The following is a 115,343-nucleotide window of genomic DNA, read 5'->3' on the forward strand; positions in this document are numbered from 1 at the left end:
AAGATCGGTCAACGAAGCATCATCCTGCTGGCTGATGGTTACCCCAGGGATCTCACCCTGTACGGCGGTATCGAAGGCGGCCACCGCAATACCGCTGTCGGCAATGCGTTTCAACAGGGCGGTGGAATAGGGGTCACGTCCCTGAGACAGGATAATGCCGTCGTACTTCTGGCTGATGGCCTGGTTGACGAAGTCCTGGAACTTGGCATCGTCACCGTTGGTCAGGAAGGTATTGACCTGGAAACCCAGTTTGCGGCCTTCCTGCACCGCGCCGCTGACAAACTGCGTGGTATTGTCGTCAGACCCCAGATTGCGGATCACCGCGATACGGATTGGTCCCTGGTGATTGGCAATCGCCGCCGGGATCGGCGCGGTGGCAGGGGCGGAGAACGCGGGAAATACGGCGAACAGGCTTAACGCCAGTAGTGAGGTGTTGAACAGTTTCATTAAATTTTACCCTGCATGGTTAAGCATCATTAAAAACGGGAGGACAATTCATCGTCACCATTGGGATGGTTGTTTATTCAAAGAATGAATTGAAGCCGTCAGTTTCCACGCGGGCGGAACGGATGACAATGAACGAAAAATCATAAGCTAATGCTAAAGAGTATTAGGCAACGTTAAACTCGCCTTTATGATGGCAAGATCAGACAAAATAAGGACTTGAACATGAGTGATAGCCACATTCGCGTGGTCGCCGGCCCCGCCAACTATTTTGCTTACCCTGGGGCCATTGACCAACTGGCGCAATTTTATTCCCCGCAACAGTTGAACAATGCGCTGTGGGTGTATGGCGAACGTGCGCTGGTCGCGGCCAAATCCTGGCTACCGGCGGTGTTTGATGCTGCCGATGCCCGCCGGGTGTTGTTCGACAGCCACTGTAGCGAAACCACGGTGCAGGATATCGTGCAACAGGCCGGGACAGATCGTCAGGTGGTGATTGGCGTTGGCGGCGGTGCGGTACTGGACACCGCCAAAGTGGTGGCCCGTCGGTTGGGCTTACCCGTGGTGGCTATCCCGACCATTGCCGCCACCTGCGCCGCCTGGACACCGCTTTCAGTGTGGTACAACGACCAAGGGCAAGCGCTGCGCTACGAGATATTCAACGATGCCAATCATCTGGTATTGGTCGAGCCGGAAATTATTCTGCGCGCGCCAAAAGAGTATTTGCTGGCCGGTATCGGCGATACCCTGGCGAAATGGTACGAAGCAGTGGTGCTCAGCCCGCAACCGGAACGCTTGCCGTTGACCGTGCAACTGGGGTTCAATACCGCGCTGACCCTGCGTGACGTGCTGCTGACCGAAAGTGAGGCAGCGCTAAAGGCGCAGGCGCAAGGGCAATTGAGCCAGGCCTTCCTCAATGTGCTGGAAGCCATTATTGCCGGCGGTGGCCTGGTGGGCGGACTGGGCGATCGTTATACCCGCATTGCGGCAGCGCATTCTGTGCACAACGGCCTGACCGCGCTGCCGCAGACCGATGCCTTCCTGCATGGCACCAAAGTCGCCTATGGCATTCTGGTGCAAAGTGCATTGCTGGGGCAGCAGGACACCGTGGCTCAGTTGATTGCGCTGTATCACCGCCTGGATCTGCCCGTCAGTCTGGCGGCGTTGCAGGTGGACATTCACGATGAGGTGCAAATCAAACGGTTGATTGAGCGCACCCTGCAAGCGGGAGAATCCATTCATTTGCTGCCGCTGGCGCTTAACGAAACCCTATTGCGTAGCGCGTTGAGTTATGTGGAATCACAGACGGCTTAACAGCGTTGTTTCTGCGTAGCCTGCTGTGGATGCCAACAGCAGGCTAACAGTCATTCAAGGCACGTAAATAATCTCAAAGCTGGAGGTTTTATCGTCGTAGGGCGTCATGCCGCCATCAACGTAGAAAACCTGCAGGTCGTAATGATAAACCAGTTTTTTATCCGGATTGAGGATCAGATCCAATGCCGAAACTTTGACCGTCACGTCATGGCTGGGGTGCTCTTTGGTCAATTCAACCGTCTGGTTGTCGATGTTCACCAAAATGCGTTTGATCGGGCGTGGCCCTGAGGGATCGTAAGCGCCGCTGTCGCTTCTGAATTCAACGGTTTTGTAGATGTCCACCGGGGCGGACTGTTGGATAAAGTCGAGCACCTTGCTCTGGTATTTGGCGTCCAGCGCCAGCACCACCGGCAGATGATCCGGGTTAAAGCCGGTAAATTGCACCGCCAGATAGCCTTTCAACAACAGGTTTTGCGGTGAACGGTTAAATAATGCGTCCCAGATCAGCGCGAACTGCCGGGCGGGCAAGGTGAATGAATCGACAATCCCGCTTTGCAGGTTGATCAGCGCATTTTTTTCCTCGGTTTTCCCCTCTGGCAATGCCAACTGCAACACCAGCGAGTCGGCGTTGGCGAAAGGGGCCAATCGGGCATCCGGCTGCATGTGTGAAAACTGTGCCGTGGCGTTAGCAATGCGCCCCTGGTTCACTTTGGGTGACAGGAAGTAGTCAAAGGTCACCTTGATCTCATCGAGCGAGGTGGCGTGCTCGCCGGCAGAGAATGAAATCGACAGCATCGGTTTGCCGTCGGTATCGGTGGCCAACAGGAAAGTGTCCGGCAGGTAGTAAAGGGAATTTTTGCGCACATAGTCCTGATAGTAGTTGTACCAAAGCTGCTGATACTCCAGTGGGGTGAGGATCAGCTGTAGACGAGCCGGTGGTGGCAAAATACCCTGATAGATGTACGGATAGTAGTTTTCGGCAAAGTAGAAAACTTTAGGGTCAGTGACGGTATTGGTGATGCCATGATCGGTTTTTATGGCGACCACCAGCGTGGTTTGCGCATCGTAATCAGACAGGGCCTGCAGCAAGGCATCGCGCTGCTCCAGCTTGTACAGATCAAGCTGTGCCTGATAGCGATTTTCCTGCGATGTCAGCATCACCTGGTCGAAGATCATCTCTTCGACGCTGCCAAAGCGGGTGAAACTCAGAACCACATAGGGAACCTGCGGCACCTGGCGACTCAGGGCGAAATCCAGCTGCATGCGCCAACTGGTGCCGTCGGTGCTGGTGGCAATCTGGTAACGGGTTTCACCTGAGACGATCTCGGTACAGACCTCGGTGGTCATCTCGTCCGCCAGCACCCGCGGGGCAGCCCGATAGCGTAGCTGCCTGGCCTCGACGTCAGGAAACTGTTCGCGCGCATTCTGCAGAATAATTTGGTTCAGTGTCACCAGGTCATTGAGAAAGGTATTCATGGTTATCCTCATTGCGTTCAGTTTGGGCCAGAGTTCTGAATTGGTTCAGGCAGGACGAGGTCCAGAGGAAGCGTCCGTCATGTCGACGATACAGCGGGCTTTCCAAGCGGTCGGCGGGCCAGTGCCAGTGGGCCAATGCGTCAATCACCGGCGTGAGCTGCGGGATCCCCGCCAGCCTGGCGTACTTCAGAGCGGCGCGCCATTCGTTGGGGTGGGCGTAATAGGGGGTCAGAATACTGAGTCGGTCGTAACGGTGGTCGCTCCATTGCACTGCCTGATTCAGCATCTGAATAATGCGCCGATAGGCTGGCAATACGGCGTCGCTTCCGGCCACCAACGTATGGAGTAAAATCAGCGCATTGGTATTTACACAACAATCCAGTTGGCGAATATCATTGTCGTCCTTCATCCAGGTATGAAAGCTTTGGCACTCTGCCCATTGGTGCTGTTCGGCAGCCTGACGGGGATCAACCCGGCGGATCTGGTAGCCGTTCATCTGTGCAATCGTCTGCCTGACCTGTGCCAGCGAAATACGCCCAAACTTGTACAGCAGCTCGGTAATGATGGCGGTGTCGTCAATGTCGGCGCAAATACGCTGATTGGCCATCCACTGGGGATGGGCCGCCGTCGGCCAAAAACTGAAGTGGAACGGGCGGGTTTCGCAGGCGATTAAAAAAACCAGCGCCCTCTCAATAAACGGAGCGGTCTGTGGGGTGTAATCCAGGGTGCGTAACACCTGCGCGGTAACAAAGGCATTTTCATCCTGATGCCAGCGTCCGTCCGGCGTTCGGACATGGGCGGTAAAGGCACCGCTGGCACACTGTTGCTCAAGTAACGCCGTCAGACTGGAGCGGACAGTCCTTATGGTGGAGGGCGCCGGACTCAGCGGTATCTCCTCGAAGTGGGTATTTTGCGGGCTGAAAGTACAGCTGATGGCCTGACGACCCTGCATATCTACCGAAAACCCTACCACGTTGAATTGCAGCGGAACCTGCGCGATCATTGCGCATTGCAACAAGGGCATGGTTTGGCGGCGTTGGGTCAGCAAGGCTTGCACCGCAGGGAACACCCGCGAGTTATCACCAAAGAAGCTGGCCGCCATGGTGAACAGCGTGAAGCTTTCCAGTTCGTCGCCGGGGCCGTAAACCAGGCTAAAACCGTAGGTGGTGGCAGGAAAACCTTCACTGCTCAAGGTCTGTTGCAGGGCGTGGCCTAGCAGCGGTATCAGCGTAGGGAACAGCCGTTCGCAGCTGAAAAAGGTCATCACTGCCGCAATCTCGGCATCAGTGATGCGGGCGCTGTGCCACTGAAAGTAATATTCACGTGGTGAGTCGGGCTGCTGGGGATAATAGCCCACCATCAGTAGTGACAATCCCGCCTGTTGGCAGGCAACGGCAGGGTAATCCTTCACGCCGCCGGGCCAACCGTCCGGGTCTGGAGTTCCGGGCGGCACTTCGGAATACACTTTGGTTTTCACCGTCTCCGGACTGTATTTTCGTCCCAGCCAGGATCCAAACCGCAGTGGCTGTGTGCTCTGGCGCTGCATGTGGCCGACTGCCGCCAAACAGCTTTCGACCTTCTGCTGAGATGGCGAAAGGGTCAGTTGCTGGTAGTGCCGGTAAAAATTTTCAACTCCCCGATCTTCGGCGTAACGCGGCAAAAAGGGATCCAACGTGCAGGAAAGTGCCTGCGGGTTAGACGACGAAACGGTGAACTCGAGCGGGCAGCCGTTATACCCCAGCAGACTGGTGTTAAAGGCGGCCGCCAGGCAGCCGGAGGCCAGGCGTGCCTGGCTGAATCGGGCGATCTCGGGCACCAGCGTGGTGTGTAAGTACGGCGCTTCCTGACACAGGGCGCTTACCAGGGCGTTCCATGCCGCTGGTAATACTGCATGGCGTTCGACCATCGTCAGTCACCTATGCCACGGCCGGGATAACAATGGCCGGTGGGTTTTCGCTGCCGTCAATCGTGACGCTGTCACCTCCCACCTTCAGGTAAGTGATTTTGTAGTCAACCGTCCAGGGCTTCTCGGTCAGGCAGCGATACTTAAAGGTCTGCTCTTCGGTTTTATCCGGATTAAACTGGTATTTCTTGGTTTTTCGACTCTTTTTGTCGTCCAGATAGGTCAGTTCGACGATCACCTGATTGTAATTCTCCCAGGAAAATTTCCGGTCGAGGAAGATGGCAATCTCGTTGAAGGTCAGCACCGCCCCGGGATCCAAATTCAGCAGGGTCGACGCCGAGACCGACTGCGGTTGATAGCTGCTGCTGCCTTCCCAGCCGGTGGTGGCGGCAGACTTGAAGGCATACTCGCTGTGGATCACAAAGAGTTCATTGCGGTCGCTGCTGCGAGAAATGCTTTTGCTCCATTTACCGTCATCGGTGATAAACGGCTCGGCGGTATAAATCTGTTTGTTGTAGTCGATTTTGAAGGTGGCGGCTTTAATGCCGTACTCGGCAAAGCCGTCCGGCCCCAATACGGTAAAGTCGATTTTTTGGAAGAAGGGATCGTTAACGTTCACTTCAATAAAGTAAGGCGGTTCTTTTTTGGCACGCAGGATATCGCTGCCGATAAAGTTTTGCGGCACTGCCGATTGGCTGAGGGCTTTCGACGAAATGTAATTGAAGTTCAGGCTTTTGGTTTCTTCGATCCGCACCAGCTTGATCTCCAGTGAGGCGCTGGGGAACAGCCCGCCTTTACCGCCTTCTTCGCCGTCTTCCTTGCCGCTGGCGAGCAGAGATTCCAGAATGGAGTCGCTGGCCGATTTGGCCTGGGTATTACTGTCATCATTAGGTTTAAGCGACGCGGTAAAGAAACTTTTCAGGATCTCTTCTTTGACAAACTGCAGCGCCCACTCTTTCTCTTTGGCTTCCTCCTCGCTTGGCATGCTCTCGGTCACCTTGATGATTAACTTCTGATCCTGCTGCAGTTTTTTGATCACGCTGTCAAAGCCCAACCAAAAACTGGCGGGGGTTTCCACCGGGATCGGGATATTGGCCCCAAATTTCAGGTCGAACTCCTTGTAGAGGCTTTCAAACTTGGCCTCGACCTCGACTTTCAGCGCCGGGGTAATGCCGGTAAAGCTAAGGTTGTAGGCCACGGCGGCCGGGGCCTGTGCCTTATTAAACGCCGCCTCGAGGATCACCGCCTGCTGCGGCGTCAGTTTGGCGCTGAAGATGGCGCTGTTGTTGCCAAACAGGCTGGGGCACTGCGCGCTGATTAACTCGCCGTTGGCATTGCTGCCGACATCAAGCACAAAAAAGTTCACCGTGCCTTTGTCATAGGGAACCTGGGCCTTGCGGGCGGTTTTGGGATCCACTTTCAGTTTGCGCAGGTATTCGTTGAAAGCGGTGTCCAGCTCGGCGGGGTCGATCGAGGTATTGACCTCGAAGTTGATGTAACCCCCTTGCTGGCCGCTGCCGTCGCCAGTGTACTTGATCAATGAAAAGATCGGCTTTCCGTCTTTCGCTGCGATATGGATATCACCGGGCAAATACCAGAACTGCTTGTCATCGGAATCGTCGGCAAAGAAGGTGATGTTGTTGATGGTGGCGGTTCTTGCTCTGAGTAATAACATGGCGTTTCCTTAATTAATTGAGGTTGGCAATATCAATAGCGTCTAGACCGGTGGCGGTTTGGACGTACTCGGGTTTATCCCCGCCCTGGCCCGGCAGGTAGCTGAACCAGATCTCCAGGTCGACGGCAAGCCGCTCTGGGTCGATTTGGTCGGCGCTAAAGCGCTGGGGGGCGGCTTCGGTTTCGGTAAACTGAAAAATTTGCTGCAGAGGCGGAGTGTCATCGCCGGGCAAATAGGCATAGCTGGCGGAAACCATCACCGACTCCACCTGTTGCCAGTCCATACTGGCGGACAGCATTAATACCCGTTGGTGATACAAACTGGAGGGCAGATACACATCCTGACTGGTCGGCTCGGTCAGCACCGCAGAGATATGGGGTGAGTTGGCGGCGCTGCTGTACTCTTTGGTTACGTCAAATAAATACTGGTCGGGGTTGGGCAGCATCACCGGGTAGCTGTCCTGCTGCGCAGTCTGGCTAATCTGAAAGCTTTTCGACAGGCTGGATGCCGTCTGCCCGATTGGACGGCAGCGCAGGGTGACCAACACCGACTGGTACCAGCGCCAGTCAAACAGGTTGGCGGCCTTGATGACAAAATCGTAGCGGCCATAGAGCGACTCAATATCCAGATAGACATCGTTCAATTCGGTTTGCAGCGCGCCGGAGCTGACCGACCTCACGCCGCCCACCGCCTGGTTGAGATAAACGGTGAAGTTATACTCGACGGGCCACAGCATTTTGCCGGTTTGTGGGTCGATAATACTGGGTGACCTGAAGATTTTCGGTTTGGTATCGCCCTGGCGGAAGGTGTATTGCTTGTTGTCCGGGCCATAGCGCAGACGCACCATCACCAGTTGAACGTTATCGTCCAGTTCGTCGGACAACAGATTGATCCGGACCTCGCGGTGGGCGAAGAAATCATCCTGCAGATCGCTTTGGCTGATCACCCGATCGGCCTGATAGTCGGTACCGGCGACCAATTCGGCAAACAGCGCCTGCGGATAAAGCGAGCGTTTGACCACCGTGGTTTCCGTCAGTTTTCCGCTTAAACGTCGCTGGTCAATATCCTCAACCGACAGTCGTTGCAGGTAAAAACCGGCCTGGGGTTTGTCTTGTTGTGGCACGTCGGCAAACACCGGGGTAAAAAACTCACCGGTCAGGATCTGCGTCAATTCGGCTGTGGCCTGCCTGAAGTGGCCGTCGGGATCGGTGTCCCTGACTTTGATGGTCACCACTTTTTCGCTGATCAGCTGCGCCGAGGTTTTTTCGATATCGACGGAAAAGAACAGCAGGTTAAAACCGACCGACTGTTGCAGGAATTGATAAACCTGGTCCCAGCGGGCCTCCAGTTCAAAGGTGGCCGGAGGAAGTTGTTGCAGGTAGTCAATTTTGTAGCTGATGGCAATCGGCGCAGTGGCCGGTGTGGCCATCAGGCTGGCCAGCAGGGCGATATCGCTGTCCGTGGCCAGTTTGGCCAGCAGATAACAGTTGAGCTGCTCGCTCAAGGAGGTCTTGCTGGTTTGGCCTGCGATAAAGCCGGGAATGTTCAGCGTGGCAGTACAGCCGATCGCCTGCAACGGCAATAATACCGCGTCGTGCGGCATGTCCGGGCTGGCGGCTGCCGCGGCACGGGCGGCCTCGGGGCTGCTGTTCAACTGGGTTTGCAGCGACAGCATGGCATAGTAAACCGTGGCCGGTTGACTGCTGTTTCTAAATATCTGTAGCTGGACGGCGGGCTGGTTATCGTCAATAACGCTAATGCCCGGCGCCGCCGCGCAATAATAATAAATCGGCCTGTCCGGGTCGGCCCGGATAAAACAGATGTTTTGCACTACGACCTGAGTGTTCATAGCGACCATTCCATTTTATGAAGGTGAATCAGGGCAAAGAAGCTTTGCCCTGGGGGGCTCAGCGCGTCAGAAAGTCACCACCACGATGGTGCTGGTTCCTGTCACATCCTTCTCGACGGTTTTTTCAAGATTGTCAGCCCCGTAATACACCGTAGAAACGTAATGGATCTTCACCTCGTTGCCTTTTTCCACCTGCATCAGATCGAAGGTCAGATATTGGGTGAGGGATTTAGGATCAAACTCGGTCAGGGCCAGGGATTGGGACTGCGTAAAGTCCCATTTCGGGTAATACACCACCATTTCATAGGTGATCAACGTGACGTCTTTCTGGGTCGGTTTGAAGATAATGGTGTACTTCTGCGTTTTCGGTAGAGCATTGGCGACCAAAATCTGGTGGCCACGGATCAGCCCATAACCCGGTAGCTGCGGGCTGGTCTCAACGCCGTTGGGGATGTAGGTCAGACTGTCCCCATCCAGGGTCTGGTAATCGGTGGAGAAATAAATCGGTTTATCCACATCGATGCCAATCGGATAAATAAAGGGTTGAGGGAGTGTCGACTCATTGACCACCTGGCTGTTGGTCTTGAGTTTGACCCCCTTATCCGGATCGGAATATTGGGTTTTGATCACCACCTGGCTGAAGACTTTCCAGCCCATAGGGTCAAGCAGCGTAGCAATGTCGGCATAAACGATGCCGCATTCGGCCACGTTGATGGAGATAATCAGATCCTGATCGCTCTGAAGGTCGCCAGAGTGGTAGGGTTTGGCCTGCATACCGGTGAAGTTGACGGTATAGGAGTATTTAAATGCGCGGCCCAACTCGGGTTTGATAAACCATTTGCCGGTTTTTTTTGCTCCGCTGTCGCCAGGGGAAAACTGCAGCGTGCTCTGGTTGTCTTTGTCGTAGTAGGCGGTCACCACGATATTGGCCACGTTGTATTTCGCCAGATCCTGAGTGACAAAAAACTCGGGCTGGATGTACTGATAGAACGGGTCGTTAAGATCGTACTCTTTGAAGTACTCTTTCAGATTGGCTTCGCCGACGATGGACTGGATAGACGGCAACTGGGTCTGTGGCGCAATGGAGAAGGAGACCACCGAGTTTTCTTCATAGACGCGAGTAAAGCTTTTGGTTTCGCTGAGGCTGGATTTGAATTTATCAAAACCGTCGGCGTCATTAAGCAACTCGAGGCTCATGTCCAACCCGGTTTGGCTACTTAAAATCTGTTCGACCTGTTTCTGACCCCAGGCGGTCAGACCGTCCTTCCATTTGATGTACTGATCAGGTGACATGCCCATTTCTGCTGCGGTCAGCCCGACCTGAACGTCGATCTTGATCGCGCCTTTTTCGATATATTCGCGCTCAATTTTTTTCTCATCGGCCGACCAGGTATGGTAGCTGATGCTTTGCGTTACCGACTTGGTGATCTCACTGTCGTAGCTGACGGTGACTTTGGCGGCCGGCAGGGAGGCATCCAGGCTGAAGTCGAAGCGAATGCCTACGCTGGAGTTTTTATCGGTGCCTTTCAACACCTGTTCGAACAGGGTGGCACCTTCACCGGTCAACGACAGGCTGAACACGGTGTTGTTATCCCCCAGGCCTGATGGCGACAGCGTGGTGGGGATTTGGCGATAGAACTTCTCGTTGCTGTCCAGAATCAATGAGGCCTGTGCCGAGGTGAGTCTCGGGACTTCCAGCCTGATTTCTGTCGGCGTCAATTCCAGCACGAATTGGTCATTGCCTTTGTTGGCGTCATACAACGCGACAAATCTAGCGGCCTGGTCGTCATTCAGGCTGGTATTGCGCAACGCGGTATCCATGGCGGCTTTTTTGGTCGCATTTTCGGGATCGGCCACCGAGGCCTGCTCGGCTTGAACATACTTGACGATCAGAGTGGATTTTGCGATCAGCGGATCTTTAAGCTTGCCGAGTAACTCGATGCTGATCTTGCTTTTCATCTCCGAATCAGGCTGCGGCAGCATCACGGTAAATTGCGCATAGCCGCCCTGGGTGTCTTCACTGCGATACTTGTAGAACATGAAATAGGGGCTTTTGGCATCCCTGGCGACAAACACCGGGATCTCGGGCACCACATAATAAATATTCTTATCAATACTGTCGCCGTAACAGGTAAAGGCATATTCCTTAATACCCAGATATTTATCCGTAGGGATTTTGACCGATTGCTGCAAAGCGGTGGTTAACATAGGGTGTTCCTCTTGTTTATATCACTTGTTGTATTGCAGTTTGACGGGGCTGGCGCTGGCCTGCTGCGGGCCAGAGTCGTAGGTTTTGGGGAATATCGAGGCGGTTTTTCCTTGCCAACGGTAGTCAATGCGACCGTTTAATCCGTTGGCATGGGCATTGATCCACCAGTTGGCTTGCCACTGTTGGGTGCTGAACGAGAAGCTAAAGTTTTGTTTTTTCCCCTGGCCGGCCGGCGAATAGCTCGCGGTGCCGCTGACCGTTTTAAACTCTGCCTTCAGGTGTTCGGCTTCAAACAGCACGCTGTAAAACCCCAGGTCTTGCGGAGTGAGCGCGATGTTGTCTTGCCAGTGGAGTTGATTCTCATAGCTGGAGTAATCAGAAAACGTCACTTTGAGGGTGATATCGCTGACTTCCGAGGTGGTTTTCAATGTCAGCGGCGGGAAGTTGGGCCACTGCATCGGCGTTTGTGTCTGGTCGTAACGCAGCTCAATCGACGTGATATTAAAACCGTTAGGATTGAAGCCCAGGCTCACTACGCATTCGCGGTGCTTGACGGGTTTGTCCGGCCGAGTGGGTTCAGGCAACGGCGTCGGCGTGAACGTGATTATGCTGTCGGCAGGCAGTTGGCCAAGCAGGGTGGCAATATCCTGCTGCTGCGCCAGCAAATAGCGCTGTGGCACGCTATTGCTGTAGCTGACGTCATAACTGAGCTTGCTGGGGATCTCATCTATCGAGTGGATGTTACGCAGCGTGTTGCTGACCAGTTGTGACGCGGTTTTCACCAACGAATTCCTGACCAGCTCGCGGGTCTGTTCCGAGGGGGCGTTGTCGAACTGTTCCAACAGGGTGATCACCCCGGCGTCGATCTGCTGGTTGAGCAGGATGGCGATAACTTCCGGTTGGCGCGCCTGCTCGTTGAAGGCCAGGGTTAAAAATGCCACCCAGTCGGCCTCCAGCCTGGCGGTGGCGCGGCTGCTGACGCTGAAGCGGCTGTGGGTCACCAGATAAACCTGGCTCTTGGCTCCGCGAATGGCGCTGTCCAGCAGGCCTGACTCAGTGTGGGTCAGCGGCATTTTGGACAGTTCAAACTCGACGTTATAGCTGTCTGACTCTGGCTGGCGGATAAAACGCAGGAACAGCGATTGGCGGATATCGCCTTGCTCCAGGCTGATTTTTCCGGGTGCCGAAATGAAATGCTGGCGGATATAGGCCTCAATTGCCGCCGTGTCGACCGGCAGGTTGGGCGCGACAAAGGTCGCCAGACCGCCGCCCGGACTGGTTAGCAAATGCAGCGCACTGATTTTACCGCCCGGGCCGTCCAGCACCACCTGCGGAGTATAACTGCCGTAGGTATAGCACCCCGGTGGCTGCGTTTGGTCGTGGAAGGCCAGGGCTCTGCCAAGCAGGAAAAAGTTTTGTAACGTCTGCTGGGGATTCAGTTCTTCAGTGTTCATTTTTCACCTTTGACATCAATCGTTTGATCGCCGGTCACATAGGCCGACCATGGGCCGGTGCTGATTTGGTAGCGAAACCCACTGGCAAAAATCGAAGTGACCGTCCAGGGGTAGTCGTAGCTGTTCTGCTGGTGGGTAAAGGTGTGCTCCGTGGTGCGGCTTTGGCTTTCCGGCTGAAAGGTCAATGCGACTTTGAGCATTTCAGCGGGCAGAGTGACGGTGATCCGCGCTCGCTGTGAGCCAAACTGCGGGAAGCTGTAAGCCCCGATAGTGGTGGCCTGGGTAATCGGCATCGGTAGCGGCACGACTCCACCAGCGGCCAACTGGTAAGCCGTTGCTTCAATAAAGGTTTCGTCACCGAGAACCGGGCAACTGAAATAAGGCTCTGCTGCGGTTAAGGCCAAGTCCTGCCGCCAACCGGCAGAATGATAGATACCGCCAATCCGACTCTCCTTGGCGAAACCCGGATCAAGGCTGATGGTCAGGAATGGGCAGGGCAATGCGGCGTAATCCAGTACCAGCGCCCGTTCGGCGCAGGGGCGTCGTTCACCGATCAGGGTGTGCCAGCTTCCTTCCTGCGGATAATTAACCCGGATTTGGTAGAAAAAAGGGGCTGGCTCCAGCGAACTGGTAAGAAACTTGAAGGTCAGCCGGCTCTGGTCCGGACTCAGTCGCTGGGTTTGCGTTTGTTCCTGCGGGTAAATACCTCCGGCTGGAACAGTCAGCTGAATATCGATAGAAACATTGCTTTTCAGTCCCAGCGGCAAGACGTAAAAGACATCGATTTCCCGTTCGCCCGGCGGTAATGGCGGGGCTGTAGTGCGGTGAATAATGGTATCAGGTGAGACCTTGGCAATTTGCTGTGCGGCGGCAAAAGGATCCAGTATGAAGCACAGCGGACGTCGGCTCAGTACCACTGTGTCGAGCATGAAGATCACCCGGCCACCTTGCGCTGGAATACTCAGTGCGATCATCGCCGTATTACTGGACGCCGGACCGGCGTAGGGTGTACCCCGCAAATTGTAGAGACGGTCAAGCAACGTCTGACTGAACAGCAGGTTTCCCTCGGGATCGCTCACTGGCAGTGGCGGGCTGATTTGCAGCGGCAGCAGCGCAATATTCTGGTAGAGATATTGCGTCAGCAGACCATAGTCGAAGGCCACCCGATCATCGCCAACAGGCTGCGCGCCTTTGACTCCGGCGGCCAATGCCAGTATCAGCTCCCGGGGATCAAACTCGACGGAGTACGCCAGCCGTGGTGAGACCCCTTCGACAAAACCGTCCAGCCGGGCATTAAAGCCGATAGTCTCATTGAGCAGGGTTTTCTCGATCAGTTGAGTGCTGGCCGAGTTCAGCAAAATAATAAACTGGATGCACTGTGCCGAATACCAGGTCGGGTCATAGCTTTGCCCACTGAGGGCGCTGTGATACTCAATCGGTACGTCAAAGCCCAGGCTGGCAGGCAACACGGGCAGCACTTTCACCGCTTTATCCGGGTGCTGTTGTTTGAAGTCCGCCAGACTTTGGTCACCGGCATACTGCAGTTCGGTGGTGAAATTCAGCCAACCGTAAATACTGTCGGTGCTGGGACTGCGAACAATATCCAGCGAGAACGCCAAGGGATCCGCTGCCAAAATGGTGAGGGATGCCGGGTATAAAAAATAGGCATCATTTTGCTGATAGGCCGCAATGAACCTGTGCCGATCGGCAATGATAATCTGCTGAAAGTCCGGGTATCCCTGATACATAAGTTATTTACCCGTCGAGTTGAGATGGTTTTGGTAATCCTGATGCCATTCTTTTGGCAGTTTGTTCAGGATATTCGCCGGACGTTGGTAATATTCATCCTCATAGATGCGCTGCATCTGGATATCGCCGACCAGGATACCGTTAGCGTACAGGGTGTTATCGTCGTAAAGAGCATTGTCAGCGGATGGTTCGGCGGACAATTGCAGGTTATATACCTTCAGATTACCTTGTTGTTGCACCAGGCTTATGATTTCGCTTTCACCGTCCAGGGTGATTAATTTAGTAGCATGATTTAATTCACGGGCTATCACTACGCCTGAAGAAGTAATAAAAGGATGCCCCCGGCTGGCAGTAATGTTCGTTATTTTTCCTTTGTCATTGCGCAGGGTGAATTCAATATAATGGTGTTCCTGGCCGCTGGTGACGGCTTCAACCTTTAGCAGTTGATTATTTCTCGATAACACGATTTCACCGATACTGATGGCTGAAATGGGTTTCTCACTGCCATCCTGCATCAGGATTTTTGTATCTTCGGCCAGGCAACCGTAAACAATACGCATCGGCTTTAACTGTACGGTATTTAAAAATCGCTGGTCGGGTTCAAGGTTTTTAGGCGCATTGGTAATAAAGCTGACAATACTTTTTCCGTCGACGTTAAGAATCACCTTGAAGACATAATAAACCCATTCGCCAGACTCAAAATCAACCTGATTGAACCTTAGCCAGTCCAGATCCCAGGCAATGTTGTTACCATTAATTCGGGTGTTGGGTGAGTTGAAAATATTATAATCACCGAATGGCGTGACAGGATCGCCGCCAGCGCGGGTGCGAATTAAATAAATACTATTACTGGCGTTGATCGGCCGACCGCCGCTGAGCTCAATTTGGCCGAGATAGGTGATATTACCTTTAATGGGCACCCTGACAGAACCATCATAGGTGTTGCGGTAATCGCAGTCACCTTCATCGCGGGTTAAACAAATTTTTATTTCGTTTGGATTGTTAATGCTCCGCGGTGATTCATTATAAATATCTTTAGGGTAACTCTGGCTGGTAATAATTTCCGCGCCGTAAAGCGTATTGTTGTTGATGGTTTGGGCAAAGGTATAAATCACCGTGACCGGATAATCCGCAGCAATCTGGCTACCCGGATAGACCCCGCTGGCGCTAAGGGTGCAGTCTGCGGCGTAGACATAAGCCTGGTTGTAATTCACCGCGCCGACATTGGTCGCTTCAGCGTCAAACAAACCCAGGGTTTGCGTCACATTGGCTGCGGACACCGGCAGGGAGCCAATGGCATCGGCGCGGTAGTTTCTGCCGTCGGTGGAGTCGAGCCGGACAATGCTGTACACCGGTTGGGCGGCGCCGTCACTGGCTTCGCTCAACCGGCCGGCGCTGCGTTTACGCAATTTTGCCTGTTGCCAGCATTGGGTAAACTGCGGAGTATTGCCTGAGGCAAGGCCGGCCAGTTTTAATTGAATATCGTAAAAGCTGACCAGCAAAGGGTCGCCGGGCTGAATAATAAACAGGCCGGCATTGCTATATTTGCTGATGACACTTTTGACAATAGTCTTTTCATCTGAAGTATAACCTTGTGTGATCATAATATCAGCACCCAATAAGTTTCAGACATAAACATGCGAAAAGCATGACAGAGATAAATCAGGCTTTGGTGTTAATAACCTATGAATTTATTTGCAGGTTTCTTTGCAATAGGCATAAATAGCGCTCAGGGTATCGGAACCCAGATATTCTGCAAATTGGGCATCGGTAGGGTCGACATCAGGATCCGCAGTCATGTTATACAGCTCTTGAGCAAACATATCTTTGGTGGCGGAGGGTTTACTTTTGAAATAAGCTTTCAATTTACCTTTGCTGACCTTGCGTATCCAGGCGAACTCACCGCCAAGCGCTACCTTTCCGGTGAAGAGAAATACCTTGCTGGTATAGAATATAATATCATTGGGGAAAACCTTATAGCGAACAACCTGTTCTACTTCAATATTTTTCAGGGTTTCTTCCAGGGTTTCTCTTTTTATCACGTTTAAGGCAAAGTTCTTGCCATCAACCGGGCCATCTTTTGCATCCGCAGTGCCGCCAAATAACATCGGACAACCTCGGGCAAAACCTTCATTTTTCAAACCTAATAGAATAAAGTCATCATTCCCAACAGCAGCCGGATTGCTGTCAAGAATGACGTATTTTTTAATGGGCATAGTCAGGTCCTTATACATTTGTGAGTATAAAAATAGGATTTATTTGTCGGGTCGGGAGCGATGAATTACTCATCTTCAACAATAGCAATGGCGACTAAAAAATCAACTGACACTTAAAAATAAATGAAGTATTTTTTTGTTGTGATCGAGATAATCAAGCAAATCACCGCGTTAACAAAACCAAGGAAAAATTATTTAAAGAATCAAATAAACAGGAGGGAATTGTTTTTATTTTGTTAATTAGGATTTTTAACTTCATTAAATCAAGGCATTGAGCAGGGCGGTTTTGCAAGCCTTTTTGCGGTTGTTAAAATAAACAAAAACGCTTAGCCAAGAAATTAATTTTGGCGTGGGAATTTCTTTAATCATAAAGGTTGTGAATAAATGATTAAACAGTTGAAATAGTCATCACAATAGATCGGTAATGATATTTATACCTTGCTAATGATGTAGCGGTGAGATGATTTGCCAAAGTGTTCGCCGGATTGGGTCCGGTAAACACTTAAGATCAGGTGCCATCAGGCATGGGCGTTAGTATCCCAAACCGTCATCAATACCGTGACGGCGTTATCCAGCACAGGGTAGTCGACGCCGTCCCGTGCCAGCGTCGAAACGCCCAACAGAAAGCTGTCGAACAGCGTGGCGATAACCGCAGGATCAATCTGCTTTCTTAACTCCCCGCTCGCTATGCCCCGTTGAATACAGTGACTAAAACCGTTCAAGGTGCGTTGGCGGGAGTCTGTCAGCGGTTTCAGCACCGCGGCATGCTCATCCGAGCTGCCGGACATCACCGCCAGAGCTACCATACAGCCTTTGGGATGATGGTCTTCGCATTGCATCTTAACCGAGCGGCGCAAGGAAATTTCAATCGCTTCTCTGGGCGGCAGTGAATCATCCCACAGCGCATCATTAACCCGCCCGTAGCTATTGAGATAGCAGGACACCGTCTCGTTGAACAGCGCCTCTTTGGAACCAAAGGCAGCATAAAAACTGGGTGCGGTAATGCCGCCACCGATCTGCGCCTTAAGCTGTGCCAGAGAGGTGGACTGATAACCGTGCTGCCAGAAAAGATGCAGTGCCTGCTGCACGGCCTGGTCGCGATCAAAGCGGCGAGGGCGGCCCATTTGTGCCATAGCTGTCTCCAGGTTTGTTAGTTGTATACCGATCGATATGAATGTTATTGACACTCAGATGATACCCGCTTAGCATTATTATACCATTCGATACATAAATCAATTCGCGTGATGAACTCACGGGTACGGATAAGTGTCAACTACATTTATACCGATCGATATATAATGAGGTTATTGATGAGCCAGACCCCTATCAGTTGTATTGAAGACAAAGAGATACCCGTTCAGGCACAGCGATTGCCGATGGCGGCGCTGTTGGCATTGGCCATGACCGGTTTTATCTGTATCGCCACCGAAACCTTACCCGCGGGTTTATTGCCGCAGATGGTTCCCGGTTTACAGGTGTCGCCCTCGCTGATCGGACAGATGATTACCGCCTATGCGTTGGGGTCTGTGTTGGCGGCCATTCCCCTGGCGCTTGCCACTCAACGCTGGCGTCGACGTAATGTTTTACTGCTGACCATTGGCGGTTTTTTTGTCTTCAACACGGTCACGGCACTTTCCTCCAGCTATGTTGTCACGCTGGCTGCGCGTTTTTTTGCCGGAGCGGCAGCAGGGTTGGCCTGGAGCCTGCTTGCCGGTTACGCGCGCAGAATGGTGGCGCCTCATCTGCAGGGAAAAGCGATGGCGGTGGCTATGGTTGGCGCGCCAATCGCGCTGTCGCTGGGTGTCCCTCTGGGAACATGGCTGGGGGCGGTGGTGGGTTGGCGCAGCGCTTTTGGTGTGATGTCTTTGATGACGCTGGCATTAATCGTTTGGGTGTTGGCAAAGGTGCCGGATTATCCTGGCCAGACGGGGCCACAGCGGATGCCGCTGTATAAGGTTCTGATCACTCCGGGTGTCAGAACGGTATTGGGCGTCGTCATGCTGTGGATGTTTGCGCATAATATTCTCTACACCTACGTTGCTCCGTTGGTGACGCCGGCAGGGCTGGCTAACCAGGTTGACGCCGTGTTACTTGTTTTTGGCCTGGCGGCACTGGCGGGTATTTGGTTCACCGGTCGGGTGGTTGATCGCCATTTGCGAAAGGCGGTGCTGGCCAGCCTGGCACTGTTCGCCGTGACGACGTTCCTGCTGGGTATCGGCATTTATTCAGCGGCCGCGGTCTATGTCGGGTTGGGGCTATGGGGGTTGAGTTTTGGTGGGGCGGCGACGCTATTGCAGACCGCACTGGCGGACACTGCCGGTGAAGGCGCAGACGCCGCGCTGGCGATGAACGTGGTTATATGGAACAGCGCCATTGCCGTCGGCGGTATTTTCGGTGGCCTATTGCTTGATCACTTCGGCGCAGTGTCCTTCCCATGGGTAGCGCTGGTCCTGATACTTGGCGGTTTGGCGCTCACAATGACGGCCAAACGGCATGGTTTTTCTGCCGAGGCACGCAAGGGGTAATCACTGCTGCACTTTCAGATGGCGCCAACCGCGCGCCATCTGACGTCAGGCGTTATCCACACGTGGATTAGAGTGGGTCGGCTGGCTCGGATACTCCACCTGGTGTTTCTGCAGATAGTCGCGTATGAGCTGGCGGATCACCTGAGAAGGGGTGACGTCCTGTTGCAGACACAAGTCTTCCAACGCTTTTTTCTTGTCAGGATCAATGAGTACGGTCAGACGTGCCGTTTTCTTTTCCATGATGGTGACTCCAGAGAATAATAATCAAATGATAATCGTCAGGCGGCCATACCGCCTCAGCTAAAGTGCAACCGTTCAATCTTGCGTGACAGGAAGCGGAGATCGCAGTTAAAGCTCGGGCCAATCTCGGCGGACAGGCGGCGCAACAAGCTTAACGGCGTCTCGATTTCGGCCGGTGTCGCATAGATAATCACGTTGCCGCTGGGTGCCACGCAGTACAACACGGTGTTAAACACCCGGTGCAGGCTGTGGTACAGCAGTGAGTTTTGATCGGGCACTTCATGATAGTTCAGCACTAACCACCCCTGTGGTGAAAGCCGTCCGGCACAGCGCTGAAGAAAGGTTTGCGTACCCTGTTGCGGATCCATACTGAAGGCGCTGTAGAGATCCGAGAAAATCAAATCATAGTGTCGCGTTACCGCAGCCCGTAAAAAATCGGCCGCATCGGCCACGTGCAATATCACCGTTTCGTCAGCGGGCAAGGTAAAGTAACTTTGGGCAACAGAGATCACCGCCGCACGCAGTTCCACCACTTCCAGCAGCATATTGGAGTCATAGGCATGCAGCGCCCGCACCAGACCTCCGCCGCCCAGACCCAGGATCAATGCAGATGAAGGCGGTTGCCAGGCCACCGCCATCAACATGGTTTTGATGTAGTTGTGAACCGGTACCTGTGGCGCGTCGATGCACATTTTGCTCTGCTCGCAGATGCCGTCAAAACGCAGGGTCCGGTAGCCCTTGTGGTCAGAGACAATAATTTCGCCGCAGTGATCCTGCTCACGGGCAATGACCTGACCGCGAGGCGAGAAATCCAGACTATTGAGCAATTTATCAACCAAAGACATAGTAATTTCGTTAAGCCTCCATCAAAACGGCGGTGTTACTTACGGGCGCACATAAACTCGGCGGTACAGATACGGCGGCCATCAACCGTGGCACGGCCGGTAAAGCGGGCAAGGCCGGAGCGTTGTCGGACAAAGGCGACTTCCATGCGCAGTTGATCGCCAGGCCGGGCCGAACGATAGAAACGGGCACGATGAATAGCGGCAAAGTAGTAATGCTCGCCGGGCAACAACGGGCTAAGAAAGTAGTGGGCCAACAGGCCAGTGGTCTGTGCCAGCGCTTCTACCATTAATATGCCGGGAAACACCGTAGTCTGATGGTGGCCGGTCCAAAAGGTCGGTTCATTGGCGGTGATATTTTTGATGGCGCTTAGGCGGCCTTCGGCAATAGAGGTGCCGTCAGGCAGGATGCGGTCAACCAGCAGACAGGGAAAGCGGTGTGGCAGGATAGATTGAACGTCCTGAAACTGTATAGGTTTACCATTCAGCGGCATGATTGATTTGGGTCCTGTCAGCGGGACGAAGCTCAGCTTACGCCGGCTTTTGTGCCTGTCGAAGTGTAATAACATTATAATGTTATTATCATCAGATGCACTAAATGAAAATGATCAGGCTGGTAAACAGGGGCCTTTTAGTGACAAGGTTACTAATAATAGATATTAATAATATAATTCAATTTATTGATTAATGGGATTTTTTGCAGGAAGGGGAGTGATTAGCCGCCAACAGAGGGTGACGGCTAACGGGGATCATTTTTTATCGCGGGTCAGTTTATCGAGGTAGCCCATCACAAAGGCGGAAAGCACGAAGGTGAGGTGGATGATCACATACCACATCAGCTTGTTGTCCGGCACGTTCTTGGCATCCATAAACACTCGCAGCAGATGGATGGAAGAAATGGCGACAATCGACGCGGCCACCTTGCTCTTCAGCGAGGTGGAGTCCATTTTCCCCAACCAGCTCAGTTTTTCTTTGTCGTCGCTGATATCCAGTTGCGAAACAAAGTTCTCGTAGCCCGAGAACATCACCATCACCAGTAATCCACCCACCAGTGCCATATCGATCAACGACAGCAGCGTCAGAACCAAATCCGCTTCTGCGATGGCGAATATGTTTGGCAGAACGTGGATGATCTCCTGGAAGAATTTTATCGACAGCGCCAACAGGGCCAGCGACAGGCCAAAGTAAACCGGCGCCAGCAGCCAACGAGAGGCGTACATGGCATTTTCTAGAAAGCGTTCCATAGTCATCTGAGTTCGTTACAAAAAGTGGGGCACAGTATAACGCAACAGGCCCGGCAAATGGCAAGTGACCGTGGCGCGATTAAGGGGGATTTCACCGGGACTGTAGCTGTTCTGGCCGAGGGGTTAATTCCCTCTTGTTATAAGGTGCTTTTATAGCGGTTTACTCCGGCGTGATTTATTTTGCCAATATATATTGAGCTATCTTGAAATTATACTAGGATTTAAATGTCGCAGAATAACATGGCGATAATCCTTTATATCGAGAGAGAATTATATATAACGGAAATGAATTAATCGAATGGAGATGGAGATGGAAAATTCCCTGAATGGAAAAGCAAGCGGTTGGGACAGCGTTAATGATTTGCTGAATTACCATAACAGAGGTAATGGATTAACCCTTAATAATAAGCCTTCTTTTGGTGTGGAACAGGCCGGTAAACAAATAGCGCGCAGTGAGCAGACCTGGAATGGTATTCATGTTACCGGTCAAGGCGCTACTGTGACTTATTCCTTCCCGGATTGGGATTATAATCAGAATAATTTAAATACCCGTTTCGCTGACCAGGACACCGGCCTTAGCGCCTTCACTGCCGATCAACAGGCGCAGGCCAAGCTCTCGCTGCAGTCCTGGGCGGATGTGGCAAACCTTAACTTTGTTGAGGTAGCCCCAGGGCAAAAGTCCAACATTACCTTTGGTAATTATCAGGGCGACGGCCAGGCCTACGCGATTAAGCCTTTTAGCGGTGCCGGCAACGACTACCGCGGGCATAATACCGATGGTCAAAGCTGGTTCAATATCAATTACAAGTATGAGGATGCCCGGGATGGGGTTTACGCCAACCTGCACCCTGAATTGGGTAACTACGGGCGTTTGAGTATCACCCATGAACTGGGGCATACGTTGGGACTGGATCATCCTGGCAAATATAATGCCGATGAAAATAATCCACCCAACTATAGTATGGCGAGTTATGCCGAGGATACCCGCCAGTTCAGCGTGATGAGCTATTGGGATGAAGCTGTTACCGGCGGTGATAACGGTGGCCATTATGCTGCCGCACCGTTGGTTGACGATATTGCCGCTATTCAGTATCTCTATGGCGCCAATACCACTATGCGCACCGGGGATACGGTGTACGGGTTCAATTCCAATACTGGCCGGGATTTCTACACGCTGACGGACAGCAACCAGAAGCTGGTGTTCTCCGTTTGGGATGCGGGCGGCAACGATACGCTTGATTTCTCGGGCTATACGCAGAACCAACGCATCAACCTGACGGAAGGCTCCTTCTCTGACGTCGGCGGGTTGACCGGCAACGTTTCCATCGCTCTGGGCGCCATCATTGAAAATGCCATTGGGGGTTCAGGGAATGATGTGATTGTCGGCAATGATGCGGCCAATATTCTCCATGGCGGTGCGGGCAATGACGTTATTTACGGTGGCGGCGGACAGGATCAGCTATTCGGTGGCAGCGGCAAAGATATCTTTGTTTTCGCGGCGGTGAGTGACTCGCCAATCAAATCACCGGATAAGATTTTGGACTTTGAAACCGGCATCGACAAGATTGATCTGTCCTTCTTTAATCATGGCGATAAAGGCACAGACTTTATTCACTTCGTCGACGGTTTCAGCGGTCAGGCGGGGGAGGCACTGCTAACCTATAATTCACAAAGTAACTTAAGTGAGTTAGCGCTAAATATAACTGGCCAGGCCGCCCCGGACTTTCTGGTTAATATTGTAGGGCAAGCCAATACGGCCACTGACTTTATTGTTTAAATCTGCAACGGTGGGTTATGCCCACCGTTTTTTAAGGTCTTTGTTCTTCATCCCTCCTGACAGTCGTCTCTCTGACCCGGTACCTGCGTCACTTCGTAAGGATTTCGTAAAAATTGAGGAATATCCCAGCAATAGATTTAATAGGGCTATATCGATATTGCTTATGATAAGTATTATCATTATCATCTGTCCCATCAAGTCTACGCAGAAAGACCTTTCTTTAAGCATTATTACTTTTTATTAATATCATTTATCCCGGAAAACCACCGGGAGACGAAGCAACTGGGAGCGCATACTAATAATTACTGCAGGGCTAACACATGCGCAAAACCTTTAATTACCGGGGAGTTATCGGACAGTCTTTCCTGTGGGGAACCTTGTTCACCACCGCCTTTAACGTGAATGCCGAGGTAAAGAAAAACTTAACAGAAAAGACCACGCAAAATGAAGAGGAAATAACGGTTGTTGCACCGGTGATTGAGAAGAAAGTCGGTACCCTCACCACAATTTCTGCGCAGGATATGCAGAAAAAGGGCGGTAATGATTTCGGTTCGATTATGCGCTATGAACCGTTGATTAGCGCCACCGGAGTTAGTGGCGGCTCATCCTCAGGCAAAAGCGGGTTCGATCGCAGTGGCTACACCGGCTATAACATCCGTGGTCTTGAGAGTAACCGTGTCGGGCTGGATGTCGATGGCATTCCACAACCGGATGCCACCGGGCGCAGCTATGTCAGCCGTGCCGGTCTAAACACCTTTGGCATTGGCCGCGACTATCTTGACCCCTATATGTATGGTCAGGTGGACATCGAGTCAGGGGCCACTTCAACCGAACGTAGCAACACCTCCATCGGCGGTGCGGTGTCGTTTTCACCGAAGTCGGCGGACCAGTACCTGTCACCGACCAAGCCGACCTATTTTGGTTACCAAAGCGATTATGACTCCGCTAACCGCAGCTGGCATAACGGCATTACCGCAGCGGCGGGTGATGAACAACTGCGCGGGGTGTTTGTTTATAGCCGCCGCGATGGTCAGGAAACGCGTAACAACAGCGGTACCCACCAGGCTTATCCGGCCAACTGGCATTCCAACGCGTTGATGGCTTCCGGCATCTGGCAGCCGAGTGACGAACATAAACTCACCGGTACGGTGGATTATTACGACAAAACCAACCACACCCATTACGACAGTTGGAACTCGGCCGGCAGCGCCATTCTTGGTACCGCCCAGCAGCAGAGCAATACGCGCCGCTGGGGTATCAGCCTGAAAGATGAATGGACGCCGTTCAATGATTACGTCGACACCCTGACATCGAAAGCTTATTACCAGCAAACTCAGGCGCACGACAACACCTACATGCCGACCAGTACCGGCAGCATGGAACGGGTTTACTCCGACTACAACGTCAACACCTACGGTTTTGAAACGCAAATCGCCAAAACTCTGGGTCGGCATACGTTGAGCGGTGGGCTCAATGGGCGGATCACTGATACCGAGCGCCCCTTCCGTGAAGAGCCAGCCCCCAGTGCATTTACCGCCATCATGCAGCCGGAGTCAGACAGCCGCAGCTACGTGTTGGGCGGGTTTGTTCAGGACCGGGTCCAGTTTGATCTGGACGGGCACGGTTTTGCCGTGGTACCTGGCGTGCGCGTGACTCACCAGAGCACCAAGCCGCAGAACCTGAGCAGCCTGACCACCGGCAGCACGGTGCTGACGGAATCCGAACTGGAAACGCTGTACGGCAAAAGCAACACCGATACCCAGGTATTGCCATCACTCAGCTTCCAGTACGACATTACGCCGGGGTTGATGACCTACCTGCAATACAAACGCGGCGCACAGTTCCCGAATGCCAGCCAGCTTTATGGCTCCTGGAACCTTGGTTCCAGCTACGCGGGTACGGCGCAGTACGCGTTGATCGGCAACGCCGATCTGAAAACCGAGACCAGCAACAATCTGGAATGGGGCGTGAAGGGGGAAGTGGTGGAAGGGGTGACGTTGCGAACCTCGTTGTTCTACAACACCTATAAAAACTTCATCGCCTATACCCGTTATCAGCGTGCCAGCAGCCCAGACCGGTTCACTAACGTGCCTTCCAATATCTACACCATTTATCAGGCGGAAAACCGTGACAAGGCCTACATCTACGGCGGGGAAGTCAGCACCCGGCTGAATTTTGGCACCTGGTTTGAGCAGGTTAACGGCCTGAGCGCCAATTTTGCTCTGGGGTATAACCAGGGTAAATCCAAGTCCAGCTACTCCGGTGACAAATATGTCGATATCGACAGCGTCGCGCCAATGAAGGCGATAGTGGGTGTGGCGTGGGATGATCCGGCAAAACGCTACGGTGCGGCGGTGACCGCGACCTTTGTCAAAGGCAAGCAGGCAACGGCTACCAACCGTGAAAGCTACAACAACGCCAGCGGTGGAACGCTCACCGACTCTACGGCTGAGTATCTGCGCGTGCCGGGTTACGGTCTGGTCGATATGTCGGCCTACTGGCAGGTGGCCCGCAATGTGAAGCTGAGCGGCGGTGTATATAACATCACCGACAGAAAATACCGCGATTACCTGAGCAGCCGCGAACTCACGGACTCCACCAATCAGGATGCATACGATAATGCCTTGGCGGTCATGCCGGGAAGAACCTTCCAGCTTGGCGTCAACGTAGATTTCTAAGCCCTGCTTTGAATGCAACAGCCGTCGCTCACCTTTGAACGACGGCTGTTGTGTCAGTCATCTTCTCCATAAGGAGCTAGCGGATGCAATCATGGATTATCGGACTACTGATGCTGCCGTTTTCGCTGTTCGCCGGCGAGCGCGTGATAGCTATTGGCGGTGACATCACGGAAATTATTTATGCGCTGGGTGCGCAGCAAACGTTGGTCGCACGCGACAGTACCAGCCAGCAACCACCGCAGGCCAGCGAATTGCCGAATGTCGGTTATATGCGCCAGCTCAACGCCGAGGGGATCCTGGCGATGAAACCCACGCTGGTGATCGCCAGTGAACTGGCACAGCCGTCATTGGCCTTGCAGCAGGTTGAACAGGCCGGGGTTAACGTGGTAACGGTGACCGGCAAACCCGAATTAGGTGTGATTAACCAAAAGATTGCCGTTATTGCAGCCACTTTGGGACGAGTTGCCGAGGGGCAAATTCTGCAGGCCGAACTGGAGCGTCAGATCGCCGCCGTACCTACTCGCCCGTTGCCCGTCAGGGTACTGTTCATCATGGCGCACACTGGGATAACGGCCATGGGGGCAGGCAATGGCACCGCAGCCGATGGTGCCATTCGCAGCGCCGGGTTGGAAAATGCCATGGCTGGGGTGGCACGTTATCAGTCGTTGACTCAGGAGGGATTGGTGGCTGCTGCGCCACAGTTATTGGTAATAGGTAAAGCCAGTCTGCAACGGCTGGGCGGAGAAACCAATCTTTGGACATTACCGGGGTTGACGTTTACCCCGGCGGGTCAACAACGGCGGCTGTTAGTGATTGATGACAACGCCTTGCTGAGCTTCGGGTTGGCGATGCCGACTGCCATCGGCCAATTGCGACAGGCGGCGCAGGCGGTTATGCCTTAACTTTTAGCCCCTTTATTATCCACATGTCCTAAGGAACGCTCGGGGAAGCAGCGATCGCGCAGACGCTGCTTTAACGCTGCTGCCTCCGGGAACCCACCGTCGATTTTTCGATCCCAAATGACCACGTCATCAACGGTTACCTGGTAAATGCCTCCGGTGCCGGGAACCAGCGTGACGGAGGCCAAATCGGTGCTGAAAGTATGGAGTAACTCTTGCGCCATCCACGCGGCTCGCAGCAACCAGTTGCATTGCGAGCAGTAATGGATCGTGACGGCAGGGGATGTTTTCATGGATTGGACCTGAGCGGTAACATTGCCAGCATCATCGGATGCCACCGCGATGCTGTCAATGCGTCACTCAGGGGCGAAAAAGCGTTAAATCGATCTGCCATTTATTGATTTTGTTGTACAGCGTGGTCCGCGACAGCCCGAGCATCTGGGCTGCCTGCCTCAAATTGCCACCATTGGATCCAATCACCTGAATGATATGAGCGCGTTCATTGTCTTCCAGTCGGCTTGAGGGGGCGGCGTCCGCTTCTGGGGGCCTGCGCCGCATATCCTCGGGCAGGTCGCCCACGTCGATCAGTAATCCTTCACACAGGTTCACCATCCGTTCCACCAGGTTTTCCAGTTCGCGCACGTTGCCCGGCCAGGGCCAGGCGTTCAGACAGGCCATCGCCTGCGGTGAAACCTGCGGCGGGACTTTTTTCATCCGCGTACTGAGCTTATGAATGAAGCCGTTGACCAGTTCGGCGATATCTTCCCGGCGTTCACGCAGCGGCGGAACCGGGATCGAGAGCACGTTCAGACGGTAATAGAGATCGCGCCGAAACGCGCCGGTCTCCACTGCCTGTACCAGGTCACAATGGGTGGCCGCAATGATGCGCACATTTACTTTTACCGGGTGTGCCGCACCAATCCGCAGAACTTCGCTTTCCTGCAGCACGCGCAGCAGGCTGGTTTGGGCTTCCAGTGGCATTTCGCCAATTTCATCGAGCAGCAGGGTTCCTCCGTCTGCCAGTTCGAATTTGCCGGCGGAACCGCCACGGCGCGATCCGGTAAAGGCACCGTCTACGTAGCCAAACAGCTCGCTCTGTACCAAATCGCGCGGTAAGGCTCCGCAGTTGACGGCGACAAAGGGTTCGTTGCAACGTCCGCCGCCGTTGTGGATCGCCTGGGCAAACAGCTCCTTGCCGGTGCCGCTTTCGCCGGTCAACAGCACCGTGCTGTCACTGCGGCTGCAGGTGCGCGCCTGCGTGATCGCCTCGCGCATGCGGCTGGAGTGGCCGTAAATCATTTCAAAGGTATAGCTGGCGCTGACCCCCATTACCCGGCGGGTAATGGCGCGGATACGTTGGTTCTCTCGCAGGGATAGCACCCGGCCGTCATCCGGTGCGGGCATCAGGGAAATCACGCAGGAAAGGGCGGGCTTGCCTGCCGGCATAAACACCATTTCACGGTCGTTGCAAAACGGCATGGTCAGCAGTGAACCGGATTGTGGGCGCAGCAACTCATCGATAGAGAGGTTGCCGGGTTCCAGACCGTCAAAAATCTGGCGGGCATAGCGATTAACGGTTTTCAGCCGCCCCTGGCGATCGCAAACCATGACGCCTTCATTCAGGGTTTCCAGAATCGACTGTTGTTCGGCCAGCAGCCGGTGCAGCTTTAGTTGCTGACCAACAGCCTCTGCCGCCGCCTGCACGGTGCCCAGCGTATGGGCATTGAAATTATCCGGCGTGGCGGTGAGCGTCAGCACACCAATCATCGCGCCCTCGGCGTTACGTACCGGTGCGGCGGCACACTGGCGATGCCGTTGGCGCAAACCCAACTTCCAGTTCTCGCCGCTTAATACATATACCAGGCGCTGTTCCAGCAGGCAGCGGGCGGTGCAGTTGGTGCCCTGAACCTCTTCACGCAGAATGCTGCCGACCGGCGTCAGGTCGGCGCCGCAGTAGTGAAGGGTGACGCCGTTGGCATCGGTCAGATTGATATGCCCGTCGGGATTGTAGGCCAGCAGGTTTTCCATGATGCTTCGCGCCACGGTAATCAGCTCGGCGTTGTGCAACAGGATGGCCTGTAGCTGGTCTGCCGGAGGTGCGTGATAGACAAACTCATCGGGGTCAATACCGTACTCCCGCGAGCGCCGCCAGGATTGCAGGATCGATTTGCGTATCCAACCCGGCTGACCTCCGTCGTTGAATGCCTGCCAGCCTTGCCAAAACAGGCTGTCCCATTCACCGGCCTCCGGCCCTTCCGGCAGGCTGAAGATCGGGTCGCTCTCATCTTTGATTGGCATCAGGCCAGCGGCGGTGTGCATCGGCAGCTCCGTTTTGGAATGTAATGTCCATTTTATTGACATGTGAAATTGACATGTCAATTTAGTTGTCACTTTGTTACGCCTATCTGTGCAACGCCTCACAATTTCCCCGCGTTTCAAGCTGGCATCCCCTTTGCAATACCGCTAATGAACTCTGTTGCCCGCGAGGGCGTAACCCCACATAAGGAATCACTATGAGTCATTCACCCAAAATCCTGCGCGTTGGTCTGATTGGTGCCGGCCGCATGGGCAGCTTTCATGCAGAATCGCTGGCGCGGCGAGTGCCGGGCGCAGTGTTGGTCGCGGTGGCCGATCCGTTACCGGGGGCGGCGCAGCGGCTGGCGGAACGTCTGGGCGTTGAGGCCTATAGCGATTTGCAGGCGATGCTGGATGATCCAGCCATTGATGCCGTCGTCATCGCTTCTCCGGCGCGTACGCATGCGCAGTGGGTGGTAGCGGCGGCCAAGGCCGGTAAGCACGTGTTCTGTGAAAAGCCGATGGCCGTCACGCTGGAGGAAGCGGATAACGCCATTACCGCCGCAAACCGGGCAGGAGTGGTCCTGCAGGTGGGCTTTAACCGCCGTTTTGTCACCGGGTTTGCCGCTGCCATTGCCGCCGTCAAGTCAGGGGAGAATGGCACCACCCAGTTGTCGCGCTCGGTCACGCGCGACCCGCAGTTACGCGATCCCGCGCCAATCCCGGCGTGGACCATCTTTCTGGAAACCCTGATCCACGATTTTGACACGCTGCTGCATTTCAACCCTGGGGCCCGGCCGGTGGAAGTGTATGCACTGGCGGATGCACTGGTACGTCCGGATTTCAAGGATCGCGGGCTACTGGACACGGCGGTGGTGACTATTCGCTTTGATAACGGGGCTATCGCCACCGCCGAAGCCAATTTCCAGGCGGTCTACGGCTATGACGTGCGTGGTGAGGTATTTGGCAGCCAGGGCATGCTGCAGGCGGGCAATATCAACTTGAATAACTGCGTGCGCTATCACGCCGGTGGCATCGCCATTGAGACCTCGCGGCAGGATACCGACTTGCTGCATGACGCCTATGTGGCGGAGTTGACCGAGTTCGCCCAGTGCATTCAGCAAGGGCAAAAACCTCGGGCCACTGGCCAGGATGCACGCAATGCGCTGGAAATCGCACTGGCCTGTATTACGTCGGTGCAGCAGGGCAAACCGATCAAACTGGGAGATCAATAATGGCCAATTATCAGTTGTCCGTTTGCGCCGAAATGGTGTTTCTCGATTTGCCGTTTGTCGAACGCGTGGCGCGTATTGATGCACTCGGTTTTGGCGTTGAAATCTGGAACTGGGCCAATAAAGACCTTGATGCTTTGGTGGCGACCGGAGCGCGCTTTACCTCGATGACCGGCTATCTCAGCGGCAATCTGACCGACGAAGAGGACATCGGCCAACTGTTGCACAGCGCCAGACAATCGCTGGTCGTGGCGCAGCGCTTAAACTGCCCGAGTTTGAACCTGCATGGCACCGGCCTGGGCCCGCAAGGGCTGCCGGTGAAGCCGGTGCAGGTGGTGACAGGTGCCATGTGGTTGAAGGCGGCCGAGACGCTGACCCGGTTGGCGCAGATGGGCGAGGAGGCCGACAAAGTCTTCACGCTGGAAAACCTCAACCTGCCGCTGGATCACCCGGGTACGCCCTTTGCCAAAGCCGGCGACACGCTGGCTCTGGTGGAGGCAGTTAACCGCCCGGGGTTGAAGATGAATCTCGATCTTTATCATGCGCAAATTGGCGAGGGTAATTTGATCGAGCTGATCCGCCGCTGCGGTCCGGCGATCGGTGAAATCCAGGTGGCTGATGTGCCGGGGCGAAAACAACCCGGTACCGGCGAAATCAACTACCGCGCCATCGCCCGCGCGTTGGACGAAATAGGCTATCAGGGCGTGGTGGCGATGGAGGGTTGGGCAGCCGGTGACAGCACCGAGGCGCTGCAACAGTTCCGCGACCATTTCACCCTCTAATCCTAAGCCAGCCGGGTACTGGCCTGTTACCCGGAATAAGCAGTGATGCATTGATTTTAATAATAAATAAACCTCAACCTACAGGATGTCATCATGAAAACAAAAACGTTGCTGTTGCTTCTGCTGAGCCTGGTTATGGCCTTCAGCGTCCAGGCGAAAACCTATAAGGTCGGCGTGGCACTGGCCAATTTCGATCTTAACTTTGTTTCTATTCTGCGCTCGCAGATGGTCAGTGAGTTGAAACTGCTGAACATGGACGGTCAGTTTGTCGATGCCAAGGGGGACGTGGCGCTTCAGGTGCAGCAGGTAGATGACTTTATCAACCTGGGGGTGGACGCCATTATCCTCAACCCGGTCGATACCCAGGGGGTGAAACCGATGATGGATGCCGCCGAACGCGCCAACATTCCACTGATTTTCGTCAACCGTAAACCCGAGGTGAAACTGGGCAAGGCCATGGCCTATGTTGGCTCCGACTCGGCGGCGGGCGGTGAGATGCAAATGGAAGCGCTGGCGAAAAAAATGAACTATCGCGGCAACGTGGCAATCCTGATGGGGGCGCTGTCCAATGAAGAAGCGCGTGAGCGCACCCGTGCAGTGGAAGCGGTGATCGCCAAGTACAAAGACATGAAAGTACTTGAGAAGCAGACCGCCAAATGGCAGCGTAATGAAGCGGTGGACGTGGTGTCCGGCTGGCTGCTGAATGGCCGCCCGATTGACGCTATTGCTGCCAACAATGATGAAATGGCAATCGGTGCCATCATGGCGCTGAACCAGGCCAAAAATAAAACCATTCTGGTGGCGGGTATTGACGGTACACCGGACGGTCAGCAGTTTATCAAAAACGGCAGTATGACCCTGACCATCTTCCAGGACGCCAAAGGTCAGGCCACCGGCGCGGTGCAGGTGACCCAGGCGCTGCTGGAAAAACAAAAAACCGAGCCGTATCACTGGGTGCCTTATAAAATCATCACTCAGGATAATCTGGCCCAGTTTATGGCGGCTAATCCGAAATAAGACCCAGTGGCTCAGGCTGCGGCGCGGGTACCGGGTTTGGCCAACATTCTCAGTGCCAGTCCGCCCGCAGCCGCCAGGGTAGCCAGTGCCACCATGCCCGGCCAACCGGCACTTTCGAGGATCTTGCTGCCCAGTGCCGCGCCGCTGGCCATACCGACAAACACCAGCGTAAACATGATGGCGTTGAGGCGGCTGCGGGCCGCCGGGTTGATGGCGTAAATAATGGTCTGGTGCGCCACCAGCGTAGCCTGAATACCGAGATCAAAACCTACTGCGCTCAGGGCAATCAACGCCAGTTGCGCCGGTACCGACAGCAACGGCAGCAGAAACATCAGGGCGAATGAAACCACCACCATGGCAGCACCGATTTTTGTGACGTAGTCCGGCCCGTGACGATCGGCCAACATCCCCGCTAACGGCGCAGCCAGGGCACCGGCTGCGCCTGCCAGACCAAAAGCCCCGGCGACGGCGCTGCCCAGTTGATAGTGTTCTGCCAGCATCACCGCCAGTGTCGACCAGAAAGCACTGAACGCCACCGACAGCAAGCCTTGCGCCAGCGCCGCGCGCCGCAGCTCCGGGTAGTCCGCCCACAATTTGCCTAAAGACCGCAGCAATGCCGGGTAGCTCAGCGTGGTATTGGGCTTAAAGCGTGGTAATACCGCCCCGATCGCCAGGGTGATCGCCAGCACACCCAGTGCCGCCAACAGGTAAACGCTGCGCCAGCCGAAATACTCCGCCACTACGCCGCTGAAAACCCGCGACAGCAAAATGCCGGCCAGCAGCCCGGTCATCACCGTACCCACCGTTTTGCCCCGGTTGGCGTCAGACGCCAGCGTGGCGGCCGCCGGGATAATGTCCTGCGCCACGGTAGCGGCCAGACCGATCGCCAGGCTGCTGAGCAACAGCAGCGGGAATGACGAAGAAAACCCGCAAAGCAGCAGGGTGAGTGCCAGCAGCACGCCTTTAATGCGGATGATCTGGCGACGATCGTGGCGATCGCCCAGCGGGGCCAGCAGCAGGATCCCCAGTGCGTAACCGACCTGGGTCAGCGTAGGTACCATGCCGCTGTCACTCACTCCGGCGTGGAATGCATTGCCCATAATGCCGAGCATCGGCTGGCTGTAGTAAATGGACGCCACGCTCAGACCGGCGCCGGTAGCCAGCAGAAAGACAACTTTGGCGGAAAGCGCACTGACAGGCGCGGTGGTGTTAGTGACGGGGGAAATCTGGCTCATGGTGGTTATTCCAGTCAAGGTTAAGTGCGGCTATTTTTGCCAGTATTCGCCACAAACTGTAGCCCCCGCGCGGGTAAAACTGTTATACGTAATAGGTATGAATAAGAACCTATTCCCTAATGGCGACCGCATAGCCATGCTGCAAACCCTGGTGCGTATCGTCGACAGCGGCAGCCTCTCGGCGGCGGCGGCACAAATGCAGACTTCACAGCCCACCGTCAGCCGGCGTTTGCAGGTGCTGGAACAACTGTTGGGCGTTAAATTAATCCAGCGCACCACCCACAGCATGAAGCTGACCGACGATGGCGAACGTTGTTATCAACATGCCCGTAAGCTGATTGAGCAATGGCAAATCATGGAGGATGAACTGCGAGGCGCACGCGATGAGCCGGTCGGTGTCTTGCGGGTAAGGGCGCCGCATGCCTTTGGTCAGGACCAGTTGATTGGGCCACTGGGCGATTATCTGCAACGCTATAGCCAAACCAGCGTGGAGTGGACGCTCAACGATCACTCACCTGATTTCATTCCTGAAGGCGTGGACTGCGCGATCCACGTCGGGGCGGTGACCGATCCTTCCGTGGTCGCCGTGCTGCTGGCGGAGGTACCGCGGATAGTGGTGGCCGCCCCGGAGCTGTTGGCGGCGCATGCGCCACTGGGGCAGATCGGGGATTTGGCGCAGTTGCCCTGGCTGGCGCTAAACAGTTTTTATCGTAATGAGGTCAGCTTGACCCATAATGTCAGCGGTGAAACCTGCCGTTTTGACATCGCACCCCGGTTAAGTACCGACAGTCTCTATGCGATACGCAAAGCGGCGTTGAACGGCGTGGGGGTGGCGATGCTGTCATCCTGGGTGGTCAAACAGGATCTGGAACAGGGGCGGCTGACGCCATTGATGCCGGACTGGCGAGCCGCCTCTTTGCCCATCTATCTGCTTTACCCCTACGCCAGTTATTATCCGGCGCGCTTGCGTAAATTCCTTGAGCTGATGAAAGAAGTGATGCCACGCATCACCGGCGCACATGCCCCTTTGTCGTGAGCGGGCCGGTTTGGCATTGAGCACAGCGGAATAGGTCGTGGCGAGGGTGATAAACAGCGTAAATACCGAGTGCCAGAGGGCGGATTATGCCCCTTTGTCGTGAGCGGGCCGGTTTGGCATTGAGCACAGCGGAATAGGTCGTGGCGAGGGTGATAAACAGCGTAAATACCGAGTGCCAGAGGGCGGATTCAGCCTGATTGGTGATGCTATCTGTTTGATAATCGAAGAACAGTGACCGTCCTTTTCAACCGAGAGAATCGCCCATGCACTTTACTCAAGCCATTGCCAGACTCCCTGCTGATAGCTGCGCCAGCGGACAGACCACCGCCCAACTGGGTGCCCCGGATATCGCGACCACCGGCCGCCAGTTTTTGGCCTATGTGGACACCTTGCTCCGCCTGGGGCTAAAAGTGACAGTGTTACCGGCTGCACCGGCATTTCCTGATGCACATTTTGTTGAAGATACCGCCGTTGTGATGCCGGAATTAGCGGTGATCACCCATCCGGGTGCGCCCAGCCGTCAGGGCGAAGTGGCCACCATTGCACCGCTGTTTGAAGGGGAACGCCCGGTTGTGCGCATGAGCCAACGCGGCCATCTTGACGGGGGGGACGTGCTGCTGGTCGATCGCCAGTTTTTTGTCGGCCTGACATCACGTACCGATGAGGCCGGTATCGGCGAATTTAGCGCGGCGGTAGAGCCTTATGGCTACCGGGTCACTGCCATTGAGGTAAGCGCCGGGCTGCACCTGAAATCTATCGTCAACTATGTAGGTCGCAATACCCTGTTGCTGACGGAAGACTACCAGCACCATCCTGCCTTTAGCGATTTTAACAGCATCGTGATCCCGGAAGCGGAGTCCTACGCCGGTAATACGCTGTGGATCAACGATACGCTGATCACGCCGCAGGGTTATCCGCAAACGCTGGCCCAAATCGAAAAATTAGGTATGCCGATCGTTCAGCTCGACACCAGCGAATTTAAAAAAATGGACGGCGGCCTGACCTGCCTGTCACTGCGTTTCTGACACTTACTTTTACCGGGGATCTCAGTCATGAAAAAAACATTAGCGGTTTTACTGACCAGCCTGGCATTAAGCGGCCCTGTGGCGGCTCAGGCCTTCGACACCATCAGCTTTGGCGTGGACGGTGGTTATCCGCCGTTTGACGTGCTGGCCCCCAGCGGTGAGATCACCGGTTTTGATATCGATATCGCCAATGCGTTGTGTACCCAACTGCATGCCAAATGCGTGTTCGTTAAACAACCTTTCGAAAGCATGATCGCAGCGCTCAACGCCCATAAATTCGATGCCATTATCGCCTCGCTGACCATTACCGATGAACGCAAAAAAGAAGTGGATTTCACCGACCGCTATTACCGCAGTTCGGCCCAGTTGGTGGCGCGCAAGGGCAGCACGTTACTGCCTGACGTCGCCAGCCTGAAAGGCAAAACCGTTGGCGTGCAGACCGGCTCGATCCACGAAGCCTACGCCAAGCAACACTGGGGCGGGAAAGGGGTGAAAATTGTCTCTTACGCCAACCAGGATAACGTCTATCTGGATCTGATGTCCGGACGTATTAATGCCTCCTTGCAGGACAATACCCAGGCCGCCAGCAGCTTTATCGATACGCCACGCGGGCAGAAATTTGCCTTCGCCGGCCCGGTGATTGAAGACAGCAGTATTTCCTCCGACGTGGGTATCGCCGTGGGTAAAGACAACCCGGCGCTGCGCGATGCGCTTAACGGGGCGATCAAGGCGATCCGCGCCGACGGCACCTATGAGGCAATCCAGAAAAAATATTTCAGCTTCGATATTTACGGCGGCTAAACCGGCCCGGATTCAGTCATGTAGGGGAGGCCGGGAATGGTCATAGAGTATTTGCCGTTGCTGGCGCATGGTGCGTTACTGTCGCTGTGCGTGATGCTGGTTTCACTGGCGGTGGCGCTGGTGCTCGGCATGACCAATGCGCTGATCAAACTGTTTGGTCCGCGCTGGTTGCGCTGGGTATCGACTGGCTACACCACGCTGGTACGCGGGATCCCGGAACTGGTGATCATGCTGCTGCTGTTCTTTGGCGGCGAGATGCTGGTTAACGGCTTCCTTGGCCTGCTGGGGTTGGGGCCGTTGCGCTTCAATACCTTTATCTCCGGCGTGCTGGCGATTGGCTTTGTGTTTGGCGCTTACTATACCGAAACCTTCCGCGGTGCGTTTCTTACCGTAGAACGCGGCCAGCTTGAGGCGGCGATGGCCTATGGCATGCGTCCGGGCCAGGTGTTTCGCCGCGTATTGCTGCCGCAAATGCTGAGTTTTGCTATCCCTGGCATCAACAACAATTGGCTGGGGCTGATGAAAGCCTCGGCGCTGGTGTCGATCCTCGGGCTGGAGGACATGGTGTGGCTGGCGGAACAGGCGGGGCGGGCAACGCAAAAACCCTTCTTGTTCTACTTCCTGGTGGCGCTGATTTACATGGTGATTACCGCCGTTTCCAGTTGGGGCTTTAGTCGGCTGGCACGGCGTTATGCGCTGGCTTCCTCACACTCTGCCGGAGCACGCTGATGAACCTGCAAAACATCCTGGAAGCCGCACCGAGTTTTCTGTGGAGCGACGGTTCTGACGTGACCGGACTGGCGATGACCGCCAAACTGTTCTTGCTATCGGTGGTGCCGGGATTACTGTTGGCGGCACTGATGGCAATTGGCCAGGTTTATGGCCCACGCCCGGTGTCATGGGTGATCCGCAGTGTGACCTATTTTTTCCGCAGTACGCCGCTCTATTTGCAGTTGATGCTGATTTACTACGGCCTGTCACAGTTTGACGTGGTGCAACTGGGCTGGCAGAACGATCAGCCTTTCTGGCTGCTGTTTCGTGACGCCACATTCTGCGCCACGCTGGCATTGGTGCTCAATACCAGCGCCTACGTCGCCCAACTGTTGGCCGGCATGATGGAAACCTTCCCGCGTCAGGAGTGGATTGCCGGTGAGGCCTATGGCATGAGCCAGTGGCAGATCATCCGTCGGCTGGTGCTGCCGGCAACGCTGCGGCGTGGCATTCCTGCGCTGAATAACGAGATGGTATTCCTGCTGCATGCCACTTCGTTGGCCAGTACCGTCACGCTGCTGGATATCACCGGCGTGGCCCGCGCCTTTTATGCCGCCACCTATTCACCCTTTATTCCGTTCCTGATGGCGGCGGCACTGTATCTGCTCTGCACCTTCCTGCTGATTTTCCTGTTTTCACGCGCGGAACGGCGCTGGCTGGCGTTTATCCGCCGTGACTGAGCGCCTTCAGGAGCGTTTGATCGACTGTAGCTCGGTCAGGGTGACGATTTTATCCACCCGGAACTTTTTGCTGGTCAGCCAGGTATCGGCCAGCAGCCGGTAGTTTTCCATGTTGCGGCAGCCAATACGCACCAGAAAATCGAAGTTGCCGCTGACCAGCCAGCAGTCCAGCACTTCCGGGGTGTTACGCATTTCCTGCTCGAACGCCGGTTGAGAATGGCCATGGTCGGCCAGCGCGATCTGCGCCTGGATCACAAACGCATGTTCGGGCTCCGGCAGTTCGATAATGGCGCTGTAGCCACGAATAATACCGTCGCGTTCCAGTCCGCGAACTCGTTCCAGGCAAGGACGAGCGGTCAGATTGACCTGCTCGGACAGCTTCTGATAGGAAATGCGGCCATCCCGGCACAGTATTTCAAGGATTTTTTTGTCGATGCGATCAAGCCGGGCTTTCTTTTCCACAGATAGGGCGTCCAATGAAAAGTAAACATCATAAGTTACCTGAACATGCCCTGGGTGGGCAGCGCCAATTCACCAGTTTTCATTTCGGCCAGCCGGGTAAAGGCGAAAAAATTTACCTGCAGGCCGGTCTGCATGCCGACGAACTGCCCGGCATGCTGGTGCTGCATTATCTTAAAAGATTACTTAGCCAGGCGGAACGGCGTGGTGAGCTGCAAAGTGAAATAATTCTTGTCCCGGTAGCCAATCCGCCAGGGCTGGCGCAGGTGGTTCTCAATGGCGGCGTAGGGCGCTTTGATCTGGTCAGCGGTCGCAACTTCAATCGTGACTTTCCTGACCTGGCCCAGTTGTTACAGCAACAGGATTTCAGTAGCACGGAACCTGCACATCAGCAGGTGCGTGCCGCGATGCGCAGCGCTTTACAGATCGCGCCAGACACCAGTGAAGTCACGGCGCTACGCCGACAATTGCTGCTGTTGGCCTGTGATGCGGATGTGGTTCTGGATCTGCACTGTGACGACCGCGCAATTTTGCATATGTACGCCGATCCGGCCTGGTGCGAACAGGCCGAAGTCCTGGCTCGCTTTATGGGCATTGGCGCGGTGCTGCTTTCGCAAGACAGCGGCGGCGGCTCCTTTGATGAAGCCTGCGGCCTGCCTTGGCACCGGCTGGTGGCACAGCATCCTGCGCTTGATGGGATGTCGCCAGGCTGTATGGCGGTCACGCTGGAATTACGTGGGCAGCGGGACATCAGCCATGAGCTGGCCAGCGCCGATGCTGAACGCCTCTATCGATACTTACAGCACCGTGGAGCCGTTGCCGGTGAGCCACTTGGGGTACCGCAGCTAGACGTGGCCCTGTTGCCGTTCGCCGCCGGGGAGATCGTCACTGCCACCGCCAGCGGCATCCTGTTGCTGCTGCGTCAGCCGGGGGAATGGGTAGAGGCCGATGAAGCGGTCGCTGAAATCATCGACCCGATCACCGATACGGTAAAAGCGGTGCGGGCCCGTGCCGGTGGACTGATTTATGCCTGCCGCCAGGCACCTTTTGTCACCCTGGGGGCCGAGGTGATGAAGATTGCCGGTAAAACCCCTTACGCGGGCGGTGGTGGGCTGGCGTCGTAGCTATCGCACCAGCACCCGGCTAATTTCTGGGCCATAGCCGGTAACAGAAAGTGTATCCCCAGCCAGCTCAACCACGGCGAACGGCAGCAGGTCGTCGCCATCGACCATGCCCTTCAGGGTGATAAAGTCGGTATGCTCCACCCGCAGATAGTCGCCCAAATGGTAATGACCGGCAAAGTAGGCGCGTACCTGATAACGGCATAACAGGGCCACCAGGGCATCGCAATTCCACAGGTTATGTTCATTCTCCGGTGCCAGCGGGTAGTGGCCGAACACCACAATGGTTTCGCCTTTGCTTTGTGCATCCGCCAGACTGCACGCCAGCCAGCGTAGTTGTTCATCGCCGACGGCACCGTTCCAGCTTTGCGCCTGCGGTTGATGCTCGGCACGGATGCGGGCCAGCAGATGCTGTGCCTGTGCGTGCTCTTCGCCGTTGGCCGGGTTGCAGTACAGGCTGATGTCGTTACCGTCGATCACGATAAAACGATAGCCGTTCAGGCTGAACTGGTAATAGTGTTTCGGCAACGCCAGCGCCGGCGACTGCGCCGCCAAATGGCGGGAAATCACGTCGGCATCATGGTTGCCAAACACCACCGCATGGGGATGACGTAACTGTCCGTACACCGGCAATAACTCGGCGTAACTGCTCCAGTGATCGTCAACCAAATCCCCGAGCGTGGCGACAAAGGCCAGCGGCAGGTCATTCAGCTCGGTAATGGCCTGGCTCAGTTTACGCAGGCTATTACGGTAGTAGCGGTTGTATTCCAGATTGGGATTGGCGTCGGCATATTGTGGATCGGCGATTAACCCGAAACGAACGGAGCCCGAGGGCGTCGACTGGCCGGAAAACTGGGGCGGCTGATAAAGCGAACTGACCTGGCCCAGGGTCAGAGACTGTGCGGCGGTGAGGTGTGAAGTCATAGATTACCTGCTTAGCGCTAGCGAATACCTGCGCGCATAAAGGATTGAACGAACTGGCGCTGAAACACCAAAAACAACATCAGTAAAGGCAGGGAGGTCATCAGCGTCGCTGCGCCGATCAGCGCCCATTGCACGCCTTGTTCCGGGGCTGAAAATAGCTGTAGCCCGACGGTCAGTGGTCGCACGTTAACCGAGTCGGTAATCACCAGTGGCCAAAGAAAATCATTCCAGTGGAAGCTGATCGAGACCAGGGCAAAAGCGACATACACCGGCTTCGCCAGCGGGATATAGATGCGCCGCAGGATGTAAAACCGGCTGGCCCCTTCGACGATCGCCGCCTCTTCCAGCACTAACGGGATGCTTTTGAAGGTCTGTCGCAGCAGGAAAATGGCGAACGCCGAAGCAAAGTAAGGCAGGGCGATGCCCAGTAGCGTATCGCGCAGGCCCAGCGCACCAATGGTCTGGTAGTTGTTCAGGATCAGCACATCGGGGCTGATCATCAACTGCAACAACACCAGGGCAAACAGGATGCCCGCGCCCTTAAGCCGGAACCGCACCAGGGCATAGGCCGCCATGGTGGCCAGGATTAACTGACAGAACACAATCAGCAGTACCAGCAGGATAGTATTGAGGAAATAACGGCCAAAAGGCGCGGCATGCCAGGCGTTGATAAAGTTCTGGGCAGTCAGGGGAGCAAAAAGTGAAAAACCGCCCTGATCGGCCGCAGGGTGGATCGCCACCCAGGTGGCAACCAGAATAGGGAAAACCCACAACAACGCGGCGCTCCAGGTAAGCAGGCACCAACATAATCGACGTAGCGAAAGGCTGCGCGGCGGTGAGGCGGTGATGGAAAGACTCATTGGTAGTGGGCTCGCTTATCCAGCAGATTGAATTTAATTAACGCGATGCTGGCCAAAATGATCAGCAGTACCACGGTCATCGCCGAGGCATAGGGCAGATCCCAATAGCTGAAAGCCGTGCGGTAGATGTAGAACAGCAGCAGGCTGGTGCTGTTGTCCGGCCCGCCATTGGTCATGGCGATCACCTGATCGACAATGCGGAAAGCATTCATCGAGGCGTTGATCAGAATAAATAACGTGGTCGGCATCAGCAGCGGCCACTGGATGCGGCGGAAGAAATAGCCGCGTGAGGCCCCTTCGATCTCGGCGGCCTCGGCCAGCTTGGGGTCAATCTGCTGTAACGCCGCCAGATAAAAAATCATAAAGAAACCGGCTTCCCGCCATACCGATACCGCCATCAGGCAGTACAGCGCAGACTGCGGATCTCCCAACCAGTTGACCGCCGGCAGTGAAAACAGCGCCAATAGCTGATTCAGCAACCCCACCTGTGGGGTATAGAAGAACAGCCACAGATTGGCGATCGCCACCATCGGCAGCAGTGAAGGAATAAAGAACGCGGCACGAGCAAACGCCGTGCCGCGCAGACGTCGGTTAACCGCCAGCGCCATTAGCAGGGCCAACCCTACAGCCAGAGGAATGGTGATCGCCGCATACAGCAGGTTATTGCGCAGCGCCAGAATGAAAGTCTCGTCATCCAGCAAGGCGCGGTAATTTTCCAGCCCGACGAACTGGGGTGGTCGGTTATTGTGCGCCGCGCTGAACAGGCTTTCCCACACCGTGGCCAAAGCCGGATAGTGGGTAAAGGTGATCAGAAAAACCAACGCCGGCAGGACCAATAAATAGCCATAAAGCTGCAAAGAAAAGCGCTTATGGCGGGCGGCGGGCAAGGCTGAGTACGATGAGGTCATGCCGGCTCCGGTTATTGGTAACGTTGCAACAGGCGGTCGGCCTGTTTTTGCGCGCTTTCCAGCGCCTGCGCAGGGGTTTTGCCTTGCGTCACAGCGGCTTCCACCGCACGGTTGAGCAACTCCTGAATTTGCACGCTGTTATAGGTGGAAAGCTCCGGCTGCGAATATTTCAGCTGTTCACGCGCCACGGTCGCCTGCGGCACTTTTGCGGCATATTCCTTCATGGTTGCGGTTTCCCAGGCGGCCGGTGAAGTCGCCACATAGCCAGTGGCAATGCTCCAGCGGGCGGCCTGTTCCGGCGCCGAGAGCCAACGCATAAAGGTGACGGCGGCTTGTTGCTGAGCCGGGCTGGTGCCGTTAAACAGGTACAGGTTACCGCCACCGGTTGGGCTGCCACGCTGGGTTTTCTCCGGCAGCATGGCGACACCAAACGGGAACTTAGCGTTTTCACGCACCGTGGTCAGGTTGCCGGTGGTGGTGACCATCATCGCGGTTTTGCCGTCGATAAAGTCCTGCGGCGTGGTGCTCCAGGTAATGGCGCCTTTTGGCGAGACCTGATACTTCTGCGCCAAATCGGTCAGCCAGGTTAATGCCTCAACGTTGGCCGGGGTATTGAAAGTTACCGCCGTGCCCTTGCCGTTATCCAGGTGGCTGCCATTGGTGGCGGCAATCCCCTGGAAAGTCCAATAGCCAATCGGGGTGGAAGGGATCTCGATCCCCCATTGTTTAACGGCGTTACCGTCGCGGATCACCAGTTTCTGACCGAAATCGACCACCTGCTGCCAGTTGGCCGGTGGGGTATCGCCATTCAACCCGGCTTGCTGGAACGCCTGTTTGTTCCAGTACAGCACCACGGTAGAGCGCTGGAACGGAATGCCCCACACCTTGCCCTGGATTTTGCGAATAAACGCCGGGTAGAAGCCGTCGATCCAGGCTTTGCCGGCCTGGTCGTTAGCCAGGTCACTGACCGGTAAGATGGCCCCGGCGTCGATCAGCGAATAGGCTTCGATATCGCCAATTACGGCGATTTGTGGTGCATTGCCGCCACGGAAGGCGGTTAATGCCTTGGTCACCGTGGTGGCGTAGTCACCGGTATAGACCGGCTGAATACTGATATCCGGGTGCAGTTTTTCAAAGTCCGCCACCAGGCCTTCAACGGTGTGGCTGATTTTGCCGCCGACGGCGATCGGATAGTACATTTGCAGCTTCACGGCATCCGCCGCCTGGGCAGAAAGAGTAACGCCGGCCAGCAACAGGGCGACAGCGCTTAATCTGGATAAACGGATCGAGACGGACATGGTTTTCCCCTGGAATAAAATGATGTTTTTGATTATTGAACTGCGTATTGATGAGTCACTGGCTGAAAGGCCTGCTCCATGGTGTGGCAACGCTCACCACTGGCGGAGAACAGGTATTGCGCTTGCTCGGCCCATTGCAGGCCAACCAGGCTGCCTTCGCTAAAGCGCTGCATGCCGGGGGTTTTTACCGTGATTTGCCCCTGGACCGCAGGCAGATGGCAAACGGCGAGGGTATCGGCCCCCATATATTCATAACTGAGTACCTGACAGGTGAGCTTGCCGCTGCCCGGTGTGCACAGGCTAATCTCTTCGGCACGGATCCCCAGACTTAGCGCCATGTCCTGGCCACCCAAAACAACCGGCAGTGGGGCGTTACCCATGTGGTGGCCACTGCTTTTGCACGTTAGTGGAATGATGTTCATCGGCGGCGCACCAATGAACTGCGCGGCAAAAATACTGGCCGGGTTGTTATATAAGTTGTCAGGGGTATCGTGCTGCTCAATACGGCCATCGTTCAGCAGAATGATTTTGTCCGCCATGCTCATGGCTTCGGTTTGATCGTGGGTGACATACAGCATGGTCAACCCCAGCTTACGCTGGAGCGCACGGATTTCCCGGCGCATGCTCTGGCGCAGTTTGGCGTCCAGATTGGATAAGGGTTCATCCATCAGACACAGTTTGTTCTGGGCTATCACCGCACGACCCAGCGCGACTCGCTGTTGCTGCCCACCGGAAAGCTGTGCCGGCAGACGATCCAGCAGCGGCTCCAGCTCCATCAGCTTACTGATGTCGGCCAGACGGTCGGCAAAGTGCTGTTTGTCTTCACCGCGGGCCCGCAGGCCAAACAGCAGGTTTTCGCGCACGCTGAGGTGGGGGAACAGCGCATAAGACTGGAAAACCATCGACAGTTTACGTTGCGATGGTGGCAGAGCGGTGACGTCGCGTTGCTGGATCTCAATCGTGCCGCTGTCGGCGGACTCCAGTCCGGCCAGGGTCCGTAGCAGGGTGGACTTGCCGCAGCCGGAGGGGCCCAGCAGGGCCACAAAGTCACCTTCCTGTACCTCAAAACTGATGTCATCCAGTGCGGTTTTGTCGCCCCAGGTTTTCTTGATGTTACTGAGTGATAAATAGCTCATGGCGCTTCTTGAAGTGGCGTGTTCTGCCCACCCTAGCTGGCGCGTATTTATCTGGTATGAATAATTAATGACAGTTGTATGTCGTAGCGGCACCATGTCCTTACGCGAAAGATGGCTTGCCGACCGCCGTCCATGTTAAATTTGACCTTTGCCACTCCGTAGCCCCTGATGATAAAGAGAATTTCAAATGGAAGAACGGCTGCCTGTGCCAAAGAAGTCAGGGTCTATGAGCACAGCCAAACCCCGCCGTCCGCACGGGCGATGGGTCTATTACATCCTGCATGAAGATATTCTGTGGCCTTGCCCGGTCAAGTGGGAATGGGAGAGTAACTTCCACGCCTGGCTGCCTTTTTACTACTCGCCCACCCTGGAATTTGTTGCCGGCAACCCCGCCAAAGCGACAAAGATCATCAAAACCAAGCGTTAATCATTATTCTTGCTTAAGAACCTTATTTATCTCTCTCGCCGGAGTGATATTTAACCCTCTGTTTTTAAACAAGGCATCACTCGCCTTGCCCTCAGGGAAGACAGTAACTACATTAACAACTGTACTTCAATTCACCTGAGGGAAATATCCGATGAAAGCTGCCGTAGTCACCAAAAACCACAGTGTAGATATCCAGGAAAAGCAGCTTCGCCCACTGAAATATGGCGAAGCGGCGCTCAAGATGGAGTGTTGCGGGGTTTGTCATACCGATCTTCACGTCAAAAATGGCGATTTTGGCGAGGTTCCCGGCATCACCCTGGGCCATGAGGGCGTAGGCGTGGTCACCGCTATCGGCGAGGGCGTGACCTCATTAAAAGTGGGCGACCGCACCAGCGTCGCCTGGTTCTATCAGGGTTGTGGCCATTGTGAGTATTGCGTCAACGGTAATGAAACCCTGTGTCGCTCGGTCAAAAATGCCGGTTTCAGCGTTGATGGCGGCATGGCGGAAGAATGCATCGTGGTGGCGGACTATGCGGTGAAGGTGCCTGATGGCCTGGATCCTTTTGCTGCCAGCAGCATCACCTGCGCCGGGGTGACCACCTATAAAGCGGTGAAAATCTCTGATATCAAGCCGGGGCAGTGGATCGCGATTTATGGTCTGGGCGGTTTGGGCAACCTGGCGCTGCAGTACGCCAAGAACGTGTTCAATGCCAAAGTGATCGCCATTGACGTTAATCAGGGCCAGTTGGACTTTGCCAAAGAGATTGGTGCGGATCTGGTGATCAATTCCAAAACGGAAAATGCCGAAGAAATTATTCAGCAGAAAGTCGGCGGCGCTCATGCTGCGGTGGTTACCGCGGTAGCACGCTCGGCCTTTAACTCTGCGGTGAATGCGGTACGCGCCGGGGGCAAGGTGGTGGCCGTGGGTCTGCCGCCGGAAAGTATGGATCTGAGCATTCCGCGTCTGGTGCTGGACGGCATTCAGGTGGTGGGGTCACTGGTCGGCACGCGAGAAGATCTGAAAGAAGCCTTCCAGTTTGCTGCCGAAGGTAAAGTGACGCCGAAAGTCACCAAAAGGCCGTTGGGTGACATCAACGCCATCTTTGAAGAGATGAAGTCAGGCACCATCCGTGGCCGTATGGTTATCGATCTGACCAACTCTTAATCCCGCCAAAAAATAAGGCCACCTATAGGTGGCCTTGAGGCCGTTGGTCAAGAGCTCTGTTGTTCAATGGTAGGGGGCTGCATGCTGCGCCCATTTGCATAATCAATGGGTTACATCGGGTCGAACATGTTCGACCCCTACCGATTTAGCCCTTTCGCGGGTTTGTCAGCAATCTGAAGACCACCAAATCAGAACAGTCCAAGCGGTTTGGCATCGTAGCTGACCAACAGGTTTTTCACCTGCTGGTAATGCGACAGCGCCACCTTGTGGGTTTCACGGCCAACGCCAGAGTTCTTATAACCGCCGAAGGCGGCATGCGCCGGGTAGAGGTGATAACAGTTGGTCCACACGCGTCCGGCCTTGATGGCGCGGCCCATGCGGTAAGCGCGGTTGACGTCGCGGGTCCACAGACCGGCACCCAGTCCGAACTCACTGTCATTAGCCAGTGCCAGCGCTTCCGCTTCGTCTTTGAAGGTGGTCACGCCAATTACCGGCCCGAAGATCTCTTCGCGGAAGAAACGCATGCTGTTATTACCGGTGATCAACGTAGGCTGGAGATAGAAACCGCTCTGCAACGTCTGCTCATGGCTGGCACGCTCGCCACCGGCGATAATTTTCCCGCCTTCGTTTTTAGCGATCTCGATATAAGACAAAATCTTGTCGAACTGCTGCTGGGACGCCTGCGCGCCGATCATGGTGTCGGTATCAAAGGGGTCGCCCTGGCGAATGGTGGTGATCCGCGCCAGAACTTTTTCCATAAATTGCGGGTAGATAGATTCCTGGATCAGGGCGCGTGAAGGGCAGGTACAGACTTCACCCTGGTTGAAGAAGCCGAGGATCAGCCCTTCGACCGCCTTGTCGATAAACTCCGGTTCGGCCTGCATGATGTCTTCAAAGAAGATATTCGGTGATTTGCCGCCCAGCTCGACGGTGCTGGGAATGATATTTTCCGCTGCACAGGCAAGGATATGTCGGCCTACCGGGGTTGAGCCGGTAAAGGCGATTTTATCGATGCGCTTGCTGGTCGCCAGTGCCTCACCGGCTTCTTTCCCAAAGCCCTGAACCACATTGAGTACCCCGGCCGGCAGCAGGTCGCCAATCATTTCCAGCAACACACAGATGCTGAGCGGAGTTTGTTCTGCCGGTTTAAGCACCACGCAGTTACCGGCAGCCAGCGCCGGAGCCAGTTTCCAGGCTGCCATCAGCAGCGGGAAGTTCCAGGGGATAATCTGTCCAACCACGCCCAGCGGCTCGTAAATATGGTAGGCCACGGTATTCTGGTCGATCTCCGCGGCGGTGCCTTCCTGTGCACGCAGGCAACCGGCAAAGTAACGGAAGTGGTCAATCGCCAGTGGGATATCCGCGTTCAGCGTTTCGCGGATCGGCTTACCGTTGTCCCAGCTTTCGGTCAGCGCCAGCAACTCCAGCTTTGATTCCATACGATCGGCGATGGCCAGTAATACGTTGGAGCGCTCCTGCACGCTGGCTTTACCCCAGGTTTCGGCGGCGGCATGGGCGGCATCCAGCGCCAGTTCGATATCTTTCGCGTCGGAGCGCGGGAACTCGGCGACAGTCTGACCGGTCATCGGGGAGGTATCAGTGAAGTAGTTGCCTGAAACGGGTTCGACAAATTTGCCACCAATATAGTTGCCATAACGTGGTTTGAAAGAAATCAGCGAGCCAGGTAAACCGGGATGAACGTATTTCATGTAAACACCTCTCATGGGAACAGACTGTGTAGGGTTGACGACTGACTGCGTAGCGCCATCAGCTTAACCCTAAGCATTGCTTATGCCACATTGTGTCGGTGTCGTTCCTCTAAAATTTAAAGGTGTTTTAAATCAAATAATTAAATGATTAAAAATGCTTTGACCGGCAATAAGTCCGAGGGCTTATTATTGGTTTCTATTATTTTTTGTGTCCCACGTCGCAACGCATGGGACACATTCATGATACAAAAATGCAACACTTTTATTGGCGGGAGTTGGCCATGTTGCATAAAGACCAGACCACCCAGACCGGGTTTGCCTCTGATAGCGATAACCTGTCTCTCCCTGGTCCAATGTCTGAATCCTGGCTACGTAGTCAGGCTTACGGTCTTAACCGGGCCGACGATCGGCTGCCTGTTGTCAGGCCGGGCTTGCTCAATGAAGTGCGTGGGCAAAACGGCTGGGTGGCACAGCTGGCACGGCCACTGATCGAACGTCTGGGCAGCGAAATTAACCGACAGCCTTCTATTGTGGTGGTATCCGATGCCAGCGGCATGGTGCTGGAAACCTGCGGCAATAGCCATTTTTTGCGCAAGGCGTCGCGTATCTCGCTGGCACCGGGCAATTTATGGGGCGAGCAGGAGCGGGGGACCAATGCCATTGGCACGGCGCTGGCGTTGGGCGGCTTGTGTGAAGTGAATGGCGACCAGCATTTTCTCAATCAAAATGCCGGACTTTACTGCGCAGCCGCGCCGATTTACCGGCCTGACGGCCTGATTGCCGGGGTGCTGGATATTTCTACACCGGCGCAGCGCCCTTACGATGACGCACGATCCTTGATTCTGCAGGCGGTCAGGCATATAGAGCACCAGTGGACGATGGGGTGTGTCACCTCTCAGCACTGGACGCTGCGGCTGCACAGCGATGCGCGGGTGCTTGGCAGCGCCCATGAGCTGATACTGGTGTTTCGCGACGAGGTGCTCACCGCCGCCAATCGACTGGCAATGCAAGAATTTAACCTCACCGCCGCCTGCTTTGGCAGCCTGGATTTCGCCACGCTGTTCCCGGAAATGCAGCGACAGACGCTAAACGCACCGCGCCAAACTTTGGCGGTCAATAATCGCCACTATTATTCGCTGTTGCAGATGCCGGAAATGCATTCACCGGCCATCAGATCGCGGGTTCTGCCGTTTGACCAGGACGGTGCCGACAGACAAAAAGCATTACGTATTTTGAATGCCGGGCTGGCGCTGTGCATCAGTGGCGAAACCGGCTGCGGCAAAGAGTATTTCAGCCAACGGTTGTTTGAGGAAAGTCACCGGCGGCAGGGCAATTTCGTGGCGATCAACTGTGCCGCTCTGCCAGAAAACCTGATCGAATCCGAACTTTTTGGCTATGCGCCAGGTGCCTTTACCGGGGCTAACCCGAAGGGCTACCTCGGCAAGATCAGAGAGGCCGACGGGGGCGTGTTGTTCCTGGATGAAATTGGCGATATGCCATTGAGCTTACAGACCCGGCTGCTGCGGGTACTGCAGGAAAAAACGGTCACGCCGCTCGGCAGCCGCATCAGCTATGCCGTCGACTTTTCGCTGATCTGCGCCACCCACCAGGATTTGGCGCAGCAGGTGGCGGCGGGGGCATTCCGTGAAGACCTGATGTACCGCATTCAGGAATTTAACCTGCGTATTTTACCGCTGCGCCAACGGGCGCACGTCGATCGTTTTATCCTTAATTTGTGGCGTGAACTGGGGGCCGAGTCACGGGGTATCCGGCTGGCACCGGACACCGTCGCTGCGTTGGCAGGCTATCCGTGGCCCGGTAATGTTCGGCAGTTGATGAGTACGTTGAAAGTGCTGCTGGCACTGGCGGACGATGGCAATCTGATCCGGCCGGACGATTTGCCGGAACAGTTCAACACCTTGCCGGTGCGCTGTGCCGATGCTCACGCCGCACCGCAGGAGATGCTTGAGGCTATCCGAAGCGCTAACGGCAATATCAGCCAGGCAGCGAAACGGCTCGGCGTTTCACGCAGTACACTTTATCGCAAGATGGAGAAGGGGCGTCGGCGTGATATGTAGAGGATAGCTGCATTTCGGGGCCCCTCCCTGGGCCCTGTTCTGGATGTTACTGGTCACCCAAGCCCAGTGGGTTGATTTCAGAATGTTCGATTTTCTCGTCACTTTCCGCCCAACGATCCAACACCTTCAGGTAGCTGCCATTGGCGATAGCGCTATTGAGCGAAGCCTGCACCGCGTTCACCAGGCCATTGCCCTTTTTCACCGTAACGGCAATGTTGGCGCTGCGCGGCCAGCCGCCCGGTACGATGCCCACCAGCGTGGTTTTACCGTTCAGTTTGGCCTGATAAGCCCCGGCCACGTTCGGCCCAAAGGTCGCATCTGCCCGGCCCGACTGGATGGCCAGCGTGGCGGCCGCCTTGTCGGTTACGTAGATCGGCAGCAGGGCGGGCAACCCTTTGGCCTGATTCTCTTTATCCCAGGCCAGTAACACCGCCTCCTGATTGGTGCCGGAATCGACGATGATCTTCTTGCCGGCAATATCCGGTGCCGATTTTATCGAGGTAATTTTACTGCCGCTCTTCACGTAGAAACCCAAGGTATCCTGGCGGTAGGTGGCGAAATCGAATTTGGTTTTACGCTCCTGAGTGACGGTGATGTTATAAATTGCCGCGTCATATTTACCGGAGGTGACGCCCAGCGGCCAGTCTTCCCACGAGGTCGGTACCAGCTTGAGTTTCAGCCCCAGGCCATCGGCTACCAGCCGGGCAATATCCGATTCGCTGCCAATCACCGTTTTATTGTCACGGGCGTACAGCCCGAATGGCGGGCCACTGCCCAGAATAGACACGGCCACCGTCAGCGTACCCGGCTCGACGAATTTAAACCCGGCCGGGATCTTGGCCGCCGCTTCAGCACTTTTCAGCGTATTAATCGGGGTTTCGTTGGCGATCAGATCAATGCCCGGTGCGGCATGCGCCATGGCTGAAAGGCTAAGGAGTGCCGCCGCTGCGGTGAGTTTTGCGCTATACATCATTATTATTACCTGCATTATTATGTGGTTGAGGCGGTCAACTCACTATCCTTCAAGCCGCTGATTCTGTGAACGAACAAAAATGGCTAACTAATTGCGGGATAAAAAAATGCCGACCGCCGGAGTTTGTCGGGCGGTCGGCCAGGGGCAGGGTTATTGCTTGTCCGGATATCCGGCGGAGCTTAGTGCAGTGAGGAATGGGGTTTCGTCCAGGGTGCTGTCGACCATAACTTCACGCGCGGCCAGATCGGTTTCGATCACCGCCTGTGGGTCGACGCTCAGTAGTGCTTTGGTGACGGAGCTGGCGCAGCCGCCGCAGGTCATATTGGGAATGTAGAAACGTAGCATGGTGAACTCCTTATGAATGACTGTGTTCGGCCAGGATGCGGCCTGCCAACGTAGTAAGGTCAAGCGGTTGTTTCACGAGTGACCGCGTTGGCGCGCCGAGGCGGGCATGTCGATACCAAACCGGGGTGTCCTGCGGGGTACCGGTGCAACAGGTTCCACCGTCGCCGCCTTTTCTGCCAATCCCTCAATAATCGGGCAATCCGGTCGGTCATTGCCGTGGCAATGTTCGGCCAGGTATTCGATGGTTTGTGCCATGGCCTGCAGCTCGGCTATCTTCGCCTTTAGCCCGGCGACATGGGACAGCGCCATAGCCTTAACGTCGGCACTGGAACGGTCACAGGTGCGCCACAGGATCAGCAGCTCCGAGATTTGGTCGACGGGAAAGCCAAGGTCACGGGCACGCCGGATAAAGCGCAGGCTATGGGCATCGGCCGTGCTGTAATGGCGATAACCGGCATCAGAACGCATCGCTTTCGGGATTAAGCCAATTTGTTCGTAGTAACGAATCATCTTCGCCGAGACGCCGGAGAATTTTGCCGCTTGTCCGATATTCATCATTCACCCTTTAATCTTGTTTGGTTTCGACCGTCATCGGTGCCTGGAAGCGTTTGAGCCGCAGCGCATTACCGAGAACGAAGACGCTGGAGAGCGCCATCGCCGCCGCGGCGAAGATCGGTGAAAGCAATGTGCCGTTCAGTGGGTAGAGCGCACCGGCCGCCACCGGGATCAGCACTGCGTTATAGGCGAAGGCCCAGAACAGGTTCTGCTTGATGTTGCGGATCGTCGCCTGGCTGAGTGCAATAGCATTCGGCACGCCGCGCAGGTCGCCCGACATCAGCACCACGTCAGCCGCCTCAATCGCCACATCGGTTCCGGTGCCGATAGCGAGCCCAACGTCTGCTTCAGCCAGTGCCGGCGCGTCGTTAATGCCGTCGCCCACGAAGGCCACCCGTGCTCCATTGAGGCGGAATTTCTTCAGTGCCTCGACCTTGCCGTCAGGCAGGACTTCGGCGGCGACTTCATCAATACCGAGCTGTTTGGCAATGGCAGCGGCCGTTGCCGCATTGTCACCGGTGATCATCGCGACCTTGAGGCCCAATGCATGCAGCGCCTTGATCGCCTCCGGGGTGCTGTCCTTGATCGGGTCAGCGACCGCGATCACCGCCGCCAGCCGACCGTCGATGGCGGCATAAAGTGGGCTCTTGCCTTGTTCACCGAGGCGTTGGGCCGTCTGCTGGAACTGGCTCACATCAAGGCCGAGCTGAGTCATAAAGCGGTCTGCACCGACGGCGACAGTTCGCCCCGCGACGCTGGCCGTAACGCCGAAGCCCGGTGTGGCGTCAAAGCTTTCAATGGCCGCGAGCGTCATGTTCCGTTGCCTGGCTGCCGCGACAATCGCTTCGGCGATCGGATGCTCGGAGCGGGTTTCAACCGCTGCCACCAGCGCCAGAACCTCATCGTGTTCAAAGCCTTCTGCGGGCACCAGATCGGTCAGTTCAGGACGTCCTTTGGTCAGCGTGCCCGTCTTGTCGAGCGCAATAACACTCACATCACGCAGTGCCTGCAAGGCTTCACCTTTACGGAACAGCACCCCGAGTTCGGCAGCGCGGCCGGTACCGACCATGATCGAGGTCGGCGTGGCCAATCCCATGGCACAAGGGCAGGCGATAATCAGCACCGCAACTGCGTTAACCAGTGCGAAGGTCAGTGCCGGATCCGGCCCGAAGATCAACCAGATCAGGAAGGTCAGCGCCGCAGCCGCCATCACCGCCGGCACGAACCACAGGGTGACCTTGTCGACCAGCGCCTGGATCGGCAGTTTGGAACCCTGAGCTTCCTCGACCAAACGAATGATCTGAGCGAGCACCGTATTCGCACCAATTTTGGTAACGCGGAAACTGAAAGCTCCGGTTTTGTTGATGGTGCCACCGACCACATCGGCACCGACGTTTTTCTGCACCGGTACCGGCTCGCCGGTGATCATGCTCTCGTCAACGTAAGAGGTTCCTTCGACGACTTCGCCATCAACCGGCACTTTTTCACCTGGACGAACCAGCACGATGTCACCGGTGGTCACCTGATCAAGAGGGATTTCCAGTGTTTCACCATTGCGCTCGACGCGCGCAGTCTTGGCCTGCAGACCGACCAGCCGCTTGATCGCCTGCGAAGTTCGTCCTTTGGCACGGGCTTCCAGCGTCCGTCCCAGCAAGATCAAGCTGACGATAACGGCGGCAGCTTCGAAATAGACGTTGGCGGTGCCCTGCGGCAGCACTTCGGGGACGAAGGTCGCCACAACCGAGTAGCCGTAAGCCGCCGCCGTGCCGACCGATACCAGCGAGTTCATGTCGGGAGCGCCGCGCAGCAACGCCGGGATCCCCTTGCGGAAGAAGCGCAAACCCGGCCCGAACAGCACCAGGGTGGCGAGAACAAACTGCAGATACCAACTGGTCTGCTGCCCCAGCACCTGCATTACCCAATGGTGCATCGCGGGCACCAGGTGCGAGCCCATCTCGAGAATGAACACCGGCAAGGTGAGGGTGGCGGCAATCAGTAATGAGCGTCGCAGTCCCCGCGCCTCATGCTCACGACGCTCGGTATCCTGATCGTCTGCACCGGCCGTGGCGGCGGATAAACGCCGTGTTTTATAACCGGCCTTTTCAACGGCGGCCTCAAGGTCGGTGATGGCGACGACCCCGGCAAGGTGACGTACCCGCGCACGTTCGGTAGCCAGATTGACGCTGGCCTCGAGCACGCCGGGGAGCTGTGTCAGGGCTTTTTCTACCCGGCCGACACAAGATGCACAGGTCATCTCCTCGATCGCCAACTCGGTGGTCTCTTCACGCACGGCGTAACCGGCGCTCTCGATGGCACGGACCGCCGCCTGGGGATCGGCCGCGCCAGTGAAAGTGAGATCGGCGCGTTCGGTCGCAAGATTGACCGAGGCGGTCTGCACGCCCGGCACGGCTTTCAGCGCGCGTTCGACACGACCGACGCACGAGGCGCAGGTCATGCCGTCGACCGGTAAACTCAGTCGAGTGACTGAGGACAGCGTCGGATTGGTATCGGGTTTGAGGGTAACGGAAGTCATTGAACTGCCCCTTTATGGTGTCTGTTGCTGAAGAGCTTAAAGCTTCCCACCGCTGGAAGGTCAACAACTGTCGTCGATTTATTTTACCCGTTGCAAATTAGTCGTGCCGTCAGCGCCTCGGCAGTCGTTCAGCCCCGATGTACAAGCTTGCCAACCACCGCCTAGCGCCTTGTAGATACTGACAATGGCAAGTTGCTGGTCGGTTCGTGCGACGCTCAGCGCCCGGCGGCTGGCGAAGTCAGAACGTTCGGCATCGAGGACCTCCTGGTAGAGGCCTTCACCTTGCGAGAACCGCACCCGGGCCAGGCGGGCCGCCTCGCGATTGGCCGCTGACTCATGCAGACGCAGCGCCAGCGTGCTGCCGGCGGCGCTATAAGCCTTAAAGGCATCATCGGTTTCCTGCAGGGCCCGCAGCAAGGTCTGGTCGTAGAGGATCAGGGCCTGTTTGGCGCGTGCCTCGCTGGCGGCGATGCGGGCGCGGACACGCCCGCTATCAAGCAGAGACCAGCGAATGACCGGGCCGATAAAGCTCGACAGGGCTCCCGCGCCGCTCATCGCATCCAGACTGCCGGCGACGAACCCGATCGACCCCGTTATCTGGATCTCGGGGTAAAGGCCCGCCGTTTCTACACCAATTCCGGCGGTTGCCGCCGCCAGGTTCCGTTCGGCCGCTGCAATATCAGCGCGCCGCCACAGGAGCGCGGCAGGGTCACCCACGGCCAGGGTTCGGACTTTCAGCATCTCCTGCGCAGCGGTGGCAGCAGGGGGGCTGAATCTTTGCGGTATTTGACCCAGCAGGACGGCCAAGGCGTTGCCGGCGGCCGCACGGCGGCGTTCAAGTTCTGGTGTGGCCGCCTCAACATTTCGCAGTAAGGTTTCGGCACGCAGCCGGTCGACTTCGCTGGCGGAACCGGCGCTGATCCTTCGCTCAACCAACGCCAGACTTTCGCGCTGGTTTTGGCGAGTTGCGGCGACCACCGCAAGTTCGGCCTCGATACCTTGTAATTCAAACCAGGTCGCCGCCACTTCGGCAGCGACGCTCGCCTGTACACCGCGCAACAAGGCTTCGTGTGAGCCCGCTTGTGCTTGAGCGGTCTCTACCGATCGCCGCACGCGGCCAAAGAGATCGATTTCCCAGGCTGCGTCGATCGCCCCACGATAGCTTTCAGTCCGGCGCGGTTGGTCAGGCGAGATCTCCGTTTCACTCCAGCGACGCTGGTCATAGCTGAGCGCCGGGCCCCCTCGCGGCAGGAAGTTCTGACGGTTCTCGCGCAGCAGGGCTTTTGCTTCCTCCAGCCTTGCGGCAGCGATACCAATGTCATGGTTTGCCGCCAGCGCTTGCTGAACCAGGCGGGTTAACGCCGGCTCCTCGAAGGTGCGCCACCACTGCACCTCGACCTGGCCCGAACTCAGACCTGCGGCCGGGTCAGCAAAACCGCTGGGAAACGCCGATGACGACAGCGGGGGCGGCGTGTAGTCGGGGCCGACCGCCACGCAGCCGCTCAGCAGGACCAGCGCACTCAGCGGTGCTACAAGAGCTTGATAGCGTATTTTCATGACGAGACTCCCTCTCTGCGTGCTTTGATTCGCGAACGGTACCGATCGAAGCGGGCCGCCAGGCCACGCATCAGCAGATAAAAGACCGGCGTCAGGAATAAGCCAAACAGCGTCACGCCGAGCATGCCGGCAAACACCGCAATCCCCATGGCCTGGCGCATCTCTGCCCCCGCGCCACTGGCCAGCATCAGCGGAACCACTCCGGCAATAAAGGCCAGCGAGGTCATCAGGATCGGCCGTAGTCGCAGTCGACAGGCTTCGATAACCGCTTCCAGGGGGCTGGTCCCTTCGGCTTCAAGACTGCGGGCAAACTCAACGATCAGGATCGCATTCTTGGCGGCCAGGCCGACCAGCACAATCAGCCCGATTTGCACAAAAATGTTGTTATCACCGCCGGTTAGCCACACGCCGGTGATGGCGCTCAGCAGGCTGGTCGGCACGATCAACAGCACCGACAGGGGCAACAACCAACTGTTGTATTGGACAGCGAGGATCAGATAGGCGAGCAGCACACACAGCGGGAAAATGAACAGTGCCGTGGAGCCCGCGAGTTTTTGTTGGTAAGTGAGATCGGTCCATTCGAAAGTCATGCCTTCCTGCAGGGTTTCCCTCGCCAGGCGTTCCATCATTGCCACGGCTTGCCCCGAACTGACGCCCGCCACTGCGCCCCCCGAGATGTCGGCCGAAGGATAGCCGTTGTAGTGGATCACCCGGTCTGGGCCTGAGCCCGGCGTAACGGTGACAAACGAGGATAAAGGCAACATCTCGCCGGCCGCATTGCGCACTTGCAAACGGCCAATGGCTTCGGCCTGCATGCGATGGTCTGCATCGGCCTGAGCGGTCACCTTGTAGGTGCGACCGAACCGGTTGAAGTCGTTGACATACAGAGAGCCGAGATAGACCTGCAGCGACTCAAAGACGTCCGCCAAATTGACCCCCTGACTTTTGGCCTGGGTGCGGTCGATGACGACGTCGAGTTGCGGGGCATTGACGTCAAAACTGGTGAGCAGCCCGGCCACCTGCCCGGACTCATTGGCTTTCATCATCAGCACTTGCGTCTGCTGGGCCAGGGCTTCCAGTCCGGCACCGCTGCGGTCTTCGATCTGCATCTTGAAGCCCCCAGTTGCGCCGAGGCCGGGCACCGGTGGCGGTGGGAACACGCCGAGGAAACCGTCAGGAATAGCGGCGAATTTTGCTTGCAGGCGGCCGGCGATCGCTGTCGCAGCCAGGTCAGACGTGGTACGCGCCTTGAACGGGTCGAGCATGATGAACATGACGGCGGCATTGGGTACATTGACGAAACCGTTGATCGACAACCCCGGGAAAGCCACTACGCTTTCAACGCCAGGCTCTGCCAGTGCCATTTTCGACATCTGTTTGACCACCGTATCGGTACGATCCAGCGACGCCCCATTGGGGAGCTGGGCGATGGCAACCAGATAGTATTTGTCCTGCATCGGCACAAAGCCCGGCGGTACCGCCCTGAAACCGAAGAAAGTCAGCGCAAGCAGCCCGCCATACATCACCAGCGCCATGCCACTGACCCGGACCACCTTGCGCACCGTGCCGGCATAGGTATCGGGCGCACGCTGGAATGGCCGTCCGAAAGCCTGCAACCCGCGTTCGGCTCGGCCGCGCAGACTGTGCGGATCGCGTGCCATGGCAGGCTGACGTGGCCGCAGCAAAAGCGCGGCGAGCGCCGGACTGAGTGTCAGCGAATTCACCGCCGACAGCAGGGTCGAGATAGCAATGGTGAGCGCAAACTGGTGATAAAACTCACCCTGCAGACCGCTCAGGAAGGCGGTAGGGATGAAAACGGCGGCCAGCACCGAGGTAATGGCAATGATCGGGCCGGTGACTTCGTCCATCGCTCGCCTGGCGGCTTGTTTGGGGGGCTCGCCATTTTCGATGTGACGTTCGACATTCTCGACCACCACGATCGCGTCATCGACGACGATGCCGATCGAAAGCACCAGGCCAAACAGCGATAAGGTGTTCAGCGAAAATCCCATCAGGTGCATGACGGCAAAAGTGCCGATCAGCGAGACCGGTACGGCCAGCAGTGGGATCAGCGAAGCCCGCCAATTGCGCAGAAACAGCACCACTACAATGACCACCAATATCAGGGCTTCCAGCAGGGTGATGGCCACCGATTCAAGCGAGGCGCGAACGAACACCGTCGGATCATAGGCGATGCGTGAGCTAAGGCCGGGTGGGAAGTTGCCTTCAAGCCGTTGCATGGTTGCCCGTACCGCCTGTGAAACGTCCAGCGCATTAGCACCGGGACTCTGAACGATTTGCAGCGCAACGGCCGGTTCGCCGTCGAGCAGGCTACGCAGGGCATAGGCATCCGCCCCCATTTCAATGCGGGCGACATCACGCAGGCGCGTGACTTGTCCGTCCTGGCCGGTGCGAATGATGATATCGCCAAACTGTTGCTCGTCGGTCAACCGCCCGAGCGTGTTCACCGTTACCTGAAATGCCGCATTGGCGTGGGGCGCCTGGCCAACGGAGCCGGCCGCCACTTGCACGTTTTGCTCACGCACGGCGGCGATCACTTCACCCGCCGTCAGCCCGCGTGCGGCGATCAGGTCCGGATCGAGCCACAGGCGCATGCTGTACTCACCTGCTCCCCAAACCAGAACGTCGCTGATGCCCGGAATGCGGGACAGCTCGTCGCGCACCTGTAGAAAAGCGTAGTTCGACATATAAAGCGGGTCGTAGCGCCTGTCGGGTGACAGCAGGTGAACCACCATCAGGATGTCCGGCGAGGTCTTCTGCGTCACCACGCCCTGGCGTTGAACCTCTTCCGGCAAGCGCGGCAATGCGCGCGAGACCCGGTTTTGCACCTGGATCTGCGCCATATCGGCATTGGTCCCCTGTGCGAAGGTGACGGTCAGGATCATTCGCCCATCGGTAGCCGACTGCGACGACATGTACAACATGCCTTCAACGCCGGTAATGGCCTGTTCGAGCGGCGCAGCGACCGTTTCGGCGATCACTTTGGGGTTGGCTCCCGGGTAGGTCGCGCTGACTTGCACGGTCGGTGGCGTCACCGCGGGATATTCGCTGAGCGGTAACTGAAAGAAGGCGAGGATCCCGGCGATTACCATCAGGATCGAAAGAATGATAGCCACGATAGGGCGGTCAATGAAGAAGCGCGGGAAGGTCATGACTTAGCCCTCGGCAATGGCGTACCGTCGATCGCCGCCGGTTGTGGGGTAATCTGCATGCCGGGGCGCACCAGTCCCTTGACGACAATGCGTTCGCCGGGTTGCAGACCTTGCTCAATCACGCGTAATCCCTCAAGCACCGGGCCAATTTCAACGGGCCGATACTCGGTCTTATCGTTTTTACCGACCACGAGCACGTAGCGACGTCCCTGATCGGTACCGATCGATTGATCGGAGATTAAAACCCTGGCCTGTGGTGCACCGGTCTCCAGTTTGACCCTGGCGAACAGGCCAGGCATTAATTGCCCCTCGGGATTGTCGACAATGGCGCGCACACGTACCGTTCCGGTACCTCGATCGGCGGTGTTGGCGAGAAAGTCGATCCGGCCCGGCCGTGAATAGGTCTTGTCGGTAAGTAATGCCACCCTGACCCTGGCGGTCGCGTTGGCCCGGTCTGCGGCGAGCGACCGTAAATAGGTACGTTCGTCGATATCGAAATAAACGTAGAGTGGGTTGAGCGAGACAATGGTGGTGAGCGGCGTTACGCCGCTGGCGACATAGTTGCCCTCGGTGACCAGGACTTGTCCGATGCGTCCGCTGATCGGCGCCGTGACGCTGGTGAAGCTCAGATCCAACTGTGCGGCATCCAGAGCGGCCTTTGCAGCGTCGACCTGCGCTTTACGCGTATTTAAAACGGCCGTTGTCGCATCGAGGCGCTCACGGGCCACCACCTTTTGGGCAAACAATTGTGTGGCACGCCGATGGTCCGTCTGGGCGAGAATGAACTCCGCCTCAGTCTCACGCAGACGGGCTTTCGCGGCGCTCACCGCCGCCTGGAACTGCCGAGGGTCGATCAGGAACAGCTTGCGGCCCTTCTCAACAAAGCGGCCCTCCGGAACGCTCACCTGCTGGATATAACCGGCAACGCGCGGGCGCAATTCCACCCGGTCTATGGCCGTGAGTGAACCGGTGAATTCGGCAAAGGGCGCTGCCGAACGGATGAGCACTTCAGACACCGGTACGCTGGGTGGCGTTGCCACCGTGGCGAGCGGTACGGCTTCCTTGCATCCGGCGATAGCCAGCGTGATGCCCAGGGCCACGGTGAATCGAATCGGGTGTTTATCTTTCATCGTCTTGCCTCCCTCAACTGGAGTCGAATGGGTTTGCAGAGCCGGGGTGGCTGCGGTTCCCTTTCTCAGACGATCAGATTTCCCACGTTGGGAAGGTCAAGCAGATATTTGCGGGGCGGGCCTCATTAACAACATGCTGAGCGCTTTAGGTGCCTCAACGGCCTGGCTAAACAGAAAACCTTGACCCAAATGGTAGCCTGAGTCACGCAGCGTTTGGCGCTGCTGCTCGGTTTCTATGCCTTCTGCAATGATATCGATGGCGAGTTTCTGCCCCAGAATACCCATGCTTTCGACAATGCCCAAAATGGCCGGTTCGTTGTTCATGCGGCGAATAAAATCACGATCCAGTTTTATGCAGTCCAGCGGGTAATCCATCAGATGGGTAAAGGAAGAGTGCCCGGTGCCAAAGTCATCGAGCGCAATGCGGATCCCCATTTCCTTGAGCATTTGCAAAGCCCGCAGCACATATTTCGAACCGTGCTTATTGAAGGCATGTTCGGTCACTTCCAGCTCAATCAGAGGGTGAGGGATATTAAACATCTGCAAGCGCTGCAGGAAAGTTTCGGCGTAGTTGTCGCGTAAAAACTCGATAGGGGACGCGTTCAATGACACCGGCAACACCTCAACACCGGACTCAAGCCAGCCCGCCATATCGGCAAACACCTTCAACTGCATGGTTTCACCGATTTTGGTCGCCAATTCGTAATCGTTAAACGCTTCGCTGACGCTATCCGGCATCTGGATGCCAGTGCGCGGACAATACCAGCGCAGCAGGGCTTCAAAGCCGACAATGGCACCGGTGGGCAGGCTGACTTTCGGCTGATAGCTGGGGCGGATTTGATTATGACGCACAATCTGGCGGGCACGATTTAACTGCGCAGCGCGCTCCTTGGCCTTATCCATCATCTTCGAATTAAACATATAAACGCCGCCGCGGCCGCCGTCCTTGAGCTCGTACAGGGCGGTGTCGGCGCATTTCATCAGTTCGGACGCATCACGGGCATCCTGCGGATACAGGGCGCAGCCAATGCTCATGCCGCAGTGAAGCGCTTTGCCACCGTGGGTGATCGGCGATTCAAGCTGCATCAGAAAGCTATTGGCGATTTTGAAAATATCCTGCTGGTTTTCGACGTCGCTGATCACTACTGCAAATTCATCGCCGCCCAGTCGGGAGACAAAAGAGTTCGGGGTCAGATAGGTTTTTAGTCGCCGGGATAAGACGCGTAGCAGATGATCGCCGGCATCATGCCCCAGGGTGTCGTTAACCAACTTAAAGTGGTCAAGATCCAGTAAAATCAGCCCCAGCGATGTTTGGTTATTCAGAGCCCGTTTCATTTCCTGCTTTAATCTTTTCTTGAATAACCGCCGGTTGGGCAAGGCGGTCAGTTCGTCATATTCACTGGCGATCAGCAAACGTCTTTCAGCTATTCGCTGCGAGGTCACATCGCGCGAAACGCACAATATATTCTGTATCCGATCATCCTTATCGGTCACCGGGCTGAGGATATTATCCCAATGCTGCAGTGTGCCTTCCGGGGTAGCACTAAGGCCGGCAAATCTGGCATTTTTGCCGTTTAACACCTTACGCAGCGCTTTTCTGCCACGCTTGCGAGCCTCTGGGTGCAGTAGATCCAGCCAGGGCATGCCAAATTGTTGTTGGTTTTCATCTATGCCGAGGGCGAGGCTACCGGCTCGGTTCATATGCAGCAACGAACCGTCATTGTTAATCACTTTGATACAGTCGACGCTGGCATCCAGCATATTTTTCTGCGCCGCCAGCGTGTCGATGATGATTTGTTTTTCCAGCATTTGCTGATGGATATCGGCACAGCTCAGGTACCAATGGTTCTGCGCGGAGTTCGGAACTTGCTTTGCCGCGAATGACAGTAAAAACCAACGATACTCACCACTGTAATGGCGCAGGCGGGCTTGATTAACGAACGAGGTAGCGGCAGTCATCGCTTGTTGCCACAGCGTATTCACGCGGGCATAGTCATCCGGATGCAGAGTATTCAACCAGCAAAGGTCATTGTTATCAGATGAAGAGAGTCCGGTATATTCACACCACAACTCATTAAAATGTCCCCCGAGGCTATTCCCAACGCCAATGAGATTCGGTAAACCGTTAAAGATTTCATTAGCTGGATCAACAGGATGATTGCCATCACTGTGCTCGGATAAAACATTCATCTGTCATTTCCTCTGAAAACCGCCGGATATTCACGCCAAAAGAATATTCTTGCCAGCGGAAATCGTTCTATAGCCTGGTCTGCTCAATAACAAGCCGTCAAAGAGAATGAGATATAATTCAGGGCAACACATTAGGAATACTCTTGTATTTGGGCTTTTTAAATGATCCGGCTCTCCCAGGGGGCTTCCCACCGTTAAATATCTTCCTTCCGTGGTGGCAGCAGATATTAAAAAGCCCCCATCTTTATCAGATGGGGGCTTGATGATTATAGCCTATGGCCAGATTTATTTATCGAGAGCATAGGCAATGACGTAGTCACCACGGTCTGGCGATTGGCGTGCACCGCCGGCGGAAATCACAATGTACTGTTTGCCGGTGGTTGGCGACACATAGCTCATTGGCGTACCGCCGCTGCCAACAGGCAGACGTGCTTTCCACACTTCTGCGCCGGTAGAGGAGTCAAACGCGCGCAGGTAGTAATCCTGAGTACCGGCAATAAACACCAGGCCGCCCTGAGTGGCCAGCGTGCCGCCCAACGTCGGCATACCTACCGGCATAGGTGCGCGCATTTTGATGCCGAATGGCCCGGTATCCTGCACCGTACCGGCCGGAACTTGCCACACCACTTTCTGAGTTTTCAGATCGATGGCGGACAGGGTGCCGAACGGTGGTTTCTGGCATGGAATGCCCAGCGGTGACATAAAGCGGTTTTTGTTGACGCCGTAAGGCGTCCCTTTCAACGGCACGGCACCCATCCCGGTGTTGACCGATTCACCGCCGTTGCTGGCCGGTGTATTGGCATCGTTTTTCTGCGGGATCATCTGTACCCACAGGCCCAAACGCATATCGTTGGCGAAGATATAGTGGTTGTTCGGATCGGTCGACAGGCCGCCCCAGTTCATGCCACCCAACGAGCCCGGGAAGCTGAGCGAGATATCGGTGTCGGGGGCGGTAAACAAGCCGTCATAACGCATCGATTTAAAGCTGATGCGGCACATCAGTTGATCGAACGGCGTTGCGCCCCACATGTCAGACTCGGTTAACTTCTGATTGCCAATCTGCGGCATGCCGACAGAAAATGGCTGAGTGGCCGAGTATTGCTCGCCAGGGATGGTGCGAGTTTTTACCGGCAGCTCTTTCACTTCGGTTAAAGGTTTACCGGTATGGCGATCCAGCACGAAGAGCTGCCCGGTTTTGGCACCAATGACCAGCGCCGGCTTGGTGGTGCCATCCTTCATCGGGAAGTCGATCAGACTTGGCTGCATTGGCAGGTCGAAGTCCCACAGGTCGTTATGAACGGTCTGATAGACCCATTTTTCTTTACCGGTGGTGGCATCGAGCGCCAGGATAGACGCGCCGTATTTGTGATCCAGTGCGTTGCGGTTTGCGCCCCACAGGTCAACCGAAGAGCTGCCCATCGGCAGGAACACGGTGTTCATGGCCGGATCGTAGGACATCGGTGCCCAGGAATTCGGCGTACTGCGCACAAAGGTCTGGCCCGGTTTCAATGCCGAGTTCGGATCTTGATTACCCGGATCGAACGCCCAGCGCATTTTGCCAGTGACCACGTCGAAACCACGCAGCACGCCGCCTGGCATGTCGGTTTGTACGTTATCGGCCACGCGACCGCCGACCACGATGGTGGTGCCTGCCAGCGTAGGTGTAGAGGTCAGTTGGTATTTGGGATCGGAGGCATCACCCAGACCGGCCTTCAGATCGACCACACCCTGGTTGCCAAAGTTCTGGCAGAACTCGCCGTTATCGGCGTTGATTGCCACCAGGCGTGCATCGATGGTGTTCATCAGAATACGACGCTGGCAACTGTCGCCTGCCGCCAGGGTGACCGGCGTGGCAGGGGTAGAGCCTGGCACCGTCGGTTGCGGCAACGGTTTGGTGACGTCGAAGTAGGCCAGCCCACGGCAACGGTTCCACACCTGGGATTTCGCATTGACTTCACGCTTCCAGATCTCTTTCCCGCTGTCGGCATCGACGGCAATCACGTTGTTATGCGGCGTACACAGGAAAATACGGTTACCGATTTGCAGCGGCGTTTGCTGGTCTTCGGCACCGTTACCGTCCGGACTTAACGGAGTATCGCCGGTGTGGAAGGTCCAGGCGACTTTCAGCTCTTTCACGTTGTCGCGGGTGATCTGGTCCAGCGCCACGAAGCGGCTGCCGCCCGGGGTGTTACCGTAGTTATCCCAGTCTTTTTGCTGCTTGGCTTTATCCACCGGGATCAGCGGCAAGGGTTCGCCGCTAAAAGCGACGGTAGGGTGTGGCTGGAACATCTGTACGAAGGTGCCGACCATGCCCACCGCCAGCACCGCGCTGAGCAGGTAGGACAGTTTTGCCAGCGGCGCCTTGCCTTCCGGCTTACGCAGCGCCGGCCAGCTCAGGAAGGCTAACAGCATCAGTCCGGTTGGCACCATCAGGCGTGAAACCAATGGCCAGAAGTCAAAACCGGCATCGAACACCGACCAAATCAGTGTGCCGATAAAGACCAGCAGGAACAGCACCACCGCTGAAGATTTGCGACGGAAGAATTGCACTGCAGAAAGTAGGGTGACGATACCGGCAATCAGGAAGTAGCTGCTGCCCCCCAGCGAGACTAATTTACCGCCGGCAATGGCAAAGAATAGGCCGACTGCGGTAAGGATTATCCCCAATAAACAACACCATAGTTTAAGTTTTATACCCGGACGGGCATTTGATTCAGGCATGGCTGACAGACTCCAAGATAATGTTTTTCTTCATGTTTACCCCGAATGAACGCGGTATCGCTGTTCCCTGGACAATGAGGGAACCGAGCGCGAGTCAAACAGTGGAATTCGCGTATTGTACCATTTGATTCGTTAGCAAGTTAAGGATATGTTGGTTTCTGGCAAAAATTGTTAACCTGAAGTGCGAGGGGCAATGATTTATGGCTCGCTGGTAGCCGATAAAATGTAGCTCTTGAGAGCATCTTGAAAAAGAGCAGATAAAATCTGGAGGATGACGACGTCTAATATCAGCTGATTTAAAGGAAAACTGCAGTCACATACTCAGGTAGCTTCAGGTAAGTTTTATAAACCCATTTGCAATGCAGGGGTGATAAAGGCTGTTAGTTATTATGAACAGGGAATAGACAAACCTGAGAGCATATTTCATATTGCTGATTTTCCGGCCCGTTAATCGGGCCTTTTTGGTTTCTTTAGTTACATAAGGTTAAATGTTTTAATTTGTTACGTTAATATTATTATTCCGCTATGCAGTGCTTCGGTTGATTGGGCGTCATCGTTTTTAATGTACTGCATAGTGGGCATCCTTAAATCCAGATTTATCCTTAATCAAAAATCCTATAAATTCACGACAGTGCCATATCTATTGATATTAATAGTATCGACAACCCTGTACCCATTAGGTATTGATCATCGCGAAACGCTGTTTAACCACGCTCAATACCCATTGTCGTAGCCAGCGATGTGCCACATCGGCTTCTAAGCGCGGATGCCACATCTGTGAAACGGTAATAGCCTGGGTTTTTACCGGCAGTTCAAAAGCAAAGAGAGTAGCACTATCACCATTGCCTACGGGTTGATTGATCAGGAAAGAGGCGGGGACCAACGCCACCAAATCAGAGGCCTGAGCCACCGCCAGCGCGGCGGGAAAGCTTGGCACTACCGCAGCAACCCTGCGCTCCAGCCCCAATTCGGTCAGCGCCTGGTCTACCGGCCCGGTTAATAGCCCGCGGCGTGAGGCAACTACGTGGCCGCAAGCGGCATACTGCTGGGCAGTAATTTCACTTTGCTGTTCAAACGGATGACCTTTACGGACCACCGCGACGAAACGATCGCGAAATAACGTCTGTAAGCGGATCTCTGGCCCCATTTCGCCCAGTACGCCAATCTCAAGATCCACCAACCCTTCACGCAAATGCTTTGAACTTTTTTCGGGTTTGGGGGCAAAACACAGGCGTACAAAGGGGGCTGCCTGCGCGGCCGCCGCGATCAACACTGCGCCAAATGCCTCGACAAAACCTTCGTTGGCACGCAGGGTAAAGGTTCGTTCCAGGGTGGCTAAGCTCAGTTCCGACACCGCCGGACGGAGTACCGCCCGGGCTTCGAATACGGCGTTTTGCGTGCGTTCACGTATCTCTTCGGCGTAGGGTGTTAACACCATATTGCGGCCGGCACGTACCAATAAAGGATCGCCGGTGACTGCCCGCAGCCGACTAAGCGTGCGGCTCATCGCCGAGGCGCTTAATTCAAGCCGACGCGCCGCACCAGCGACGCTGCCCAGAGAAAGAAGTGCATCGAGAGCAATCAGTAAGTTGAGATCGGGGTCTGTCATTGCTGGCATCCTGAGCAGTCAATAAGGGGAGGCGTCCGCTGCATGTTATAAGTGCAAATGCTGCGTCTTCTGCAATCTATCCAGCATAGTTATATTTTCTACCCCACAAGACAACTGAAATGCTGAAGAAATCACCCCCGTCTGCCGGTGCTACTGAAAGGCTTTAACCAGAAAATCGATAAAGGCCCGTGTTTTCGCCGGCAAGTGCTGGCGAGAGGTATAAACCAGATTGACGGCCAGGCCGGGGAGCGCCCAGTCGCTCAGAATCTGGACTAATCGGCCCGACTGCAGGTCTTCCTGAATCACATAGGTGGGTTGCGCCAAAATGCCCAGATTTTGCAGTGCAGCAGCCCTTATCAGATAGCCGTCATTGGCTTCAAGAGCGGGTTGGGGGAAGGTGGTGACAAACTCCTCGCCTCGCTGAAAAATCATTTTATAGGGGTCGTTGGCATAGGAGTAGAGCAATAGCTGATGGTCAGCAAGCTCCCGCGGGTGATTGGGTGTGCCATGCCGTTGCAAATACTCTGGCGTTGCCGCTAAAACCCGTTTCGTTTCTGTCAATTTACGCACAATAAGCCCGGTATCTGGCTCGCTTTCTCGGGTGCGAATGGCGATATCGATATTATCGTCAATGATGTCGTAATAGCGATTCTCCGCAACGATCTCTAAACGGACATCCGGGTTTAGTAACTTGAATTGAGGTATTAAAGGGAATATGAGCCGAAGGCAAAGTGACAAGGATCCGGTAATGCGTAAGACACCCACCGGATGGTCTTTGCTGGCGGTGACCGCATCGGTTGCACTTTGCATGGTAGTGAGGGCCGCTTTGGCACTGGCGTAAAACGCTTTACCCACTTCAGTCACAAATAACCTGCGGGTGCTGCGTTCTATTAGTCTCACGCCAAGGCGATCCTCCAGCGCTGCCAGGTGACGGCTGGCGGCGGCGTTCGACAAACTTAGCGCTTCCGCCGCCTTGCTTAAACTGCCTAACTCTGATGTTTTTACAAAAAGCTCATACTCGGTCCAGCGATCCATGGGTATTTTCCAGTTGGCGGAAATCTGTTTTCCAGAATAAGACTTTTTCATCACGTTTGGAATTGTCACTATATCGACAGTTTCGAGAACAAAGTTGTTCTACGTGGAAAGTCACAATTATGGAGTCATATATGACGGATATTCTAAGGGTTGTAAAAAACTATTTTTCAATTTGCGTCGATGGGAAAGATGTGGAACGAGTCAGCGAATTCTTTGCCGATGATGTCATTATTCATCGCCCCGACGTTGCTGAGCCGATTGTCGGGATAGACCCCTTCAAAACGGCATTACGCCTTCATGTGACCGACCGTTATGCATCTATACAGACCACTTTCCAAAAAGAAGTGGTTACCTCCGATACGGTAGTGGTGGCTTTAACCCACGTAGCCAAAGGCTCGAATACCTGGCACGGGTTTGATGTCACCGGCAAGGATGTGACCTGGACATCGTTGACTTATTTTCGGTTTGGCAAAGAAGGGAAGATTGTTGAAGAAATTGTAGAGCGTAATGAATTATTTATGGCTAAGCAGTTAGGCCTTATTGATTACCAATAAGGCGTTCGCTAAAAGAAAAAGCCGATAACCCGCAAAGGTTATCGGCTTTTCGCTGCCGGTCAGGGCGGATTAAGCGGCAGGCAACTGCTGCGCGGTTTGATCCACCAGTGCCAGCAGGACTTTGATATCGTCCAGGCTGACCGTTGGGTTTAACAACGTCATTTTCAGGCAGGTCACACCGTTAAACTCGGTCACCCCAACGTTGGCACGCCCTGACTCCAGGAGCGCATCGCCAATCCGCTGGTTCAGCAGTGCCACTGCGGCATCGCCGCTGTTGGCTAATGACTGCGGACGGTAGCGGAACAGCACGCTGGCCAACTGTGGCTGCATCACCAGCTCCAGCGCCGGTTGGTCGCCAATATAGTGGGCAACCTGTTGCGCCAGCGTCACGCCGTGATCGATGATCGCGGCATATTGTTGCTGGCCTAACGCCTCCAGCCCCATCCACAGTTTTAACGCATCAAAACGGCGGGTGGTCTGCAAGGATTTAGACACCAGGTTAGGCACACCCTGAGCTTCGTCGAACTCGGAATTCAGGTAGGCCGCCTGATAACGCATCAGCTCATAATGACGGGCCTCTTTCAACAAGAAAGCGCCGCAACTGATGGTCTGGAAGAATTGCTTATGGAAGTCCAGGGTAATGGAGTCCACCAGTTCAATGCCGTCCAGGTAGTCACGGTACTTCTCGGAAAGCAGCAGCGCGCCGCCCCAGGCCGCATCAACGTGCACCCAGACCTGGTGTTCCGCCGCCAACTGCGCAATTGCACGCAGCGGGTCGATAGCCCCGGCATCGGTGGTGCCCGCGGTAGCGACAATCGCCAGGATCTGCTCGTCATTGGCCTTGGCTTGCGCCAGTTTTTCGGCCAGGTCGTTCACATCCATCCGTGCGAATTGATCGGTTTTCACCAGCGTGACGGATTGGTAACCCAGACCGAGCAACGCCATGTTCTTCTGCACCGAGAAATGGGCATTTTCAGAACATAATACTTTAATCTTGCGCAGGTTACCGACCAGACCATCCTGTTGCACTGAGTGCCCCTGCTTGGCGAAGAAGGCATCGCGTGCCAGCATCAGGCCCATCAGATTGCTCTGGGTACCACCACTGGTGAACACGCCCGCATCGCCAGGCTGATAGCCAACCTGGGTACGCAACCACTCGATCAGCTTCATCTCGATGATGGTGGCTGACGGGCTTTGGTCCCAGGAGTCCATGCTTTGGTTGGTGGCGTTGATCAACACTTCCGCCGCCTGACTGATCACCAGACTTGGGCAATGCAAATGCGCGACACACTGCGGGTGATGCACCGACAGGCTGTCTTTTAAAAAGTATTCAATCGCGCGTTCGATGGCCGCCTGGTTGCCCAGGCCCTGCGGATTAAAATCCAGCGTAATGCGTTCACGCAGTTCGGCAACGGTTTTTCCCTGATACATCTCGGGTTGTTGCAGCCACTGCACTACCGCCTGGCTACTTTGCTCGATCGCTTGCTGGTAAGCTTCGGTGCTTTGCGCCGAGGCGGCCAGAATCGGGTTTGACCGGGACATTAAATTCACTCCATGCCTACAGGCTTGACGCCGGCGGCTAACAGGGCCTGTTCAAATTTATCCAGGAAAATGCCCAGCTCATCGTTGGTGATCAGCAGGGAAGGCAGCAGACGCAGTACGTTACCGTTACGGCCGCCACGCTCCAGGATCAACCCGGCTTCGAAGCATTTTTTCTGCAGCAGGGCAGACAACTGCGGATCCGCCGGGTAGCAACCCATATGATCCTGCGCTTCGTCAGGTTTAACGATTTCCATGCCAATCATTAAGCCCAGACCGCGCACGTGACCTATTGCCGGATAACGTTTTTGCAGCTCGGCCAGCTTGGCTTTCAGCCATTCGCCTTGTGCGGCGACCTTATCGGCCACGTTGTTATCTTTAAGGTGCTGCAGGGTGGTCAGGCCGGTGGCCATCGCCAGTTGGTTACCACGGAAGGTGCCGGTGTGGTGGCCAGGCTCCCAGGCGTCAAATTCTCGCTTGATGCCCAACACCGCCAACGGCAAACCGCCGCCTACCGCTTTGGACATCACGATGATGTCCGGCTCAATACCGGCGTGTTCAAAGGCGAACAGTTTACCCGTACGGGCAAAGCCGGCCTGAACTTCGTCGATAATCAGCAGAATGCCGTGTTCCTGAGTGACTTTGCGAATGCGCTGCAACCATTCGACCGGGGCCGGGTTGACGCCGCCTTCACCCTGAACCGCTTCCAGAATGACGGCCGCAGGTTTGCGCACGCCGCTTTCGACGTCGTTAATCAGGTTTTCAAAATAGTAGGTCAGTGCCTTAACGCCAGCTTCACCGCCGATGCCCAGTGGGCAGCGGTATTCGTGCGGGTAAGGCATAAACTGGACTTCCGGCATCATGCCGTTAATCGCTTCTTTCGGTGACAGGTTGCCTGTGACCGCCAGCGCGCCATGGGTCATGCCATGGTAGCCGCCGGAGAAGCTGATCACCCCAGAACGGCCGGTGTATTTTTTCGCCAGCTTCAGTGCGGCTTCGACCGCATCCGCACCCGATGGGCCACAGAACTGCAGGCAATATTCCTGGCCCTGTTGCGGCAATAAAGAGAGCAAATAAGCTGAGAACTGATCTTTCAACGGGGTTGTAAGATCGAGAGTATGTAACGGCAAGCCGCTGGTAATGACATTTTGGATGCTTTGAAGGACGTCAGGGTGGTTATGACCCAGAGCCAGCGTACCCGCACCAGCCAGGCAATCAAGATATTGATTATTCTCAACATCGGTGATCCACACGCCTTGGGCTTTCGCAATTGCCAACGGCAATTTACGGGGGTAACTCCTGACATTCGATTCAAATTCGGCTTGTCTCGCCAAATATGTTTCGTTGTTTACATTTTCTAAACTCACACCGAAATTATCAATACGGACTTTATCCGTCATCATATCTCTCCTACAACTGGGGGTATCGATACCACCCTAGTTGAATTATTAAATTGAATAAGTAACTACCGTGAAAAAACGCGCCCAATATATGGCTTTTTACCCCCCGGCTCAATAGTTATTTGGCCGGGCAGAATTTATTGTTTTTTCGATAAAAATCAACAAATTGCTGCTTTATTAGCCAATAATGGCGTGATTTGGGGATAATGGAGCGCTTGACAAGGCACGAAAAACTCCCGCAAAGAAAACAGGGGTACCGGCCCAATACGTTTATTTTGCAGGTAATTTTCACCGGGATGGCAAGCTGGGTACGGAGGGATTTTTGAAGTAACAACTTATTATTAATAAGTTGTTACTTAGACATTAACTGACTTTAGCGGAGGTAAAACTGTCGATCACCAGGGTATTTCACCGTGACGGTCAAAGAATCCGCCGGTGGGCCCATCATTGCCGATAGAGGCCAGTCTCACAATGGCATCCGTTCCTTCCGTCACCGTCTGATGACCGGTATGGTGATTGATGTCGGTTTTAGTAAAGCCCGGATTGACGGCATTGATCCTGATCGTCGGCAAGGCCTTGGCATACTGAGTGACCAGCATGTTGAGTGCTGCCTTGGAGGACGGATAGGCCAGTTGCAGCAGCCCGGCCTCGAAGGTTGCACCGCCTTTGCCGGTCATGGTGTGCAATGACCCCAGCGAGCTGGATACCATCACCACTCTGGGATTTTTTGCTGCCTGCAGCAAGGGCAGAAAAGCTTGCATCATACGCACCACGCCGAAAACATTGGCCTGATACATCTCTGCCAGCGCGGCGGCACCGGTTTGGGTTGGATGCTCGCGTGACCCGCCAACCCCGGCATTATTGATCAACACGTCGAGCTGGCCGTAAGCCTTGCTGAAATCAGCCGCGGCTTGCCGGACCGATTCTTCCGAGGTTACATCAAGCACCAGCAGTTCAGCCTTCAACCCCAATAACGTCAGCGCCTGAATCGCCTGTTCGCCACGCAAGGGATCGCGGGCACCGAGTACCACGCGCCAGCCGCGTTCGGCCAGACGGCGGGCGGTTTCATAACCCAGCCCCTTGTTGGCACCGGTAATCAATACGGTGGTAGTCATGGTTATATCGCCTTAATTTGATGGCTCGACAGGATCATGTCGGCGGCTTTTTCACCGATCATGATGCTGGGCGCGTTAGTATTGCCGGTAGGAATGACCGGCATCACGGAAGCGTCGATCACCCTCAGCCCCGACAGGCCATGCACACGCAATTGCGGGTCGACCACCGCCATAGCGTCGGAACCTATGCGTGCGGTGCCGACCTGATGGTGGTAGGAACCTGTCATGCGGCTGATGTAGTCGCGCATTTGCCGACGATTGTCTACGCCGTCCATTCCCATCTCCTTGCCGCGCCATGGCGTAAGTGCCGATTGATGCATCACTTCGCGTAACAGCAGGGCTTTGTCGGTCATCACCTCCAGATCCTCACCTTCGGAAAACACCCGGGGGTCCATTAACGGGGGCTGCAAGGGGTCACGTGAGTTAAGCCACAGGCGGCCACGGCTTTGCGGTCGCACCAGACCCGGTGTGACGGTGTAACCCTGATTCACCCCTGGCAGGAACGGCATAGTGAACAGCAGTGACTGGGTATCCGGCGCTGAGAGCTGCGGCGCTGACTTATGGAAAATCTGCGCTTCAATACCCGAAGCCAACCCGACCGTCACCGGCTGTGGTGAAGACCAGACCATCGGGCACACCAGATGGTCATGCAGGTTTTCACCCACGCCGGGCAGGTTAACCAAAGGAGTTATCCCCATTTTTTCCAGTTGTTCCGCCGGGCCGATACCGGAGTGCAGCAAAATAGAGGGGCTCATCAACGAGCCGGCGCACAGCAGCACTTCATGACGCGCTTCGATACGGTAGTCGACGCCGCGATGAATAAAGTGCACGCCGGTGATACGGTCACGCTGGTTTAACAGTTTTAGCACCCGTGCTTCGGTGATCACCGACAGGTTGTCGGCCTGTCTGATGGCATCGCCATAACAGACCCAGGCACTGGCGCGTTTACCGTCCGGCGTCATGGTGTACTGCGGGAAACTGATCCCACTTGAATCCTGGCCGTCGTTGTAGTCCTTTACTAGTCGCAACCCGGCCTGTTGCCCGGCCTCAACAAAAGCGTGCGCCAATGGCGTCATAGCCGGGCTGGATACCTGCAACAGGCCGCCGGTGCCGTGCATCGCGGACAGCCCGCTGATATTGCAGTGCTCCGCCTTGCGAAAATAAGGCAGAACCTCCTGCCAGCTCCAGCCGGTGGCCCCCAGCGCGGCCCAATTGTCATAGTCGGCGGGCAGGCCACGCACGTACATCATGCCGTTGATCGCGCTGGAGCCGCCCAGCGTCTTGCCGCGTGGCCAGTAAATATCCTGTTTGCCGGCGTAAATTTGCGGCTGGGTAGAAAATCCCCAATCGACAGCGGAATGCCACAGTTCCATCGCCTGAGGCGGGTTATGGATCGCCGGCATATCATCTCTTGGCCCGGCTTCCAGCAGTAATACCTTTAACCCGGCGTCCACCAGTCGACGGGTGACTACCGATCCGGCCGAACCGGCGCCGATAATAATAAAATCATATTTACCCTCATCATTACGGGTTGCCGCTTTACGGGGCACAGGCTGGCGCGCATGGCCGGAGAAGGGCAAGGCGGCCGCGGCCCCGATGGCCAGACTGGCGGCGATAAACCGGCGCCGGCCGCTGTCGGTCAGTTTGTTATCTGGGTTCATGGCGATTCCTTAGTGAGCGTCGATGTCTTTCAGGGCGATCCAGGTGGCTTTCATTTCCCCGTATTGCCGCAGAGCATGTATCGACAGATCGCGGCCGATGCCGGACTGTTTGAAACCGCCAAAAGGCGAGAGAATATCGCGCGTCAGGAAGTGATTGACCCAGACGGTTCCGGCCTCCAGTTGCCGGGCAATGCGGTGCACTCTGGCAATGTCCGGGGTCCAGAAACCGGCGGTCAGACCGTATTCGCTGTCGTTGGCCAGCCGAATGGCCTCTTCTTCATTCTCAAAGGTAATGATTGAAGCGACCGGGCCGAAAATCTCGTTTTGCGAAGCGGTCATGGTCGGCGTGGCGTTGTCGATGATGGTCGGCGTAAAGAAGTGCCCACCCGGAACGATATCTTTTTCGGGGATCCCGCCGCAAAGGATGCTGGCGCCTTCATCACGGGCAGATTCCACGAAACCGAGAACAGTCGCTTGATGGCCGGCATCAATCAGCGGTCCCATCATGGTGGCAGGATCGAGCGGATGCCCTGGCTGCCAGCGTTTCACTTCTTCCAGCAGGTGCGCAAGGAACTGTTCTTTGATCGAGGACTCCACCAGCAAACGGGTACCGGAGGCGCAAACGGCACCCTGATTGGCGCAAAAACCCAGGGCGGCAAAGCGTGCTGCGCGTGCCAGATCGGGCGTGTCGGCAAAAATGATATGCGCGTTCTTGCCGCCGCCCTCAAGGTAGGTGCGTTTCATGTTGGACTGCCCGGCATAAATCAGCAGTTGCTTGGCCACCTTAGTCGATCCGGTAAAGGCCATGGCCCGTACGCCGGGATGCAGTGCCAGAGCCTGACCCACCTGGGCCCCTCCGGTAACGACATTGAATACGCCGTCGGGGATCCCGGCCTGACGGGTCAGTTCCGCCAGGCGGATACCGGTGAGCGGGGCCTTTTCCGACGGTTTAAACACCACCGAGTTACCCATTGCCAGCGCCGGGGCAATCTTCCAGCAGGCAATCATTAACGGATTGTTCCAGGGCGTCATTACCGCCACCACCCCCAGAGGCTGATGGGTGATCATGCCGTGGAAACTGTCCCCGGTCGGAGCTATCTCGCCGGCAATCTTGTCGATCGCTTCGGCGTAATAGCGCAGGGCTTTTGCCACGTCCTGAATATCCATATCCAGCGACTCATGAATGGTTTTGCCGGTATCCAGGCTCTCCAGCAGAGCGAGTTCCTCCTGGTGCAGAATCACTAAATCGGCCAGGCGCAGCAGGACACTTTTGCGCTCGGCCGGGGATTTATCTCGCCAAACCCCGGCGGCGAAGGCCCGGCCCGCAGCAGCAACCGCATCATCAATGGTGGTGAGATCGCAATCGGCAACCGCCGCCAAGAGCCGACCATCGATCGGACTGTTATCGGCAAAGGTAGCGCCGTCGGTCGAGTCCTGGTACTGGCCGTCAATATAGGCACGTCCTTCGATCTGCAGTGCATTGGCTTGCTGCTGCCATTGTTCGAACGTTTTAGTCTGGCTACTCATAGGAGGTCCTTAGTTAAGTCGGTGATGATCCTCGTCGAGGAATGCAGCTAAATTAACGGCGGTAGCGCTGAACAAACAGTGGGCTGGCCGAATCACACTGTTGCCGTACAGGAACCAATAGAGGGTGTATATTGTGCTAATGACGCAGCAGGCTTAAAGGACGTAAATATGGATATGATGAATGCATTGCGCATATTCAATGCGGTGGTGAGCGGGGGCAATTTCACCGCTGCGGCAGAGGCTCTTGACCTGTCACGCCCCAGTGTCAGCAAGGTCATTGCCGAACTGGAACGTCATTTTGGCGTCCGCTTATTACATCGTACTACCCGAACCATGACGTTGACCGAGGCCGGCCGCGAATGCTTCGAGTACAGCCAGCGTATTGCTGCCGAATGCCAGGCGCTGGAGGCTTATATGGGCAATCAGGGCCAGCCGGCGGGCACGCTGCGCATCAGTGCGCCACACCCGTATTGCCGGGCGGAGCTGGCAACCATTGTCGCCGGTTATCAGCGCCGCTATCCGCGCGTATCTGTGGAGTTTTGCCTCAGCGATCAGTTGGTTAATCTGATAGATCAGGGCATTGATGTGGCGATCCGCGTGGCCAATCTATCGGATTCATCTTTGGTGGCGCGCAAGCTGTGCGATATCCCTCGCATCCTCTGCGCATCCCCCGATTACTTGAAGCGCCACGGCACGCCCGCTACGCCACAGGAATTGCGTGACCACAACTGTCTGGTGTACTCACTGTTGCCGCGTGCGGAACAATGGGAATATTTGGATGCGCAGGGGCAGTTGACCGAGGTGCCGGTATTCGGTTCACTGCGGGCCAACAGCGGCGATGCCTTGTTGGCCAGTGCGCTGGAAGGTCGGGGGATTATTCTTGAACCGGAGTTCGTGGTGCGCGAAGCGCTGGCCAGCGGGACTTTGGTCAGACTGATGAGAGACTGTACCTGGAGCCACCGCTCGCTGTATGTGGTTTATGTTAACCGGCGCTATTTGCCGGTTAACATCCGCAGCTTTGTTGATTTTATCGCCGAATACTACCAGCAGGCCGTCGAGCCGCAGGATCCGAAGCTCACAGCGAATCCTGCAGATAACTGAGCATTGCCTGGTTGAACCCGTGCGGATCCTGTAGTGGAGCAAAATGACTGACGCCGCGCAGCAGGATCCAGGTTGAGGTTGGGATGGTGGCAGAGATGTACGCCGCATGATCCAGGGCGATGGCCTCATCATGTTCGGCGGCAACAACGGCAACCGGCCGGGTGATGCTGTGCAACTGCGCATCGCTATAGTTGGGTTCGCGCTGCCACATGCGGCTTATCTGTGCGATAAAAGCCTCAAATTCATCGGGGGTGGCGGAGAGTGCCTGATACTCTTGCTGTGCCCGATCTGCGGCGGCCAGAAAGGTAGCGGTCTGGTCGAAACCGGGCTTCACGCCGGTCGGCGAAACGTTGAGCCCGAAAGCAAACAGCGTATTCAAGCGGTTAGGGTGGTGAATGGCGATCTCCAGCCCGATCACCGCACCGTCGCTCCAGCCCACGATGTGCGCGCGCTCGACAGATAAAATATCCATCAGCGCCAGCACGTCAGCGGCCATCAGGTGATAACTGTAAGGCTGCGCCGAACGCGTACTGCGGCCGTTGCCACGACTGTCGATGGCGATTGCCTGATAGCCGTTGTTCACCAGAAAATCGATCTGGCTTCCCCACCAGTCGGCGCTGGCAACGCCGCCATGCAGCAAAATAACCGGTTCACCTTCACCGAACACCGAAAAATAGAGCTGAATTCCGTTAACGGCCTCATACGCGCAGTGGCCTGTCGTCAGGATCGGCAGGGGTTCAGGCAGTGTCTGCCAGGGCGCTAATTCATGCATAGTTTTGTCCTCGTTGGGCTCAGGGCTTAAAGCGCGCGGCTTCGGCAATCAGTTCCCGGGCGGCCGTTTCATCCGCCAGGGCATCCAACAGCAACAAATTCAGGCGGGCCAGGAATAACGCCAGGGGTTCGCCGGAAAATTGCCCGGCAGTCTGATAAAACTGGCTGTACAGCTCATCGAGCTGTTGTTCGTTCAACTTAACCTTCATTTCATGATCCTCCGTTGTCATTCTGGTGGCCACATGCCCGCAATAATGCCTGTTTAATCATTTCGGGCGTCGCGTGGTCACTCTTGGTCCAGCGCCAACAAACGTGACCGTCCGGTCGAACCAAGTACAACGCCCCGGCAGGGCCACTGTAGGCGGCATGCAACTGTCCGTGCGGGTCTTCCACTGCACCGGCGTCACCGGATTGCGGCTGCCCAGGGCGGCCGATGGTCACTACACGTAACAGGGGTTGGCGATCTATTTCCTGGGCGGCCGTCGTGTCGTGGGCCAGGAAGCGCAACAGGGTGAAATGGCGCGCATCCAGCAGGCGGGTCAGATGCTGTGGCTTGCCGTTAAGCAACAGGGGGAATTCCGGCAACACCGCGCCGGGTTGTGGCCCGCTGGTTTCGGGAGGGCTGGCGACTGGGGTATTCAACGGCGAATCGGTGTAGCAAATGCTGTGGGTCTGCCGGGGATTGATCAGCGAAGAGAACTGCGGATGGCGAGCCGCCAGCGACAGCACCGCATTACGCAGTGTGCTGCCGGCCGGAGTGGCAGGGCACATAAACTCCGCGCTGCGGCTGGCCTGTCCGGCATTTTCACACCAGGCCGCCCGGCGTTCGCTGGAATAACTGGTCAATAAAGCCTCTGGCGCCAACCCCTTGAGCACGTAGGCCAGTTTCCAGCCCAGGTTGTAGGCATCGTCCAGGCCACCATTAAGCCCGCGCACGCCGAATATTGGCACCACATGCGCCGCATCACCGGCGAAGAGCACCCGCCCGTGGTGATAGCTGTCCAGCGACAGCGCCTTGGCGTTATACATGCTGATCCAAATCGGACGCCATTTTCCCTTTTCGCCGACCATTTCAAGGAAACGTTCCACCACCGGCAGCACGTTTTCCGGCTTCAGTCCTTCCTCGTCGCTGACATGATCCTCCAGCAGGTAATCTATGCGCCAGATATTGTCCGGCTGGCGGTGCATCCACATGGGGCCGGGGCGCAGGGCGGTTTCAAACCACACCCGGCGCTCGGCCGGCGTTTCGCTTTCCAGCTCGATATCGACGATGGCGAAGCGCCCATGGTGCACTTCTCCTTGCAAATGCAGCCCCAATTGTTCCCGCACCCGGCTGCGGCCGCCGTCGCAGGCAATCAGCCAGTCGGCCTCTAACGGGTAGTCAATGTCGTTGGCTTTTAGTGACAATGTCACGCCATGATCGTGGTGAACCAGACTTTGCAGTTCGGTTCCCCAGCGTAATTCAATCAAATCGTCGTGGCGCAAGACTTCGTCGAGCAGAAATTGCTCGATATAATATTGCTGCAAATTGATCATCGCCGGGAACTGCTGGTTATCATCCAGCAACATGTCGAACTGCATCACCAAATCGCCCTGGTAAAAGCTGCGACCCCGGGTCCAGGCCAATCCTTTACCGACAAAGGTGTCGGCCAGCCCCAGTTTATCGAGGATCTCCAGGCTGCGACGGGAGATACAGGCAGCCCGGCTGCCGGTGCAGACCTGGGTGTCATTTTCCACAATCAACGAGGCGATGCCCTGTTTCGCCAAGGCCAGTGCCAGCGATAAGCCGACCGGGCCACCGCCAACAATCACCACCTGATGCCGACGCGGTTCACGTCCCTCAAGCAACGGGGGCAATTGGACCGCATATTGTTGGTAACGGAACTCGCCAATCACGTTTTCTTGTTGCATAAACCTTCTCCTTGCTGCACGGCTAATCAGCCGTCGGGGCGACTAAAGCCGCAAAAGGGTGACAGCGTAAGCCGCCCTGGATTGGCATCACCCAGTCGGGGAGTTGCTGGGTGATTTCCACGTCCATCAATACCGCCTGTTCGATAAAATGCCCCAGATGCTCCATCGCCTCCGGTCGGGCGTCATGCAGCACCATCACCGTCCAGTTATTGTTGGCGAGGTCGTCCAACGCGCGTGCCACCCAGGCGTCGGTCGGCAGTTCCCAGTCGCGCGGTACCGAATTCCACAGCACCAGACTGAACCCTTGCTGTTGCAGGACTTCAACCGCCTCTTGATTCAACACATGTGGCCCGAGGAGCCCCTTGCCGGCATAAGGGCGGAACAGCGGGGGCGATTCACCGTATTGGCCGAGCCGGGCCTGTCCTTCGATAATTTCGTGGCGGGCGAAGCCCGGTGCGCCCAGCCCCAGCGGCAGTGAGTGGGTCAGGGTATGAATGCCTACCCGGTGCCCGGCTTCCTTCACCGATTTGACCAGGGCTTCGCCGCCCGGCGCGGAGATTTTCTCGCCAATAGGAAAAAAATTAGCCAAAAGCCGATATTCCGCCAGCGTCTTTAACACCAGGGGGGTGCCCTGGGGATGAGGCCCGTTATCAAAGGTCAGGGTTAACTTCTTATGCATGTTTCTGCTCCTCGAAAGTGGCCAATATCAGGTCAACGGCCCGCTCGGCCACCATGATAGTCGGTGCATTGGTATTGCCCGCTGGGATGCACGGGAAAACTGAGGCATCCGCAATGCGAACACCGGTCACACCGCGCAGCCGCAGCTGTAAGTCCACCACGGAAGTAGCCGGATCGGCCCCCATGCAGCAGGTGCCGGTGGGGTGATATTCCGTTTTGCCATGTTCACGAACGAACGCCGCCAACTGCACATCGCTGTTTAAATTCGGCGTTGGTAGCAGAACCTGGTCGATCAGCGCAGCCAACGTCGGGGCCTGAAACAGTTGCAGGCCGAGGCGCACCGCTCTGACCTGCGCGGCAATATCTTCAGGCGCGGCCAGATAGTTCAGGCTGATCTGAGGTAACGAATGTGGATGACTGTCGCGTAATCGCACCTCGCCGCGCGCCCGAGGCCGCAGGTGCGCAAGCTTGAGCGATAACGCATGTTGGCTCTGTGCCTGTTTGCCTTTGTCATCGACATTATCCGACGCCGCCAGCCCCATTAATTGCACATCGGGCCGGTCGTCATCGCCGGTGGCAAAGAAACCACCGCACTCGAGCAGGTTGGAGGCGCAGACGCCGCGTTTAAACAGCAGCCATTCCAGACCATTCGCCAGCGCCTTCAGGCCCTTGTCTTGCCCGAGCAGGCTGATGGGATCACGCAGGCTGGCGATAACCGAGAAATGCAGGTGATCCTGCAGGCGCTGGCCGACCCATGGGCTGTCAACTCGGGGTTTAATACCAACCTCACGCAAATGTTCAGCCGGGCCGATGCCCGACAGCATCAACAGTTTCGGGGTGCCGATGGCACCGGCACATAACACGATTTCCAGCCTGGCCTGCACCTGTCGACGTTTGCCGCCGGCATCGGTAAATTCCACGCCGGTAGCGCGATCCTGATCCAGCAGCAGGCGTTCAACCATAACGCCGGTCAGTACCTCGATATTCGACTGATGACGCACCGGTGCCAAATAGGCCACCGAGGTGCTGCAGCGCTGGCCCCGGTAGGTGGTGGTTTGATAGAAACCAACGCCTTGCTGGCTGGCACCGTTGAAATCATTAACGTAGGGATAACCCAGTTCCTGGCCTGCTTTGACCATCGCGTAGCTGAGCGGATGGCGATAACCGGAGTCACTGACTTTCAGGTGACCGCTGACACCGTGGTAAGGGTTATGCAGACTCTGGTTGGATTCCGACTTGACAAAGTAGGGCAGCACGTCGCGGTAGCCCCAGCCGGTACAGCCATATTCGGTTTCCCAGTCATCATAATCCTGCGCATGTCCACGCACATACAGCTGTCCGTTCACCGAGCTACCGCCGCCCAACACCCGGCCTTGTGGGATCGCCATCGCCCGGTTGCGCATGTTGGGTTCCGCGTCGCTTTGATAGGGCCAGATCAGTTTGCCGACGATTTCTGGAAACCCGGCCGGCATGCGGATGAACAACCCTTTGTCTTCCGGCCCGGCTTCCAGCAGCAAAATGCGCGCTGAGCTTCTTTCTGCCAACAGGCCGGCAACCACGCAACCGGCAGATCCACCGCCAACCACAATATAGTCGTACCTTTCATTCTCTTTCATGCTCTCTCCGTAGAGGTGATGGTGAAAATGTCGTGAAGGAATAAAATATATTTTTTATATTAAAGAATATTTTTTGTTGATGTCTATATTTTTTATCGCTAGCATTACATTTATGCAACACCATCGGCTCAATCATGGGCTGCCCCACCAGAAGGAGAGAAGGGTTATGGATGTAGGACTGGCGGATAAACGCGCCCTGGTATGCGCCTCCAGCAGTGGTTTGGGTTATGCCTGTGCTGCCGCATTGTTGAGAGAAGGCGTGAGCGTCTGGATTAACGGCCGTGACGAACCCCGCCTGCTGGCCGCGCAACAGCGTCTAAAGGCGGAAACCGGCGGACGGGTGTTTACCGTTGCCGGTGATATCACCACGGAACAGGGGAGAAACGCCTTGCTGGCCGCCTGTCCGGAGGCCGATATCCTGGTGAACAACAATGCCGGGCCACCACCGGGCAATTTTTTTGAGTTTGACGAACAAACCTGGCTGGCGGCGCTGCAAGGGAATCTGTTGGCACCGCTGATGTTGATCCGTGCCCTGGTGCCGGGCATGCGGCAGCGGAAATTTGGTCGCATCATCAATATCACCTCGGCGATGGTCAGCACCCCCCGAGCCCATATGACGCTGTCCGCTGCATCCCGAGCCGGTCTGACTGCGGCCTGTAAAGGCTTGTCCCGCGAGTGCATTGCCGACAATGTGACCATTAATAATCTGCTGCCCGAGCGTTTTGATACTCCGCGCCAGCAACAGATGGCGCAGGTCGCCATGCAACAGAGCGGCATCACCTTCGAGCAGGCGCGCCAAAAGCAGATTGATTCGATTCCTGCCGGACGCATGGGGCTACCGGCTGAATTTGGTGCCGCTTGTGTCTACCTGTGCAGTGAGATGAGCGGGTATATTACTGGGCAAAACATGCACCTGGATGGCGGTGCCTATCCAGCGTTGTTATAACCGCGTAGCGAGAAAATAGAGCGAATGAACAGCAAACAAGAATTTCACAACGGTGCCTTCAAGAGCCTGAGCGGTGCGGCGGTGGCGCTGATCCGCCGGCGGATTATTAACGGCGAATATCCGCCGGGCAGCAAACTGGTGATCGGCAATATCGCCGCTGAGCTGGACATCAGCCCCGGGCTGGTGCGTGAGGCGTTGTCGCGATTGGTCACGGAAGGGCTGGTCACCGCTCATGAACAGCGGGGTTTTCGTGCCAGTGAAGTCTCGCTCAGTGAACTGAAAGACATCACCGCCAATCGGCAACTGATCGAAACCCATGCGCTACGGCTGGCAATTGCCAACGGCGATGCGGAATGGGAAGCGGGGATTATTGCTGCCTTTCACCGGCTGACGCGCTGCCCACGCATTGATGATGAAAACCAGCACCATTCTGCCAACTGGAGTCAACTCCATTACAGTTTTCACCGCAGTCTGTTGATGGCTTGCCAATCGCCGTGGATGCTGCGTTTTTCTGATTTACTGTTTGATCAGTCCGAGCGCTATCGCCGCTTGCGGTTTGGTTATGAACTGGAGGGCGTCGACACCCCACGTGACGTCGACGGCGAGCATCAGGCGATTATGGATGCGGTGTTGGCGCGCGATGCCGATCTTGCTGCTGATTTGCTGAGCCAACATTATCAAAGCACCGTACAACGGATTATCAAACAGGCAGACAACCCGATATTCAACGGTAGTTCCCCGAAACCGGAGGCCCAATGAGGATCGTCAGTTTTATTAGCCAGGGGCGCGCGGGGTATGGCCTGTTGCGTGGCGAGGATGAGATTGTCGATTGCAGCCTGTTATTACCCTATCCGGACGTGCGCAGCGCGTTAGCCGCAGGCAATTTTGGCGTGTTCCTGCCGTTTCTGCACACACCGACTACTCTGCGAGCCAGCGAGGTCAGTTGGCTGCCACCGGTGACCCACCCGGACAAGATAATTTGCGTTGGCCTGAATTACCGACCGCATCTGCTGGAAACCGGCCGCCCGGAGCCCGATCGACCGACGCTGTTCCTGCGACTGCCATCTTCACAGGTGGGCCAGAGTCAACCGCTGCTGATCCCACCTGAGTCGGTTCAGTTTGACTATGAAGGGGAACTGGCGGTGGTGATCGGTAAAGGCGGCCGCCGTATTACTCAGCGTGACGCCATGCAACACGTGGCGGGCTATGCCTGCTACAACGACGGAAGCGTGCGTGACTGGCAGCGACACAGTTCACAATTCACCGCCGGTAAAAACTTTCGGCAGACTGCGGCCTTCGGTCCCTGGATAGTCAGTGCGGATGAAATTCCCGATCCGCGAGTGCTAACGCTGAAAACGCTCCTCAACGGCCAGGTCATGCAGCAAGCCTCGGTCGGTGAACTGATTTTTTCTATTCCAGCGTTGATCGAATACTGCTCAACCTTTACCGATCTGCTGCCAGGTGATGTGCTGGTGACCGGTACGCCGGGCGGGGTCGGCGCATTTCGGCAGCCTCCCGTGTGGATGAAAGCGGGAGATCGGGTCGAGATCGCCATTGCCGGCATCGGCACCCTCAGCAACCCAGTGATCGACGATGAAGGTTTTTTCTGACCTGCAGCCAAGGAACCGCCATGACTACGATACCCGTCACCCAATACGATCCTCCGTTTGCCATCACCCGCGCCAGTCATCTGGTGTTGACCTCACAGAACCTGGCCGCCAGCGAGCTTTTTTATACTCAGGTGGCTGGCATGGTATTGACCCACAGGGAAGACGACAGGCTGTATTTGCGCGGACTGGAAGAGGCCTGTCATCACAGTCTGGTGATCAAACTGAGTCAGGCGCCACCCCATTGCGAACGCATTGGCTTGCGGGTATTTCGTGAAAAGGATTTGGATCTGGCCAAGGCGTTTTTTGACCAGCAGGGCATGGATAATCACTGGGCGCAGGTGCCTTTTCAGGGGCGCACTCTGCATTTTACTGACCCGACCGGTGCACTGATCGAGCTCTGCGCCTCAATGCCGGTCGTGCCGCGCTTGCACCATCAGGTGCATCTGTATCGCGGCGGTAGTGCCCAACGGCTGGACCATTTCCAATTGCATACTCCCCACGTGCAGCAGGCGGCGGAGTTCTACATGACGCAGTTGGGGTTCCGCGCCTCGGACATCTATTTTAATCAACAAGGCCTGGGTGCCGCTTTTTTACAGCGCAAGGGCAATACTCAGGATTTGGTCTATTTGCATGGTCCGGGGCCGCGTCTGCACCACTTCGGTTATACCATCCCCGATTCGCAAGAGATCCTGCGCGCCTGTGACACCGCCGGTAATCTGGGGTTTGGCGATGCCGTTGAGCGTGGGCCAGGCAGACATGGCATGGGGCACGTGCTGTTTGTCTATCTGCGCGATCCTGATGGCCATCGCATCGAGCTGCACAACACCCCTTACCAGATGATCGATTTCGAACTGGAAACCAACCTGCTTGCCGCCGATCAACGCCAGCAACTGTTGCCCTGGGGCTTGCCACCTCAGCGCAAGTGGGTGGCCGAAGCCAGCGCCTTCGCCGGCATCCCGGTAGAACAGCCGTCCGGCGGCGGTTATCCGCTGGTGTTGGAAGAGTATTTATCCCGGGTTTGACCCACCGCACCCTCAACATTGGGCTGCATGATTAATTCCTTCAGGGACCCGTAAAACCGGAAAAACCGTCTAAGCTGAATGAAATAAGTCATTTACGGCGCGGTGTTGAGTCATTAAGGCAGCGGCTAATCCTGCCCACATCGCCCAGGGACCTTCATTTGGAGCAGACATGTTCGAGCCATGCTTTCCGGAAAATGAAACCGAGCGGCTGTCGGTTCTACATTCGCTGAACGTACTGGATACGAATTCGGTAGAAAAATTAGACCGGGTTACGCGGTTGGCCGCCAAATATTTTGGGGTCAGTATTGCCTTGATCTCGTTAATCGATCGTGAGCGGCAATGGTTCCTCTCCCGCTCGGGTTTGGAGGCTCGGGAAACGCCACGCAACATTTCATTTTGCGGCCACGCCATTTTGCAACGTGACGCGTTAGTGGTGCCGGATACCGCGGTTGATCCGCGTTTCTTTGACAACCCATTGGTGACCGGCGGACCCAAGATCGGTTTCTATGCCGGTCAACCCTTGCTGTCACTGGACGGTCTGCCGCTGGGCACCCTGTGCATTATCGACAGTCATCCCCAGAGCTTTTCACCCGAGATGGTGCATGATTTACGCGACTTTGCCGCCGTCATTGAAGAGTACCTGCACAGTGTTGAGCGTGATATTTACACGGAAAGTCTCAAATCCAATCTGCAACGTACCGAAGCCCTGTTTGAACAGACCTTTTCTCAGGCGGCAGTGGGCATGGCCCTGGTCTCGCTGGAAGGATATTGGTTACGGGTGAACCCGCGGATCTGTGAAATGCTGGGGTATTCTGAGAGCGAACTGCTGGATCGTACCTTCCAGGACATCACCTATCGCGAAGACCTGCTCACCGATCTCGGGCTATTGAAACAGCTGTTAGCCCATGAGATAGACACTTACTCCATGGAGAAGCGCTATATCCGCGCTGATGGCTCAAGGATTTGGGTTCAGCTTACCGTGTCGCTTAATCGTCTGCCCAATGGTGAGCCTCATCATTTTATTTCCGTTATTGTCGATATCAGCGAACGCAAACTGGCAGAGTCCGATCTCTATTCACTGCAACATGAGCTCGAAGATCGGGTGGTGGCCCGCACGCAGGAACTGAATTTTGCCGTCAATAAGCTCAACCAGGAAATTGCCAACCGCGTCCTTACCGAGCAGCAACTCAGTAGCGAAAAAGAACGCCTGCGGGCGATTACCGACAATATGCCGGCATTGATCAGTCAGATCGATGCCGATGAACGCTATCTTTTTGCCAACAGCGCCTATAAAGCCTGGTTTGACCTGGATGAAGGGCGTCTCAAGGCGATGACGGTGCAGGCGTTTATGGGGGAGGAGGCTTATGCCGCGGCTAAACCCATGATCGAAAGGGCGTTACAGGGGGAAACCGTCAGTTTTGAGAATGAACTCCAAACGCGCCAGGGGCCATTGATCATTCATAACACTCTGGTACCCAGTGAAACCCAGGGCTCCTATATTCTTTCCATGGATATCACCGAGCTTAAGCGTTTGCAGCAGCGGTTAGAGTATGACGTCTCTCATGACATGCTGACGGGGTTAACCAATAGACGCGCTTTCTTACTGCGATTGGGGGCCACCCTGCAGGCCTGTTGCCCGCAGCAGCAGATGGCGCTGTTGTTTATCGACCTTGATGGATTCAAAACGCTGAATGACAGCTTTGGTCATGATTTCGGTGACCTTATTCTGAAAACCTTTGCCGAGTTGCTCAGCGACTGTGCCGGCCCTCATCACAATGTTTCTCGACTTGCCGGGGATGAATTTACGGTGATCCTCTGGCCTTTGACGCAACCGCAGCTGCAGGTATGCGCATTTTGCGAGTGCGTGTTGGCCAGGCTGGCGGCGACACAACAGGTTGGTAATCAAAAAGTGACGCTCTCCGCCAGTATCGGTGCAGCCATATCCTCAGGCGGCAACATGACGGCAGAAGCCCTGCTGACCAGAGCGGATGATGCCATGTACCAGGCGAAATCCGCAGGTAAGGGGACTTATACCGTCCGTTAATGGGAAGTCCACGCTGGTGGCAGCCCAATCCGGGAACGTTGGGCTGCCGTCAAAGGGAGTGAATGTGCCAAGTTGCCTCAAAGTAATTCTGTGATAATAACTTCGACCACATTGGGCAGGTTCACTGGCTTGACTGAAAACAGCGAGTTAAAGACTTCGGCATTGCCGCCTTTGGTCTCTGCATATTGATGCCAAAGTTGATTTAAAACAGCGTGTTCAAATGAGGTGACGATGCGTACGGTGTGATTAAGGTAGGTCTGAATAACATAAGAGGTGTCTGAAGAAAAATAAATGCAGCATGCGTGAGTGTAATCCCAATTATCATAGTCGAGCAGTATATTAACCAGATCTCCATTTTTATATTTCTTAAGTTCATCTCCGGTCAGGTTATTGACTTTGATTCTGTAACTTTTATCCGTGTCCTTTCCTCCTGCTTTTTCATAAACGGCTCCGGCGAATTGAGTACAACCAATTGAACCGTCGGTGGTTTTATCTGGATTTAAATTATCGATTCTTATTACGGAGTGAAATTCAGCTAACGCCGCATTGATGGCATTAGTCATCTGTGTTTTATCAATAGACATAATATCACCTGTATTAATGAGTTACGATTGGATATTGTCTTGGGCTCGGACGTGGCGATCACCAATGAAGAATATTGTTGTAACGATTCCACTCCTGACTGCTGTTTACTACATTGATTTATTGGTAGTTAAATTAAATAGCAGCGAACTTGCATTTAATTTTGCCATGCGTGAGTTACAACATTAATAAACATAGTCTGAATTGCAATGATACGTCGTTTTTTCTTAAGTATTTTTATTGTAATTTGTCGTTATTTAAATAACTCATTGTTATTGGTTAATAAAGATAACATTCGGAGCAGGTCGATTAATATCCTGGGTTATAATATTAACTGAAAGTATTTAATAACGAATGAAGTCATTTTTACCGGCAGCCTCGGCGGCTGCCGGTAAGGGGGCTAGAGGGTCAGCGAGTCATAATTTTTGCGCCGGTAATTCAGCGCGGACAATGCCCACAGCACCACAAATAGCGCGATGGCGGCGTAACCTACACTGCCCATGTTGTCATTGAGAACTTCAACACCACGCCACAGGCCACCCTGTAACCCCAGCTTGTCGGCTAACAACCCCAGACCTTCCAGGCCGCCGATCACCAAAGCAATCGCCACGCTGGTGGCGGTAATGGTCATGTTGTAATACAGCTTGCGGATCGGCTTATTGAAGGCCCAACCATAAGCACCGACCATCACAAAGTTATCCAGCGAGTCAATCAGCGCCATGCCACTGGCGAACAGCAATGGGAACACCATAATCGACCAGACCGACAGGCCCGAGGTGGCACCCGCCGCGGAGATGCCCAACAGGCCGACTTCGGTAGCGGTATCAAAACCCAGGCCAAACAAAAAGCCGACCAGATACATATGCCAGCTTTTATTCACCAGATTAAAAGCAAAGCGATACAGCCGTGTCATCACGCCGCCGGTGCCGTTCACCAGCAGGGCAACATCTTGCTCCACCAGTTTCTCCCCGCGTTTCACCTGACGGAAAATGCGATAAACATCGCGGAAAATCAGCCAGTTCAACAGTGCCATGGCCAGCAGGAACAGCGAGGAGATCAGCGTGCCCAGAGTCGCGCCGTACTGATGCAGCCAGCCAATGCGATCGCCAAACGCCAGAGAGGTGGCGGCAATCGCAATGCAGGCCAGGATCACGATGCTGGAGTGGCCCAAAGAGAAGAATGCGCCGACGGACACCGGGCGCTGGCCTTGCTGCATCAGCTTGCGGGTGACGTTATCGATAGCGGCAATATGGTCAGCATCCACCGCATGGCGCAGCCCATAACCATAAGCCAGCAAAGCGGCGGCGATCAGCGCCGGATACTGATGGAACGCGACAAATGCCGTTCCCCAGGCCAACAGGTTCAGCGCTACCAACGCCAGTAATAGCCAAAAGGCGCGGGTATGGGTGTGGAAAAACTCGCGGTTTAACATGTTACATCCTGTCAGGGTTTACAGAGGAAGTCGGGGAATGCTGGGCACAGGCGACCAGTGCCTGACCCAACGCCAGGCCACCGTCGCCCGCCGGCAGTTGTTGTGGCAGCAGCACCTGCAACGGTGCCAGATGGTGCTGTAGCCGTTCACGTAATAAGCGGTTGTGCAGTACGCCGCCGCTTAACGCCACATGTTGGATGTCATGCTGAGCGGCAAAAAATTTGGCCAGGTTGGCAAAGCCTTGCGCCAGCGCATCATGGAACGCCCAGGCCTGTTGAGGGGCGGGGGCTTGCCAGCCCAGCCACTGTTGCCAGAACGCAGCAAGATCAAATTGCTCGCCTTTCAGTGACAATGTCACCGGGTGAGAGCAAGGTCCGCTCTGGTGAGCCAGGGCTTCAAACCGGCTGGCCGCTTCGCCTTCCCAGCTCTGTTGTGCCGGGGCACAGCCCAGGGTGGCAGCGGCGGCGTCAAACAAACGGCCGCAGGAGGAGGCCAGCGGGGCATTAATACCGGCGTTAATCGCTTTCAGCAGCGGTTGCCAGGGCAGAGCCTGCAGCCGTTCGGCCTGAGGGTAGCTTTGCCAGTCCGGTACGAAGCGCGCGAAATGCGCCAATTGGTTACGCCAGGGTTGCTGTGCGGCCAGATCGCCGCCGGGCAGTGCCACTGAGGGTAATCCCCCCAGATGACGGCAACGGCGATAATCAACCAGCAGGCATTCGCCGCCCCACAGGGCACCGCCCTGGCCGTACCCGAGGCCATCGAGTGCCAGACCAATCACCGGCCCGCCTTCCAGTGGCCAGCGGTGCTCGGCGAGACAAGCGGCCAGATGCGCATGATGATGCAGCACCGGGGTCACCGGCAGTGACTGCCGGGCGGCCCATTGATGGCTGATGTAATGGGGATGAGCATCGCTGGCCAGCCGCTGTGGCTGGCAATGGTACAGGCCGGTGAAGTGCTGAATGGCCTGCTGCCACTGTTGCTGAATATCCTCTTGCTCCAAATCGCCAAAATGCGTGCTGAGCAGGGCCTGATCGCCCAGCACCAGGCAAAAGGTATTTTTGCGATCGCCGCCCACCGCCAACAGAGCCTGCTGAGCGGGGAAACCGGGCGGCAGCGGCAGGGCATCGGGAACGAATCCACGCGCCCGGCGGATCATTTCATGGCCTTCGGTTAGCAAACGCACCAACGAGTCGTCAACGCGTTGCAGGATCTCGCGATCGTGCATCAACCACAGATCGGCAATGCCGTCCAGGTCGGCCAAGGCCTGGTCATTGGTTAACGCCGGAGCACGGCCACTGGCATTTCCTGAGGTCATCACCAGGGGGCGTTGTATGGCCTGCATCAGCAAATGCTGAATCGGGTTGGCGGGCAACATCAGGCCCACTTCATCGAGCTGCGGCGCAACGGCGGCAGACAGCGGTGAGTATGCGGATTGAGGGACCAGCACCACCGGCGCGGCGGGCGAAGTCAACAACGCCTGCAACTGCACCTGATCAATGCCACTGGCGCAGCGCACCAGCCAACTGGCATCCGGCACCATCACCGCCAGCGGTTTGCCTGGCCGCCGTTTGCGCCGACGCAGTCGTTCGACGGCCTGGGTGTCGGTGGCGTCGCAAGCCAGGTGAAAGCCGCCCAGGCCTTTGATCGCCACAATCTGTCCGGCGGCCAGCGCAGCCACCGCCTGTTGTAGCGCTGCTTCGCCCTGATGCTGTGCCTGACCCTGAGCCAGACAGCTAAACAACTGGGGGCCGCAGTCGCTGCAGGCCACCGGCTGGGCATGAAAACGTCGGTCCTGTGCAGAATGGTATTCCCAGGCGCAGTGTGGGCAAAGGGTGAAGGGCGCCATGCTGGTCGCCGGGCGATCGTAAGGCATGGCGCGAATAAGGGTAAAACGAGGGCCGCAATGGGTACAGTTGATAAAAGGATAACGGTAACGCCGATCCTGCGGATCGTTCATTTCCTGCAGGCATTGGGGGCAGGTCGCCGCATCCGGTACGATCTGGGTCGCCTTGGCGCCATGCTGACTGGGGCGGATACTGAAATCGTTGGGGGCTTGCAGCCAGGTAAACGCGCGCTGCTGGATACGTTCGATCTGCGCCAGAGGCGGGGCCTGCTGGTACAACACATGCAGGAATACTTCCAGATCAACGGGTTGTACCAGGCGAATTTCCACCCCGGCGCTGTCGTTCCAGACTTCGCCATGCAGGTTGAGTTGTTCGGCCAGTTGCCAGACAAAAGGCCGGAAGCCGACGCCCTGTACTTTGCCGCTGATGCGCAGCAGTAATCCTGAATGGGACACTTTTTATTACTCTCTGTGTAGGGGCGCTGCATACTGCGCCCGCGTTAATCGGGGCGAATGTATTCGCCCCCTACAAAGTGACTGCGTAACTTTACATCACATCTTCAACCGCGCGCCGCAGGCGGGCTTTCATATCGCTATAGCTCTGTTGCGCATAGTTTTCCGCCCAGTTCTGATCGGCAATCGCCTCCAGTTTTACCGCGCAATATTTGGTTTCCGGCGTTTTGGAGATCGGATCCAAATTCTCCTGAGTCAGCTCATTACAGGCGCCGATCCACCACTGGTAGGTCATATACACTGCGCCCAGGTTAATGCGCTCGTTATAGTTGGCGCGGCTGATCACCTTGCCGCGGCGCGAGCTGACCCACACCAGTTGCTGGTCGGCAATACCCAGCGCTTCGGCATCCTGCGGATTGATCTGCACGAAGCCGGGCTCGTCCGCCAGAGTTTGCAGGGCGGCGCAGTTACCGGTCATCGAACGGCAGGAGTAGTGACCGACTTCACGCACGGTACACAGTACCAGCGGATAACCGGCATCCGGCACTTCCGCCGGGGCACGCCAGGTGGTGGCGAACAACTGGCCTTTGCCGGTCGGCGTGGTGAACTGGTTACCCTGATACAGGTAAGGGGTGCCCTGGCTTTCCAGCGTGGTACAAGGCCATTGCACGTGGCCCAGCTCGCCCATTTTTTCGTAGGTCGCGCCATAAAACAGCGGGCAGAGCTCACGCATTTCGTCCCAGATTTGCTGGTTATCGTCGTAATGCATCGGATAACCCATCTCGGTGGCCAGCAAACTGATGATGTCCCAGTCGCGTTTGACGTTGTACTGCGGTTCAATGGCTTTCTCGAAACGCTGGAACCCACGGTCGGCACAGGAGAACACGCCGCCATGCTCACCCCAGGAGGTGGCGGGCAGGATCACGTCGGCCTGTTCGGCGGTTTTGGTCATGAAGATGTCTTGCACCACCACAAACTCCAGCGCCTCGAACGCGCCGCGCACCAGGCTCAGGTCGGCCTCGGTCTGCAACGGATCTTCGCCCATGATGTAGTAGGCTTTCACTTTGCCCTCATGAACCAAATGCGGAATTTCGGTGATGCGATAGCCCACGTTCGGATCCATTTTGGCAGCATCAATTCCCCAGGCGGTGGCGAACTTGGCGCGTACCGCAGCGTCGGTGACGGCCTGATAGCCGGGGAACTCATTCGGCAGCACGCCCATGTCGCAGGCGCCCTGAACGTTGTTTTGCCCACGTACCGGGCCGACGCCCACGTTGGCGCGGCCCAGATTACCGGTCAGCAACGCCAGACTGGCGAGCCCTTTGACCACGTCGACCGCCTGGCCGAACTGGGTGACCCCCATGCCCCACATAATGGTGGCAGAAGGGGCGCTGGCGTAGGTGCGCATCGCCTGGCGAATTTGCTGGGCGCTGACGCCGGTCAGTTGTTCTACCGCTTCCGGCGCATAGTCCGCCAATTGCTGACGGTAAGCCTCGAATCCTTCGGTGTATTTCGCCACGTAATCGCGGTCATACAGGTTTTCTTCAATCAGCGTATAGGCGAAAGCATTCACCAGCGCCATGTTACAGCCGTTCTTAATCTGCAAATGCTGGTCGGCAATGCGCGCGGTTTCGATACGGCGCGGGTCGCACACGATAATCTGCGCGCCTTTCTCTTTGGCCTTCAGCACCCGGCGAGCCACGATAGGGTGCGAGTCGGCACAGTTGTAACCGATGACCAGCAGGCATTTGGAGTTTTCGATATCACCAATCGAGTTGCTCATCGCGCCGTTACCCAGCGTGGCCTGCAAACCCGCCACCGACGGGCCGTGGCAGACGCGGGCGCAGCAGTCGACGTTGTTGGTGCCGATCACCGCCCGGGCGAACTTTTGCATCACGTAGTTGGTTTCATTGCCGGTACCGCGTGAAGAGCCGGTGTGCATGATGGCGCTGGCACCGTGCTTATCCTTGATCTGTTGCAGCCGCTGTGCGGTGTAGCGGATCGCCTCATCCCAACTGACAGCCTCAAACTTGCCGCCTTTTTCACGGCGGATCAGCGGTTGGCTCAGACGCGGGGTCAGCAGCTTGGTATCGTTTAGAAAGTCCCAGCCGTAATAGCCTTTCAGGCACAGCTCGCCCTGATTGGTCACGCCCTCAGCCGCTTCGGCACGGATGATTTTACCGTTGTCGACCACCAGTTTCATTTTGCAGCCTGCACCGCAGTAAGGGCAGACGGTTGTGATTTTTTTCATCGGTTCAGTTCCTAAAACAGTGACGACATGGTGTCGAGTGCGGCGCGACGACGTTTCTCGGCGTTCATTTCCTGCAGCATGTTGCGATCCACACAGTGCAGCGCATTGGTTGGGCAGGTTTCCATACAGGCCGGGCCGCTATCACGGCCGATACACAGGTCGCATTTATGGGCTTCGGCTTTCTCGGTGGTGGCGCTCATCATGGCGCCGTTCTGGCGGATAACCGGGCGGGTGATCACTTCCATCGCGCCGTAGGGGCAGGCCACTACGCAGGTTTTGCAGCCGATGCAGCGTTCCTGCATCACCAGCACCATGCCGTTGGTGCGGCTGATAGCGCCATTGGGGCAGACGTTGGAACAGGGAGCGTCCTCACACTGGCGGCACAGCACGGCGGTGCTGACGTTAACGCCTTTGATCACGTGCAGGCGTGGGGCGAAGCTGGCGGCGTTGAGCGCTGAAATATCCTGGCTTTCGCTGTGTGCCATCACGCAGGCAATTTCACAGGTACGGCAGCCGATGCATTTCTTGGGATCGGCGATGATAAACCGGTTCATCAATAACTCCTGGGTTACCCTTCATCCGGGTATGACAATGGATAGGTTGTGCCTCGGATTAGGCATAAAGCATGCCAATCCTGAAAATCAAGTAAAAGCAGTGAGTTAGCCTGGTGATGACGAAGTGTCCGACGGCATGTCGACACAAATGACGATGCCGTGTCAGACATTCGTCACCACCAGGGGCGAGTAGCCGCCGTTAATCGGCCAGTCATGCAGGCGTTGATGCAGCCGGGTCACCGCCTGCTGTACCGCCGCGCCGATCGGGTAGTAAAACGCCACTACCTCGGGCTGAATGCCGATAAAGGTGATCTCCGGCACCGTTTCGCGCAGTTGGTCGATCAGGAAATTGAGCGGCAGGTTATGGGTGGTCATGATGAACATGTCGGCGATGTCTTTTTCATCGATCACCCGGGTTTCACCCGCCGCCAGCCCCATGTCGGTGGCATCGACAATCACCAACCGATCGGGGCGCAGTTCGCGGATATGGCCAATGTCGTTCTCCGGCGCGGCTCCGCCGTCAATCACCGTCCAGCCGGCGGGGGGATTACCGGCACAGAGTTCCGCCAGCAGCGGTCCGGCGCCGTCATCTCCCATCATGCAGTTGCCTACACACAATAAAACGTCAGTCATCATGCCTCCGGACCATCAGGTAAATGGCGGGTTCGTTTTCAATCGACTGCAGCAGGGCGATCAGTTGCTGGCTCCAGTCTTGCTGTTGGGCGCTCATCTGCGGGGCGGCCCCGCTCAACGCGGTGGCCAACAGGTGGGTGTGGCTGCTGTCGATACAGATCTCACCGAAGCGGTCGACCCCTTCCAGTTTGCGCCGGGCGGTGCTGTCGGCGGGCAGTTGGGCCACCCAGCCGTGGAACCCGGCCAACGGGCAGCTGATTTTGGCCTCCAGACAGTCGATAACCCCCAGATGATGGCCGATCGCCAGGCTGTAATAGATCACCTCCTGGGCTTTGGGCGGGGCTTTTTTCTCCTGCACGAACTTGCGGCTCAGGGAGTAAAACACCACCTGCGCATGGGAATGGCTCATAGTCGCAGCTCCCCACGCAGTACCCGCTGATAGATGCCCTGCAGGTTGCCGACAATCTCACTCAGGCGCAGATCGTCCTGCTGTTGCAGGTAAGTGCTAATGCGCTGTTCGACCGGCAGGGGGCTGTCTGCGGCCAGCAGTTGCATAAACTGATCGGCGATCTGACGGCCATAGCGATATCCGGCCATCCGCCGGGCTTCCCGATCCAGCAATACCCGCAGTGGCTGGGGCAATGCCGGGTGCAACAGTCGGGTGGCTTCGCCATCGGTTTCATCATGCTGGCGACCTTTGATTTTTTGATCCAACAGGCCGAGCGCCATGGCAAAACCGTAAATGGTGGCCGCCGGGGTCGGCGGGCAACCGGGAATATAGACATCGACCGGGACGATGCGATCGGTCCCGCCCCATACGCAGTACAGATCGTGGAAGATGCCACCGCTGTTGCCGCAGGCACCGTAAGAGATGCTGATTTTGGGATCGGGCGACGCCTGCCAGGCGCGGATCGCCGGGATCCGCATGGCGCGGGTGACCGCGCCGGTAAACAGCAAAATATCGGCATGGCGGGGTGAGGGAACCACTTTGATACCGAAGCGTTCAGCATCGAACAGCGGGGAAATAGCGGCGAAAATCTCGATTTCGCAGCCATTGCACCCCCCGCAGTCCACCCGGTAAACATAGGCCGAGCGCCGGATATCTTTCAGCAGGGTGGTTTTCAGCTTGGCGATACTTTCGTCGAGGGTGATCGGCACCGGCAGGCCATTTTCGTCGCGAGGGCCAATCAGTGGCGGATTCATGAGATGACCTCCCGGGTCAGATGGCGGCCAATGTCAATGCGATCGGCCTGGGTCAGGTTTTGCTGCTGTTTGCAGGCCGGGCAGGTTTCAAACTGCGTGCGGCGCGCGGCGGTTTCGGTACTGTTCAGTCCAAGCAGCGCAATGGCATAATCAATTTCCTTCTGCGACGCGTAGGGCTTGCCACACTGGCGACAATGGCAGAGGGCGAAATCGGCTTGCTCGTACAGATCTTCTTTGCGCCACACCGCCAGTTCGAACTGTTGCGAAAGCCGGATGGCGGCGGTGGGGCAAACCTCTTCGCAGCGGGCGCAAAAGATGCAACGTCCGAGAAACAGCTGCCAGCGTATCGTGCCGTTGCTCAGGTCTGTCGCCATGGTCAACGCATTGGACGGGCAGGCGTTGGCGCAGGCACCACAGGCAATACATTGCTGTGGGTTGTATTCGGGTTTGCCACGAAAGTTCGGGTCAATCACCAACGGCTGGGCCGGATAGGCCACGGTGGCTGGCCCGGTTTTCAGCACTTTTTTAATCAGTTTCAGCATGATGGGCTCCGGTTAGAACGGTTTGTTTTTCCGTTCGATGCCATAACGCTCAATCTCTTTGTACGGCACGATGATGGACTGGCGTTTGCGCACGTCGACGATGGTCATGCGGTCGGTACAGGAATAGCAGGGATCCAGACTGCCGATGATCAGCGGGGCGTCAGAAACCGTGTTACCGCGCAGCATGTAACGCAGGGTCGGCCAATTGGCGTAGGTCGCGGCCCGGCAGCGCCAGCGGAACAGCTTCTGGTTGTCGCCGGTCATGCTCCAGTGGATGTCGTCACCGCGCGGGGCTTCGGCAAAGCCCAGGGCAAAGCGGTGCGGGATATAGGTGAAACCGTCCACCGCCAGCGGCCCGCTTGGCAGACTTTGCAGCCCGAACTCGATGATACCGAGCGAGTTGAACACTTCGTGAATACGCACTTTAAGCCGCGAATAGACGTCGCAGCCGTCCTCCACGCACAGTTCTACCGGCAGCTTGGCGTAACCGGCAAACGGATGGTCGATGCGGGTATCGCGACGGTGGCCGCTACCGCGGATCATTGGGCCGACGTTGCTGTAGTCGCGGGCAACCTGTGGATCGAGACGGCCAACCCCGACGCTGCGCTGTTCGGTGTTTGGCGTGCTGAGCAAGATATCGACCAGATCCACCAGTTCACTGCGCATTTGCGCCGCCAGCCGCAGGGTTTGCAGCATGTCGTCTTTCAGAATGTCGCGGCGGATGCCGCCAATCAGGTTCAAACCATAGGTTTTACGCGCACCGGTCAGGATTTCAGCCATCTTCATCGACTGTTCACGCACCCGGAAGAACTGCATAAAGCCGGAGTCGAAACCGACGAAGTGGCAGGCCAGCCCCAGATTCAACAGGTGGCTGTGCAGGCGCTCCACTTCCAGCAGGACTGAGCGGATCATCTGGGCGCGCTCCGGCACCTGAATGCCCATCGCGTTCTCCACCGAACTGGTGTACGCCACGCTGTGGGTAAACCCGCAAATGCCACACACCCGGTCCGACAGGAAGGTCACTTCGTTGTAACCCATGCGGGTTTCGGCCAGCTTCTCCATTCCCCGGTGCACGTAGAACAACCGGTAGTCGGCATCAATGATGTCTTCACCGTCGACGAACAGCCGGAAATGGCCAGGTTCATCCGAGGTGATATGCAGCGGGCCAATTGGCACCACGTTGGCTTTGCTACCGGCCAGGCTCTGGAATGGATAGGTTTCCACGTCGGTGGTGGGGGCAGGCCGTTGGCGATAATCCATGGCGTCTTTGCGCAGCGGGTAGAGATCGTCCGGCCAGTCATCCGGCAGTACCAAGCGGCGTTCGTCCGGCAGGCCAATCGGGCGCAGGCCATACATGTCGCGCACTTCGCGTTCACCCCAGACGGCCGCCGGTACCCGTGGCGTCACGGAAGGGAACTCCAGCGTTTGGGCGTCGACTTCGGCACGCACCGTGATCCAGCACTTGGTGCCTTTCTCCATCGACAGCACGTAATACAGCGCATAACTGCCACACAGCGTGCGTTCATCGTTACCAAACAGCACCGACAGCCAGCCACCTTGCTGGTAATACAGCCATTCCACCACTTCCGGCAGCGCATTGAGTTTCACGGTGACCGTCAACTGATCGGCCGTTTGCCATTCTGCTGCCAGCATGGCGGCGGGGAACTGTTGCTGCAATGCCGCCAGATAGTGCTGGCCTTGATGTTCGTTAGTCATTATTGATTGCCTTAATCATTATTCAGCCGACGACCAGCCAGGAAACCAGCGCCAGAAAAGCCAGCCCAAACCCGGCCCAGGTGGTACGGGCGGTTTTCAGGAAGCGCAAACGTGCCACGCTGTTTTCGATGAGTGCGATCAGAGTCACCGCACACAGCAGCTTGAACAGCGCCAGTACCAGCCCGATCAACAGTTGTGGGGCGCTGAGCTGTGCCGCTTGCCCCCAGGGCAGGAACACGCCGAGGAACAGTTGCAGTACCACCAGTTGTTTGAGGCTGATGCCCCATTTGATGATGCCGAGCTCAACGCCGGAGTATTCCGTCAACGGGCCTTCCTGCAGTTCTTGTTCGGCCTCGGCCATGTCAAACGGCAGCTTGCCCATCTCGATATAAGTGGCGAATGCGCAGGCCAAACCGGCCAGCAGCAGCGCTAATCCCGCGTGATGCGGCAAACCCAGCAGGCTCTGCACCATGGCACTCAATTGGGTGGAACCGGCGACCAGTGCCGTCACCCACAGACCGAGCAGCAGGATTGGTTCGACCAAAATGCCCAGCACCGCTTCGCGGCTGGCGCCGATGGCGGTAAAGGGGCTGCCGGTATCCAACCCGGCAATGGCAAACACAAAGCGCACCACGGCAAACAGATAGATCAGCGTGATCACATCGCCGATGGCGGGCAGCGGTGAGGCGGTGGTCAACATCGGCAGCGCACAGGCGATGGCCAGCAAGGTGCCGGTCAGCAAGTAAGGCATGGCGCGAAATGTCAGGCCGGAAGCCCCCGGTGCCACGCTTTGGCGTTTAAGCAGTTTGGCGATATCACGGTATTCCTGTAATACGCCGGGGCCGCGACGGCTATGGATGCGCGCGCGTAGCACCCGGCTGATACCGGCAAATAGCGGGGCAATAGCCAGTAGCAGCAGAGCCTGCGCCAGTCCGAGTAATACATTGGGATAGGTCATTGTCATCTCCTCAGGCAAAAGCCACGACCAACAGCACCGCCAGCTCTATGGCGGCCAGGCCACGGCAGAAGGCCACGAATGCGTTACGGTGTAACCCATTACCGAAGTTTTCCGGCAGCCAGCGACGCAGTTGATACAGCGGGGCAAACATCACCCGCAGCGGTTGAGCAAAGCCGGTCGCGGTGATCACCATCGCGTCTTCATGCCCATAGCCGCAGGCCCAGGCGCTGCCTTGCACCCGACGAGGTTGGCGACGTGCCTGATAACGCGCCGCGATCAACAACGGCAGTAGCGGCATCGCCAGCAATAAAATGGCGATCAGCGGGGTAGAAACCAGCGTGCCGGTGACGGAAAGCGACTGCTCGGTCGTCATGCCGGTCAGGCGGGCAAACAGCGGAATGATCCAGGGCGCACCCAGGCCGCAAACCAGACACAACAATGCGGGCAGTGCATGGCTCAGCGTCAGGCAAAGGTTGGCCTGAACGGCATTCGCGGCGGCGGCACAGCGTGGTGCTCCCAGACAGGCAACACCAAAGACCTTGCTGACACACATCACCGCCAGCGCGCCAGTCAGGGCCAGGACCACGGCCAACAGCGGGCCGAACAGATGCCCAATAAAGCCGGGCGCAGCGCTGAAGTGGAACAGCCCCTGGTAGATCAACCATTCACTGGCGAAACCGTTCAACGGCGGTAATGCCGCCATCGCCACCAGGCCAATCAGCAGGGAAACGGCGGTCCAGGGCATCAGCCGTGCCAAACCGCCCATTTTTTCCATGTCCTTCAGCCCGGTCTGCTGTTCAATCGCTCCTGCCGCCAATAGCAATGCGCTTTTGAACAGGCTGTGATTCAGCAGGTGGAACAGGCTACCAATCAGGGCGAAGGCGGTCAGTAACGGCAGTTGCAGCGCCATACCGACCATGGCTCCCCCGATCCCCAGCAGGATGATGCCGATATTTTCCAGCGTGTGGTAAGCCAGCAAGCGGCGCAGATCGTGTTCCATCAGCGCATACAACCCACCGAAAAAGGCGGTGCCGGCAGCCAACAGCAGCACCAGTAATCCCCACCACAACGGCGGCGTGCCCAGCAGATCCAGTCCGACTTTCAAAATACCCAGCAGGCCGACCTTCATCAGCGCGCTGGAAAACAGCATGGCGGCGGAGGCGGGCGCACTGCTGTGGGACTGCGGCACCCAGGCATGTAACGGCATCACCCCGGCAAAAATGCCAAAGCCGGCCAGCGCCAGCAGGAAAACGCCGTTGCGCAGCGCATCCGGCAATGGCGTGGCGCGGATCTCGCTGAACTGCAGGCTGTGGCTGTGGGAATAGATCAATGCGAAGGCGAGCACCAACAGCAGGGTACCTGAGCGCATCAACAAGAACTGGCTATGCCCGGCGCGCAGGCTTTTAGCGCTCGGGGCATGGACAATCAGGAAATAGCCGCACAGTGCCGCCAGCTCGAGTAACAAAAGCAAAGCCAGGGCGTTATCGGCCATCACCGCGGCGCTTAATGCCGCCAGCATCAGATTGATTAATCCAACCTGTCGGCCACGGGCGCGCGGGTTCAGCCTGGATAAGCTGCCTGCGTGATACAGCGCGGCAAAGATCCCGCTGAGCGCCATCACCAGCAGCAACAGGGCGTTAAGGCCACTGATTTCCACTGCGTAATGCAACCAAGGCAAACGATCGCTGTGCAGTGGCGCAAACAGCATTTGCAGCGCCGCCAGCAGCGAAGCGACAGCACAGAGCAAGGTGCCGCCACTCAGCAGGACGCTGATGCGTGACCAGGGGGCCAATAACCAGCCCAACAGGGCGCAGAGTAAATACCCCACCAATGCCGGCGTCAGCAGCAACAACGGTTCGGGCAGAAGGGCATACATCATCAATTCGGCTCCTTGTGGGATCCAGGGGCGGCGGCGAACGGCAACTCGGCGCTGAGCGCCTGCATGGCGTTGCGCCTTTTCTGTTCGCTGGCGTTGCGTACGTCCCGGTCAGTGACCAGCCGGATAGCCTGGGTTGGACAGGTGCGGATACAGGCCGGGCCTTCGGGGCTGAAGTCGCAGAGATCGCACTTCACCGCCACGGCACGCACACCGGGCACACAATCCAGGAAGGCGCTGATCGGGCGTGGTGCCTTGGCCGCCGGCAGTGCCAGCGGGGTGTTGCAGTCGCTGGGGATCGCCAATGGGCTACTGCCGCCGAAGCCAATCGCCCCGAACGGGCAGGCAATGCCGCAGAGTTTGCAACTGATGCACAGGCTTTCGTTCAGTACGATGGCGTTATCCTGATGACGAATGGCGTTGACCGGGCATACCTGTGCACAGGGAGCATCCTCACACTGGTGGCACATCACCGGGGCCGAGTCGCGGGCGTTACGTATCACCTGCAAGCGGGGTAATGCCTGCAAACCTTGTTGCCGGTGTTCCGCAGAACAACTGGCCATACAGGTATTGCAGCCAATACACAATTTGGGGTCCGCAATAATAAAGCGGTTCATGCACACTCCTTGCTTCGTCATTTATGACGAAATCGTCAGTAAAAAATGACGCTTCGACAGTTTTCTGTCGGTGATTAACGCCGACGGTCAGACGGGTAAGGTTATTTTCTTCAGTGCATCATGAATGGCGTGGCCGTCATGCAGGGAATCAAACAGGCATTGATAAATAACGGCGATCTTATCCAGATAATGATCAAATACCGCCTGCATATCGCGGTTGTTTATTACACCGTCGATATTGCCATTTTCATCCAGCGTGGCATGGGCGAATGGGGCAAAGTTTTCCGGCTCATGGGCCGTGGCCAGATTAATGCGGTAGCAAATATCACGGCTGTAAAAGCCCTCGCTCAGTTGGATACTGACCGTAAAGTGGTTGAACAGGACAAAGCGCAGATCGTTTTCCTGCCCGTAGGTAAACTGATGATTAATCTTCTTTTTGGTGGTGGTCACCGCCTTGACCAGTGTGCTGTGGTAAGTCTGCCACTGCGCCATCAGGCGGTTGCTTTTGTTGGCGATATAATCGGCCTGACTGGTTACTTCACTGATTGTACTCATTGTCGTCACTCAATATTGATGGTCGTTGTCGAAATAGCTCCGGGTCAGCGAGTTAAAGCATAAAGCGTGCCAAGCTCCGGTAAATTTCATTATTTCCTTTTAATTCAATTATCAGGATTAAATTAACCCGCCAGCCGGTTAGGCAATAAACGGGTTAATCACTGACGATGACATGACGCTCGACAAATATGTCATTGGCGACTTGGCACCCTATTTGCAATGTGAGGTAAATAACGCGTTTTATCGCCATTACCGGAGGCCGGATGCACGAAATAACCTTGTGCCAACATGCGATGGAAATAATGCAGCAACAGGCTAACCAACATCATGCGCAGCGTATTACCGCGGTGTGGTTCGAGATTGGCGCATTTTCCTGTGTCGAAGCGGAGTCATTGAGGTTCTGCTTTGACATGGTGTGCCGCGACACCCTGGCCGAAGGCTGCGAACTGCATCTGATCGAACAGAAAGCGCTGTCCTGGTGTTATGACTGCCAGGCCGACGTCGAGTTACTGATGCCGCAGGTGCTGGTTTGTCCACACTGCTCCGGGCGCAACCTGCGGGTGCAGGCCGATGATGGTTTGCAGATAAAACGTCTGGAAATTGAATAACAGAGGGGAACGACTATGTGCAGTACCTGCGGATGTGATCAGGGCGAACTGACGATTGAAGGGGAAGTGAAGGTGCCATTCCGCCCGCAACGCAATGTGCAGGGCGATCTGCATTACGGCCTGGGGTTGGCGGGCACCCATGCGCCGGGCATCAGCCAGCGCCGGATGCTGGAAATTGAAACCCGGGTACTGGATAAAAACGATCGCCTGGCGGAAGGTAACCGGCAATATTTTGCCGGGCAACATATTCTGGCGCTGAATCTGGTTTCCAGCCCCGGCTCCGGCAAAACCACGCTGCTGACAGAAACCTTGCTGCGGCTGCGTGGTCGGCATCCGTGCGCGGTGGTGGAAGGTGACCAGCAAACCACTAACGATGCAGAACGCATTCGTGCCACCGGCGTCCCAGCGATTCAGGTGAATACCGGGAAAGGTTGTCACCTGGATGCGCAAATGGTTCACGAGGCTGCCCGACGTCTGGAACTTAAACCCCATAGCCTGTTGTTTATCGAAAACGTCGGCAATCTGGTTTGCCCAGCCAGTTTTGATCTCGGGGAACGCCATAAGGTGGCGGTGCTTTCGGTCACCGAAGGGGAAGACAAGCCACTCAAGTACCCGCATATGTTTGCTGCTGCCCGGGTGATGCTGCTCAACAAAATCGATCTGTTGCCGTATTTGAACTTCGACCTGGCCACCTGCATCGACAATGCGCGACAGGTGAACCCGACCATTGAGGTGATTACCCTGTCGGCGACCAGCGGCGAAGGCATGGATCAGTGGCTGGCCTGGCTGGAGGAGCAGCTATGTGCATAGGCGTTCCCGGGCAGATCGTGGCGCTGGATGAAAAGCAGCCCCAGCACGCCTGGGCTGAAGTCTGTGGCGTGCAACGGGAAGTGAACATTGCGTTGGTGCGTCAGGACGGTGAGCCGAGAGAGGCGATGATCGGCTGCTGGGTGCTGATCCACGTGGGCTTCGCGATGAGTCGCCTTGACCAACAAGAGGCCGAGGAGATGCTGGCGGCACTGCAGGCGATGGGGGAAGTGGAGCAGGACGTAGCGCTGTTTCTGGCGGGGGAAGGCAACCATGCATTACGTTGATGAATTCCGCGATCCACAACGGGTAAAAACCCTGCTACAGCATATCCGGCAGCGAGCGGTGCAGTTGCCGTTTACCGCTGAACGCCCCTTGCAAATCATGGAGGTTTGCGGTGGCCATACCCATGCCATTTTCCGCTTTGGGCTGGATAAACTGCTGCCTCCACAGATTGAATTTATTCATGGCCCCGGCTGCCCGGTTTGCGTGTTACCCATGGGCCGTATCGATGCCTGCTGCGAAATCGCCGCCCACCCGGAGGTGATTTTTTGCACCTTCGGCGATGCGCTGCGGGTACCGGGCAAACAAGGCTCGTTACTGCAGGCTCGCGAGCGCGGGGCCGACGTGCGGGTGGTTTATTCGCCGTTGGATGCCCTGATGCTGGCGCGACAAAATCCCCAGCGGCAGGTGGTGTTCTTTGCCCTGGGTTTCGAAACCACCATGCCGGTCACCGCGATCACTTTGCAACAGGCCCGGCTGGAAGCGCTCGACAACTTCAGCGTGTTTTGCCAGCACATCAGCCTGATCCCCACCTTGCGCAGCCTGTTGCAACAGCCGGATGTGCGCATCGACGGTTTTCTGGCGCCCGGCCATGTCAGCATGGTTATCGGCACCGAGCCCTATGACTTTATCAGCCGGCAATACCACAAGCCCCTGGTGGTAACCGGTTTTGAACCGCTGGATATCTTGCAAGGGGTGATGATGTTGATTGAACAGTTCGTCGGGCAGCAGAGCCAAACCGAAAACCAATATCGGCGGGTGGTGCCGGAACAGGGCAATCTGTTGGCACAGCAGGCGATGAGCGATGTTTTTGTGCTGGGCGGCGGCAGCGAATGGCGCGGTCTTGGCACCATTGCCGACTCCGGCATTGCCCTGACCGCTGCCTATCGTGCCTTTGATGCAGAAAGACGCTTCCGTCCGCAGCATCGGCAGGTGGCTGACGATCCTCATGCCCGCTGTGGGGAAGTGCTGACCGGGCGCTGCAAACCGCGAGATTGCCCGTTGTTTGGCCGTGGCTGTACGCCACAAAACGCCTTTGGTGCGCTGATGGTATCTTCAGAAGGGGCCTGCGCCGCCTGGTACCAATACCGCCGTGAAACAGAGGAAACCCCGGCATGAATAACGTGATTACCATGGCTCACGGCAGCGGCGGCACAGCGATGCAGCAACTGCTGGATGAGCTTTTCTTGCCAGCCTTCGCCAACCCACAGTTGGATCAGCGCGAAGATCAGGCCCGACTGGATTTGGCCGAGTTAACCCAACAGGGCGATCGGCTGGCATTTACCACCGACAGCTACGTGATTGACCCGATTTTCTTTCCGGGCGGTGATATTGGCAAACTGGCGGTTTGCGGTACGGCTAACGATCTGGCGGTCAGTGGTGCATTACCGCGTTATCTCTCCTGCGGGTTCATCCTGGAAGAAGGTTTGCCGTTGGCCGATTTACAGCGGGTGGTGGCTTCGATGGCCGCCACCGCACAGCAGGCCGGTATTCGCATTGTCACCGGGGATACCAAGGTGGTGCAGCGGGGGGCCGCCGACAAGCTGTTTATCAACACCGCCGGTATTGGAGTGATCCCCCCGGGCCTGGATTGGGCGGCGACCCATATCCGTGTCGGCGACACCGTTATTGTCAGCGGCACCCTGGGCGACCACGGGGCGACTATCCTCAACCTGCGGGAAAAGCTGGGCATGTCGCTGGACGTGATCAGTGACTGTGCGGTGTTGGCTCCGTTAATCGCGCCATTGCGGGCCATTAACGGCGTGCGGGCACTGCGTGATGCCACCCGTGGCGGGGTGAACGCCATTCTGCATGAGTTTGCTCGTGCGGCCGGTGTGGGGATCGAGGTGGAAGAGAATCTGCTGCCGATAACGCCGGCGGTTCGGGGCATTTGCGAATTGCTGGGGCTGGATGCCATCAACTTTGCCAACGAGGGAAAACTGGTGGTGGTGGCCGCACCTGAGGCCGAACTTGCAGTGCTGGCTGCCTTGCAGGCTCACCCGTTGGGCAAGGCCGCTACGGTGATTGGCCGGGTGACGTCAGGACGTCAGGTGAGGCTGCAAGGCGCTTATGGCATCAGCCGCCTGCTGGATTTGCCGCATGCTGAACCTTTGCCGCGCATTTGTTGATCCGGTCGGGGGAGAACCATGCCGCCCAGCGTTACACTTTGTGACGTGACTCACTAACATCATCATCGCGACTCAGGCAAGTGATAAACAATGTCGAATGCACAATTAGAAAAACAAGAATTACTCGAAATAACTCGTACGCTGCTCAGTCAGCACAGCTTTGCCGATCTGTTACGGCAACTACGCCAGCTGCTGCAACGTCAGCAACTGGCCGACAATGTGACATTGGTGCTGTTTGACCCACACAGTGAGCGCGTGTGTTTTCATGGGCTGGACGCGCAGCGGCAGCCGGTTATCTATCAGGATGAAACCCTGCTGGCTAACGGACCGGTCAGCCGGTTACGGCAGAGCCCACTGGCACAACGTTGGCAGAGTGAAGATCTGCATGCGCGTTACCCACAAATCAGCGCCCTGGCGTTGTACCCATCCTTTAGCCACTATTGCCTGATGCCACTGCATGCCGGTGGCAGCCTGATTGGCGGTTGCGAACTGTTACGCAATAGCGCGCAACCTTTCAGTGATGCGGGTCTGGTGCAGTTACAGACGCTGATGGAGTTGGTCGCGTTGGCGGCAGAGCAGATCACATTGCGTGAGCAGGCAGAAACACGCCAGCGCCAGTTGCGCCATGAGCGAGACGATTACCGTGTTTTGGTCGACGTGACCAACGCGGTGCTGTCAAAGCTCGATCTGGATGATTTGATTGGCGAAATCTCAACGGAGATCCACCGTTTTTTCAAGATCGACGCCATCAGCATGGTGTTGTGTGTCGATAAAACCGATCAGGTGACCATCTACTCCACGCATTATTTGCAAGACGACGTGGTCGAGCGCCAACAGTACAGCGTGGCGCTGGCAGGAACCTTATCGGAACAGGTGATGCAGAGCGGCGAAATGCTGCTGCTGAACCTCAAGCATTCCGATCGCCTGGCGGCCTATGAACGCCAACTGTTCGATCTCTGGCATGATCAAATCCAAACGCTGTGCCTCTTGCCACTGGTGTTTGGCAAAAAGACCCTGGGCGTATTGAAGCTGGCACAGTGTCAGCCGGACAATTTCAACGCTGCCAATCTGCGGGTGTTGCAGCAGATTGCCGAACGTATCGCCATTGCGGTGGACAATGCGTTGGCCTACCAGGAAATCAATCGGCTCAAAGAGAGCCTGGTGCATGAAAACCTGTATCTGACCGAGCAAATCAACGGCAATAACCCGGACTTCGGTGAGATTGTCGGGCGCAGCGTGGTGATGTCTGCGGTGCTGAAACAGGTCGAAATGGTGGCCAAGAGTGACTGTTCGGTGCTGATCCTCGGCGAAACCGGCACCGGTAAAGAATTGATTGCTCGCGCTATTCACAACCTGAGTGAGCGGCGTGACCAGCGCATGGTGAAAATGAACTGCGCGGTGATGCCGGCCGGTTTGCTGGAAAGCGATTTGTTTGGTCACGAAAAGGGATCCTTCACCGGGGCCACCAACCAGCGGATGGGGCGTTTTGAACTGGCGGATAAAGGAACGCTGTTTCTGGATGAAGTGGGGGAAATCCCCGTCGAACTGCAGCCTAAACTGCTGCGGGTATTGCAGGAGAGGGAGTTTGAACGGGTAGGCGGTAACAAGGTGATCTCGGTAGATGTGCGTCTGATTGCCGCCACCAACCGTGACCTGCAGCAAATGGTGGCCGATCGCGAGTTTCGCAGCGACCTGTTTTACCGGCTGAATGTGTTCCCCATTGTCATCCCTCCCTTGCGTGAGCGGCCGGAAGACATTCCGCAATTAGTGAAGTTTCTCACCTATAAAATCGCACGGCGGATGAAGCGCACCATCGACAGCATTCCGGCCGAGACCCTGCGTCTGCTGAGTCAGATGCCCTGGCCGGGCAATGTGCGCGAGCTGGAGAATGTCATCGAACGGGCGGTATTGCTGACGCAGGGTACGGTACTTAATCTGGAGTTGCCCGAACTGCGCTATCCGGTGCCTTCGATGGCCTTACCCTTGCCGGCAGCGGAGCCGATCCAGGCGGGAGAAGACGAACGCCAGCGGATTATCCGCGTGCTGAAGGAAACCAACGGCGTGGTGGCCGGCCCCCGTGGTGCCGCGCAGCGTCTGGGGCTCAAACGCACTACGCTACTTTCACGCATGAAGAAGTGGGGGATTTTGGTCAAGTAATCGGATGGGGTAATTAAAAGGCCCAAGTCCGGCGGAGTCTCCGGCTTGGGCCTTGCTTGTCGCTTAATTTGAGTTAGGGTGTCACTTCATCAATCTCATGCGGTCTTTGCTTGCGCAGCAGATGCAGCAGTAAAGACACCCGTCGCTCCGTCCGTTCCGGGGTATCCGGCGGCAAGTTATAGCGCAGGGTATAACGCTCGTTTTTTTCATTGAAGAAATCGATAACCAGTACCGGTATCGAAGCCCCAACCACTTTGCGATAATTCAATGAGATCGATGACAGGTCTCGTTTCATGACACATCCATCCTTGATCAACTCACAACAACGTTGCGACGTGTTGATACCGCAATCCGCCCGATACCAAAACTCAGCGCGGCACCCAACAGCAGCATCAGCAAGGAGCCCCAGGCGGCACGGGAGACTTGTTTGGCTGCCACATCCGCCGCTTCGCGGGCTTTCTGTTCAGCCTGAGCCTTCAGTTCTTCGACTTTTTGTACTGCCTGCTGATAAGCCTGAGCGTAGTTGTCGACAATTTGGGTCGCTTCAGCGTGGCTCTTGCCGGTACGAGCCGCAACGATGTTCACCAGTGCGTCCTTATCAGCGGCATTCAGGGTTGGCTCACCAGATTGCTTCACGCGCTCGAACCATTGCTTAAGCTCCGCTGCGGCCTGGGCCGGATCGGTGGCAGCATCGGTCGCCGACTGTTTACCGTCCGCACCAGCCTGTTCAGTTTTTTGTTCCAATTTGGACGGGTCTAATTCCGGCTTGCCGGTTTGCTTGAGCGTGGTAGCCAACTGATTTTGCAAATCATCCCAATCCAGGCTGATGCCTTGCTTGTCGAGTTGCTGCTTAACGCTGTCGCCAATGCCCGGTGCCGCGGCCGCCAGGCCGTTACCCGCCAGAGATAATCCTTTACCAACGGCATTTCCGGCCAGACCGACCACGCCGCTTGCCAAAGAAATAACCAGCCAGGTGGTCAGTAAGGTGGTGACCGCCCAGCTCAACAGGCCGTGTAAACCGCCCCGGTTGGGTGCGGTTCGGCCGGCGACAAAGGCCCCTGCGGCCAGGGAGAGCAAGGTGGTGACAAACAGCCAGATGCCGGTTCCGACACCGAAACCACTCAGGGGATTGCCTGCCTGCATCGGGTCCACGGCCGATGCGCCGACAGCGGTACCCAGTACACTCAAGATCAGATAGGTCGCCAGTGCCATGGCGCTCCCGGCCAATATTGAGCCCCATGAAACGTGAAACGCAAAGCGATTGGATTCATAGACAGTGGTCATTGTTATTCCTTATATTTACTGGACAAGGGGTTGTACGCACAGCAGTCCGCTGCGCCGACAGAATCAGTCTGCCGATCTGCACCACCGATCGTCCCGGTTCATTTGCACCCTTGGTGCTAGTGCATTCACACCCCGCGAATGAACTACTTAAGCACTATGCTGGTTGGGAAGTCGCATCATTGCCAGGCGCGAAGATCGCCATTTGGTGGCCCGAGGCCTTTTGTTTTATGGAGAAATAATGAGCCAGTCCGTTCTTGCCAGCGAAACTAACCGCAGCCAACTACAACAGATCATTTCAGGATTGACCGAAGGGGTGATCCTGACCGAAATCGATCAGACCATTCTGTGGGCGAATGAAGCCGCGCTGAGCATGCATGGGCTGACCAAACTGCGTGAGCTGGGAGCCAATGCCCAGGAGTACGCGGAGCGTTTTGCCTTGCGTTATCGCAACAATCATCCTTTGACCGCAGAGCAATACCCGATTAACCGGGTGGCCAAGGGTGAAGAATTCAGTGATGTGCTGGTCGAGGTAAAACCCATCAGCGAGCCGGAGTTTATCTGGGTTCACCGTCTGCGCAGCCTGATTATCACCGACGCTAAAGGGCAGCCCGAGTTATTGGTATTGATCCTGAGTGATGCCACCGAGTGGGCCAGTGCCGAAGATCGCTTTGAAAAAACCTTCAACGCCAATCCGGCACCTGCGGTGATCTGTAGCCTGAACGACCTGCGTTACATCAAGGTCAATCAGGGGTTCCTCGATATGACCGGTTACCACCGCGATCAGGTAATGGGCAATTCGGTCTACGCACTGGATGTACTGGAGCAGGCGGAAAATAAGGAACTGGCCGTGCAGCGCCTGAGTGAAGGGGCAACCATTCCGCAAATGCAGGCCGAGTTAAAACTGCCCGCAGGGGGAACCAAACTGGTGATCGTTGCCGGGCAGCCGCTGGACATCAATGAAGAAGATTGCATGCTGTTTACCTTTACCGACCTTGAGCCTCGCCGCAAAGCCGAGTCGGCGTTACGCGAGAGTGAAGAGCGGTTCGCCAAGTCCTTCCGTTTGAGCCCGGTCCCGACGCTGGTGTGCACTGCGGACAAGCAGCGAGTGCTGGATATCAACGAAGCCTTTATCAAGACCACCGGATACGCCGCTGAGGAGTTGATCGGCAAGACGGTCGAGGATCTCAATGTTATTGATGGGCAGGGGGAATGTCGCCGTTTGTTTACCCTGCTGGCAAAAACCGGCAACGTCGAGAGTCAGGATGTTAAAGTCCGGAAAAAGGGCAACGACGTGATCGACTGCGTGGTCTCCGCCGATGCCGTGAGTATTCAGGACGCGCCCTGTTATCTGTTGGTCATGATGGATATTACCGAACGCAAACGGTCGGAACTGGAGTTGGTGTCCGCCATCGAAGAGGTGATGCAAGATGCTTCCTGGTTCAGTCAAACGCTGCTCGAGAAACTGGCCAATGTGAAAAGCATCAATAAACCCCATCTGTCTGGGGTTTCCTTCACCGATCTGACTGCCCGTGAGCGCGATGTGTTGGGACTAATCTGCGAAGGCCTGCCTGACAAGAAAATTGCCACCCGCCTTAATCTTGCCGCCAATACCGTGCGTAATCATGTGGCTACGGTGTATTCCAAACTCGACGTGCACAGCCGTAGTGAGGCCATTGTCTGGGCCCGTGAACGGGGGTTATTTGCCGGTGAACGGCAGTCTAAAAAGGAAAAGTAAGGCTCAAATGCACTAGTCAATTTCATGCAAATTGACCTTATGAGTGGCTAGGGGGCAGCTTAGTATTGAGGCGGTCATCTACCGATATCAAACTCAGGAGAACAGGATGAACAGCGATAAGATCGAAGGTGTTATGGATAAAGTTGTCGGCAAAACGCAGGAAGTTGCGGGTGATGTTACGGGCGATGAGCGCCTGCAAGCCGAGGGGAGCGCCCGCTACGTGGCGGGTGCAATACAAGAAAAATATGGCGATGCCCTGGGCTGTGTCAGCGACCTGGTCAAGAAGAAGCCACTCACCACTGTGGCGATCTTTGCCGGCGTGAGTTTATTGGCGGGCCTGCTGTTACGTCGCCGGTAACCCTGTTTTAATCGCCCGCATTCTGCGGGCGAACTCTCACCAGATGTGCCCCCCGGTGTCAGACCAAAGCCTTCGTCGTCCCCGCAGTCATCTTCGCCAGTGATCCCCCTTTGCAGCCGCAGACTTCTCATAACCCGGGCAAAGAACCTTTGCCTCTGATTTTGCGTCTGGGGCATACGTCCTATATATTTATTAACAGGCCCAAAGGCCGTTAGGGAATTGTGATACTTGATCCAACTAATCACCGATTACTAGGAAGCTATCATGCATAAAAGAACACTGGCGACACTGCACTACGAAAAAATGCCTTACGATGGAGTCTATTACCATATCTTAAAACGTGAGGCGCAAGGGCACACGGCGCTGTTGAAACTTGATGCTGGCAGCCAACAGTCAGCCCGTTTTCATCCGGGTTGGGTCAAACTGATGGTTTTGTCTGGTGAACTCAAAATTGGGGATCAGATTCTGCAAGCGCATGAGATGTTGATGATCCCGGCGAAAACCGCCTACACGGTGGAGGCCATCACCGAGGTTTACTGCCTGGCGATTTCTGAACTGGACGGAGTAGAACTGGCTCGCTAGAGAGGGCTCCTGACAGAGTAGCCAGCTTGGCCCCGCATGGGTTTATCTGGTGGAATTCCCCGTCACTCAGCGGGGAGTTCTGATTTTAGCGCTGCAAGGTATAACAACCCGCCTGATAGATAACCTCTTGCTATTCATCAGCCGCTCTCCTTGTTTCTCTGGGGGAGGCGTTTGCCGTTTAATATAGATTGTGACCTATTAATATATTGGTCACTCATTGTGAATCAAAACTCACAGAGATAAGCTATACCGATGAATAAAAAAATGAAGACACCCCAAACACGCGGCCCCTCTGATCACAGCGTTCGCGATCAGGTGGTAGAGGCGGCTACAGAATATTTTGGACATTATGGGTTTGAAAAAACCACGGTGTCCGATCTGGCCAAGGCCATCGGTTTTTCCAAGGCTTATATCTACAAATTCTTTGAGTCCAAGCAGGCGATTGGCGAGGTGATCTGCGCCAATCGCCTGGCCATGATTATGGCGCTGGTGGATTCGGCGATCGCAGAGGCACCCACCGCCTCAGAGAAGCTGAGACGCCTGTTCAAGGCGCTGTCAGAAACCGGCAGCGACTTGTTCTTCCATGACCGCAAGCTGTATGACATCGCCGCTGTTGCCGCACGCGATCGGTGGCCTTCAGTGAAGGCGCATGAAGTTCATTTGCAGCAGGTCATTCAGCAAATTATCCGTGAGGGCCGCGAGTCCGGGGAGTTTGAGCGCAAGACCCCGCTGGACGAAACCGCCAGTGCGATTTATCTGGTGATGCGGCCCTATATCAACCCGGTACAACTGCAATACAACCTGGAAACGGCCGGTGAGGCTGCGGTGCTTTTATCAGCATTGATATTGCGCAGTCTGTCGCCATAACGCCATCAGTGACCATTGACATAATTGGTCACTAGTTAGAGAATGCGGTTCTTGTCCTGTTAATGACGTAAGGGAACCCATGCCTCGGCTTAAACCTGCCACCATTGCCATTTGTCTGTTGCCTCTCGCCCTGGTGGCCTGTGGTGACACATCGACCGGCGACGACCCACGAATTAAGCCGCCTTTAGTGCGGGCGGTAGCGGTTGAAGATTCAATCGATACTTCTCGCGCTTTCACCGGCGTCGTGGTCGCGCGCATCCAGAGTGACCTCGGTTTCCGGGTCTCCGGAAAAATACTTGAGCGCCTGGTCGACACCGGTCAGACCGTCAAACGTGGTCAGCCACTGATGCGTCTTGATCCGGTCGATTTGGCTCTGCAGGCGCGAGCCCAGCAACAAGCCGTGACGGCAGCTCGCGCGCAGGCCCGACAGGCGACCGCCGACGAAGCACGTTACCGTGGACTGGTCGCCACCGGTGCTGTTTCAGCCTCGGCTTACGATCAGATCAAAGCGGCAGCGGATACTGCCAAGGCGCAGCTCAGCGCCGCAGAGGCTCAGGCTGATGTGGCCCGTAATGCTTCCGGGTATGCCGTTCTACCCGCCGACGCCGATGGCGTGGTGATGGCGACCCTGGCTGAACCCGGACAGGTTGTCAGTGCAGGTCAGCCGATAGTTCGGCTGGCGCGGGCAGGGCAAAGAGAGGCCATAGTGCATCTGCCGGAAACATTGCGTCCGGCCATTGGCAGTGTGGCGATGGCCAGTCTGTATGGCCGCAGTGGTGACGCAATGCCTTCCACATTGCGACTGCTTTCTGATGCGGCCGATCCTTCGACGCGAACATTCGAGGCCAGATATGTGCTTGAAGGCTCGCTGGCTGGAGCCCCTTTAGGATCCACCTTCACCCTCGATATCGCTAACGGTAATCGTTCGGCGTCAAGGCTACAGGTGCCGGTCGCGGCATTGTATGACCCCGGTAAGGGGGCTGGCGTATGGATTATCGCCGGTAAACCGGCAACAGTGTCCTGGCGCGCGGTGCAGGTCATGGGCATCAGCGACGATATGGCACAAGTTGCTGGCAATCTCAGGGCTGGCGAACAGGTCGTGGCTTTGGGGGCGCACTTGCTGCGCGACGGTGAGCAGGTCAGATCGGCTCAGCAGGCTGACGACGGCGTTGCCGGGAGCCAGCCATGAGCACAGGGCGTTTTAACCTCTCGGCACTCGCGGTGCGCGAACGTTCCATCACGCTTTTCTTGATCTTTCTTATCACGGTAGCCGGTATTCTTTCGTTTTTCGAATTGGGACGTGCTGAAGATCCGCCCTTTACGGTTAAGCAGATGACGGTCATCACCGCCTGGCCGGGGGCTACGGCGCAGGAAATGCAGGATCAGGTCGCCGAGCCGCTTGAAAAACGGATGCAGGAACTGAAATGGTATGACCGCAGCGAAACCTACACGCGCCCAGGGTTAGCCTTCACCATGCTGTCACTGGCGGATAAAACACCGCCATCCGAGGTACAGGAAGCGTTCTATCAGGCCCGCAAAAAACTGGGTGACGAGACCAGGAACTTGCCTGCGGGCGTCATAGGACCGATGGTCAATGATGAATTTTCAGACGTCACCTTTGCGCTGTTTGCGTTGAAGGCCAGGGGAGAACCGCAACGCCTGTTAGTGCGTGATGCCGAGTCCCTTCGCCAGCGCCTGTTGCATGTACCGGGCGTGAAAAAGGTCAATATCATTGGCGAGCAGGCGGAACGTATCTTTGTCTCTTTCTCTCACGATCGGCTGGCCACCCTTGGCGTGACTCCCCAACAGATTTTTGCCGCACTGAATAACCAGAACGTGCTGACGCCCGCCGGCTCTATTGACACCCAGGGGCCGCAGGTTTTTTTGCGCCTGGACGGTGCCCTCGATACCTTGACGAAGATCCGTGACACACCGGTTGTGGCACAGGGGCGGACCCTGAAGCTTTCGGACGTCGCGACGGTGGAACGCGGTTATGAAGATCCTGCCACCTTTATTATTCGCAACAACGGCGAGCAGGCTCTGCTGTTGGGCATTGTGATGCGGGAGGGATGGAACGGACTGGACCTGGGCAAAGCGCTTAATGCAGAAACGGCCAGTATCAATCAGGCCATGCCACTGGGGATGACACTCACCAAGATCACTGACCAGTCGGCTAATATCCGGTCTGCAGTTGACGAATTTATGGTGAAGTTCTTCGTTGCACTACTGGTGGTGATGGTGGTTTGCTTTGTTAGCATGGGCTGGCGCGTAGGGGTAGTGGTTGCCGCGGCGGTGCCTTTGACGCTGGCAGTGGTGTTTGTGGTGATGGAGGCCTCTGGCAAGAACTTTGATCGCATTACCCTGGGCTCACTGATACTGGCGCTGGGACTGCTGGTTGATGACGCCATAATCGCCATCGAAATGATGGTGGTAAAGATGGAGGAAGGGTACGACCGGCTCAAAGCCTCCGCCTACGCCTGGAGCCATACGGCTGCACCAATGCTGGCAGGGACGCTGGTGACGGCCATTGGTTTTATGCCGAATGGTTTC

The 115,343-nt window shown here is 56.1% G+C and carries 97 protein-coding genes and 1 pseudogene (2 of these 98 cut by a window edge); 36 read left to right on the plus strand and 62 right to left on the minus strand.

Annotated features, from left to right (window positions below; genetic code table 11):
- A protein-coding gene (locus QOT07_RS12105; protein ID WP_283603213.1) for a sugar ABC transporter substrate-binding protein crosses the window boundary here: on the minus strand, positions 1-447 show its start. 627 nt of this gene lie to the left of the window's left edge; 447 of the gene's 1,074 nt are visible here — the first part of the coding sequence; it begins with the start codon at positions 445-447; the stop codon falls past the left edge of the window.
- A gap of 222 nt (positions 448-669) precedes the next feature.
- Between QOT07_RS12105 and QOT07_RS12110 the strand changes: the two genes are divergently transcribed.
- Complete coding sequence (locus QOT07_RS12110; protein ID WP_283603215.1) at positions 670-1,758, plus strand: oxidoreductase; 1,089 nt, start codon at positions 670-672, stop codon at positions 1,756-1,758.
- Between the two features lie 54 nt (positions 1,759-1,812).
- Here the strand turns inward: QOT07_RS12110 and QOT07_RS12115 are convergent, their stop codons facing one another.
- From QOT07_RS12115 to QOT07_RS12160, 10 genes are all read right to left on the minus strand, one after another.
- Positions 1,813-3,234 (minus strand): hypothetical protein, encoded by a 1,422-nt coding sequence (locus QOT07_RS12115; protein ID WP_283603216.1) that lies wholly within the window; start codon positions 3,232-3,234, stop codon positions 1,813-1,815.
- Positions 3,215-5,140, minus strand: coding sequence for a hypothetical protein (locus tag QOT07_RS12120; protein WP_283603217.1), 1,926 nt, complete (start codon positions 5,138-5,140; stop codon positions 3,215-3,217). Before QOT07_RS12120 ends, QOT07_RS12115 begins: the two co-directional genes overlap by 20 nt.
- A 10-nt stretch (positions 5,141-5,150) precedes the next feature.
- The gene (locus tag QOT07_RS12125; protein WP_283603218.1) at positions 5,151-6,812 is read right to left on the minus strand and encodes a hypothetical protein; all 1,662 of its coding nucleotides are present in this window, start codon (positions 6,810-6,812) and stop codon (positions 5,151-5,153) included.
- Between the two features lie 13 nt (positions 6,813-6,825).
- Entirely contained in the window at positions 6,826-8,661 is a 1,836-nt protein-coding gene (locus QOT07_RS12130; RefSeq protein WP_283603219.1) for a hypothetical protein, read from the minus strand.
- A gap of 66 nt (positions 8,662-8,727) precedes the next feature.
- Positions 8,728-10,869: a hypothetical protein gene (locus QOT07_RS12135; protein WP_283603221.1), complete on the minus strand. Its 2,142-nt coding sequence runs from the start codon at positions 10,867-10,869 to the stop codon at positions 8,728-8,730.
- Positions 10,870-10,890: 21 nt separating this feature from the next.
- A complete protein-coding gene (locus QOT07_RS12140; protein WP_283603223.1) occupies positions 10,891-12,324 on the minus strand; it encodes a hypothetical protein in 1,434 nt (477 codons plus the stop codon).
- Complete coding sequence (locus tag QOT07_RS12145) at positions 12,321-14,072, minus strand: hypothetical protein (protein ID WP_099061979.1); 1,752 nt, start codon at positions 14,070-14,072, stop codon at positions 12,321-12,323. Before QOT07_RS12145 ends, QOT07_RS12140 begins: the two co-directional genes overlap by 4 nt.
- A 3-nt stretch (positions 14,073-14,075) precedes the next feature.
- Complete coding sequence (locus QOT07_RS12150) at positions 14,076-15,338, minus strand: Hint domain-containing protein (RefSeq protein ID WP_232518963.1); 1,263 nt, start codon at positions 15,336-15,338, stop codon at positions 14,076-14,078.
- Between the two features lie 426 nt (positions 15,339-15,764).
- The gene (locus QOT07_RS12155; protein WP_099061980.1) at positions 15,765-16,289 is read right to left on the minus strand and encodes an NUDIX hydrolase; all 525 of its coding nucleotides are present in this window, start codon (positions 16,287-16,289) and stop codon (positions 15,765-15,767) included.
- 518 nt (positions 16,290-16,807) lie between these two features.
- Positions 16,808-17,422, minus strand: coding sequence for a TetR/AcrR family transcriptional regulator (locus QOT07_RS12160; protein WP_099061981.1), 615 nt, complete (start codon positions 17,420-17,422; stop codon positions 16,808-16,810).
- Positions 17,423-17,599: 177 nt separating this feature from the next.
- Here QOT07_RS12160 and QOT07_RS12165 point away from each other — a divergent pair, with 177 nt between their 5' ends.
- Positions 17,600-18,814: an MFS transporter gene (locus QOT07_RS12165; RefSeq protein ID WP_283603225.1), complete on the plus strand. Its 1,215-nt coding sequence runs from the start codon at positions 17,600-17,602 to the stop codon at positions 18,812-18,814.
- 45 nt (positions 18,815-18,859) lie between these two features.
- Here QOT07_RS12165 and QOT07_RS12170 read toward each other — a convergent pair whose 3' ends face one another.
- The 4 genes from QOT07_RS12170 to QOT07_RS12185 all read right to left on the minus strand — a co-directional run bounded on the left by QOT07_RS12170 (position 18,860) and on the right by QOT07_RS12185 (position 21,140).
- The gene (locus QOT07_RS12170; protein WP_085116739.1) at positions 18,860-19,054 is read right to left on the minus strand and encodes a ribbon-helix-helix protein, CopG family; all 195 of its coding nucleotides are present in this window, start codon (positions 19,052-19,054) and stop codon (positions 18,860-18,862) included.
- Positions 19,055-19,110: 56 nt separating this feature from the next.
- Positions 19,111-19,899, minus strand: coding sequence for a spermidine synthase (locus QOT07_RS12175; protein ID WP_112349782.1), 789 nt, complete (start codon positions 19,897-19,899; stop codon positions 19,111-19,113).
- A gap of 35 nt (positions 19,900-19,934) precedes the next feature.
- Complete coding sequence (gene fabZ / locus QOT07_RS12180) at positions 19,935-20,390, minus strand: 3-hydroxyacyl-ACP dehydratase FabZ (protein ID WP_099061984.1); 456 nt, start codon at positions 20,388-20,390, stop codon at positions 19,935-19,937.
- Positions 20,391-20,645: 255 nt separating this feature from the next.
- Entirely contained in the window at positions 20,646-21,140 is a 495-nt protein-coding gene (locus QOT07_RS12185) for a TIGR00645 family protein (RefSeq protein WP_012145114.1), read from the minus strand.
- A 310-nt stretch (positions 21,141-21,450) separates the two neighbouring features.
- On the opposite strand from QOT07_RS12185, the gene QOT07_RS12190 reads away from it, so the two are divergent.
- The 3 genes from QOT07_RS12190 (at position 21,451) to QOT07_RS12200 (ending at position 26,497) form a co-directional block, all read left to right on the plus strand.
- Complete coding sequence (locus tag QOT07_RS12190) at positions 21,451-22,917, plus strand: serralysin family metalloprotease (RefSeq protein WP_283603226.1); 1,467 nt, start codon at positions 21,451-21,453, stop codon at positions 22,915-22,917.
- Positions 22,918-23,237: 320 nt separating this feature from the next.
- On the plus strand, positions 23,238-25,595 hold the full coding sequence (locus QOT07_RS12195; RefSeq protein WP_283603227.1) for a TonB-dependent receptor domain-containing protein: 2,358 nt from the start codon (positions 23,238-23,240) through the stop codon (positions 25,593-25,595).
- Positions 25,596-25,678: 83 nt separating this feature from the next.
- A complete protein-coding gene (locus tag QOT07_RS12200; RefSeq protein WP_283603228.1) occupies positions 25,679-26,497 on the plus strand; it encodes a heme/hemin ABC transporter substrate-binding protein in 819 nt (272 codons plus the stop codon).
- Here QOT07_RS12200 and QOT07_RS12205 read toward each other — a convergent pair.
- Both QOT07_RS12205 and QOT07_RS12210 read right to left on the minus strand, forming a co-directional pair.
- A complete protein-coding gene (locus tag QOT07_RS12205) occupies positions 26,494-26,787 on the minus strand; it encodes an Rdx family protein (protein WP_099062084.1) in 294 nt (97 codons plus the stop codon). The genes QOT07_RS12200 and QOT07_RS12205 overlap by 4 nt on opposite strands.
- Before the next feature lie 67 nt (positions 26,788-26,854).
- The gene (locus tag QOT07_RS12210) at positions 26,855-28,813 is read right to left on the minus strand and encodes a sigma-54-dependent Fis family transcriptional regulator (RefSeq protein ID WP_283603229.1); all 1,959 of its coding nucleotides are present in this window, start codon (positions 28,811-28,813) and stop codon (positions 26,855-26,857) included.
- A gap of 194 nt (positions 28,814-29,007) precedes the next feature.
- Here QOT07_RS12210 and QOT07_RS12215 point away from each other — a divergent pair, with 194 nt between their 5' ends.
- The 3 genes from QOT07_RS12215 to QOT07_RS12225 all read left to right on the plus strand — a co-directional run bounded on the left by QOT07_RS12215 (position 29,008) and on the right by QOT07_RS12225 (position 31,820).
- Entirely contained in the window at positions 29,008-30,024 is a 1,017-nt protein-coding gene (locus tag QOT07_RS12215) for a Gfo/Idh/MocA family oxidoreductase (protein ID WP_283603230.1), read from the plus strand.
- Positions 30,024-30,803 carry a TIM barrel protein gene (locus QOT07_RS12220; protein ID WP_283603231.1) on the plus strand — a complete coding sequence of 260 codons (780 nt, stop codon included), beginning with the start codon at positions 30,024-30,026 and terminating at the stop codon, positions 30,801-30,803. Before QOT07_RS12215 ends, QOT07_RS12220 begins: the two co-directional genes overlap by 1 nt.
- A 93-nt stretch (positions 30,804-30,896) precedes the next feature.
- Positions 30,897-31,820: a substrate-binding domain-containing protein gene (locus QOT07_RS12225; RefSeq protein ID WP_283603232.1), complete on the plus strand. Its 924-nt coding sequence runs from the start codon at positions 30,897-30,899 to the stop codon at positions 31,818-31,820.
- Positions 31,821-31,831: 11 nt separating this feature from the next.
- On the opposite strand, the gene QOT07_RS12230 is transcribed toward QOT07_RS12225, so the two are convergent.
- Positions 31,832-33,055: an MFS transporter gene (locus QOT07_RS12230; protein WP_283603233.1), complete on the minus strand. Its 1,224-nt coding sequence runs from the start codon at positions 33,053-33,055 to the stop codon at positions 31,832-31,834.
- Positions 33,056-33,152: 97 nt separating this feature from the next.
- Here QOT07_RS12230 and QOT07_RS12235 point away from each other — a divergent pair, with 97 nt between their 5' ends.
- The 5 genes from QOT07_RS12235 to QOT07_RS12255 all read left to right on the plus strand — a co-directional run bounded on the left by QOT07_RS12235 (position 33,153) and on the right by QOT07_RS12255 (position 37,368).
- Positions 33,153-34,091, plus strand: coding sequence for a LysR family transcriptional regulator (locus QOT07_RS12235; protein ID WP_176979284.1), 939 nt, complete (start codon positions 33,153-33,155; stop codon positions 34,089-34,091).
- A 263-nt stretch (positions 34,092-34,354) separates the two neighbouring features.
- The gene (locus QOT07_RS12240) at positions 34,355-35,116 is read left to right on the plus strand and encodes a dimethylarginine dimethylaminohydrolase family protein (protein ID WP_129938129.1); all 762 of its coding nucleotides are present in this window, start codon (positions 34,355-34,357) and stop codon (positions 35,114-35,116) included.
- A 27-nt stretch (positions 35,117-35,143) separates the two neighbouring features.
- Positions 35,144-35,917 carry an ABC transporter substrate-binding protein gene (locus QOT07_RS12245; protein WP_112349794.1) on the plus strand — a complete coding sequence of 258 codons (774 nt, stop codon included), beginning with the start codon at positions 35,144-35,146 and terminating at the stop codon, positions 35,915-35,917.
- A 36-nt stretch (positions 35,918-35,953) separates the two neighbouring features.
- On the plus strand, positions 35,954-36,646 hold the full coding sequence (locus QOT07_RS12250; RefSeq protein WP_099061995.1) for an ABC transporter permease: 693 nt from the start codon (positions 35,954-35,956) through the stop codon (positions 36,644-36,646).
- Positions 36,646-37,368 carry an ABC transporter permease gene (locus QOT07_RS12255; RefSeq protein WP_085116754.1) on the plus strand — a complete coding sequence of 241 codons (723 nt, stop codon included), beginning with the start codon at positions 36,646-36,648 and terminating at the stop codon, positions 37,366-37,368. The genes QOT07_RS12250 and QOT07_RS12255 overlap by 1 nt, the downstream gene beginning before the upstream one ends.
- A gap of 6 nt (positions 37,369-37,374) precedes the next feature.
- Here the strand turns inward: QOT07_RS12255 and QOT07_RS12260 are convergent, their stop codons facing one another.
- Entirely contained in the window at positions 37,375-37,830 is a 456-nt protein-coding gene (locus QOT07_RS12260) for an Lrp/AsnC family transcriptional regulator (protein WP_261417227.1), read from the minus strand.
- A 14-nt stretch (positions 37,831-37,844) separates the two neighbouring features.
- On the opposite strand from QOT07_RS12260, the gene QOT07_RS12265 reads away from it, so the two are divergent.
- On the plus strand, positions 37,845-38,951 hold the full coding sequence (locus tag QOT07_RS12265; RefSeq protein ID WP_283603234.1) for a succinylglutamate desuccinylase/aspartoacylase family protein: 1,107 nt from the start codon (positions 37,845-37,847) through the stop codon (positions 38,949-38,951).
- Here QOT07_RS12265 and QOT07_RS12270 read toward each other — a convergent pair whose 3' ends face one another.
- The 5 genes from QOT07_RS12270 to QOT07_RS12290 are packed head-to-tail and all read right to left on the minus strand — an operon-like array spanning position 38,952 to position 44,074.
- Positions 38,952-39,872: a metallophosphoesterase gene (locus QOT07_RS12270; protein ID WP_283603235.1), complete on the minus strand. Its 921-nt coding sequence runs from the start codon at positions 39,870-39,872 to the stop codon at positions 38,952-38,954. It lies immediately after the preceding gene.
- Positions 39,873-39,889: 17 nt separating this feature from the next.
- Positions 39,890-40,732: a carbohydrate ABC transporter permease gene (locus tag QOT07_RS12275; RefSeq protein WP_283603236.1), complete on the minus strand. Its 843-nt coding sequence runs from the start codon at positions 40,730-40,732 to the stop codon at positions 39,890-39,892.
- Positions 40,729-41,640: a carbohydrate ABC transporter permease gene (locus QOT07_RS12280; RefSeq protein ID WP_283603237.1), complete on the minus strand. Its 912-nt coding sequence runs from the start codon at positions 41,638-41,640 to the stop codon at positions 40,729-40,731. The genes QOT07_RS12275 and QOT07_RS12280 overlap by 4 nt, the downstream gene beginning before the upstream one ends.
- A gap of 11 nt (positions 41,641-41,651) precedes the next feature.
- Entirely contained in the window at positions 41,652-42,938 is a 1,287-nt protein-coding gene (locus tag QOT07_RS12285) for an ABC transporter substrate-binding protein (protein WP_207976853.1), read from the minus strand.
- Between the two features lie 32 nt (positions 42,939-42,970).
- On the minus strand, positions 42,971-44,074 hold the full coding sequence (locus QOT07_RS12290) for an ABC transporter ATP-binding protein (RefSeq protein WP_283603238.1): 1,104 nt from the start codon (positions 44,072-44,074) through the stop codon (positions 42,971-42,973).
- Between the two features lie 226 nt (positions 44,075-44,300).
- On the opposite strand from QOT07_RS12290, the gene QOT07_RS12295 reads away from it, so the two are divergent.
- Together QOT07_RS12295 and adhP are read left to right on the plus strand one after the other, a co-directional pair.
- The gene (locus QOT07_RS12295) at positions 44,301-44,501 is read left to right on the plus strand and encodes a hypothetical protein (RefSeq protein WP_099062002.1); all 201 of its coding nucleotides are present in this window, start codon (positions 44,301-44,303) and stop codon (positions 44,499-44,501) included.
- Between the two features lie 151 nt (positions 44,502-44,652).
- Entirely contained in the window at positions 44,653-45,666 is a 1,014-nt protein-coding gene (gene adhP, locus QOT07_RS12300; protein ID WP_099062003.1) for an alcohol dehydrogenase AdhP, read from the plus strand.
- 188 nt (positions 45,667-45,854) lie between these two features.
- Here the strand turns inward: adhP and exaC are convergent, their stop codons facing one another.
- On the minus strand, positions 45,855-47,375 hold the full coding sequence (gene exaC, locus QOT07_RS12305) for an acetaldehyde dehydrogenase ExaC (RefSeq protein WP_099062004.1): 1,521 nt from the start codon (positions 47,373-47,375) through the stop codon (positions 45,855-45,857).
- A 281-nt stretch (positions 47,376-47,656) separates the two neighbouring features.
- Here exaC and QOT07_RS12310 point away from each other — a divergent pair, with 281 nt between their 5' ends.
- Positions 47,657-49,453 carry a sigma-54-dependent Fis family transcriptional regulator gene (locus QOT07_RS12310; RefSeq protein ID WP_283603239.1) on the plus strand — a complete coding sequence of 599 codons (1,797 nt, stop codon included), beginning with the start codon at positions 47,657-47,659 and terminating at the stop codon, positions 49,451-49,453.
- Positions 49,454-49,499: 46 nt separating this feature from the next.
- On the opposite strand, the gene QOT07_RS12315 is transcribed toward QOT07_RS12310, so the two are convergent.
- The 11 genes from QOT07_RS12315 to QOT07_RS12365 form a co-directional block, all read right to left on the minus strand.
- Positions 49,500-50,426 carry an ABC transporter substrate-binding protein gene (locus QOT07_RS12315; RefSeq protein WP_283603240.1) on the minus strand — a complete coding sequence of 309 codons (927 nt, stop codon included), beginning with the start codon at positions 50,424-50,426 and terminating at the stop codon, positions 49,500-49,502.
- Between the two features lie 150 nt (positions 50,427-50,576).
- Positions 50,577-50,771 carry a heavy-metal-associated domain-containing protein gene (locus tag QOT07_RS12320; RefSeq protein WP_099062005.1) on the minus strand — a complete coding sequence of 65 codons (195 nt, stop codon included), beginning with the start codon at positions 50,769-50,771 and terminating at the stop codon, positions 50,577-50,579.
- 72 nt (positions 50,772-50,843) lie between these two features.
- The gene (gene cueR, locus QOT07_RS12325; protein ID WP_430523276.1) at positions 50,844-51,329 is read right to left on the minus strand and encodes a Cu(I)-responsive transcriptional regulator; all 486 of its coding nucleotides are present in this window, start codon (positions 51,327-51,329) and stop codon (positions 50,844-50,846) included.
- Between the two features lie 7 nt (positions 51,330-51,336).
- The gene (locus tag QOT07_RS12330) at positions 51,337-53,859 is read right to left on the minus strand and encodes a heavy metal translocating P-type ATPase (protein ID WP_283603241.1); all 2,523 of its coding nucleotides are present in this window, start codon (positions 53,857-53,859) and stop codon (positions 51,337-51,339) included.
- A gap of 78 nt (positions 53,860-53,937) precedes the next feature.
- On the minus strand, positions 53,938-55,416 hold the full coding sequence (locus QOT07_RS12335; protein WP_283603242.1) for an efflux transporter outer membrane subunit: 1,479 nt from the start codon (positions 55,414-55,416) through the stop codon (positions 53,938-53,940).
- A complete protein-coding gene (locus QOT07_RS12340) occupies positions 55,413-58,589 on the minus strand; it encodes an efflux RND transporter permease subunit (protein WP_283603243.1) in 3,177 nt (1,058 codons plus the stop codon). The genes QOT07_RS12335 and QOT07_RS12340 overlap by 4 nt, the downstream gene beginning before the upstream one ends.
- Positions 58,586-59,719: an efflux RND transporter periplasmic adaptor subunit gene (locus tag QOT07_RS12345; RefSeq protein WP_283603244.1), complete on the minus strand. Its 1,134-nt coding sequence runs from the start codon at positions 59,717-59,719 to the stop codon at positions 58,586-58,588. The genes QOT07_RS12340 and QOT07_RS12345 overlap by 4 nt, the downstream gene beginning before the upstream one ends.
- A 96-nt stretch (positions 59,720-59,815) precedes the next feature.
- Positions 59,816-61,909, minus strand: a complete 2,094-nt coding sequence (locus tag QOT07_RS12350) for a putative bifunctional diguanylate cyclase/phosphodiesterase (protein WP_283603245.1) — start codon at positions 61,907-61,909, stop codon at positions 59,816-59,818.
- A 285-nt stretch (positions 61,910-62,194) separates the two neighbouring features.
- Positions 62,195-64,630 (minus strand): glucose/quinate/shikimate family membrane-bound PQQ-dependent dehydrogenase, encoded by a 2,436-nt coding sequence (locus QOT07_RS12355; RefSeq protein ID WP_283603246.1) that lies wholly within the window; start codon positions 64,628-64,630, stop codon positions 62,195-62,197.
- A 676-nt stretch (positions 64,631-65,306) separates the two neighbouring features.
- Complete coding sequence (locus QOT07_RS12360) at positions 65,307-66,239, minus strand: LysR family transcriptional regulator (protein WP_283603247.1); 933 nt, start codon at positions 66,237-66,239, stop codon at positions 65,307-65,309.
- A gap of 150 nt (positions 66,240-66,389) precedes the next feature.
- On the minus strand, positions 66,390-67,274 hold the full coding sequence (locus QOT07_RS12365) for a LysR family transcriptional regulator (protein ID WP_283603248.1): 885 nt from the start codon (positions 67,272-67,274) through the stop codon (positions 66,390-66,392).
- A gap of 131 nt (positions 67,275-67,405) precedes the next feature.
- On the opposite strand from QOT07_RS12365, the gene QOT07_RS12370 reads away from it, so the two are divergent.
- Entirely contained in the window at positions 67,406-67,828 is a 423-nt protein-coding gene (locus QOT07_RS12370) for an ester cyclase (protein ID WP_219016180.1), read from the plus strand.
- Positions 67,829-67,897: 69 nt separating this feature from the next.
- On the opposite strand, the gene QOT07_RS12375 is transcribed toward QOT07_RS12370, so the two are convergent.
- From QOT07_RS12375 to QOT07_RS12395, 5 genes are all read right to left on the minus strand, one after another.
- Positions 67,898-69,370, minus strand: coding sequence for a pyridoxal phosphate-dependent decarboxylase family protein (locus QOT07_RS12375; RefSeq protein ID WP_099062014.1), 1,473 nt, complete (start codon positions 69,368-69,370; stop codon positions 67,898-67,900).
- A 5-nt stretch (positions 69,371-69,375) separates the two neighbouring features.
- Positions 69,376-70,767, minus strand: coding sequence for a diaminobutyrate--2-oxoglutarate transaminase (locus QOT07_RS12380; RefSeq protein ID WP_198404395.1), 1,392 nt, complete (start codon positions 70,765-70,767; stop codon positions 69,376-69,378).
- A gap of 395 nt (positions 70,768-71,162) precedes the next feature.
- Positions 71,163-71,882: an SDR family oxidoreductase gene (locus QOT07_RS12385; RefSeq protein WP_219016182.1), complete on the minus strand. Its 720-nt coding sequence runs from the start codon at positions 71,880-71,882 to the stop codon at positions 71,163-71,165.
- Between the two features lie 2 nt (positions 71,883-71,884).
- Entirely contained in the window at positions 71,885-73,543 is a 1,659-nt protein-coding gene (locus QOT07_RS12390; RefSeq protein WP_283603249.1) for a GMC family oxidoreductase, read from the minus strand.
- Positions 73,544-73,552: 9 nt separating this feature from the next.
- Positions 73,553-75,070 (minus strand): aldehyde dehydrogenase family protein, encoded by a 1,518-nt coding sequence (locus QOT07_RS12395; RefSeq protein ID WP_283603250.1) that lies wholly within the window; start codon positions 75,068-75,070, stop codon positions 73,553-73,555.
- A 168-nt stretch (positions 75,071-75,238) separates the two neighbouring features.
- Between QOT07_RS12395 and QOT07_RS12400 the strand changes: the two genes are divergently transcribed.
- Entirely contained in the window at positions 75,239-76,171 is a 933-nt protein-coding gene (locus QOT07_RS12400) for a LysR family transcriptional regulator (protein ID WP_283603251.1), read from the plus strand.
- Here the strand turns inward: QOT07_RS12400 and QOT07_RS12405 are convergent.
- Genes QOT07_RS12405 through QOT07_RS12425 form a run of 5 tightly spaced genes read right to left on the minus strand, consistent with a single transcriptional unit; the run spans position 76,146 to position 81,147 of the window.
- Positions 76,146-76,943 carry an alpha/beta fold hydrolase gene (locus tag QOT07_RS12405; RefSeq protein ID WP_283603252.1) on the minus strand — a complete coding sequence of 266 codons (798 nt, stop codon included), beginning with the start codon at positions 76,941-76,943 and terminating at the stop codon, positions 76,146-76,148. The two genes, QOT07_RS12400 and QOT07_RS12405, sit on opposite strands and share 26 nt — an antisense overlap.
- Positions 76,944-76,962: 19 nt before the next feature.
- Positions 76,963-77,151, minus strand: a complete 189-nt coding sequence (locus tag QOT07_RS12410) for a hypothetical protein (protein WP_219016187.1) — start codon at positions 77,149-77,151, stop codon at positions 76,963-76,965.
- Between the two features lies 1 nt (position 77,152).
- Complete coding sequence (locus QOT07_RS12415) at positions 77,153-78,853, minus strand: FAD-dependent monooxygenase (protein ID WP_283603253.1); 1,701 nt, start codon at positions 78,851-78,853, stop codon at positions 77,153-77,155.
- Between the two features lie 22 nt (positions 78,854-78,875).
- The gene (locus tag QOT07_RS12420; protein ID WP_219016189.1) at positions 78,876-79,532 is read right to left on the minus strand and encodes a polysaccharide deacetylase family protein; all 657 of its coding nucleotides are present in this window, start codon (positions 79,530-79,532) and stop codon (positions 78,876-78,878) included.
- A complete protein-coding gene (locus QOT07_RS12425) occupies positions 79,525-81,147 on the minus strand; it encodes a GMC family oxidoreductase (protein ID WP_283603254.1) in 1,623 nt (540 codons plus the stop codon). Before QOT07_RS12425 ends, QOT07_RS12420 begins: the two co-directional genes overlap by 8 nt.
- 166 nt (positions 81,148-81,313) lie before the next feature.
- Here QOT07_RS12425 and QOT07_RS12430 point away from each other — a divergent pair, with 166 nt between their 5' ends.
- The 5 genes from QOT07_RS12430 (at position 81,314) to QOT07_RS12450 (ending at position 86,769) form a co-directional block, all read left to right on the plus strand.
- On the plus strand, positions 81,314-82,093 hold the full coding sequence (locus tag QOT07_RS12430) for an SDR family oxidoreductase (RefSeq protein WP_261417262.1): 780 nt from the start codon (positions 81,314-81,316) through the stop codon (positions 82,091-82,093).
- 24 nt (positions 82,094-82,117) lie between these two features.
- Positions 82,118-82,852: a GntR family transcriptional regulator gene (locus tag QOT07_RS12435; protein ID WP_219016192.1), complete on the plus strand. Its 735-nt coding sequence runs from the start codon at positions 82,118-82,120 to the stop codon at positions 82,850-82,852.
- The gene (locus QOT07_RS12440) at positions 82,849-83,703 is read left to right on the plus strand and encodes a fumarylacetoacetate hydrolase family protein (RefSeq protein ID WP_261417263.1); all 855 of its coding nucleotides are present in this window, start codon (positions 82,849-82,851) and stop codon (positions 83,701-83,703) included. Before QOT07_RS12435 ends, QOT07_RS12440 begins: the two co-directional genes overlap by 4 nt.
- 20 nt (positions 83,704-83,723) lie before the next feature.
- Positions 83,724-84,725: a VOC family protein gene (locus QOT07_RS12445; RefSeq protein WP_219016194.1), complete on the plus strand. Its 1,002-nt coding sequence runs from the start codon at positions 83,724-83,726 to the stop codon at positions 84,723-84,725.
- 169 nt (positions 84,726-84,894) lie between these two features.
- Positions 84,895-86,769, plus strand: a complete 1,875-nt coding sequence (locus QOT07_RS12450) for a diguanylate cyclase domain-containing protein (protein ID WP_283603255.1) — start codon at positions 84,895-84,897, stop codon at positions 86,767-86,769.
- A gap of 77 nt (positions 86,770-86,846) precedes the next feature.
- On the opposite strand, the gene QOT07_RS12455 is transcribed toward QOT07_RS12450, so the two are convergent.
- The 14 genes from QOT07_RS12455 to hycA form a co-directional block, all read right to left on the minus strand.
- Positions 86,847-87,353, minus strand: a complete 507-nt coding sequence (locus tag QOT07_RS12455) for a hypothetical protein (RefSeq protein WP_283603256.1) — start codon at positions 87,351-87,353, stop codon at positions 86,847-86,849.
- Positions 87,354-87,751: 398 nt separating this feature from the next.
- Positions 87,752-88,783 carry a HoxN/HupN/NixA family nickel/cobalt transporter gene (locus QOT07_RS12460; RefSeq protein WP_283603257.1) on the minus strand — a complete coding sequence of 344 codons (1,032 nt, stop codon included), beginning with the start codon at positions 88,781-88,783 and terminating at the stop codon, positions 87,752-87,754.
- A 1-nt stretch (position 88,784) separates the two neighbouring features.
- Complete coding sequence (hypF, locus tag QOT07_RS12465) at positions 88,785-91,082, minus strand: carbamoyltransferase HypF (RefSeq protein ID WP_283603258.1); 2,298 nt, start codon at positions 91,080-91,082, stop codon at positions 88,785-88,787.
- Between the two features lie 91 nt (positions 91,083-91,173).
- Complete coding sequence (gene fdhF / locus QOT07_RS12470; RefSeq protein ID WP_099062019.1) at positions 91,174-93,330, minus strand: formate dehydrogenase subunit alpha; 2,157 nt, start codon at positions 93,328-93,330, stop codon at positions 91,174-91,176.
- An 11-nt stretch (positions 93,331-93,341) separates the two neighbouring features.
- Positions 93,342-93,884, minus strand: coding sequence for an electron transport protein HydN (gene hydN / locus QOT07_RS12475; RefSeq protein ID WP_099062020.1), 543 nt, complete (start codon positions 93,882-93,884; stop codon positions 93,342-93,344).
- Between the two features lie 162 nt (positions 93,885-94,046).
- On the minus strand, positions 94,047-94,517 hold the full coding sequence (hycI, locus tag QOT07_RS12480; RefSeq protein WP_099062021.1) for a hydrogenase maturation peptidase HycI: 471 nt from the start codon (positions 94,515-94,517) through the stop codon (positions 94,047-94,049).
- The gene (locus QOT07_RS12485; RefSeq protein ID WP_099062022.1) at positions 94,510-94,926 is read right to left on the minus strand and encodes a formate hydrogenlyase maturation HycH family protein; all 417 of its coding nucleotides are present in this window, start codon (positions 94,924-94,926) and stop codon (positions 94,510-94,512) included. The genes hycI and QOT07_RS12485 overlap by 8 nt, the downstream gene beginning before the upstream one ends.
- Entirely contained in the window at positions 94,923-95,720 is a 798-nt protein-coding gene (locus QOT07_RS12490) for an NADH-quinone oxidoreductase subunit B family protein (RefSeq protein WP_099062023.1), read from the minus strand. Before QOT07_RS12490 ends, QOT07_RS12485 begins: the two co-directional genes overlap by 4 nt.
- Positions 95,717-96,262, minus strand: a complete 546-nt coding sequence (locus QOT07_RS12495; protein WP_099062024.1) for a formate hydrogenlyase complex iron-sulfur subunit — start codon at positions 96,260-96,262, stop codon at positions 95,717-95,719. The genes QOT07_RS12490 and QOT07_RS12495 overlap by 4 nt, the downstream gene beginning before the upstream one ends.
- Positions 96,263-96,274: 12 nt before the next feature.
- On the minus strand, positions 96,275-97,978 hold the full coding sequence (locus QOT07_RS12500) for a hydrogenase large subunit (RefSeq protein ID WP_207976809.1): 1,704 nt from the start codon (positions 97,976-97,978) through the stop codon (positions 96,275-96,277).
- A 22-nt stretch (positions 97,979-98,000) separates the two neighbouring features.
- Complete coding sequence (locus QOT07_RS12505; protein ID WP_283603260.1) at positions 98,001-98,936, minus strand: respiratory chain complex I subunit 1 family protein; 936 nt, start codon at positions 98,934-98,936, stop codon at positions 98,001-98,003.
- Positions 98,937-98,946: 10 nt separating this feature from the next.
- A complete protein-coding gene (locus QOT07_RS12510) occupies positions 98,947-100,815 on the minus strand; it encodes a proton-conducting transporter transmembrane domain-containing protein (RefSeq protein WP_283603261.1) in 1,869 nt (622 codons plus the stop codon).
- On the minus strand, positions 100,815-101,429 hold the full coding sequence (locus tag QOT07_RS12515; RefSeq protein WP_283603262.1) for a 4Fe-4S dicluster domain-containing protein: 615 nt from the start codon (positions 101,427-101,429) through the stop codon (positions 100,815-100,817). The genes QOT07_RS12510 and QOT07_RS12515 overlap by 1 nt, the downstream gene beginning before the upstream one ends.
- A gap of 87 nt (positions 101,430-101,516) precedes the next feature.
- Positions 101,517-101,984, minus strand: a complete 468-nt coding sequence (gene hycA, locus QOT07_RS12520) for a formate hydrogenlyase regulator HycA (protein ID WP_099062029.1) — start codon at positions 101,982-101,984, stop codon at positions 101,517-101,519.
- A gap of 263 nt (positions 101,985-102,247) precedes the next feature.
- Here hycA and hypA point away from each other — a divergent pair, with 263 nt between their 5' ends.
- The 6 genes from hypA (at position 102,248) to flhA (ending at position 107,967) form a co-directional block, all read left to right on the plus strand.
- Positions 102,248-102,592, plus strand: coding sequence for a hydrogenase maturation nickel metallochaperone HypA (gene hypA / locus QOT07_RS12525; protein WP_099062030.1), 345 nt, complete (start codon positions 102,248-102,250; stop codon positions 102,590-102,592).
- A 15-nt stretch (positions 102,593-102,607) separates the two neighbouring features.
- Positions 102,608-103,402, plus strand: a complete 795-nt coding sequence (gene hypB / locus QOT07_RS12530; RefSeq protein ID WP_283603264.1) for a hydrogenase nickel incorporation protein HypB — start codon at positions 102,608-102,610, stop codon at positions 103,400-103,402.
- Entirely contained in the window at positions 103,393-103,686 is a 294-nt protein-coding gene (locus QOT07_RS12535; protein ID WP_085116814.1) for a HypC/HybG/HupF family hydrogenase formation chaperone, read from the plus strand. The genes hypB and QOT07_RS12535 overlap by 10 nt, the downstream gene beginning before the upstream one ends.
- Entirely contained in the window at positions 103,673-104,800 is a 1,128-nt protein-coding gene (hypD, locus tag QOT07_RS12540; RefSeq protein ID WP_099062033.1) for a hydrogenase formation protein HypD, read from the plus strand. The genes QOT07_RS12535 and hypD overlap by 14 nt, the downstream gene beginning before the upstream one ends.
- Positions 104,797-105,810, plus strand: coding sequence for a hydrogenase expression/formation protein HypE (gene hypE / locus QOT07_RS12545; protein ID WP_283603266.1), 1,014 nt, complete (start codon positions 104,797-104,799; stop codon positions 105,808-105,810). The genes hypD and hypE overlap by 4 nt, the downstream gene beginning before the upstream one ends.
- Positions 105,811-105,900: 90 nt before the next feature.
- Positions 105,901-107,967 (plus strand): formate hydrogenlyase transcriptional activator FlhA, encoded by a 2,067-nt coding sequence (gene flhA / locus QOT07_RS12550; protein ID WP_261417285.1) that lies wholly within the window; start codon positions 105,901-105,903, stop codon positions 107,965-107,967.
- A 73-nt stretch (positions 107,968-108,040) separates the two neighbouring features.
- On the opposite strand, the gene QOT07_RS12555 is transcribed toward flhA, so the two are convergent.
- Both QOT07_RS12555 and QOT07_RS12560 read right to left on the minus strand, forming a co-directional pair.
- Complete coding sequence (locus QOT07_RS12555) at positions 108,041-108,262, minus strand: hypothetical protein (protein ID WP_099062036.1); 222 nt, start codon at positions 108,260-108,262, stop codon at positions 108,041-108,043.
- 17 nt (positions 108,263-108,279) lie between these two features.
- Entirely contained in the window at positions 108,280-109,251 is a 972-nt protein-coding gene (locus tag QOT07_RS12560; RefSeq protein ID WP_283603267.1) for a cell envelope integrity TolA family protein, read from the minus strand.
- A 238-nt stretch (positions 109,252-109,489) separates the two neighbouring features.
- Between QOT07_RS12560 and QOT07_RS12565 the strand changes: the two genes are divergently transcribed.
- The 6 genes and pseudogenes from QOT07_RS12565 to QOT07_RS12590 form a co-directional block, all read left to right on the plus strand.
- Entirely contained in the window at positions 109,490-110,986 is a 1,497-nt protein-coding gene (locus QOT07_RS12565) for a PAS domain S-box protein (protein WP_099062038.1), read from the plus strand.
- 106 nt (positions 110,987-111,092) lie between these two features.
- The gene (locus QOT07_RS12570) at positions 111,093-111,344 is read left to right on the plus strand and encodes a CsbD family protein (RefSeq protein ID WP_085116822.1); all 252 of its coding nucleotides are present in this window, start codon (positions 111,093-111,095) and stop codon (positions 111,342-111,344) included.
- Between the two features lie 264 nt (positions 111,345-111,608).
- Positions 111,609-111,926: a cupin domain-containing protein gene (locus QOT07_RS12575; protein WP_099062039.1), complete on the plus strand. Its 318-nt coding sequence runs from the start codon at positions 111,609-111,611 to the stop codon at positions 111,924-111,926.
- A gap of 264 nt (positions 111,927-112,190) precedes the next feature.
- Entirely contained in the window at positions 112,191-112,793 is a 603-nt protein-coding gene (locus tag QOT07_RS12580; protein ID WP_283603269.1) for a TetR/AcrR family transcriptional regulator, read from the plus strand.
- A gap of 79 nt (positions 112,794-112,872) precedes the next feature.
- The gene (locus QOT07_RS12585; RefSeq protein WP_283603270.1) at positions 112,873-113,982 is read left to right on the plus strand and encodes an efflux RND transporter periplasmic adaptor subunit; all 1,110 of its coding nucleotides are present in this window, start codon (positions 112,873-112,875) and stop codon (positions 113,980-113,982) included.
- Positions 113,979-115,343: pseudogene (locus QOT07_RS12590) on the plus strand (efflux RND transporter permease subunit); it runs 1,124 nt beyond the window's last position. Before QOT07_RS12585 ends, QOT07_RS12590 begins: the two are co-directional and overlap by 4 nt.

Origin of the sequence: Serratia proteamaculans, assembly GCF_949794035.1 — a bacterium.
Lineage (GTDB): Bacteria > Pseudomonadota > Gammaproteobacteria > Enterobacterales > Enterobacteriaceae > Serratia > Serratia proteamaculans.

Bases quoted from the DNA above. Each gene is read 5' to 3' on its own strand.
- QOT07_RS12440 (WP_261417263.1), top strand. From the start codon at position 82,849: ATGAGGATCGTCAGTTTTATTAGCCAGGGGCGCGCGGGGTATGGCCTG.
- QOT07_RS12400 (WP_283603251.1), top strand. From the start codon at position 75,239: ATGGATATGATGAATGCATTGCGCATATTCAATGCGGTGGTGAGCGGG.
- QOT07_RS12555 (WP_099062036.1), bottom strand. From the start codon at position 108,262: ATGAAACGAGACCTGTCATCGATCTCATTGAATTATCGCAAAGTGGTT.
- QOT07_RS12375 (WP_099062014.1), bottom strand. From the start codon at position 69,370: ATGTCCCGGTCAAACCCGATTCTGGCCGCCTCGGCGCAAAGCACCGAA.
- QOT07_RS12340 (WP_283603243.1), bottom strand. From the start codon at position 58,589: ATGACCTTCCCGCGCTTCTTCATTGACCGCCCTATCGTGGCTATCATT.
- QOT07_RS12565 (WP_099062038.1), top strand. From the start codon at position 109,490: ATGAGCCAGTCCGTTCTTGCCAGCGAAACTAACCGCAGCCAACTACAA.
- QOT07_RS12435 (WP_219016192.1), top strand. From the start codon at position 82,118: ATGAACAGCAAACAAGAATTTCACAACGGTGCCTTCAAGAGCCTGAGC.
- adhP (WP_099062003.1), top strand. From the start codon at position 44,653: ATGAAAGCTGCCGTAGTCACCAAAAACCACAGTGTAGATATCCAGGAA.
- hypE (WP_283603266.1), top strand. From the start codon at position 104,797: ATGAATAACGTGATTACCATGGCTCACGGCAGCGGCGGCACAGCGATG.
- QOT07_RS12165 (WP_283603225.1), top strand. From the start codon at position 17,600: ATGAGCCAGACCCCTATCAGTTGTATTGAAGACAAAGAGATACCCGTT.
- QOT07_RS12575 (WP_099062039.1), top strand. From the start codon at position 111,609: ATGCATAAAAGAACACTGGCGACACTGCACTACGAAAAAATGCCTTAC.
- QOT07_RS12110 (WP_283603215.1), top strand. From the start codon at position 670: ATGAGTGATAGCCACATTCGCGTGGTCGCCGGCCCCGCCAACTATTTT.
- QOT07_RS12130 (WP_283603219.1), bottom strand. From the start codon at position 8,661: ATGAACACTCAGGTCGTAGTGCAAAACATCTGTTTTATCCGGGCCGAC.
- QOT07_RS12250 (WP_099061995.1), top strand. From the start codon at position 35,954: ATGGTCATAGAGTATTTGCCGTTGCTGGCGCATGGTGCGTTACTGTCG.
- QOT07_RS12360 (WP_283603247.1), bottom strand. From the start codon at position 66,239: ATGACAGACCCCGATCTCAACTTACTGATTGCTCTCGATGCACTTCTT.
- QOT07_RS12500 (WP_207976809.1), bottom strand. From the start codon at position 97,978: ATGACTAACGAACATCAAGGCCAGCACTATCTGGCGGCATTGCAGCAA.
- QOT07_RS12265 (WP_283603234.1), top strand. From the start codon at position 37,845: ATGAAAAGTAAACATCATAAGTTACCTGAACATGCCCTGGGTGGGCAG.
- QOT07_RS12215 (WP_283603230.1), top strand. From the start codon at position 29,008: ATGAGTCATTCACCCAAAATCCTGCGCGTTGGTCTGATTGGTGCCGGC.
- QOT07_RS12425 (WP_283603254.1), bottom strand. From the start codon at position 81,147: ATGAAAGAGAATGAAAGGTACGACTATATTGTGGTTGGCGGTGGATCT.
- fdhF (WP_099062019.1), bottom strand. From the start codon at position 93,330: ATGAAAAAAATCACAACCGTCTGCCCTTACTGCGGTGCAGGCTGCAAA.
- QOT07_RS12410 (WP_219016187.1), bottom strand. From the start codon at position 77,151: ATGAAGGTTAAGTTGAACGAACAACAGCTCGATGAGCTGTACAGCCAG.
- QOT07_RS12120 (WP_283603217.1), bottom strand. From the start codon at position 5,140: ATGGTCGAACGCCATGCAGTATTACCAGCGGCATGGAACGCCCTGGTA.
- QOT07_RS12505 (WP_283603260.1), bottom strand. From the start codon at position 98,936: ATGACCTATCCCAATGTATTACTCGGACTGGCGCAGGCTCTGCTGCTA.
- QOT07_RS12190 (WP_283603226.1), top strand. From the start codon at position 21,451: ATGGAAAATTCCCTGAATGGAAAAGCAAGCGGTTGGGACAGCGTTAAT.
- QOT07_RS12585 (WP_283603270.1), top strand. From the start codon at position 112,873: ATGCCTCGGCTTAAACCTGCCACCATTGCCATTTGTCTGTTGCCTCTC.
- QOT07_RS12355 (WP_283603246.1), bottom strand. From the start codon at position 64,630: ATGCCTGAATCAAATGCCCGTCCGGGTATAAAACTTAAACTATGGTGT.
- QOT07_RS12240 (WP_129938129.1), top strand. From the start codon at position 34,355: ATGCACTTTACTCAAGCCATTGCCAGACTCCCTGCTGATAGCTGCGCC.
- QOT07_RS12245 (WP_112349794.1), top strand. From the start codon at position 35,144: ATGAAAAAAACATTAGCGGTTTTACTGACCAGCCTGGCATTAAGCGGC.
- QOT07_RS12270 (WP_283603235.1), bottom strand. From the start codon at position 39,872: ATGACTTCACACCTCACCGCCGCACAGTCTCTGACCCTGGGCCAGGTC.
- QOT07_RS12210 (WP_283603229.1), bottom strand. From the start codon at position 28,813: ATGCACACCGCCGCTGGCCTGATGCCAATCAAAGATGAGAGCGACCCG.
- QOT07_RS12160 (WP_099061981.1), bottom strand. From the start codon at position 17,422: ATGGCACAAATGGGCCGCCCTCGCCGCTTTGATCGCGACCAGGCCGTG.
- hydN (WP_099062020.1), bottom strand. From the start codon at position 93,884: ATGAACCGGTTTATCATCGCCGATCCCAAGAAATGCATCGGCTGCCGT.
- flhA (WP_261417285.1), top strand. From the start codon at position 105,901: ATGTCGAATGCACAATTAGAAAAACAAGAATTACTCGAAATAACTCGT.
- QOT07_RS12345 (WP_283603244.1), bottom strand. From the start codon at position 59,719: ATGAAAGATAAACACCCGATTCGATTCACCGTGGCCCTGGGCATCACG.
- QOT07_RS12420 (WP_219016189.1), bottom strand. From the start codon at position 79,532: ATGCATAAGAAGTTAACCCTGACCTTTGATAACGGGCCTCATCCCCAG.
- QOT07_RS12230 (WP_283603233.1), bottom strand. From the start codon at position 33,055: ATGAGCCAGATTTCCCCCGTCACTAACACCACCGCGCCTGTCAGTGCG.
- QOT07_RS12405 (WP_283603252.1), bottom strand. From the start codon at position 76,943: ATGCATGAATTAGCGCCCTGGCAGACACTGCCTGAACCCCTGCCGATC.
- exaC (WP_099062004.1), bottom strand. From the start codon at position 47,375: ATGAAATACGTTCATCCCGGTTTACCTGGCTCGCTGATTTCTTTCAAA.
- QOT07_RS12285 (WP_207976853.1), bottom strand. From the start codon at position 42,938: ATGTCCGTCTCGATCCGTTTATCCAGATTAAGCGCTGTCGCCCTGTTG.
- hycI (WP_099062021.1), bottom strand. From the start codon at position 94,517: ATGACTGACGTTTTATTGTGTGTAGGCAACTGCATGATGGGAGATGAC.
- hypB (WP_283603264.1), top strand. From the start codon at position 102,608: ATGTGCAGTACCTGCGGATGTGATCAGGGCGAACTGACGATTGAAGGG.
- QOT07_RS12445 (WP_219016194.1), top strand. From the start codon at position 83,724: ATGACTACGATACCCGTCACCCAATACGATCCTCCGTTTGCCATCACC.
- QOT07_RS12515 (WP_283603262.1), bottom strand. From the start codon at position 101,429: ATGAACCGCTTTATTATTGCGGACCCCAAATTGTGTATTGGCTGCAAT.
- QOT07_RS12330 (WP_283603241.1), bottom strand. From the start codon at position 53,859: ATGACTTCCGTTACCCTCAAACCCGATACCAATCCGACGCTGTCCTCA.
- QOT07_RS12135 (WP_283603221.1), bottom strand. From the start codon at position 10,869: ATGTTAACCACCGCTTTGCAGCAATCGGTCAAAATCCCTACGGATAAA.
- QOT07_RS12535 (WP_085116814.1), top strand. From the start codon at position 103,393: ATGTGCATAGGCGTTCCCGGGCAGATCGTGGCGCTGGATGAAAAGCAG.
- QOT07_RS12280 (WP_283603237.1), bottom strand. From the start codon at position 41,640: ATGACCTCATCGTACTCAGCCTTGCCCGCCGCCCGCCATAAGCGCTTT.
- QOT07_RS12220 (WP_283603231.1), top strand. From the start codon at position 30,024: ATGGCCAATTATCAGTTGTCCGTTTGCGCCGAAATGGTGTTTCTCGAT.
- hypD (WP_099062033.1), top strand. From the start codon at position 103,673: ATGCATTACGTTGATGAATTCCGCGATCCACAACGGGTAAAAACCCTG.
- QOT07_RS12350 (WP_283603245.1), bottom strand. From the start codon at position 61,909: ATGAATGTTTTATCCGAGCACAGTGATGGCAATCATCCTGTTGATCCA.
- QOT07_RS12485 (WP_099062022.1), bottom strand. From the start codon at position 94,926: ATGAGCCATTCCCATGCGCAGGTGGTGTTTTACTCCCTGAGCCGCAAG.
- QOT07_RS12235 (WP_176979284.1), top strand. From the start codon at position 33,153: ATGAATAAGAACCTATTCCCTAATGGCGACCGCATAGCCATGCTGCAA.
- QOT07_RS12460 (WP_283603257.1), bottom strand. From the start codon at position 88,783: ATGTTAAACCGCGAGTTTTTCCACACCCATACCCGCGCCTTTTGGCTA.
- QOT07_RS12450 (WP_283603255.1), top strand. From the start codon at position 84,895: ATGTTCGAGCCATGCTTTCCGGAAAATGAAACCGAGCGGCTGTCGGTT.
- QOT07_RS12170 (WP_085116739.1), bottom strand. From the start codon at position 19,054: ATGGAAAAGAAAACGGCACGTCTGACCGTACTCATTGATCCTGACAAG.
- QOT07_RS12115 (WP_283603216.1), bottom strand. From the start codon at position 3,234: ATGAATACCTTTCTCAATGACCTGGTGACACTGAACCAAATTATTCTG.
- QOT07_RS12510 (WP_283603261.1), bottom strand. From the start codon at position 100,815: ATGATGTATGCCCTTCTGCCCGAACCGTTGTTGCTGCTGACGCCGGCA.
- QOT07_RS12430 (WP_261417262.1), top strand. From the start codon at position 81,314: ATGGATGTAGGACTGGCGGATAAACGCGCCCTGGTATGCGCCTCCAGC.
- QOT07_RS12140 (WP_283603223.1), bottom strand. From the start codon at position 12,324: ATGAACACTGAAGAACTGAATCCCCAGCAGACGTTACAAAACTTTTTC.
- QOT07_RS12390 (WP_283603249.1), bottom strand. From the start codon at position 73,543: ATGAACCCAGATAACAAACTGACCGACAGCGGCCGGCGCCGGTTTATC.
- QOT07_RS12455 (WP_283603256.1), bottom strand. From the start codon at position 87,353: ATGTCTATTGATAAAACACAGATGACTAATGCCATCAATGCGGCGTTA.
- QOT07_RS12295 (WP_099062002.1), top strand. From the start codon at position 44,301: ATGAGCACAGCCAAACCCCGCCGTCCGCACGGGCGATGGGTCTATTAC.
- QOT07_RS12570 (WP_085116822.1), top strand. From the start codon at position 111,093: ATGAACAGCGATAAGATCGAAGGTGTTATGGATAAAGTTGTCGGCAAA.
- QOT07_RS12145 (WP_099061979.1), bottom strand. From the start codon at position 14,072: ATGTATCAGGGATACCCGGACTTTCAGCAGATTATCATTGCCGATCGG.
- QOT07_RS12365 (WP_283603248.1), bottom strand. From the start codon at position 67,274: ATGGATCGCTGGACCGAGTATGAGCTTTTTGTAAAAACATCAGAGTTA.
- QOT07_RS12495 (WP_099062024.1), bottom strand. From the start codon at position 96,262: ATGCTGAAACTGATTAAAAAAGTGCTGAAAACCGGGCCAGCCACCGTG.
- fabZ (WP_099061984.1), bottom strand. From the start codon at position 20,390: ATGCCGCTGAATGGTAAACCTATACAGTTTCAGGACGTTCAATCTATC.
- QOT07_RS12385 (WP_219016182.1), bottom strand. From the start codon at position 71,882: ATGACTACCACCGTATTGATTACCGGTGCCAACAAGGGGCTGGGTTAT.
- cueR (WP_430523276.1), bottom strand. From the start codon at position 51,329: ATGATGAATATCGGACAAGCGGCAAAATTCTCCGGCGTCTCGGCGAAG.
- QOT07_RS12395 (WP_283603250.1), bottom strand. From the start codon at position 75,070: ATGAGTAGCCAGACTAAAACGTTCGAACAATGGCAGCAGCAAGCCAAT.
- QOT07_RS12255 (WP_085116754.1), top strand. From the start codon at position 36,646: ATGAACCTGCAAAACATCCTGGAAGCCGCACCGAGTTTTCTGTGGAGC.
- QOT07_RS12560 (WP_283603267.1), bottom strand. From the start codon at position 109,251: ATGACCACTGTCTATGAATCCAATCGCTTTGCGTTTCACGTTTCATGG.
- QOT07_RS12490 (WP_099062023.1), bottom strand. From the start codon at position 95,720: ATGAATCCGCCACTGATTGGCCCTCGCGACGAAAATGGCCTGCCGGTG.
- QOT07_RS12580 (WP_283603269.1), top strand. From the start codon at position 112,191: ATGAAGACACCCCAAACACGCGGCCCCTCTGATCACAGCGTTCGCGAT.
- QOT07_RS12415 (WP_283603253.1), bottom strand. From the start codon at position 78,853: ATGCAACAAGAAAACGTGATTGGCGAGTTCCGTTACCAACAATATGCG.
- QOT07_RS12315 (WP_283603240.1), bottom strand. From the start codon at position 50,426: ATGATGTATAGCGCAAAACTCACCGCAGCGGCGGCACTCCTTAGCCTT.
- QOT07_RS12155 (WP_099061980.1), bottom strand. From the start codon at position 16,289: ATGCCCATTAAAAAATACGTCATTCTTGACAGCAATCCGGCTGCTGTT.
- hycA (WP_099062029.1), bottom strand. From the start codon at position 101,984: ATGAGTACAATCAGTGAAGTAACCAGTCAGGCCGATTATATCGCCAAC.
- QOT07_RS12175 (WP_112349782.1), bottom strand. From the start codon at position 19,899: ATGTCTTTGGTTGATAAATTGCTCAATAGTCTGGATTTCTCGCCTCGC.
- hypA (WP_099062030.1), top strand. From the start codon at position 102,248: ATGCACGAAATAACCTTGTGCCAACATGCGATGGAAATAATGCAGCAA.
- QOT07_RS12225 (WP_283603232.1), top strand. From the start codon at position 30,897: ATGAAAACAAAAACGTTGCTGTTGCTTCTGCTGAGCCTGGTTATGGCC.
- QOT07_RS12335 (WP_283603242.1), bottom strand. From the start codon at position 55,416: ATGAAAATACGCTATCAAGCTCTTGTAGCACCGCTGAGTGCGCTGGTC.
- QOT07_RS12185 (WP_012145114.1), bottom strand. From the start codon at position 21,140: ATGGAACGCTTTCTAGAAAATGCCATGTACGCCTCTCGTTGGCTGCTG.
- QOT07_RS12310 (WP_283603239.1), top strand. From the start codon at position 47,657: ATGTTGCATAAAGACCAGACCACCCAGACCGGGTTTGCCTCTGATAGC.
- QOT07_RS12200 (WP_283603228.1), top strand. From the start codon at position 25,679: ATGCAATCATGGATTATCGGACTACTGATGCTGCCGTTTTCGCTGTTC.
- QOT07_RS12380 (WP_198404395.1), bottom strand. From the start codon at position 70,767: ATGACGGATAAAGTCCGTATTGATAATTTCGGTGTGAGTTTAGAAAAT.
- QOT07_RS12205 (WP_099062084.1), bottom strand. From the start codon at position 26,787: ATGAAAACATCCCCTGCCGTCACGATCCATTACTGCTCGCAATGCAAC.
- QOT07_RS12370 (WP_219016180.1), top strand. From the start codon at position 67,406: ATGACGGATATTCTAAGGGTTGTAAAAAACTATTTTTCAATTTGCGTC.
- QOT07_RS12290 (WP_283603238.1), bottom strand. From the start codon at position 44,074: ATGAGCTATTTATCACTCAGTAACATCAAGAAAACCTGGGGCGACAAA.
- QOT07_RS12275 (WP_283603236.1), bottom strand. From the start codon at position 40,732: ATGAGTCTTTCCATCACCGCCTCACCGCCGCGCAGCCTTTCGCTACGT.
- QOT07_RS12125 (WP_283603218.1), bottom strand. From the start codon at position 6,812: ATGTTATTACTCAGAGCAAGAACCGCCACCATCAACAACATCACCTTC.
- QOT07_RS12320 (WP_099062005.1), bottom strand. From the start codon at position 50,771: ATGCTACGTTTCTACATTCCCAATATGACCTGCGGCGGCTGCGCCAGC.
- QOT07_RS12195 (WP_283603227.1), top strand. From the start codon at position 23,238: ATGCGCAAAACCTTTAATTACCGGGGAGTTATCGGACAGTCTTTCCTG.